This window comes from Dictyobacter aurantiacus, from assembly GCF_003967515.1.
Taxonomy (GTDB): Bacteria; Chloroflexota; Ktedonobacteria; order Ktedonobacterales; family Ktedonobacteraceae; genus Dictyobacter; species Dictyobacter aurantiacus.
This window is the reverse complement of record NZ_BIFQ01000002.1, coordinates 634,385-749,727: the sequence shown is the minus strand read 5'-3', so window position 1 is coordinate 749,727 and position 115,343 is coordinate 634,385. Positions and strand designations below refer to the sequence as shown.

Below are 115,343 nucleotides of genomic sequence, written 5' to 3'. Positions count from 1 at the left end.
TGGCTCCCGGTGAAACGAATTACCTGCTGTGGATGCTGATGGGATATATGATTATCACAGCTACGCTGGTGGTGACTTTTGGGCGCATCGGTGATATCTATGGACGCGTCAAACTCTATAATCTCGGTTTCGCTATCTTTACTGTTGGTAGTATTTTACTGTTCCTGACCCCTGGCTCTGGGGATAGTGCCATTATCATGATGATCTTGTTCCGCCTGGTGCAAGGTGTGGGTGCTGGTTTCCTGATGGCGAACAGTACGGCCATCTTGACGGATGCCTTCCCGGCCCATCAACGCGGTATGGCGCTGGGTATTAACCAGATGGTGGCTATCCTGGGCTCGATCCTGGGTCTGATCGTTGGTGGTCTACTCTCCGTGGTGAGCTGGCGCGCCGTCTTCCTGGTCAGTGTGCCGTTTGGTATCCTTGGCACGATCTGGGCGTATTTGAAGCTGCGCGAAACCTCGACGGTGAGCACGAAGCATCAGGGTATCGACTGGTTCGGCAATATCACGTTCTTCCTGGGGCTGACCATCCTGCTGATCGGCATGACCTACGGTATCGAGCCATATGGTTCATCCGCGATGGGTTGGGGCAATCCGATGGTGATCGCGGCTCTGGTGATTGGTGCCCTGCTGCTGGTCGCCTTTGTCTGGATCGAGATGCATGTCGCTGCTCCGATGTTCCAGTTGTCCCTGTTCAGAATTCCGGCTTTTACTACCGGTAATATCAGTGGTCTTCTATCCGGTCTGGCTCGTGGTGGTCTGCAGTTTATCCTCATCATCTGGCTGCAGGGTATCTGGTTGCCGCTGCACGGCTACAACTTTGAGGATACTCCACTGTGGGCTGGCATCTATATGTTGCCATTGATGGTCGGCTTTATCATCATGGGACCGCTGAGCGGCTGGCTCTCTGATCGCTTTGGCGCGCGCATCTTTTCAGCGGTCGGTATGTTCCTGCAGACGATCGGCTTTGTGCTGTTGACCCTGCTGCCTACTAACTTTGCCTACATGCCGTTCGCGTTTATCCTGTTTGTGATGGGTGTTGGACAGGGCATGTTCGCCTCGCCCAATACGACCGATATCATGAATAGCGTGCCGGCATCCGCTCGTGGTGCTGGTTCCGGTATGCGTAGCACTTTCCAGAACGCGGCCACCGTTATCAGTATGGGTATGTTTTTCAGCATCGTGACGGCCGGACTGGCCGCTTCGCTGCCTGGAGCCCTGTACAGTGGCTTGACGCAGGCGGGTCTGCCGGTCAGCGTCGCCAACGGTGTGGCGCACCTGCCGCCGGTCGCGGCCCTCTTCGCTGCCTTCCTGGGCTTTAATCCCATGCAGACCATGCTGCCGCCGGCGGTTCTGCACAGTCTGCCCAAAGCCAACCAGGCTCACCTGTTGGGGAAGAGCTTCTTCCCCAATCTGATCTCCGGACCCTTTGTGGATGGCCTGCATATCGCCTTCTACATCGCAGCCGCCATGTGCCTGGTCGCGGGCTGCGTCTCGCTGATTCGTACCCGTCGCGCGCAACTGGTCGCCAGCGAGGTCGAACACGTCGAGGTCATCGCCCCCGAGGTCGAGGCCGTCGCCGAAATGGCTGGCGAACAATAAATAAAAAAACAGAAGAGGGGTATGCTGTGGTAGGGTGCGCGCACCCTACCACAGCATACCCCTCTTCTGTTTTTTGCCACTTAAATGTAGACACTTTTTCCTTGACACTAGAATTCTCACTCATTAGACTTAACTGTAATGAAAGGAGAGCTTATGTATTTAGAGAAGTTTAAGCTGCAGGGGCGCGTGGCCCTGGTGACCGGTGGCAATCGGGGGCTGGGATTGGTGATGGCGCAGGCGCTGGCGGAGGCGGGCGCGGACGTAGTGGTGACCAGCCGGGAGCGCGCGCGGGCCGAGGAGTGCGCGGCGCAACTGGCACGAGATTTCAGTTGCCGCGCGCTGGGCCTGGCCGTGGATGTGACGCAGCCGCGACAGGTTGAGGAGATGGTACATACGATTGTGAAAGATCTGGGCCGCATCGATATCCTGATTAATAATGCTGGCATCAATATTCGTAAGCCGCTGGAGTCGTTCGACGAGGAGAGCTGGGACCTCGTGCAGTCTACCAATCTAAAGGCCCCTTTCCTCTGCGCTAAAGCGGTGGCGCCTGTGATGAAGCAGCAGCGCTATGGGCGTATCATTAATGTGGCCTCGATGCTGGGCCAGGTGGGACTGGCGGAGCGTAGCGCCTATTGTTCCAGCAAGGGCGGCGTTATCCAACTGACCCGTGTGCTGGCCCTGGAACTGGCCGACCACAATATCACCGTCAACGCGCTCTGCCCCGGACCTTTCATGACCGAGCTCAATAAACCTGTGCTGAATAATCCCGAGGCCAACCAGTTTTTTATTAATCATGTCGCTCTACATCGTTGGGGTGATCCCGAAGAGCTGGGCGGGGCGATCCTCTTCCTGGCCTCCGATGCCTCCAGTTTTATGACCGGCTCCACATTGACCGTGGACGGTGGCTGGACGGCCGAGTAAACTTTTGCTAACGACGCGGTGAGAGATGAAAGCGAGGATGCTATGCGCGTTGGACTTTCTGTGTATGGTACGACCTTTAGCATGGGGGTACACCCCGCTTCAGGCCGTCCGACCATCCGTCCCCAGCAGTTGATGGAGCAGGCGCAGGCGCTGGGGCTGGAGGGCGTTGAACTGCCTTTTGTATTTCTGAACGGGGTTGATATCGAGGCGCTCAGGCGCTACGCTGAGGAGCGCCAGCTCGCCATTACACTGGACACCTATGGCTGCGATCCAGACCATCTGAGCGAGGTACTTGAGTTGGGTGCGCGCCTGGGCGCCGGGACGGTGCGTACGCTGGTGGGTGGCGCCAAACTGGGTGGCGATCGGCGTGAGATGGTCGGCCACTGGCAGGATTACCTGCAGCAGGTGCTGGCCGGTTTCCAGCAGGCGACCACGGTGGCCGAACGGCTCGGTGTCAACCTGGCGGTCGAGAATCACCAGGATATCGCTTCCGAGGAACTGCTCTGGCTCTGCACGACTATTAACTCAGAGCGTTTTGGTATCGTTTTTGATACCGGCAATCCCCTGGCGACGGCTGAGGAGCCGCTGGACTTCACGCGGCGCATCGCCCCCTACGTCAAGCATATGCACCTCAAAGACTACTGGATCTACCTGAGCGAAGAAGGCTATCGCCTGGTGCGCTGTCCGCTGGGACAGGGCGTGATCGACTTCCCGGCTATGCTGGAGATCCTGGCGGGGACGGGACATGAGATTACGAAGGCGGTGGAGCTGGGCGCTTTGGAGGGACGGCATGTACGCGTGCTGGCCGATGACTACTGGCCGGAATATCCGCCGCGCACAGCGCCCCAGTTCGCGCAGCTCTGGCGCTTCGTACAGCATCACGCCCGGCCCGTCGGTGAGTGGCGCACCCCCTTTGAACTGGGTCAGCCCGTAGAGGACATCGTCGTCTATGAGCAGCGCCAGCTGGTCTCCAGCCTGGCATATCTGCAGGCGCTGTTTGGAGATTCCCACCAGCAAGAAATATTAAATGGGCACCTTTGATCAAAGGTGCCACCGGATGGTAGTGTTTCTAGAGATGCAAGGAAAGAGGTTTCACGCATGGCTGCAGAAGATCTCACTGGAAAAGTTGCCCTGGTGACCGGCTCTAGCCGTGGCCTGGGCCGTCATTATGCGTTGCACCTGGCCCGTGCTGGCGCGGACGTGATCGTCCACGATGTTCATGCCCAGGCCGCCTCCGAGTTTGGTGAGGCCCCTTCGGGCGAGGCCGTGGTTGAAGAGATACAGTCACTGGGGCGCCGGGCGGCCTTCTTTACCGCCGACCTGACGGATGCCGCGCAGGTCGAGCGCTTTGTGCGCCAGGCTCTGGAAAAGCTGGGCCAGATCGATATCCTGGTCAACAACGCCGGCGGCGACATCGGCGCACACACCCCACGTCCCGATCCCAACGACGCCCTGGACATCGATCCAGAGGATATCCGCTCGGTGGTCGAGCGCAACCTGTTGACGACCATGTTTACCTGTAAGTACGTTGGCACCCACATGCGTGAGCGCGGCTCAGGCAAGATCATCAACGTCGGCTCGGCCGCCGGGCACGTTGCGGCCCGCACCGGACTCATCTACGCCGCCGCCAAAGCGGGCGTCTCGCATTACACCCGCTGCCTGGCCGAGGAACTGCGTCCCGCCGGCGTCAACGTCAACTGCCTCTCGCCCGCGCCCACCTACACCGGACGCTTTCTTGCCACCCGCAGCGTCGGCAGCGAAGAAGGGCTCTCGCGTCTGCAGCGCATTGCTCAGCCCGAAGACATGGCCAAAATCGTCCTCTTCCTCGCCAGCACCCAATCCGACATCCTGACCGGAGAAACCATCGTCTGCTGGTTCGGATGAGACATGAAGCATCCCGGATTCCCGAAAATCCGGGATGCTTCATTCTGGCTTATTCTTGCGTGAGGGTGGTACCATCCTTGCGATGAAACATCGCCTATCTCAATATCTACCCTTTCCTTGTCCATAGCATGCGCAATGAGTTGATAGAAAAGCTCCTCGATTTTTGTCTCTTGCTCGCTGGTCTTCTTTCAGAGGATCACGGGCAACTACATGGTACAATGATGAAGAAAGAGATACAATTTTCCAGAGAGAAGAGAATGGATAGTATCTATGAAAGAAACTCCTGAAGATCTCCAACACCTTCAAATCATCCTTGATCAGAGTTTTGAGCAAGCTGGCAGTTTCCTTCGTCATTCGTTTCAGATGCCCGATCACTCGCTCTCAGCAGCCCAACTCGTCCGCTATTTGCAGGGCTTCACATACATCGCCTTTGCGACAGCTACGTCTCGCGGGGAGCCACGTGTTGCTCCCATTGGCTCGTTGTTCTATCGTGGCCACTTTTACCTTCCCACCACCATGTCAGCACTGCGTGTCAAGCACATCAAGAGACAGTCTGCTGTCAGTTTAACTCATTTCGCGGAGAATAGCCTTGCTATCATTGTTCACGGACATGCTCGCATTCTCATCCCCACTCATCCTGAATTTGCTGTGATCGAGCAAATACAGCGCGCAATCCAACAGGGGAGCCCGCGGGAGTGGGGAGATGGAGCCTACTTGCGTGTTGAAGCGGACGTCATCTACACATATGCCCGCTATCCTGAGCGCTATTCTGCCGATCCTCTCGCCATGGATGAGCCCTAAGTGGGCAACATCACTTCTTGATCATCAGTTGAGGCTGAGGCTCGCATCTATGCTTTCCCCTGCACGTTGAAGGAGGGCGAGGCGGTGATACGGCCTTTCAACTTTAGCGCAGGTAACAAGAAAAGAGATGAGAGTACGTGCGGGGCTTGCCCCCGCTTGCTTCCCAAAAGGAAAGGCTCCTTCAGAGCGATTAGGAATGGTTGCATGCGCTGCATCGCATTACGCGTATTGCTTTTTCGAGCGACGAGCAATCAAGCGGGGGCAAGCCCCGCATGTACTGCTTATCTTTCTATTCGGGCATGTTCTTATGTTAAGAGTATTGGGACATGCCCAGGCACCTACGATATAACATACAATGAAGAAAGAGGATGTATGGACGAATTGATAGTGCACAAACTCGCTCAATTTCCCATCTTTGATAGCCATATGCACATTGTTGATCCCCGCTTTCCCCTGGTTGCTAATCAAGGCTATCTACCTGATCCTTTTACCGTTGAGGATTACCGTGCCCGCACCGCGCCATTTCATATCATCGGGGGCGCGGTCGTCTCGGGATCGTTCCAGGCGGAGGACCAGACCTATCTGCTCGATGCGCTTGAACGTTTGGGTCCTGGCTTCGTTGGCGTAACTCAGTTGCCAGTCACTGTTCCTGATCAGGAGATACTGCGCTTGCATGCCGCGGGTGTGCGGGCAGTACGCTTTAATTTCAGGCGCGGAGGGACTGAGGTATTAGAAAAGCTGGAGACGCTGGCCCGGCGCGTCTATGACCTGGCTGGCTGGCATGCCGAGCTCTACATCGACTCAACGTACCTAACTGAACTGGCCCCTCTGCTGACATCGCTGCCACGCGTCTGCATCGACCATCTCGGCCTCTCGCAGGCAGGATTTACTGATCTGCTGCGTCTGGTTGAGCAAGGTGCCTACGTCAAAGCCACCGGTTTCGGACGCGTCGATTTCGACGTTCCCCAGGCGCTGAAGGCCATCTCTACCGTTAATCCCGGTGCCCTCGTGTTCGCCACTGACCTGCCCTGTCCTCGTGCTCCACGTCCCTTTCAGGATAGCGACGTCGAACTCGTCATAGAAGCCCTCGGTGAATCTCTCGCCCGGCGCGTCTTCTCCGAAAACGCCCTTGGCCTCTACCATCCCGGTATTTGAGCACGATTAACGCTCCCAAATATGATGACGCTGCTGCTCACTGCGTTGAGGTTCGCCGTCGTATGCGCGGGGCTATACCCCATAGGCGTTAACTTAAGCCGAGGGCTGCCCCTCGGTACTCCCCAAGCGGGAGGTGCAGGAGGGCGGCTAGCCCTCCTGCCGGGGTGTGGGGACACCCCACACCCCGGCAGGGAGGACCCTGCACCCCTTAAGTTAACGCCTATGGGGGCTGTACCCCGGCATACGACGTGGCGGGATGCGTTTTTTACGCGTGGATGTATGGTGTGACGATCTGGCGTTCGCGGCTCAGGCCATTCCATTCGTCGGGATTGGGCCCGTCGTAGATGAGGGTATAGGGACCCGAGAATCCGGCCTCGCGCGTGATGTCGAGGCAGCGTACGTAGTCTTCCTTATCCAATTCATCATTTTCTGAGAAGTGGGCCTTGGTGTGGCAGGATTCCGCGTAGGGAGCGATGGCGGTCAGGGCCTCATATTTGGTGGGGCCCGACCAGTTGCCGAAGTCGAAGCAGAGTCCGAGCCGTCCATTTAATTGCTCGAAGACGGTGTGGATGGCGTCTGGCTGTGAGAGCAGGCCAAACCAGTTTTCGGTCATCAGGCGTACACCATTGGCTTCGGCGGTCTCGGCCAGATCGCGCAGTCGCCGGACGCTGGTCTGCAGATTTTCGGCTGTCGGCGCTGATTTGCCGGCGATCACGCGCGACCTTTTGGCGCCGAGTTGACCCGCGACCTGGATCCATGAGTTGATCCAGGACTGGTCGCGTTCGCCGTGCTCGGGATGTGTGATGTCGCCTGAGTCGATCAACAGCGAGAACAGTTCGATCTTCTCATGCTCCAGCGTGGCACGCAACTCTTGGAGATAGCCGCTATCCAGGCTGGGCAGGTGAAAATGACAGATCTCCAGGGTTGAAATACCAAACGTCGCCAGTCGGGCCGGTAGCTCTAGCAGAGTGATCTCTCCGCGTTTATCTGCAGCTCCTGTCAGAGGGTTTTCAGCGTCGGGGCCGTAAACGGAATAGTCCCCTAGCGCGCGATGCAGGCTCCAGGTGGAGACCGAGAGGCGAAGAGGACTGGTCGATTTGTTTGTAGGCGTCATGCCGAAGCTCCTTTGATGCATAGATAAGCGAGAAAAGTCCCTATCCCTCCTTCGTGATGCATACGAGCGAAGGGATCAAGAACTCTTCTCCACAATGTTCTTCTATCATTGTAGCCTATTTGAATATTTTTCGCAGAAACATGAATGGATATTATGGCTCGTCTACTGGATATTCCGGGTCATCATCTGTTATCGGCTCTGTGGTTTCTTCCTGTAACAGTTCAGGTGCTCCCGTCGTGGGATGTGCTCTGACCGCGACTTCGAGCGTTTTCTTGTGCTGGTTGAGCCAGTTGAGAAAGTCAATAGCCTCGTGTGGGGAAAGCATGAGGCGCGTTCCTTCACCTGTGATGGCGAGCATTCCCTCTTCGTGCAATTCCACGACATGCTTGCCTAAATCGCGTGTGCTCACTATGCGTTCCTTTCCATTTTGTAAATAAAGATGGTGGTTAAGGGCGACTTCTATTCTTCCTGCATGGTTCCCGCTCTAATGTTTTAAGCATAGAGCTGGTAGGAAGATCACTCTATCATTACTATATACCATGTTCCTTATACACGCACGGATGTTTTTATTGGCTACAGGTTATTTGCGGTCGCGTTCACCCCTGAGATGCTTGTTGAAGAAGTTGATGGTTAGCCGATAGATCTCCGGCCAGCTCTGGGAGCGCCTGGAGAAGACGTGATCCTCACCTTCAATGGGGTGCAGGGTGACATCGGCCTGTGCCTGCCTGAGGGCGGCATAGAGTGCCTCGCCCTGGTTAAAAGGCACGACGGTATCGTTTGTCCCATGTATAATGAGGAAAGGAGGCAGCTTGTCAGTACGGATATACGTAATTGGATTGGCACGTCGTGCCAGCTCCTTGTTTTCCTGTAGTGGTGCGCCGACCAGGCGTGCCTCGGGTGAATCAGGCTCATCGTGCGTGCCGCCCATGGTCAGCAGGTCACTGGGCCCGCTCAGGTCCACCACGGCCTGTACGCTGCTGGGATAGGCGGACGCGGCCTCGGAACCCTCTAGCTCGGGTATCCCTGCCGTGGTGCCTACCATGGCGGCAAGGTGGCCGCCGGCCGAGTGTCCCCAGACGCCGATGTGTTCGGGATCGATATGATAGCGGGTGGCGTTAGCGCGCAGCCAGCGGATAGCGGTCTTTACGTCCTGCAACTGGGCCGGGAACGTATCCTGCCCGCTCAGACGGTACTGCACGTTGACGGTGAAGAAGCCCTGCTCGGCCATCTCGACGTTTTCGCTGCCCATGTGGTCGCCCGCTTCCCATCCACCGCCATGGATGTAGACAACTACCGGCATCGGCTCTAGCGGTAGGGGATCAGGCTGGATAATATTGAGATATAGTGGTATGCCTTTCGCGTTTGTATAGAGAACTTCTGGCATGCTTTTCGCTGCGTAACGGTTGTTTTTTGATGTTTCTGTCATAGAAATGTCCCATCTTTCTTAGCAAGGTGCATCTGCTTCGATTTAACTGACGTCTTTACAAGTATACAGGTAATAAACGAAAGGATGTAAGGATGCACATGAATATTGCGCTCCTCCGCGATTTTGTGGTGCGACCGGCTCGATTGGCTGATGCTGAATCGGTGGTCAACCTGCTGACCGCGATCGCCTGTGAGGAAGAGCCCGAGCAGGCCGCGAACCTCTCGCTGGCTGAGGAGGACTCCGAGCGTACGGTGGCGGCCACGCTGGCGTTCTGGCGTACCCTGGATCTGGTCCATGACACCCAGGTGGTGGTGGCGCCTGACGAGAGCATCGTTGGCTACATCGATGTGGGGATGATGTTCAGGAATGCCGAGCATACCGATCGCTGCGTAAGAATTCGCCATGTGTCCGGCGTACATCCCGACTATACGGGTCGGGGGATCGGTACCTGGCTGCTGCACTTTGCCCAGTGGTGGACGCAACAGCATTCCAGTGGAGAGCCTATGCGCATCGTGGCCTGGATCCACCATCGTAATGAGCGGGCCCGCCACCTCTTGATACGCGAGGGCTATGTTTACAGGGGAGATCATACCTATCGCGCGCTTCAACTGAACGAGCAGGCTCGCCAGCGCCTGGTCAGCCAGTATACCAGCTATAGCAAAGTTGTGACCCCTGATATGCTGGTCGTGCTGTGTCGGGGCGTGAAAGGCGAGAGGCAAGATACCCTGAATAGCTAACCCGTCCTACTTTTAAACCTCTAATTTGATATTTGCGAAAAAGCCCGTTTATAATTACCGTATTAGCACTCGTGAATTGGAACTGCTAAATATGGGAATAAACCGCTTCATGTGTGCGTTTATATAGACGAATAGCAATCCTTCAGAAAGAGTGCTAACCCCGGGAATAAAAAGACCCGGACCATCGTTTATATAAGTGATTAGCAGTGAACGGTCGAGAGTGCTAGCATTCTCCCGCGCCGCTAAGCAAAACAAGAAAACTCCCTGAAGGGATTCTGCAAGAAGTAGATTCCCGGCTTCAAATAAATGATTAGAGTAGGAGCATACCTATAATGAAATGTGAACGCTGCCAGAAAAACCCCGCTCAGGTCCGCGTTGATCAGTTGGTGAATGGTCGTCGTGAGTCCCATTTCCTCTGTCAGTCCTGTGTCAATGAACTGATGAGTGTGATGGAACAGGCTTCGGGTTTTGATGGCCCGGAAACCTCTGGTGCTCCCTTCGGCTTTACAGGCAACAATAATGCAAATTCCTCTGCGGCCAGCGCTCGTACCAGTACTGCTACTGCTGAGCGCCAGGAGACCCAGAGCAAAACCCCAACTTTGGATAAATATGGCCGCGACCTGACGGGCGAGGCCGCGGAAGGCAAACTTGATCCAGCCGCCGGCCGCGAGCGCGAACTGCGCCGCATGATCACCGTTCTGGGCCGTCGTCAGAAGAACAATCCGGTCCTGATCGGTGAGCCGGGTGTCGGTAAGACGGCCATCGTTGAGGGACTGGCCCGCAAGATCGTTAGCGGTGATGTCCCCGCCAATCTACAGGGCAAACGCATCATCTCGTTGAATATCGGTGGTATGGTCGCCGGTGCCTCGTTCCGTGGTCAGTTTGAGCAGCGCATCAAATCGATCCTGGAGGAGCTGCGCAACGCGCCCGAGATCATCCTCTTCATCGATGAGCTGCATACCGTCGTCGGAGCGGGTGCCGCCGAGGGTTCGGTCGGCGCTGCTGACATGATCAAGCCGGCACTGGCCCGTGGTGAGCTGCGCTGTATCGGCGCCACCACGCTGGATGAGTACCGCAAACATATTGAGAAGGACGCCGCGTTGGAGCGCCGCTTCCAGCCGGTCAAGGTTGATGAGCCCTCGGTCGAGGAAGCTATCGAGATGCTGAAGTTGCTGCGGCCCAACTATGAGGCGCACCACAATGTGAGCATCACCGACGAGGCGATCGAGGCGGCCGTCAAGCTGTCGGATCGCTACATCAACGATCGCTTCCTGCCCGACAAAGCCATCGACGTGATGGACGAGGCGGGCTCAGCCCTGGTGCTGGAGGCGACTGAGAAAGGCCTGGTCAGTCCTTCGATCCTGGAGAAAGAGCTGGCCGACATCCAGGCGCAGAAAGAGGCCGCCGCCGAGGCCGAGGATTATGAGAAGGCCGCGCGTCTGCGCCAACAGGAGCTACTGACCCTGCAGAAACTGGAGAAGGCACGTTCCGAGGCTGACACCAGCATGTCACTCCTGGTGACACCGGAGCAGATCGCGCAGGTGGTAGAGCTGTGGACCGGGGTGCCGGTGACACAGATGCTGGAGAGTGAGCGCAAGAACCTGCTGACGCTGGAAAGCGACCTGCGCCAGCGCGTGATTGGTCAGGACGAAGCGATCAGCGCGGTGGCCCGTTCCATCCGTCGTTCGCGGGCCGGACTCAAAGATCCCAAACGCCCCATCGGGTCGTTCCTGTTCCTGGGACCTACCGGGGTTGGGAAGACCGAACTGGCCAAAGCGCTCTCGGCCGAACTGTTCGGCGGTGAGGACCACATGATCCGGCTGGATATGTCGGAGTACATGGAGCCGCATACTGTCTCTCGCTTGTTCGGGAGCCCTCCGGGGTACGTGGGACACGAGGATGGGGGACAGCTCACCGAGCAGGTGCGGCGCCGTCCCTATAGCGTGATCCTGCTCGACGAGATCGAGAAGGCGCATCCCGAGGTCTTCAACTCGCTGTTGCAGATCCTCGACGATGGTCGGCTGACCGATGGCCAGGGTCGGACCGTGGACTTCAAGAACACGGTGGTGATCATGACCAGTAACGCGGGCAGCTCAGATCTCAAGCGGGCGGTGAACATGGGCTTCAACACCCGCAAAGGTGATGAGGCAAAGGACGAGCAGCACGAGGTGATGCGCTCCAAGGCGATGGAGGGCTTGAAGCGAGCGTTCCGACCGGAGTTCATCAACCGCATCGACCAGATTGTGGTTTTCCACAGCCTGGGACGTCAGGAGCTCTACCAGATCGTCGACCTGATGCTGGAGCAGGTGCGCGGTCGTCTGGCCGAGCAGCAGATCGAGCTGAGTGTGAGCGACGAGGTGCGCGACTACCTGCTACAGGTGGGCTTCGACGAGGAGTACGGTGCGCGTCCGCTACGCCGTGCGATCCAGAGCTACGTTGACGACGCGCTAGCCGACGCCATCCTCGATGGCACCGTCGCCAGCGGCCAGCAGGCTCAACTAGCGATGGAAGACGGCAAGATCGTCGTCCAACTGGCCGACAGGCTCGCGGCATAACATAAAGCTACGATTCCCCTTAGCTTAAGGCGGGCGAGATCATTCAAGATCTCGCCCGCCTTTTCTTTTGTTTTATATTCTATTTAAGGGAAAGATGTGTGCTGCGCCGGGTCTGTTCAGATCTATAGCACCCCAGCAAGGAACGCAGCCGTTCTCCAGGCACGAAAATAAACTTATCTTTTCCCATTATTATTATAGCACCTTCCGTCCAACAGCACACTGCCTTTTTGGACGATTTTTTTTTGCCTTCTTTCCTCTATACTCTGGTAGAAACGACGCGCGTCTTTCGCACCCACGGTGATATCTTTTCTCGAATGTGTCTTACTCTCGTTACCCTGGGGGCACATCGGCGCCCCCGCACGCGCGTCCGCTACGCGGCCGCCTGTTTTTGTGTATTAGTGCTAGTAGGGGCGCTTTCACGCCCCTACTAGCACTAATACACCATGGACTCGTGAGCCCCTCAGGTGCTCACATGCCAGTTTTGTATTGATGCATCGGGTGCGCTTTCGCGCCCCTACTAGCACCAACACACCATGGACTCGTGAGCCTCGCAGGTGCTCACATGTCAGTTTTGTGTTGATGCATCGGGTGCGCGAAAGCGCCCCTACTAGCACCAACACACAATGGACTCTTGAGCCCCTCAGGTGCTCACATGTCAGTTTTGTGTTGATGCATTGGGTGCGCGAAAGCGCCCCTACTAGCACTAATACACCATGGACTCGTGAGCCTCGCAGGTGCTCACATGTCAGTTTTGTGTTGGTGCATCGGGTGCGCTTTCGCGCCCCTACTAGCACCAACACACCATGGACTCGTGAGCCTCGCAGGTGCTCACATGTCAGTTTTGTGTTGGTGCATCGGGGGCGCCGATGCGCCCCCGATGCACCAACACAAAAAATAAGTGCGGCCGCGCAGCGGACGCGCGTGTGGGGGCGCCGATGTGCCCCTACACGACAAGAACCAAACACATTCTTTGGAAAAAGACACCTCTCGTGTGTGCTCAAAAAGCACACGCATGATGAAGCGTGTGCCAGATCCTCGTCGTGTAGAAGAACGTCCTAGCGATGAAAGGGCAAGAGATATCATGGCGGTAAGCAAGAAACCGGTGCTAGCACCGGAACGCGTCTCCTTTGCGCGTATTCCAGACATACGGCCGATGCCAGGGCTGATTCAGATCCAGCTCGACTCTTTTGAATGGTTTAAGAAGGAGGGCCTGCGCGAGCTTTTCGAGGAGATCTCGCCGATCGAAGACTTCACCGGCAAAAACCTGAGCTTAGAATTTATTGTGCCTCCGGAACCGTTTGGCACACCCAAATACGGCGAAGACGAGTGCCGCGATCGCGATGCGACGTACGCGGCTCCTCTGACGGTGAAGGCGCGGTTGGTGAACAAAGAGACGGGTGAGATCATCGAGAAAGATGTCTTCATGGGTGATTTCCCCTTGATGACGACGAATGGTACGTTTATTATCAACGGCACCGAGCGCGTGGTGGTCAGCCAGCTGGTGCGCTCCGCCGGCGTCTACTATACCGCCGATGAGGATGCCACTACGGGCCGCAGGCTCTTCTCGGCCAAGCTGATTCCAGGCCGCGGCGCCTGGCTGGAGTTCGAGACCAGCAATAAAAATCTCTTAACCGTCAAGATTGACCGCAAACGTAAGATTCCGGTGACTACCCTGTTGCGGGCCATTTCCAGCCTGGCCAAAGATCAGTGGCATGCCGAAGATTTAGATTTATCGACCGATCAGGGCATTCTGGACGCCTTCGCCGGCGTCGATAACGATCCCGTGGTGCGCTACATTCAGGCCACGCTGGACCGCGATCCGGTGAAGAAAGAGGACGAAGCGCTGCTTGAGCTCTACAAGAAGCTGCGCCCTGGTGATCCCGCCACCTTAGATAATGCGCGTTCGCTGGCCAAAAATCTCTTCTTTAGTCCACGCCGCTATGACCTGGGCGCTGTCGGTCGTTACAAGCTCAATCGCAAGCTGGACCTGGCCATTCCGCAGAGCCAGCGTATCCTGACGCAGGACGACCTGGTCAACATCATTCGGCGCCTGGTCTCCCTGAATAATGGTCGTGGCCGCAAGGATGATATCGACCATCTGGGCAACCGCCGTGTGCGCTGCGTGGGTGAACTGATCCAGACGCAGTTCCGCGTGGGTCTGCTGCGTATGGAGCGCGTCGTCAAAGAGCGCATGAGCATTCAGGAGCCGGGACAGGCCACCCCGAACGCCCTCATCAACATCCGCCCGGTGGTGGCGGCGATGAAAGAGTTCTTTGGTGGCAGCCAGCTCTCACAGTTCATGGAGCAGACCAACGCCCTGGCGGAGGTCGGTGTCAAGCGTCGCCTCTCGGCGCTGGGTCCTGGTGGTCTCTCGCGTGATCGCGCCGGCTTTGACGTTCGCGACGTCCACGAATCCCACTATGGCCGTATCTGTCCGATTGAGACGCCTGAAGGTCCCAACATCGGTCTGATTGGTAACCTGGCGACCTATGCGCAGATCAACCCGTATGGGTTCATCGAGACGCCCTACCGCAAGGTCTACAAACGGCTGAAGGCCAACGATCCCAACCTGATCGGACGTGAGTTCCGAGGCATCTTTGGACGCGAGCGCGACGCCGTCACCGACACGGATGGCACCGTCCTGATCCCGGCGCGTGAGCGGGTGCGTATCGACGACGCCTTATTCCAGAAGCTGTCGTCCCTGCTGGGTGAGGCGCAGGTCCGCGTGAAGCCCTTCGTGACCGACGTGGTAGATTACCATACCGCCGATGACGAAGAGAACTTCTGGATCGCGCAGGCCAACGCTAAGCTCTCCGACAACGATGAGTTTGAAGAGGACCGCGTCCTGGCGCGCTATCAGGGTGAGTTCTTCATGGAGAACTCCGACAACATCGACTACATGGACGTCTCACCGCGCCAGACGGTTTCCGTGGCCACCGCCCTGATCCCCTTCCTGGAGCATGACGACGTCAACCGCGCGCTGATGGGCGCTAACATGCAGCGTCAGGCGGTGCCGTTGCTGCGTCCGCAGTCTCCCATTTGTGGGACCGGCATTGAGCGCCAGATCGCTGTCGACTCCGGCCAGGTCATTGTCAGCCAGACGAGTGGTGAAGTTGTTTCTTCCACCGCGCGTCGTATCGAAGTCATCGATGAGCAGGGTGAACTGCACATCTATCGCCTGCGTAAGTTTGTGCGCTCCAATGCTGGCACCTGTATTAACCAGCGACCGATTGTGAAAAAAGGCGACTATGTCACAGCGGGCCAGGTGCTCGCGGACAATACCTCGACGCAGGACGGGGAACTGGCGTTAGGCCAGAACATCCTGGTGGCCTTTATGAGTTGGGAGGGCGGCAACTTCGAGGACGCCATCCTGATCAGTGAGCGCATCGTGCACGAGGATCTCTTTACCTCGATCCACATTGAGAAGTATGAGCTTGATGCCCGCGACACCAAACTGGGACCCGAAGAGATTACGCGTGACATTCCGAATGTGGGTGAAGAAGGCCTGCGCAACCTGGATGAGCGCGGCATTATCTATGTCGGGGCCGAAGTGGGACCGCAGGATATCCTGGTCGGCAAGATTACGCCCAAGGGCGAGACCGAGCTGACGGCGGAAGAGAAGCTGCTGCGCGCCATCTTCGGTGAAAAGGCGCGTGAAGTCAAAGATACCTCGCTGCGCGTGCCCCATGGTGAGCGCGGCAAGATCGTCGAAGTCAAGGTCTTCTCACGCGAGGCCGGCGATGAGCTACCTCCAGGCGTCAACCAGCTGGTGCGTGTCAGTATCGCGCAGAAGCGCAAGATCGGCGCGGGCGACAAGATGGCCGGTCGCCACGGCAACAAGGGCGTGATCTCGCGCGTGCTGCCGATCGAGGACATGCCGTTCCTGCCGGATGGCACCCCGGTCGACATCATCCTGAACCCGCTGGGTGTCCCGCACCGTATGAATATCGGTCAGATCATGGAGACCCACCTGGGCTGGGCGGCGGAAGCGCTGGGCTTTAAGATCGCCACGCCTGTCTTCGACGGTGCCACCGAAGATGACATCGAAGAATTCTTGCGTCGGGCCGGGTTGCCCGAAACCGGCAAGGTCCAGCTCTATGATGGACGCACCGGTGAGCCGTTTGACCATCCCATCACGGTTGGCTACAACTACATGTTGAAGCTGTCCCACCTGGTAGAAGATAAAGTGCACGCCCGTTCGACCGGCCCCTACAGCTTGATCACGCAGCAGCCGCTGGGTGGAAAGGCGCAGTTCGGTGGACAGCGGTTCGGTGAAATGGAAGTGTGGGCGCTGGAAGCCTATGGCGCGGCGCACATCTTGCAGGAGATCCTGACCGTCAAATCCGACGACGTAGTCGGCCGTGTCAAAACCTACGAGGCCATTGTGAAGGGTGAAAACATCATGGAGCCGGGCGTTCCAGAATCCTTCAAAGTGCTCATAAAAGAATTGCAGAGCCTGGGCATTAACGTCGAGGTGCTCAACGAAGACGAGCAAAAGATCCAATTCGTTGAAGACACCTCAAACGATGTCATGCCGGAACTGGGTATTAACCTATCCGGTTTCGAGGGAGACCAGTAAGCTGTAAATTGTATGACATCAGGATGCAGGCGACCATTGCTGGTTGCCTGCATCCTGATGTCATACGCCCCCACTGCGTGGCTCACAAGTCCATGGTGTGTTGGTGCACAGGGGCGCTTTCGCGCCCCTGTGCACCAACACACAAAACCAGTGCGGCCGCGTAGCGGGCGCGTGTGCGGGGACGAGCAGATACCCCCACGATGACAAAAGTAAACACGTTCTTACGGAATCGTTGCATGTGCTACATCTAAATCGGCGGCAGGCGCGTACAACATAAACAGCGAGCTCTTTAAAAGCGAGGATGGAGGGAATAAGTATCTCCATCCTCCTGTTATTATCAGTAATTAGCAATCTTAAAAAGAGAGTGCTAAATGCGGGAATAAGCAGGCCCGCCATACTGTTATCATATATGAATAAACAAATACGAAGTGCGAGTGCTAGAAATGGAGGCCCCGGTTGCATTCATTGGTCTCGCCAATCATTTGTTAGCATAGAAAGATTCCGCGGAGATCGCGCTTTATCCCAGGTACTGGTTGAGGAAGCGCGACTCCATCGAAATATATAGTGAGGAGCATACCTGATAATGAAGTGTGAACGCTGTCAGAAGAATCCTGCCCAGGTCCGCGTTGAAGCAATGGTCAACGGTAAACGTGAAGCCCACTTCCTCTGCCAGTCCTGTGTAGAAGAACTTATGGACTCGCTGAATCAGATGGGTGGCCTCGGTGACGATTCTGAATACGCCGGTGCTCCCTTTGGTTTTGCTGCCAACAACAACACAAACTTTTTCAATTCCGCCCCCCGTGGCAACGGTAGAAATACCGCGACCGCTGAGAAGTCTGCCAGACAGAGTAAGACTCCGACCCTTGATCAGTATGGTCGCGACCTGACGGGCGAGGCCGCGGAAGGCAAGCTTGATCCGGCCGCCGGCCGTGAGCGCGAACTGCGCCGCATGATCACCATTCTGGGCCGTCGTCAGAAGAACAATCCGGTCCTGATCGGTGAGCCGGGTGTCGGTAAGACGGCCATCGTTGAGGGACTGGCCCGCAAGATCGTTAGCGGTGATGTCCCCGCCAATCTACAGGGCAAACGCATCATCTCGTTGAATATCGGTGGTATGGTCGCCGGTGCCTCGTTCCGTGGTCAGTTTGAGCAGCGCATCAAATCGATCCTGGAGGAGCTGCGCAACGCGCCCGAGATCATCCTCTTCATCGACGAGCTGCACACCGTCGTCGGAGCGGGTGCCGCCGAGGGTTCGGTCGGCGCTGCTGACATGATCAAGCCGGCACTGGCCCGTGGTGAGCTGCGCTGTATCGGCGCCACCACGCTGGATGAGTACCGCAAACATATCGAGAAGGACGCCGCGTTGGAGCGCCGCTTCCAGCCGGTCAAGGTTGATGAGCCCTCGGTCGAGGAAGCTATCGAGATGCTGAAGTTGCTGCGGCCCAACTATGAGGCGCACCACAATGTGAGCATCACCGACGAGGCGATCGAGGCGGCCGTCAAGCTGTCGGATCGCTACATCAACGATCGTTTCCTGCCCGACAAAGCCATCGACGTGATGGACGAGGCGGGCTCAGCCCTGGTGCTGGAGGCGACCGAAAAAGGCCTGGTCAGTCCTTCGATCCTGGAGAAAGAACTGGCTGACATCCAGGCGCAGAAAGAGGCCGCCGCCGAGGCCGAGAACTATGAGAAGGCCGCGCAACTGCGCCAGCAAGAACTGGTGACGCTTGAGAAGCTGGAGAAGGCCCGCTCCCAGTCGGGTGCGACCGTATCCTTGCTGGTGACGCCGGAGCAGATCGCGCAGGTGGTAGAGCTGTGGACCGGGGTGCCGGTGACGCAGATGCTGGAGAGTGAGCGCAAGAACCTGCTGACGCTGGAAAGCGACCTGCGCCAGCGCGTGATTGGTCAGGACGAAGCGATCAGCGCGGTGGCCCGTTCCATCCGTCGTTCGCGGGCCGGACTCAAAGATCCCAAACGCCCCATCGGGTCGTTCCTGTTCTTAGGACCTACCGGTGTTGGGAAGACCGAACTGGCCAAAGCCTTGTCGGCTGAACTGTTCGGTGGTGAGGACCACATGATCCGGCTGGATATGTCGGAGTACATGGAGCCGCATACTGTCTCTCGCTTGTTCGGCAGCCCTCCGGGATATGTGGGACACGAGGATGGGGGACAGCTCACCGAGCAGGTGCGGCGCCGTCCCTACAGCGTGATCCTGCTCGACGAGATCGAGAAGGCGCATCCCGAGGTTTTCAACTCGCTGTTGCAGATCCTCGACGATGGTCGGCTGACCGATGGCCAAGGTCGGACCGTGGATTTCAAGAACACGGTGGTGATCATGACCAGTAACGCGGGCAGCGCGGATCTCAAGCGCGCGGTGAACATGGGTTTCAACACCCGCAAGGGCGAGGAAGCCAAAAACGAGCAGCATGAGGTGATGCGCTCCAAGGCGATGGAGGGCTTAAAGCGAGCGTTCCGGCCGGAGTTCATCAACCGCATCGACCAGATTGTGGTCTTCCACAGCCTGGGACGCCAGGAGCTCTACCAGATCGTGGACCTGATGTTGGAGCAGGTGCGCGGCCGTCTGGCCGAGCAGCAGATCGAGCTGAGCGTGAGCGACGAGGTGCGCGACTACCTGCTACAGGTGGGCTTCGACGAGGAGTACGGTGCGCGTCCGCTACGCCGTGCGATCCAGAGCTACGTCGACGACGCGCTGGCCGACGCCATCCTCGATGGCACCGTCGCCAGTGGGCAGCAGGCTCAACTAGCCATGCAAGATGGCAAGATCGTCGTCCAACTGGCCGACAGGCTCGCGGCGTAAGCCTCATCATCAAAAGAAACTATCCGTAATGTATGTGGGAGCCAGGTTGTTTAAAACAACCTGGCTCTTTTTTTGCAAAGTTTGATTCTAAAGTAGGTTCGGGCCTATGATGTTTAACAAATAAAGCTGATATAAAGCGGGGAGGTGCAGGAGAGGCGGGGCGCCCCTCCTGCCGGGGTTTGGGCGAGCATGCCGGGGCACTCACGTCCCGCCGCTATGACAAAAGTAAGACACAATCTTAATAATATTTTTCTCCTCGCCTGTTGCGCTTCTCTGTCTATAAAAGTATATTACTATATATATTCCCTTTTTGAAGCATTTTTTGATAGGAAAGATGTGTTTTTTTAGATGGAGGGAGTCATGGCTCGCGAAGATACGTATGCGGCTGATCCTGAGGATGCTTTGGAAATGACCAGGATTATGGAGCAAGATCAACTGGTAACTAAAGGAATGGGGGGAACCTTTCCGGAGGGGGATATCCCGGATGATATTCAGCATATTCTCGATGTTGGATGTGGCTCCGGTGGTTGGGTATTGGACGTCGCTTATCGCTATCCTGAGTGCGAAGTCGTGGGGCTCGATGTGAGTGAACCATTGCTGGCTTATGCTCGGGCGCGGGCAAACGTTCAGCAGCGCCAGAACGTCTGTTTTGTGCATGGCAATGTTCTATCGGACCTCAATTTCGCCGAGGGCGAATTTGACCTGGTCAATATCCGCTTCGCAACGGCATTTCTCTTTCGCGACGCCTGGGTCCCGGTGTTGAAAAAGCTATATCATATCTTACGGCCCGGCGGCATTATTCGCGTCACTGAGATTGACACCATGGGGCTCACTAATAGTCTGGCCGTGGAGACGCTGTTAAGCTATGTATATCAGACTCTGGGCAAGATGGGATATGGCTTTTCACCTAACTTCCATAGTATGGGTATGACACCCGTCCTCAAAGGACTCTTTACCGCCGCCGGTTTTGAGCAGGTGAAGCTCTTTCCCTGGGCCATTGATTTTTCATGTGGTACCGAATTACACCAGAAGCAGTATGAAAATTATATTGCCACCTTTGATACCCTGCAGCCGTTGGCACTGAAGGCCGGATTAACAACCGAAGAGGAGTTCCAGGACCTGCTTAACCAGATGCATGTAGACATGGTCCAAGAAAACTTTCAGGGCGTATGGCATATCCTCACCGCCCGTGGCATCAAGCCGCAATCGTCGCCATCGTCGTAGGTGCGCCCCTCGCGGGCGCTTCCGGACCCGGCCCACTCGGGCGCGTACGTCTCATCTGGAATGACACCTTTCCCGGTAAACGTGCGTCCGGGTACGGGGCCGCTTCGCGGCAAAGCTGGGGCAAGCCCAGCACCTACGACGGATCGCTCTCTTTGGAATACAAGATTTTTTATGCTCCTTCACAAATAGATGTCCATGATGTATACTCTGAGGGTGAAGATTTAACACGTATCTATATACAAACACTATTTCATGCACATCGGTTGCTCACCAATAGAATAAAGCCAATTTGCTGCTAGGGGAGTCTTCGGACTGAGATGCTGGCGCATTCATAAGCATATGCGTCACGACCCTTGGAACTTGATCTGGATCATACCAGCGTAGGGAAGTAGCAGATCTGATTGTCAGTCGGTATCGATACGGCCATTTTGGGCCTGTCCATACCAGGCTGCCTCACTATTCCGATCTGATTACCGCTACTCCCTGCGTTGGGGTAGCGGTTTTTTGTATGCCCTGAGCCGATATGTAGAAGCGGTGGACTTACAATCTTTTGAGGTGTACGGATGCAGAACAAACATGAGGATGCGCCGAAGCTGATCGTTAAAGGGGTCAGCAAGACGTATCGGGATGGGAAGCGGCTGCTGGATGTATTGGAGCCGCTGGATCTGACGGTGGGACGGGGTGAGTTCGTCTCGCTGATCGGTCCCAGCGGCTGCGGAAAGAGTACGCTCTTCAATATCGTGGCCGGCGTGGATGAGCCAGGCAGTGGCACGCTGGCGATCGATGGTGACTGGCAGGGGGAGCGCACCGGTCGCGTCGGTTATATGCCCCAGCAGCCGCTGTTGCTGCCGTGGCGTACGGTGGAGGAGAACGTACTGCTGGGGCTGGATGTGCTTCGCCTGCCACGTCGAGAATCGCAGCAGCAGGCGCGCGATGTCCTCAAGCGTTTTGGCCTGCATGAGTTCGCCGATAGCTATCCAGATACGCTCTCGGGTGGCATGCGTCAGCGCATCGCCCTGCTGCGCACCGTCTTATTCAACTCATCATTTCTGCTGCTGGATGAGCCATTTGGGGCGCTCGACGCCCTGACGCGGATCACGCTGCAGATGTGGCTGCTGGACCTGCTGCAGATGTATCACTCCAGCGTCCTCTTTATCACTCACGACGTACGAGAGGCAATTTTGTTGTCCGATCGTATCTATGTCCTGAGCGCTCGTCCGGCCTCAGTGCTCCGCGTCGTGGATATCGACCTGCCGCGACCACGCCGGCAGGAGATGTTGACCGAGGACACCTCCATCCATCTGGAGCGTGAGCTCCTCTCTCTGCTGGTGAAGGAACAACCGCTATGACCCTGAAACGCCTGGCGGGCTATGGTCCCGCCTTTGTGCTGGCCGTCAGCCTCTTTCTGATCTGGGAGCTGGTGGTGCGCGCTGGATTGGTCGCCAGCAATCTATTGCCCACGCCGGTCGCGATTGGGCGCGCCCTGTACGATAACTGGGATGTTATCTTTGGCCACACGGTGCAGACTAGCCTGGAGACCGTCATCGGCCTGCTGATCGCGACCCTGCTGGGCCTGGGGCTGGCCATCCTGCTGGATCTCTCCGAGGGCGTCAAGCGGGCCGTTTATCCGCTCTTGATTACCTCGCAGACCATCCCGATGGTGGCGCTGGCCCCATTACTGGTGATCTGGTTCGGCTTTGAGCTGACGCCTAAGATCATCGTGGTTACCCTCTATTGTTTTTTTCCGATCGTGGTGGCGTGCCTGGATGGATTGCTGAGCACCGATCCGCAGCTGATGAAGCTGCTGCACAGCATGAAGGCCTCGCGCTGGCAGACGCTGTGGCTGGTGCGCCTACCTGGGGCGATGCCCTCCTTTTTCTCGGGACTGCGCATAGCCGCGACGTATAGCGTAACTGGCGCCATCGTGGGCGAGTATGTAGCGGCGCAGCAGGGCCTGGGACTCTACATGAAGACCGCCGCTAGCTCCAATGCGATCGTGCTGGTCTTCGCCGCCATCGTGATTACTGCTGTATTAAGCTTATTGCTCTTTGGACTGGTCTCGGTGATCGAGGGGATCGCCCTGCCATGGCATCAGCGCCAGGGGCGCAAGCGCTAATCTGGATAGTTTATAGAAAGGTCTTTCTATTTATATGAAAGCTCGCACGCGTTTATTACTCAGCATCGGTATTCCCTTGCTGGTGGTCCTGGTCGTGGTCGGTCTTTACCTGGCGCAGCAGCGCGGCAACAACGCGCCTGCCCAGTCAACGACAACGACAACGACAACGCCGAAGCAGCCCCTGACGACGGTGAAGCTGGCCCTTGATTGGACCCCGAACACCAACCACACCGGCGTCTATGTGGCTATGAACAAGAAGTGGTACCAGGATGAGGGCATCAATCTGCAGATCCTGCCCTATTCCTCGAATGTGACGCCGGATGTGCTGGTGAGCAATGGCAAGGCCGATGTGGGTATCAGTTCAACGGAATCCATCGTCGCCGACGCGGCGGTGGGTCAACCGACCGTCTCGATCGCGGCCATCGTGCAGCACAATACCTCAGCGTTCGCTGCCCTGGCCAGCTCGGGCATCAAGCGTCCCCGCGACCTGGATGGCAAGACCTACGGAGCCTTTGGCGCTCCCTATGAGAACGCTGTCGTCAGCCAGATCATCAAGCACGATGGCGGCAAGGGTAATTTCAAGAGCATCACCCTGGATATTGATCCCCTGCAGGCGCTGCAGAGCCATCGCGTCGACTTTGTCTGGATCTATCAGGGGGCCGAGGGCATCCAGGCCAAACATGAGGGCATGCAGCTCAACATGTTTCCTGTCATTAACTATGGCATCGCTGATTACTACACGCCCAATTTTATCGCCAGCCCGGCCGCCATTAAAGCCAAACCCGATCTGCTTCATCGGTTTATGAAGGCGACCGCCCGTGGCTACGAGTACGCGCGCACACATGCCAGCGAGTCGGCTCAGATCTTGCTCCAGGAGACCCCGAAGGGCACCTTCCCCGATCCTTCCTACCTCCAGGACAGCCAGCAGTACTTGAGCGAACACTACGCCGATCCCGGGCGCCGCTGGGGATTGCAGGATGCCGCCGCCTGGCATGGCTATCCCGAATTTATCCTCAAAGCGGGCGGTGTCAAGGATGCTAACGGCAAGAATGTGACCAGCCTCGACCTGAACTCCCTCTACACCAACCAGTTCATCTCCTCTTAAATAAAGAGTCGAACGCAGTGGATATAAAGTGAGAGGTGCGGCAGAGCTTCCAGCCCTGCCGCACCTCTCACTTTATATCCACTGCGTTACTGTTACTTTTTTGGGGTGGGTAAACGTGCCATAGATATGAGGTATGGGATATTAACATGGTATTGTTGGAAGAGAGGATAAGCAGGATGAATAATTCCCAGACAACAGATACTGCTGTAATAGCGTCAACGCGACATAACAGGCAATCTATTACCTCGCCAGCAGTTATATATCCGTTGTGGCCGACATCGGTGGCCGGGCCGGTTCGCTCTTTGCCTCCAAAGAATGAGCGCCCGGTGAATCGCTATCGCAGTGAGCAGATGGCGGTCATTGACTACAATCAGGAATCTGGTAATACTATACCTGCAGGTGAATTATGAAAGATATTAATGATCTGTTGCTTTCACGTACAACACATTTCACGTTCATTTCGTTGCACACCATGTTAAAGGCGTGTGGCTTAAATGTAGATCTAGAGAATTATGCTGGTCGCATGACATTGTTTGCGCCACCCGATGCAGCGTTTGATCGCCTGAGGGATAAGGGCCTGGATCTGTTCGATATGACCAAAGATATCGATAATCTGCGGCGGTTGCTGACTTTTCATATGGTGCCCTTGCGGCTGACTCAGGCGGATCTGAGAGCTCTGTCGCAACAGGGACAGGCGCCAGAAGATGCCAGTACCGTGCTGGAAGTGGAGACCGTCTCCGGTCATGCGCTGCACGTTACGCTAGCGGACCACTTGATGGTTGAGAACGCAAACGTATTGCATACTGACCTGATTGCGGACAATGGCATCGTCCATGTGATTGACAGTGTCCTGTGGCCTCCGGACTTGACTGAAGAGTCCTTCCATGCCAGCGCGCCGTTTCACAGGCCACACGACGCTAGCATTTAACGGCGCGACGGCATTGGTGGTATAGAATCTGTTGCACCATTTCACAGACCACGGAATGCAGTCCCGCCGGAATTGGCTTAAAGGGCCTGCCTTCGCAGCGAACCCGCCGCTAAGCTGCTCAGGTGCGTAGGCGAGGCAAGGTGATATCCAGCCTCGTCCGCGCCCTTGGAGCGATTATGTTTATCGAATAGCTTTATTCATGACCGATCGCATAATGCAACCGGACGACCCCACCGCCAAGAGACTTGAAGTCCAACAATTGTATATCCTTGTATTGGTAATGGTCCTGGTTGAGCAAGATGTTGTATCCCTTTCCCTCCAGTACTGGTGTGATTGGGCATATCATTTCGTCAACAAGTCCTTGCTGTAAAAAGGTGTTGTGCAGATCCGCGCCGCCTGCCAGAAGGGCGGTAGTATGGCCTTTTGCTTGCAGATGCGCCAGAGCCTCTTGCGGCGACGCTACAACCTTGACCCCGGGAATGCCTTTGACGCTCTTTGTGAGCACGACGATGTCAATATCGCCAAATGGATTTTCACCACCTGCCTGAAAGCTTTCGAAGGTTCGACGTCCGACGATGAAATTTCCCGCCGCTTTCACCTGATCCAGGAAATCGCTGAGCGCTTCCTGTCTGGGAGGATGTTCGGGGCCAGCATTGCGTGCATAGTTTCCATTGGCGCTCAACGTTGCCCAGAGAATCGTTCTCATAAAATAGTATCTTTCTATTTATAATATGTATTCGCTTGTAGGCGATGCTACTATGCGTGTTTCTGTATCATCTACTGCAGCTGTTGCAACCAGTTTTTGATGGCTTGCCCAATTTCATCAGGAGAGTCCTCCTGAGGGGTGTGATGCCCGCGCACGCTCACCTCTGTTTGCGCCGGCCACGTGCGGTTGAACGTGACCTTCTGAGGATCTTGCGTGCCCGGAACAGCCTGGATCAGCAATTTTGGAATAGGGCTCTGAGAGAGAAACTTGCCAGAGGCTGTGACGATCTCAGCGACATCAACTGGTTCGCCTTCGATCGGCAGTTGACGTGCCCACGAGAGAGTCGGGCGACGCGCTTCGCCGGCCTGGACAAATGGGCGACGATACTGATTCATTTCCTCGTCGGTTAAGGTGCGCAGAATGGTCTTGGGCAGGTTGAACTCGATGAACGAGTTCTGCTCCAGTACTAGCTGCTCACCCTGGGGGGAACGCAGGGCCTGAAAGCGCGAGCGGGCGATCTCTGGCATCTCACTCCACGAGGAAGTTCCTATGACCGCTTCCATATAGGCAATGCCACGCACAGCTTCTGGATGGCGACGTGCCCAATCAAATGCCAGGGCTGCTCCCCAATCATGTCCCACGAGGACGACCCGGCTACTGACCCCCAACTCCTCAAGCAGCGCATCAAGGTAACGGCGATGCTCGACGAAGGTATAGGCGCCGGGGCCGCTCTCGGGCAGCTTCTGCGAATCACCCATACCGATGAGATCCGGGGCAATGATGCGGCCAAAGCCCTGCACATACGGCAGAATATTGCGCCAGACGTAGGAATAGGTGGGATTGCCGTGTAAAAAAACGATGGGATCTCCCTGCCCCTCTTCTACATAGGCCATCTCAAGCCCCAGAACGGCTTTCCGTTTTTTCTCGTAAGGAAATGCGGCGTTTATCATAGGTAGACTACCTTTCTATAATTATGTGGTGCAATAGCTTGCTCTGGTGGAGCAGTGTTGTTTGTTCGATGTCAGCAGTATAGTCCACACAGGGCAGGATGGGCTTCATCCGTTTAGATGATCGCCTGTATGATTTGCCACCAGTCGCGTGAAGAAGGTAGAGGTGTTCAGAGGAGGTTGAGGTCACGTGCAACTTCGAGGGTTTCGCTACGTCTATGCGTGCCCAGCTTGTTATAGATGCTCTGCACCTGGGTGCGCACAGTATTGATCGAGACAACGAGCATCTCAGCTATCTTCGCGTTGGTGCGATGTTCAGCAAGCAGACGTAAAACGCGCATTTCTTGCGGCGAGAGCGGTTCAATCAGCGGCGCCGCCAGGTCAGGCGCACCTCTTTGCCGCGAGGTAGGAAAAGCTCCCAGCAGGGTACGGATATACGCACGCAAAGGCTGGTCGTGGGTCTGGGGGAGCAGAGAACGCAAAAGCATGGCCATCGGTTCACCAGCGTCGAGGAACAGGCGTACTGGCTGATTGGGCAGCGCCAGGATAAGCCCCTCACGCAGCATATGCTGAGCCTCGACCTTACGCCTGCATGCCAGGGTGCTCAAAGCCATTTCTATCATCGCTTCAAGCATACTGCGAGTGTGTCCTGCTTCCCGTGCTGTAAGAATGATCTGTTCAAGCTGGTGTTGTGCCTCTTCCTCTTTTCCCTGGATGCGCAACCAACGCGTTTGTAACAGATTCGCTTCGGCCCTCTGCGCAAAATCAGGGTGCGGTGTTCGGAGCAACGCCCAATGCTGCAAGGTCATATGGTCGCCGATGGAGAGCGCCAGGCGTGCCTGGGCAGTCTGAATATCCTGTACAAGCTGGGCTTGAGAAGCTGGTATGCGCTCCAGAAGCTCTGCAAGTTGCTGTTGGGCAACAAAAACCTGACCCTGGGCCTGTTGCACACGGGCGAGCACGAGCAAAGCATGGACTTCGTGATGCAAGAACAGATGCGTCCGACTGAGCACTATCGCCTCCTGGAGCAACCGAGAGGCTTGTTCCAGCTCATTGCATGTATAGCAGAGGATCGCATAGCTGGACAGAGCGGTACAGCGCCAGTGTGCGAGCGGTTTGGCCAGGTTTTCGTTCACCGTGAGGGTAGAAGCTTCAAGAGCCTGGCGATATAAGGGAGTGGCTTGCTGGATTTCGCCCAGCTCAACAAGCACCTGTGCCAGCTTTATGGTAGCAACCTGATAGAAAAGGTGACTGTTCGTCCTGCCAAGTTGAGTATGGGCTTCACCAAGGAAGTCGCGAGCCTGCTGGAAACGACCTGACTCTAACCATCCCGTCGCGGTGATGGTCGCGCTGAGGCCCCGCCAGATGTCTTGCGTCTGAGGAAGCCAATCCAGCGCTTGTTTCGCGCATGTTACCGCGACCTGCATCTTATCCAGTCTCAAGGCAAATAAGGCACGAAAGGCAAAGATCCCTCCCAACTGCGAAAAATTCTGCTCAGCGCGACAACGGTGTTCTGCCATGCTCAAGAGCTTTTCTATCATGGGAAGGGACGATGCAGCGGGGGTCCAGGCAGAGCTTTGCAAGAGCAGCGCTGTAGCATAATACAAACACAGAACCGGATTTTGCTCCAGGTGGGCTTCCGGTAGTTGCTTGAACCAGCGTAGCAGTGTATGAGGTTCCTGCACTTCCCCTGGGATGGTACGCTCCTCAAGAAAACGAACCAGGAGCATCGCGGTTCGTGGGTAATCCCGGGCAGCCAGCGCGGCATCGATAGCTTCAGGCAGAAAATCGCAGCGCTCATACCAGAGAGAGGCACGCGCTGAGATCTGCTGCAGATAAGTTTCGCTCCACCTGCGGCGTGCCTCATGACGCATAGCCTCGGCAAAAAGCGCATGATAACGATACCACTGATGAGCTTCGACGAATTGGGTGCATTGAAGGAGTGGTTTGCTGTCAAGCTGTTCAATAAACAGATTGGCGTGCGCAAGCTCGGTGAGCATATCCTGGCTCTGCATCTGTTCTGTAATGGCATCACAGAGAGAGGCCGTCAAGCGAGGGAGCAGGCTGGTTTGGAGCAAAAACTGCTGTACTGATTCCGCCTGAAGATTGAGGACTTCAGTCACAAAATACTCCTGGAAGGAAGCGCTGTTCTGGGAAAAGAGTGTGATCGTCTGTGCATCTTCTAGGGGTAAAGGAATCCGCTGAAGCGCAAGCTTTGTAAGATGGAGCCCGGCCCCCCACCCTTCCAGTTGTGCATGGAGCCTTTGAATCATCGTTGCATCCAGTGGAAAAGGGAGGGCGTGATGTAGGAGGGTCGCGGTCTCCTCTTGTGTGAAGCGTAGATCAGCAGTACGTATTTCGACGAGGGCGTTGTGAGCACGCAGGCTGGCCAGGGGGAACGGAGGATCGCTACGCGTAATCATTAATAGATGGATCGTTTTTGGAAGATGGTTGAGAAAAAACGAGAGAGCCTCATGAATTACGGGCTCAGTAATTACATGATAATCTTCCAGTACCAGAATACCTCCTGCCGGGGCCTGAGCCAATGCATTGAGGAGAATCGAAAGCCATTGCGAAAGATTTGCGGGCAAAAAAGGAGGCTGCGGAGTCAGAGCAGCGAATGCGTTGTGAACCTGTGTCAGGTCAACCCCAAACGCCCGGCAGGCCGTAGTGAGATAGCGCCAGAAGCGTAGGGGATCATTATCAACAACTTCCAGAGAAACCCAGGCCACCGGGGAAAAATCAGTATCGGCGCGCCGTGCTGCTATCCATTGACTGACCAGGGTCGTCTTTCCAAAGCCAGCAGGGGCTGAGAGCAGCGTAAAGAGACCTTCTCGTCCGGTATCGAGCAGCGGAAACAGGCGCGGGCGATCGAGCAGAAAAGCAGGCAGGCGTGGTTGTGACAGCTTGGAGAGAAGCAACGGGTATGCTTCCGCCGAAGCAGAGGGAAGACGTTTCTCCGCAGGCAAGCCGTCTGGTGTGGAATGGAGGAGGGCCGCTGTTTGTGGCGCATGGAAAGCTTTATTGGACGCCTCAGACTCACTCTCGAGCCGGTGAGCAATCTCCTCTAAGCGAGCAAGCGTAAGGTCTACCGTTCTGCCGAGGTAACGTTTCACAAGGCGCCCATGCAGGCGTCGATATGCGTACCAGTAGTTGCTTCCCCGCAGCCCTTTCTGTTTACGGACGGTGTAGTGCATGCCCCGGCGACTGTGAAAGGAGAATGAGTTATTCAGCTCTAACCAATCGCTCGTGAGAGCCTGTTCGCTTACCCGATCACCAGAGGAGAGGACATAGGTTTGTGCTTGCTCAGACCAGCGAAATTGAGCGTCGGCATATCTGGGCATAGAGCGTACTTTCTATGCAACGACAAGAGATACATCGTGTTGCCTAACAACTGTAACTCGACAAGTATAGCATTGCTTGCACTGTTAGGCAACAAAAAAGATAAGCTCACTGGCTCAACAAATCGTCTGGAAGGCGAAATTGCCTATGATCGGCCTGAAAAGGCGGCGCTATTGTTCTCGATTTGACGTATATGGATGTGGTCGTGCTCAATCCAATCTTCAACCCATCTTTCGGTCGTGAAATGGTTGTATTCGGGATGGTATGCGGTCCGTTCCCACTCTTCAGCGCGGAAAAGCCTGAGGATGCCCAGGCTGGCGGCACGCTGAATAGCAAAGTCGCTCAAGAGTTCATCAACCGCATCGCGGGCCGTATTGCGCTGGCGATACCACTTCTTCTCGTCGTGTGAAGCCAGAACTGGATTCTCCTCTTTGACCATCCGCTCCAGACGTGTACGCATGACAAACATCTCGTCGTCCACCAGGTGGGCTAATATCTCACGTGTACTCCAGGCCTCCGGATCAGGCCGAAAATCCAACTCAGCATCCGACAGGTGGGCCGCCAAACGAACCAGCGTCTGATGGGTCTGTTCCAGTGTATCGATCAATTGTACGCGGTTAGCAACCATCTGTTTCTCCGTTCTTTGTATATGCAGCGGTATGTGTAGTCCATACTCTACCAGAAACGGACTCAGAGGTGGTAGCTATAGTTTTCGATAGTAAACATCAAAATTATCGAATGATCAGTATATGAGCGAGCGGTCCCGTACTCGGGCTCTGCGCGATAAGCTGGGGCAAGCCCCAGTACATTCAATGTAGCAACATCGCAGATGAAGATCGTCGTAGGTGCCGGGCTTGCCCCGGCCTGGCTGCGAAGCGGCCCCGTGTCCGGGCGCGCACGTTCCACCAACGATATCATCTTCCCTTTCAAAGGTGAGCCAGCATGTTATGTTGAACGTATTGGGGACAAGCCCACCACCTACAATCCGCCGGTGTTGCGCATCAGGCCACCATCGATGAAGAAGGTTGATCCAGTCACGTAGGCGGCGGCATCGGAGGCCAGGTAGAGCGCGAGCTTGCCGATCTCTTCTGGCTGGCCCATGCGGTGCAGCGGAATCTCGTCCAGCAGGGCCTGGTACTTCTTGGGGTCCGCCTTCACGTCGGCATCGATCGGGGTATCGATGGCGCCGGGACCGATGTTGTTGACGGTAATGTTATGCTGGGCCAGTTCCAGGCAGATGGTGCGCATCAGCATGCGCATGCCACCCTTGGCGCAGCAGTAGGGGACGTTCTCGGGCATTGGCAGATCCTCATGCACCGATGAGATGTTGATGATGCGGCCGGCGATCTTGCGCTTGATCATCTCGCGTGCCGCGGCCTGGGCGCAGAAAAATGATCCTTTGAGATCCACACCCATCACACGGTCAAACTGCTCCTCAGTCACGTCCAGGAACGGGCTGTGAATTTCCATGCCAGCATTGTTGACCATGATATCGATGCGATCGAAATGCTCAACGGCCTGCTGAATCAGACCAATGGCCTGCTGGTATTGCGAGACGTCGGCCTGTACCACCAGGGCCTTGCCGGATTTCTGTTCGATCTGCTGGCGGACTTCTTCCGCTTTATCTTTGGCGTGCGCGTAATTGATGACAACCGTGGCGCCCGCGCTGGCCAGTTCGAGCGCGATCCCGCGCCCGATGCCGCTATCAGCGCCAGTAACTACCGCAACTTTCTGGTCGAGCTGTCCCATATCTGTATCTTGATCCTTTCTGTGTATAAGGTACAACAAATATATGTCAGACATACCTCTACATAACAAGCACCTATAGATACTACGATTGCCCGACCAAAAAAGTTGTTGAAGACTGCTTGATGGGATTGCGGCCCCATAAATTCCTAGAAGGACTCCTCTCGGGCCGATGACTGAGGATGGTCGATTGAGATCGGTGATTGACGACCTGGGTTGGAGGCTTCCGCATGCTGTTTGTTGGCATGCTGGGTGGCGCGATAAACCGCGAACATGCGCTCGACAGCGGTGATATTGGAGAAAACGGCCAGGAGTAGCAGGGCCCACATGGTCAGACCGAACAGCAGGCCCGCGGCCAGGACGACGACGCGCTCCGGGCGCGCCAGTAGGCCGGTCTTGCATTCGATGTCCAGTCCTTCGGCGCGTGCTTTGGTGTAACTGACCATCAGGGAGCCCACGATCGAGATATAAATGAGCGCGATCATCCACACTTGCGCCGATCCTGTAAACCATAGGTTGGCCTGCATCGTGGGATGAAAAAGGGCGTAGAACAGTAGCCCTCCCAGAATAATTGCTTCCGAATAGCGATCCAGGGTGGAGTCCAGAAAGGCACCAAAGGTGGTCTCAATGTTGCGCAGACGGGCGGTGGCCCCATCGAAGAGATCGAAGATGCCGGTGAATAGCACCAGCAGGCCACCGATCAAAAAGAGACCCTGGCTGATGACGGCCGCTGTCACCACGCTGAAGAAGAGGCCAATGAGCGTAAGGGTATTGGGAGTGATGCCCAGGTTGGCTAATGGACGAATAATCTGCGCCGCAAGTTGTCGCGCCCATTTTTGTATATCTTTGTTGAACATTTATATCCTACCGTTTGTGTTAGTCTACTCAATCAAACTCGTGAGGAGATGGATCGTATTTATTATTGTAGCATCTTAAAACTCATAAATGTCAGCATTGACTGCGTGGCGTATAGTAATAGAAAATTTGCGAATGGCGTATTTTATCTTTCCTTCATTTGAATAGCACGATTAAACTAGATGGAAAGTGTCACTCTTCTTTTCAGTCCCATGTCATGGCACGCTGTCTCAAAAGGATCAGCATAACCGTGTTGTAATAAGGGGGAAAGTGTCAGACACACTTTTTATGGGTTTGCTTGAGCGCCGCCGCTCGGGCGGCCGCTTGCGCGGCCGCGCTGGTTTATTGGTGTTGGTGCGACAGGGGCGCATCCGCGCCCCTGTCGCACCAACACCAATAAACCAATAAAGTGTTTGATGGTAGTGCTTAGTGTTCTGTCAAAGTTCATTTGATGGGGGAGCGGGGATGCAAGCGAGCATGCCGGGGGCATGATCAAGCGGCTAGCCCCTTGACTGGGGGTTCGGGGGCTGTGCCCCCGGCAACTCCTCCCCCTCTCGCCCGCGTAGCGGGCGAACAATCCATCAAACGAAGTTTGACAAAGCAGTAACGCGATTAATAAAGATGTTTGATGCTATTACGTTTAGGGAAAGAGAGGTGTTGTTATGGCGATGACACAGAACTCTATTGTGGTGGGGGTGTTCGCCAGCCAGGATCAGGCTCGCAAAGCGATCGATGAGCTTAAAGGTGCGGGCTATAACGATGATCGGATAGGCTTTGTAGTACGGGCCGATGCTAATCCAGATGTTGGAGTTGAGGATGTGGGGCGGCCGGCGGCGACGGGTGCCGTGAGTGGTGGTGTGCTGGGGGGTCTGCTGGGTGCCGCTGCCTCTTTGCTGATCCCTGGCTTTGGACCCGCGATAGCCGGGGGCGTGCTGGCGGCGACGCTGGGCGGCGCGGCGCTGGGCGCTACAGCGGGTGGCGCTCTTGGTATCCTGAGCAGTATTGGTTTTTCGCAGGAGGATGCCAGATTCTATCAGCGCGCGCTGGAGAATGGGAACACGATCGTTACCATCAAGTCTGATGTTGATCAGGATGAGGCACTCGCTATTCTGATGCGTAATGGCGCCTCTAATGCCGACATCAAGTATAGCGCGTTCAATGCGCCCCCTACGTTGCGGCCTCGTCCTGATGATGAAAATCGGAGCGATAATGCTTTATAATAGGGTTATAAGAGCAAGCAGACGTGTGGCTGGTTCCGGTTTGCCCATGCCAGGGTCCCGATAATTGTTATCGCTGTTCGAGAAACACAGGCGCGCCTATGATACCGAAGGTTTCTGTTGTTGTTCCGACCTATAAACGCTATGCGTACCTGGAGCGGTGCCTGCGGGCACTGCTCAGCCTGGAATTCGCGCCGGGCGAGTATGAGATTATCATCGTTGATGATGCCAATAGTCAGCGGACGCGCCAGCAGGTTGAGGAATGGCGGCAGCGGACGCATCAGGATGGATACGAGATCGTGTATGTGCCTGTGGAGTTGGCGCCGCATGGACCGGCCGCCGCCCGCAACGCTGGTTGGCAGCGGGCTCGCAGCGAACTGATCGCCTTTATCGACGACGATTGTATTCCCGAGTTAAGCTGGTTGAAGGCCGGGGTGGCGGCCTTTAGCGACGATGTGGCCGCGGTCTCCGGCAAGATCGTGGTCCCTTTGCAGCATGACTATACCGAATACGAATATAGCGTCTCCCAACTGAGCCAGTCCGAATTTGTGACAGCCAACTGCTTCTATCGACGCAGCGTCCTGCGGCAACTGGATGGTTTCGATACCCGTTTCCGGGCCTCCTGGTGCGAGGATAGCGACCTCTACTTTACCCTGCTCGAACATGGTCTGCATGGCATCAAAGCACCTGATGCCATCGTCATGCATCCGGTGCGTCCGGCGCGTTGGGGCATGAGCCTGCGGCTGCAGAGGAAGGGCCTGTATGATGCCTTGCTGTGCAAGAAGCATCCCGATCTCTATCGGAAGCGCATCCAGTCCCGGCCGCTCTGGAATTACTACTGTATCCTCGGTGTCCTACTCCTGTTGCTGGCGGCCCTTATCCTGGGGCTGTGGCCCCTGGCATTGATCTGCGTGGCCGCCTGGCTCTATATGACCGCGCGCCTGTGCATCCAGCGTCTGCACAAGACGGCGCGCACCCCTCGTCACGTTTTTGAGATGGCTCTGACCTCTGCGCTCCTGCCTCCGCTGGCGATCTTCTGGCGTTGCTGCGGCATGCTCCGGTTCCGTATGTTTTTCTTATAGCTTTTTATTGGCCTCTTGATTGTTTGTTGCCATGCTTTAGAGGCTGCATGGAGCGACAATTAAGCTGTTACAAATTCGGCTGTGGGGACGTGATGCGATAAGTAGGGTAATGACATGCCCGCTACAAAATAGTTGTGTGGCTCCCTCTATCGTATGCGTGCTGTGCATTGTTTGCATGGAATGCTTATAAAAGAAGATGAGGGGGGATAGATTGTCAAGGAGGCAGCAATGGTCGAAATTATACAGGAGCAGGAGCATGTGGCACTTGCTCCCGAGATTGATGCCGTGATTGAGGGTGCCCGCCGTGAAGCGGCACGGATGCAGGCTCCTGAATATCATCCCGAGCATCTTTTGCTCAGTATTTTACGTCTCAAAGATGACAAGATCGAGGAGATCTTTAGCCTGTTGGGGATGGATATGCGAGCCTTGCGGCGTACGGCGGCCGATATTGTGGGTAGGGGAGGGGAACAGGTAGCCGGTGATTCTGCGCTTCCTCCTTCAGCGGCGGCCCAGGACTGTCTGGATTGGGCTATGAACTTTGCTACGCAGCGCCGCTGCCTGCAGGTGCGCCCCGATCATATGACGCTGGCCGTGCTGCGCCATCCGCAGGTGCAGCCCATGCTGGCGCTGTTGCATTCACCCTCGGATGCTATCCCATCATACCTGATAGAAGAAAGTGGTGTCGCGTATACCAACACGATGGATCAATTGATTCAGGCCAGGGTCCGTGAATATAAGCGTTCCGGCAGGCACTCTTCTAACCTGCCGATCATCAAGTGTGAGCGGCCAACCGTTACCTTCGCGGATATCCAGGGGGCCAGCGCGACCAAGCAGGAGTTACGCCATCTGGTGAATTATCTACGCTGGTCACAGCTCTATCAACGCGCCCATGTCGTTGATATCGATGAAACGTTGCTGATCGGCCATCCCTGTACCGAGCGTAGCTTGCTGGTCCAGGCCATTGCCGGAGAGGCCGGCATCTCAATGGTTTCGCTCTCGTTGCCGAGGTTGGTTGATCTGATCAATGCCCAGGTGAATGGCCGGGTAGATGAGGATGACCTGGCGTGGCTAGAGCGGGAGTATCCTACTTTTGAGCGTTCTGACCTTGTGAAGACGTGCCGCAATATGGTCAAGGCGACTTTTGAACTGGGGCGGCACTGGCATCCTTGCCTGGTGGTGATAGAAGATCTGGATGCGGTCGCGCGCTTTGAGCAGCCCGAGCATGGCGTGGTGGTGCAGCGCCAGCTGTTGGTTGAACTGGACAGCTATGATCGGCTGGGATCAATGGTGGTGGTTGCCACAGCCTATCAGCCGGAGGTGTTGGACCCTGAATTGATGCATATGGGACACTTTGGTCATCATATTTCCCTGGGCGAGCGTTACGCGGTGCATCCGGCGGCACAGACCCGGCTCTGCCTTTCCTGCAAGCATGAGGTGCTATCCAACTGGACCTATTGTGTCTACTGTGGCGCCAGGCTGGTCAAGCTCTGCCCAAAGTGTGGCGCGCCGCACGTTGAGGTCGAGGGGGCGCGTTACTGCTTCTCCTGCGGCAGCGATAACTGGTCGGAAGGATAGTAAGTATCCAGGGATGGTTCGCAGAGCAGGGGCATAACGATATGGTGAGAGCGCTTTTTGACCTGCGGTCGGTGGCGGTGATCGGGGCTTCAGGGAATCCACACAAGCTGGGCTATACCATCGTTCAAAATCTGGTGCAGTATCATTTTCGGGGTGCCATCTATCCAATCAGCCTTCATGCGCAGACCATCCTGGGCATCAAGACCTATACGCGGGTGAGCGAGGTGCCCAGGGACATCGACCTGGCGGTGATCGCTGTGCCGGGGGAGGCCGTTCCTCCGGTACTACGTGAATGCGTCCGCAAGGCGATTCCACTGGTGATTGTAATCTCAGCTGGCTTTAAAGAAAGCGGTGAATCGGGCGCCAGTCGCGAACAAGAGTTGCGGGAGATCATCGCGGGGTCCAGCACGCGCCTGCTGGGTCCCAATTGCCTGGGACTGATCGACGCTGCCAGTTCCCTCAACGCCTCGTTTGCCGCCAGCTTCCCCGCCTACGAGCCCATCTCCTTTATCTCCCAATCCGGTGCGCTGGGGACCTCTTTTCTAGACTGGATCGGTACTAATCACATAGGTCTGCATTACTTTGTTTCTCTGGGCAACAAGGCGGACCTGGATGAGAATTACTTTCTGGAGCGCCTGCGCGACGACCGATTGATCGCCTGCTACCTGGAGGATATCAAGGATGGCAGGCGCTTTCTGCAGCTTGGCCAGCAATATAATTGCCGGCGGCCGGCGATCGTCTTGAAGGCGGGACGCAGCGAAGTGGCAGCCGAGGCCATCCGATCCCATACCGGCGCCCTGGCCGGTGGCTATCCATTGACGAAGGCTGCCCTCCAGCAATACGGCTACATTGTGGTTGAGACGATCGGGGACCTGTTCCATACGCTCAAAGCCTTTGCCTGGCTGCCACTGCCGACCTTTAACCGGGTCGCTATCGTCAGCAATGCCGGGGGAGCCGCCGTGGTAGCGAGCGATACCCTGATCGAGAAGGGATTAGAACTGGCCGATCTGAGCCCGGCGACACAGGATGTGCTGCGTCAGCTGCTACCACGGACCGCCAGCATCCACAATCCCGTTGATGTCATTGGCGATGCCTTATCGGAGCGCTATCTGCAGGCTATGGAGACGGTCCTGCAGGAGGAAGATGTCTCCTCGCTGCTCGTGATTCTGACACCCCAGGTGATGACTGAGATCGAGAAGACGGCGGCGTATATTGGGGCCATGAAGAAGCATGGGAAGCCGATTGTGGCTGCTTTTATCGGCGGCACCCTGGTTGAGAAGGGACTCAAGCTGCTGGCCGAAAAGAAGGTCCCCGCCTATCACTTTCCTGAAACGGCGATTGATGTGCTGGCCGCCATGACCTGGTACGCGGGTTATCGGCAGCGAACGGCCTATAACCTGCCCACGCCGCCACTCAAGAGTCCCTATTATGAGCAGCACCATGCCGCGATTGATGAGCTCTATCAGCAGGCCCGCGCCCTGAATCTCAGTTCTTTGCCGCAGACCAGCGTAGATGAAATAGCGCGCCGCTACCATATCGCGATCCCCGAGAGCTATGTCTGCCGGCAAGTGGACCAGGCGGTGCTCTGTGTACGATCGTCTATCGGGTATCCATGCGTGCTCAAAATCGTCGCGCCCACCCTGCTGCATAGGTCTGATATCGGTGCCGTTATTACCAGCATCAACAATGAAATAGAGTTGCGTGAAGCATACTATCGATTGGAGGCGCTCATGCGCGAGCACCAGATCGTGGACGGCGCCATCTGCGTCCAGAAATATGTTGCAGGCGGCATCCCCTTGATCGTGGGAGCCACGCGCGACGACAACTTCGGCACCATCCTGCTCTTTGGTAGCGGCGGCATCTACGCTGAACTGCTGGGCGACGTCGTCAGACGCGTCGCTCCCCTTGAACGCGGCGCCATGCTCGACATGATCCTTGAAACGCACATTGCCCCCATCCTCAAAGGCGTACGCGGCCAGCAGCCGATCGACCTCCAGCGCATCATCGACATCCTCACAGCCATCCAGTACCTGATGCAGGACTACGACTTCATCCAATCCATCGACATCAACCCCCTGCTCGCCAGCCCCCAGAACATCTGCGCCGTCGACATCAAAATCGCCTTGCACCCCCAATGCGAAACGCCTCTGTAAGGTCGACCTTCAACGGTCGACCGGGCTGCCAGCGCCAGCGGCGGCAGCCCCCGTATCCTCACGACACCGCTTCCCCTATCTTACAAGGTGGCACACGTGGTACCTCCAGGCCAATGTTCCGCACACGAACCCAAAAGCACCGTGTGGGTCGAGGCCACATCCATGAGGTGCCGAACCGGCCGGGTACGGGGCGTTTCTCCTTGGGGGACATTGGCCCATGCATGACGTTGAATACATGAGAATTTATGCATGAGACGGTTCTTGACATTGTGAGAGGCGTAGTGTAATGTCTTTCTGTATGCTTGCTTTCGTTGTAAATAAGACCCGAGCAGTTTCCTCTTCTTAATCGCGTCCATTGTAGCTCGATAGCCATCCGTTATCTGTATAGATAATGCCATACGCTCAACAGTACAACTAGTTGCTAGTACGCTTGCGTTTATGTGGATGAGTATGTGTGACAGAGAAAGAGGATGGATAGATCATGGTCACCAGAGCTCGTGTGGAAGAAGTACACATCATCTGGATGACGGCCGGTCTGAGCTGCGATGGTGATACCATCTCGGTCACCGCTGCCAGTCAGCCAGCCATCGAAGATGTGCTTCTGGGTGCGATCCCCGGTTTACCGAAAGTGTATTTGCACAATCCCGTGCTGGCCTATGAGACCGGCGAGAATTTCATGGGCTGGTGGTATAAGGCTGAGCGCGGTGAGTTGGACCCCTTTGTGCTGGTGGTCGAGGGATCGATCCCCAATGAGAAGATTAAAACGGAGGGATACTGGGCCGCGCTGGGCACGGATGAGAGTGGTCAGCCGATTCCGACTACGCAGTGGATCGATCGCCTGGCGCCGAAGGCCTGGGCGGTGATTGCCGCCGGTACCTGTGCAACCTACGGTGGCATCCATGCCATGGAGGGTAATCCCACGGGCGCCATGGGCCTGCCCGATTACCTGGGCTGGCACTGGAAATCACCAGCTGGCAACCCGATCGTGTGCGTTCCCGGCTGTCCCGTTCAGCCCGATAACTTCATGGAGACGCTTCTCTACCTGCTCTATCAGGCGGCCGGTCTAGCACCCACTATTCCCCTGGATGATGCCCTGCGCCCGAAGTGGCTGTTTGAAAAGACGGTTCATGAGGGTTGCGATCGCGCGGGCTACTTTGAGCAGGGCGATTTCGCCACCGAATATGGTTCTCCCAAGTGTATTGTGCGGCTGGGCTGCTGGGGGCCCGTTGTGCAGTGCAACGTTCCCAAGCGTGGTTGGATGGCTGGTATCGGCGGCTGCCCGAATGTGGGTGGCATCTGTATTGGCTGCACCATGCCGGGCTTTCCCGACAAGTTTATGCCGTTTATGGATGAGCCACCGGGGTGTAAGCTTTCTTCGAATGTTATAAGCTCCTATGGCCGCGTGATCCGCTCGCTGCGCCAGTTCACCAATGATACGCTGAACAAAGAGCCGTCGTGGCGTCGTCCGGGTCCGGAGCTCAGGACAGGCTATCAACCAGTGTGGAAGTAGTGCTTAAGATGCTCCACGCAAGTGCGGGTAAAAGGAGAAAACAGCAACGTGAGCACCGAATTTAAACGACGCGAACCACATGTCGTTCCACCGCAGCTGGTGGAGATGTCCTGGGACCCGATTACGCGTATCGTTGGTAGCCTGGGCATCTATACAAAGATCGATTTTAAGCAGCGCCAGGTGGTGGAATGCCATAGCACCTCTTCGATCTTTAGAGGATATAGCCTGTTCATGCAGGGGAAAGATCCGCGCGACGCGCACTTTATTACCAGCCGCATCTGCGGCATCTGCGGCGATAACCATGCGACCTGCGCGGTCTACGCGCAGAATATGGCCTTTGGCGTCAAGCCGCCGCCGATCGGGGACTGGATTATTAACCTGGGCGAGGCGGCCGAATACATGTTCGACCACTGCATCTATCAAGACAACCTGGTGGGCGTAGACTTCTGTGAGCAGATGGTGAAGGAGACCAATCCATCGGTACTGGCCAAAGCTGAGAAGGCCGAGGCGCCACACGCCCATCTGCACGGCTATCGTACCATCGCCGACATCATGCGTTCGCTCAATCCCTTTAGCGGCGAGTTCTATCGCGAGTCGCTGCAGATGAGTCGCATGACGCGTGAGAAGTTCTGCCTGATGGAGGGACGCCACGTCCATCCTTCGACGCTCTATCCCGGCGGCGTCGGCACCGTGGCCACCGTCCAGGTGTTTACCGATTACCTTGTCAGATTGATGAAATATGTCGAGTTCATGAAGAAGGTCGTGCCGATGCACGATGATCTGTTCGACTTCTTCTACGAGGCTCTGCCCGGCTATGAAAAGGTGGGACAGCGCCAGGTGTTGCTAGGGTGCTGGGGCGCCTTCCAGGATCCATCCATCTGTGATTATAAGTACGAACATATGGAGGACTGGGGCCGGGCCATGTATGTGACGCCGGGCATCGTCATCGATGGCAAGCTGCGCACGACCAGCTTGCTCGACATCAACCTGGGGATGCGCATCCTGCTGGGCAGCTCCTACTATGACGATTGGGAGAATATGCCGACCTTCGTCAGTCATGATCCGCTGGGCAATCCGATCGATAAGCGCCATCCCTGGAACCAGACCACGCTGCCGCATCCGCAGAAGCGCGACTTCGATGCTAATTATAGCTGGGTGATGTCGCCGCGCTGGTACGATAATCAGACCAACAAGTACCTGGCCCTCGATACGGGTGGTGGTCCCATCGCCCGCCTGTGGACGACCGCCCTGGCCGGCCTGGTCAATATTGAGGGCATCCGGGCGACCGGCCACAGCGTGAAGATTACGCTGCCGAAGACGGCTCTGAAGCCTGAGATGGAGCTGGAGTGGAAGATTCCGCAGTGGAGCAACGCGCTGGAGCGCGATCGCGCCCGCACCTACTTCCAGGCCTACGCGGCGGCGGCGGCCCTCTACTTTGTCGAGAAGGCGCTGACCGAGGTACGCGCCGGTCGCACCAAAACGTGGTCGGACTTCAAGGTGCCGCAGGAATCTATCGGCTGCGGTTTCCATGAGGCGGTACGTGGCGTCCTCTCCCATCACGTGGTGATTCGCGATGGCAAGATCGCCAACTACCATCCCTATCCGCCCACGCCCTGGAACGCCAATCCGCGCGACGTCTATGGTACACCGGGACCATACGAAGATGCCGTACAGAACACGCCTATCTTCGAGGAGAATGGGCCTGATAACTTTAAAGGTATTGATATTATGCGCGCTGTGCGCAGCTTTGATCCCTGCCTGCCATGTGGGGTCCATATGTACCTGGGCAAAGGGAGGGAGTTGCAGGTTGTGCATTCGCCAACCTTTGGTATGGCGCCGCCAGCGCCGTAATGCCCCTCACGGGGCTGCCCCCGCCTACGGCGGGGAGAGAATAAAAGGGGAAATTGGGGACACCCCAAACCCCGGCAGGAGGGCCTCGCCGGCCCTCCTGCACCCCCCGCTTTTGAGACCATGTGGGTGTTTCCTGCCTATGGCGGGGGAAGAGAGATGGGGAAATTGGGGACACCCCAAACCCCGGCAGGAGGGCCTCGCCGGCTCTCCTGCACCCCCCGCTAGAGAGGAGAATTTGGGGTGGATATCCAAACCCGGTAGGAGGGCTGGCCGCCCTCCTGCACCCCCCGCTAGAGAGGAGAATTTGGGGTGGATATCCAAACCCGGCAGGAGGGCTGGCCGCCCTCCTGCACCACCCCTTATAAGGGGATGATGTCCGTAGGTGCGCCCCTTGCGGGCGCTTGCCGCAAAGCGGCCCCGTACCCGGGCGCGCACGTCCCACCAACGTGATACATTGAACGTGTTGCCCCGGCGGGCGCCTTCGGTGGGAAAGAAGAAAAGGGTTGAATATGCAACAGGATAAGGATCAGCAGCAGGTTGAACGTATGGAGTCGTTGGTCCAGCAGGTGGCGGCTTTCGAGGATCAGGGGGTGCGTGCTGCGGTGCAGGAGCTGGTTCAGTGTACGATGGCGATGTATGGGGAGGGTCTGACGCGTATGCTGGCGTTGATCGGGCGGCATGGGGAGTGCGGCGCGGCCATCATCGAGCAGTTTGGCGCGGACGATCTGGTGGGTCCGCTGCTGCTGCTGCATGGTTTGCACCCCGTCGATACGCGTACGCGTGTTCTGGGTGCGTTGAAGGAGGTGCGTCCTTCGCTGCAGGCGCATGGGGGTGATGTCGAGCTGGTACGCATCGAGCAGGGCGTGGCCTATTTCAAAATGATGGGAAGCGGCAATGGCTGTTCGGACCTGGTGCGTGAGCTTGAGGACGCGGTCTATAAGGTGGCTCCTGAACTGGATGATGTGATCGTGAATACCAAGGAGCAAGGCTCTTCTCATCCCGTTACTTTTATGCCGAAGCGGCGCCGTAAGCCGAAGCCGGCCGTATCAACCGGAACGGGGGAGGATTAACCATGGACACCGAGCAGGCACGCGTGCCTCTGCACAGGTTGCGCCAGTTTATGCGCGATCCCATCGAGCGATCCGCTTCAACAGTCGGACCATGCGAGCTGTGTGGTGAGGGGCTGGCGGAGCAGCACCGGCACCTGTGGGAACGCTCCAGCCGCTCCGTGCGCTGCGTCTGCACCGCCTGTTCGCTGCTGATGAGCCGGGAGGGCGCCGGGGCCGGCAGATACCTGCTGATCCCTGAGCGCTATCTGTTGCTGGAGGACTTTGCGCTCAGCGAAAGCGCCTGGAATGAGCTGCTGATCCCTGTCAACATGGCTTTCCTCGTCCGGACCGATGCCGGACCCGATCAGCGCTTGATCGCCTTCTATCCGGGACCCGCCGGGGCCATCGAGTCGTTGCTGGACGAGAGTCAGTGGCGGCCTTTGCAGCACGATAATCCGCTGCTGGCCGAGATGAGGCCCGAGGTCGAGGCCCTGCTCATTCAGCGCATTACGGCTCCGTATCGCTATTACCTGGTGCCGATCGATAGCTGCTATCAGCTGGTCGGTCTGATCCGTCGTAGCTGGCGCGGCTTCAGCGGCGGCGCCACCGTATGGCAAGATATCAACACCTATTTTGAGACCATTGAGGCGAAGGCGATCGTGTGGAGGCATCCTTCAGAGTCGAAAGGATCATTGCATGCCAGATCTCACATTTGAAGTCACGGCGGCCGAAATTATCCCGTTCGCGGCTGTACCAACGCTGGGTTTTAAGCTGGCGATCACCAATCAGGTTCCCGGTGAGCTGATCTCTAGCATCTCCTTGCGCTGTCAGCTGCAGATCGTTGCGCCCCAGCGGCGTTATGGACACGAGGAGCAGGAGCGCCTGCAGGATGTGTTTGGCATCCCCGGACGCTGGCATGAGACCCTGCGCAACCTGCTCTGGCAGCACATCAACATCGTCGTTCCCGCCTTTGACGAGCGTATCACGGTTACGCTTCCGGTTACCTGCACCTATGACTTTGAGGTGGTGAGCACTAAATACCTGGATGCGCTGCAGGAGGGTCGCGTCCCGCTCCTCTTCCTGTTCAGCGGCACTATTTTCTATCAGGATGAGCGGCAGCGGCTGCAGGTCAGCCGCGTCCCGTGGTCTAAAGAGGCCAGCTACCGCATGCCGGTCTCGCTCTGGCACGATATGATCGGGCACTACTACCCCAATAGCGCCTGGATACGCGTCCGCAAAGATGTCTTTGATCAGCTCTATCGCTATAAGGTGGAACATGGGCAATCCAGCTGGGAGGAGGCACTGACCATGCTGCTGGCACAGGCCGGTCAGGAGGAGGTGCGGCCATGAAGATAGAACAGATCAAAGAGATCGCCGATGCCGTGCTCTATGAGGGCTATCTGCTCTATCCCTATCGCCGCTCGGCCATTAAGAATCGGCAGCGCTGGAACTTCGGCGTGCTCTATCCGCGTGCGTATAGCATGGCGAAGCGCGGGAAAGAACCATGGCATATGCAGACCGAGTGCCTGTTGCAGGGAGGCCCACAGACCCGGCTGACCATCTCGGCGCGCTTCCTACATCTTCTGTTGAATAGCGTGGTGCAGGATGATCATCCGTCATCTTTAACACCGCATGAGTTTCCGGTTGAACGGCAGATGCAGGATGAGTGGGAGGAGGGTGTGGCGCGAGAAGTGGTGCTATCAGAGATAAAGTTACAGGATATCCTGAGTCAGCCGCTGCTGGCGCCGATTGATTTTTCTGGTCGCTATGTTTCGACGACTTCCTGTGACGCTGCTATTATTTCCGCGACGCGCGAGCAGCAAGATATCTGTGGCCGCATGCGTATCGTGGCCTATCCGATTGCGGACGCGGTCTACAGGTTGCGCGTCGGCATTGAAAATACTACCCCGCTGATCGGTGTCGATCCTGAACAGCGTGAAGCGGTCCTGCTCCACTCGTTTGTCTCTACCCATACCATCTTGCAGATTGAGCGGGGACAGTTCTTTTCCCTGCTGGACCCACCCGTGCATGTAGAGGCGGCGGCGCAGTCCTGTCAGAACGAGCACACCTGGCCGGTCCTGATCGGTGACGCTGGTGAACACAGCGCCATCCTCTCATCGCCCATTATCCTGTATGACTATCCACAGATCGCACCCGAAAGCGCGGGTACCTTCTTCGATGGTACCGAGATCGATGAACTGTTGACCCTGCGTATGATGACCCTATCGGATGATGAGAAAGAGGAGCTCAGGCATGGCGATGAGCGCGCACGTGCCATCTTAGAGCGGACCGAGTCGCTGTCAACGGAACAGTTGCTGAAGCTACATGGCGTGCTTCGGAAGTATGAAGGCTTGCAGCCCGATGAGGGAGGAAAAGATAAATGATGAATCAATTTGAACCTATTGTGAGCGTCATTGGCGGCGTGGCCAGGCCGGGAGATCGCGTACGACTGCATCCCCGAGCCAAAGCCGACGCGTTTGATATGCTGCTGGAAAGCAGGATGGCACGCGTCGAAGAGATCAAGCAGGACTTCGAGGATCGTATGTATCTGGTGGTCACACTGGAAGATGATCCGGGCAATGAGCAGGAGGAGGATCGTGTCCTGCCCGGCCATCGCTTCTTCTTTTATCCCTCAGAAGTTGAGCTGGTGGAGGAGGAGTTCGTATGAACGAACAGGCCCATGCTGGGCAGCGGAGAAAAATCCTGGTCGCCGGCATCGGCAATATCTTCTTCGGCGATGATGGCTTTGGCGTTGAGGTCGCCCAACGCCTGCTGGCACGGCAAAATCCCGCCAATGTTACGGTGGTGGATTTCGGTATTCGCGGCCTGGATCTGGCCTACACCCTGCTGGAAGACTACGACGAATTGATCCTGGTGGATACCGTCTCGCATGGAGGGGCGCCGGGTACGCTCTATCTGATCGAGCCTGACCCGCTGTCCCAACAGCCAGCGGAGGCGCGAGAATGCTTTCTGGACGCGCATAACATGGACCCGATGAAAGTGCTGGCCTTCGCGCGCACCATCGGAGCGCGTCCTATCCACACCCTGCTCATCGGATGTGAGCCGGTCACGCTGAACACTAACGACGAGGAACTCGCCATAGGCCTGAGCGAGCCCGTCCAGGCCATGATCCCGGCCGCCATCGCCATGATCGATCAACTCATCGACAAACTGAGCGTTACTTCAGACCTCGTTCTGCCCTTGGAGGAGGCGCATTATGGTTACACTTCGCCTTAACATACCGCTACTGATAGCTCTGCTGCTGGGCCTTGCCCTGTTTATCGTAGGTATTCAATTGCCAGATATCCGGCGTTATTTACGTATACGATCCATGTAATCACGTAACATTGTAGCTCATACAGGTGATAGCTAGAGAAAACGTTATGCATGAACTTTCAATTGCCGACGCTATCGCCGGCGTTGTGACCGAACAGGCCGTGCTCTACCAGGCAACGAGTATCAAAAGCATCCATGTCAGGATCGGCGAGGCCAATGCTGTCGATACCGATGCGCTGCGCTTCTGCTTTGATGTCGTCTCTGACGCGCAGCCCCTGCTGAGCGGGGCGCGGCTGGCGATCGATATCGTGCCGCACCGGGCGCGCTGTCGCCACTGTGGCCAGGAATTCCATGTCGTGCAATGCATCATGCAGTGTCCGACCTGCGACTGCTGGGAGGCCGATGTGCTCTCGGGCACCGAATTTATGATCCAGGACATGGAGATTGACAACTCCACTACGCGAGAGGGAGGCGATGGTTAGTATGCCCAATGTGCCGATCGTACAGAATATTCTGGCCGCCAATGAGCGCATCGCCCGTGACATCCATCATCAGCTCGTGGAGCGGAAAATTTGTACACTCAACCTGATGAGCTCGGCCGGAGCGGGCAAGACTACGCTGCTGGAGCAGACCATCCGGCGTCTACGTCCGCGGCTCGCCATTGGTGTGATCGAGGGTGATGTGGAGACCAGCGCCGACGCTGAGCGCATCAAGGCGGCTGGTGCCCAGGCGGTGCAGATCATTACGCAGGGCATCTGCCACCTGGAGGCGCATATGATCCAGCTGGCGTTGCAGGAGCTCGACCTGGACTCCCTCGACCTGCTGGTGATCGAAAACGTCGGCAACCTGGTCTGTCCCGCCGACTGGTATTTGGGTGAGGATCTCAAGGTGATCGTGGTCAGCACCACCGAGGGAGATGACAAGCCCGCCAAATATCCGGCCATGTTCGCCTCGTCGCAGGTTATGGTCATCAACAAGGTCGACCTGCTGCCCTATGTCGATTATGACCTGGAGACCGTCAGGCGCTTCGCCCTGGCCGTCAACCCTCAGCTCCAGATTTTTGAGCTCAGTTGCCGCACCGGCGCGGGGCTGGACGCCTGGTGCGATTGGTTGGAGACGATCGGACACACATCCAAAAAAACGTAGGTGCCGGGCTTGCCCCGGCTTTTTACGCGTACATACATGAAGGAGGAAGGTTATGTGTCTTGGAATTCCGGGGCGCATCGTGGAGATTGTGGATGATAACCTGGATATCGCGAAGGTCGAGGTATCGGGGGTGAAGCGCAACGTCAGCGTCGCCCTGGTGCGACTGGAGGGGATCGAGCCTGGTGATTGGGTGTTAGTCCACGTTGGTTTCGCCATGAGCAAGATCAATGAAAGAGAGGCGCAGGAGACGCAAAAGGCGCTGCAGTTGATGGGCGATCCCTATACAGATGAACTGGCGATGTTTAATAAGAGCCAGATAGAGTGAGGAAGGCGGGTGGGACTATGACAGTCAATTTGATGGCGATCCTGGATGCGCGTGTGAGCCAGAGCACGACCGTACCAGAGACCTTTTTTACGGTTGAGGCCGAGCATATCGCCGAGGCCTGCTGGTCGATGGCACGCCGTTTCCACCTGAGCGGTCGCCTGCTGGCCTTCGGCAACGGTTCCTGGGCCACCGACGCGCAACACGTGGCGGTGGAGTTCGTACATCCGGTAATCGTTGGTAAGCGGGCGTTGCCGGCCCTGGCCCTGACCAATGATAGCGCCACCCTCAGTGGCATGCACGCCACGACCGAGCATCCTGAGGGGGCTTTCGCCCGCCTTATCGGTGTGCTGGCGCGTCCGCAGGATATCGCCATGGGCTTTTCGGTCGATGGCAACTGCGCCAATGTGAATAGCGCCCTGTACAAGGCTCACGAGATGGGCCTGCTGACTATCGGACTCTGTGGCAACGATGGCGGGCACATGGCGCGCCACGTGATTATACCCGGCGAAGAGTGTATGCCGCTGAAGGCCAGAGACGCCTTTCTCGACTACTGCTTTGTAGTTCCCAGTGCCGATCCTCTGGCTATCCAGGAGACCCACGAGACCCTTTATCATGTTCTATGGGAGCTCGTACACGTCTTTTTTGAGCATGAAGGAGTACTGCAATGAGTGAACATGACCATGCTCATCGTGTCAGCGTGCGACCCGAAGAGAGCTGTGTGCTGGATGAGGAGCGGCATTGCCTCACCTGCTCGGACGAAGCCATCAAGGTCCGGGTCGTGGCTGTGAAGCCGGAGGCAGGAACGGCCACGGTGGCGGTTGATCTGCTTAATATTGAAGAGGTTGATATCAGCCTGCTGGAGCGGGTGCGTCCGGGTGACCTGCTGCTGGTTCACGCTGGCGTGGCCCTGGAACGCTGTTCCGCGGAGGAGGAAAGGGAGGAGGCTCATCATGCCTGAAGGCGGTAGCCGCTACGATCAGATGTTTTATCCCTATCTGTTTGAAGGTGAGAAGGTTGACCGGGCCGCGGTCATCGAGCAGGTGCGCTATTCGACGCTGGACAAGTGCCATGAGATCGTCACCCTGCGTCATCAGATGCGTGCCCTCTCGGGTGAGCGCATAGTAGAGGCCGGCGCGGCGATGGCTCGTGCCTTTCGACTTGGGGCCACCCTCTTCGCCTTCGGCAACGGCGGCAGCGCCACCGACGCCCAGGACCTGGTGACCGAACTGGTCAATCCACCGTTCGCGCACTGGCGTCCCCTGCCGGCCGTGTCCCTGACCAACGACATCGCGGTGATTACCGCGCTGGGCAACGACGTCGGTTTCCCCACCATATTTACGCGCCAGATTATCGCCCTGGGCAAGCCGGGTGATATCGCCGTGGGCATCTCAACCAGCGGCAACTCGGCCAATATCTTGCAGGCGCTTGAGCAGGCGAAGCGGCAGGAGATGCTGACCATCGCCATGTCTGGCTACGATGGTGGCAAGGTCTCGCGTTCGCCCGACGTCGACATCTGTATTACCGCTCCCTGCGACCATATTCCGCGCATCCAGGAGGCGCAGGCCACGGCCTATCATGCCATCTTAGAAATGGTACATGCCTTACTCGACCAGCCCGATGATACATAAGTGAGCATAGGTTTTCTATGCGAGGCTGCCCGGCCCGATGTGGATAGATAAGGAGAAGGATCAGTGAAGTACGTTGATGAATATCGCGACTCAAAGCTGGCGAAGCGTATCGCGGATGATATCGCGCGCCTGAGCGATGGTCGGCACCTGAAGTTTATGGAGGTCTGTGGCGGCCATACGCATACGATCTATAAGCACGGTATCGAAGATATCCTGCCACCCAATATCGATCTCATTCATGGTCCCGGCTGCCCCGTCTGCGTGCTGCCAATGGGACGCGTCGATGATGCCATCTCCATCGCCCATATGGAGAACGTCATCTTTACTACCTTCGGGGATATGATGCGCGTTCCTGGCTCACATGGCAGTCTGCTGGATGCCAGGGCCGAGGGGGCCGATGTGCGTTTTGTCTATTCACCGTTGGACGCCCTCAAGCTGGCGCGGCAGTATCCCGATAAGCAGGTTGTCTTTTTCGCTATCGGCTTTGAGACGACCGCACCCTCCACGGCCGTGACCCTGCTGCGGGCACAGGCCGAAGGGATCAAGAACTTCTCGGTGTTCTGCAACCATGTTACCATCATTCCCGCTATCAAGGCGATCCTGGATTCGCCGGATCTGCGCCTGGATGGCTTTGTGGGACCGGGGCACGTCACGATGGTGATCGGACTGCGCCCCTACACCTTCATCGCGCGTCAGCATCGCAAGCCGATCGTGGTGGCCGGCTTTGAGCCGCTGGATATCATCCAGTCCGTGCATATGTTGGTGCAACAGATCTGCGAGGGCCGCTCGGAGGTCGAGAATCAATACGCGCGCGTGGTGCAGCCCGAGGGGAACGTCAAGGCGCTTGAAGCAATGGCGCGCACCATGGAACTGCGCCCATTCTTTGAGTGGCGCGGCCTGGGCTTTATCACGCAGAGCGCGTTGAAGCTACGCCCCGAGTTCGCGCGGTGGGATGCCGAACTGCGCTTCGAGGTGCCAGGCCTGCGCGTCGCCGATCCCAAGGCCTGCCAGTGTGGTGAGGTGCTCAAGGGCGTCATCAAGCCGTGGGAGTGCAAGGTGTTTGGGACCGCCTGTACGCCGGAGACGCCGATCGGGACCTGCATGGTCTCTCCCGAGGGAGCCTGCGCGGCCTACTTTAACTATGGCCGCTTTTCAATGGCCGCCGAGCGACACCGGCTCAATGTGATGCCCGCCATGTCCGCGCAGGAAAGCCCGTAGGTGCCGGGCTTGCCCCGGCTTCCCGTCCCCAGGCGGGTAGGTTTCCCCGTAGGTGCCGGGCTTGCCCCGGCTTTTGCCGTATTGGATGGAGGTATAAGCGATGGACAAGCAGTCCACACAGAGCAGTGAGGTCCTGTCAAAGATTGAGCGGGCGCGGCAGGCGCGACGGCATAAGTTCTATCTGCGCGACGACCATGTCACGCTCAGCCATGGCAGCGGTGGCAAAGCCACCCACAATCTAATCGAGGGCATCTTCGCGCCCGCCTTCGCCAATACCATCCTGGATCGCATGGAAGATTCCGCTACCATCACGCTCGGGGACCAGCGGCTGGCCTTTACCACCGACTCCTATGTGGTCAATCCCCTCTTCTTCGCTGGCGGAGATATCGGCCGGCTGGCTGTGCACGGCACCATCAACGACCTGGCTATGGCCGGGGCGGACCCGCTGTATCTCTCGGCCGGCATCATCCTGGAGGAGGGGTTCGCCATCGAGCACCTGCAGCGCATCGTGGACTCGATGGCGCGGGCGGCCCATGAGGCCGGGGTGTTGATCGTGACGGGGGATACCAAGGTGGTACAGCGCGCCAAGGCCGATGGCATTTTCATTAATACGGCTGGAGTCGGCAGTGTGCGCGCCTCCGCCAATCTGGGGCAGGCGCTGGTGGCGCCGGGCGATCGCGTCTTATTAAGTGGTTCGGTCGGCGACCACGGCATCGCCATCATGCTGGCCCGTGAAGAGCTGGATATCGAGACCGAGGTCAGCAGTGATAGCGCCGCTCTGCATACACTGGTGGCTGCCCTGCTCGATCGCATCGGCACCAGGCTGCACTGTCTGAAGGACCCCACGCGTGGAGGGGTAGCGACCGCGCTCAACGAGGTGGCGCTCAGCGCCGAGGTCTCCATCGCCCTCGACGAGCGGGCCATCCCCGTCCACGAGGGTGTGCGCGGCGCCTGCGAGATCCTGGGCCTCGACGCCCTCACCATCGCCAACGAAGGCAAGCTACTGGCCTTCATAGCTCCCGAAGCTGAGCAGGAGGCGCTCAGAGCCCTGCGCGCCCATCCACTGGGACGGGAAGCCGCGGTTATCGGCACTGTCCAGGCCGAATTCCCCGGCATGGTCTTCCTGCGTACCGACATCGGCGGCACTCGCGTCCTCGACATGCTCGTCGGCGATCCCTTGCCGCGCATCTGTTAATCGGACGCGAGGTCCGAACCTATGGGCGAGGGACGGGGGGTCAATTTGGGGGGTCGATGGGTTTATCGGTGGTGTTTTTATTGATCTGTTCGGCGAGCTCTTTTTGGCCGGGGAACTGGTCGGGATGACGTGAGCGCCACTCGGACCATAGGGCGATGATGATCGCCTGAATGACGCCAGCGACAGGAGAGGCAAAGAGGGCGCCCCAGATGCCGAAGAGCTCCGAACCCGCGACCAGGGCCGCCAGCGACACCACCGGGTGTAGTCCGACCGCCTTACCTACGATACGTGGTCCAACAATATCGCCCTCAAGTACATGCACGACGACAAAGTAGAGCAGCACCCCCAGCGCGATCAGCCAGCCCTGGGTCAGCGCCAGCAGCACGCAAATGGCGCCCGAAACCAGCGTTCCCAGCACAGGGATAAATTCCAGGATAAACGCCAGCACGCCTAGTAAGACGGCGTAGGGAACGTGAAACAGCGTCATGCCGACGCCGACCAGCAGGCCAATCAGCGTCGAAAGCAGCAATTGCCCACGAATATATCCCCCTACAATGCGTTGCAGGGTATCAAGCAGAAAGTTAGTACGATTGCGCTCCATTACCGGCATATTGGTGCGCAGCCAGCGGCTTACCCGTCCTCCATCGAGGAGGAGATAGATGCTCATTACCGCGATAATGATCGTGTCCAGCAGGAAGTCAAAGAAGCTTAGCAGGAGTGGGACCGCGCTACTGGCCGCGCCACCAACACGCGAAAAAACCTGCCGCGGCAACGCATTGAGCTGATCGGCGGAGATTCCCAATGAGATAAGTGGTTGCTCTAATGCGCGCAATTGTTGTTGTCCGCCAGGTCCAAACAGGTCGCGCGCCTGTTTGGCCAGCGCCACCCCCTGATGAACCGCTGTATTGACAACCAGATAAAGCAGCAGGCTAATGCCACCGAGCACCAGCAGATAAACGATCAGGATAGCCAGGGCGCGTGGCATCACGCGCTGGAAGATCTTTACCAATGGCGTAATGGCAAAGGCGACCAGGGCCGCGATGGCCAGGATCAGCAGCGTACGCGCGATATGACCAGCCCCCCACAAAATCAATGCGACCACCGCGGTCCAGGCCAGTATCGACAGCGGAATCCCGCACCTTCTTACCCATTTAGCGATAATGGCTGTAGAGTCCGTTCTTCGTGTATCGACGTCCCCACCAGTTCTCTCGTTCAGACGTGTTTCGAGCGACATCCTCTTCCTTCCTTTTCCCTTCTTTTTCACTTCCATTTGACACGGCTGAGATCAGCTAAAAGTGACAGAATGTTCCATTTTTCTGTCAGGCTGGCGGGGGCGTGTTCGCTTTTTTTAAACGTGTTCGAGGTAGCGGCGCTTCATGATGTCGAGTACGTCGTCGCCGGGCAGGTTCCAGATAGCCCGGTTGAAGATCTCGACCTCGATGGGACCCTGGTATCCGGCGGCATCGACGGCCTGGCGTAGCTTGCGTAGCTCGATGACGCCGTCGCCCATCATGCCACGACCCAGCAGGACGTCGGGCAAGGGGACCAGCCAGTCGCTGATGTGGAAGCCCAGAATATGGCCGCTGGCGCGGGCGATCTGCTCATACACGGAGACGTCCCACCAGACGTGGAAGGTATCAATGACGACTCCCAGGTGCGCGTCGTTGAACTTTTCGACGATCTGGTTGGCCTCGGCCAGGCTGGTGATGACCGAGCGGTCGGCGGCATACATGGGGTGCAGCGGCTCGATGCCCAGCGAGATGCCGTGCTGGTGGGCGAAGGGCAGGATCTGTGTCAGGGCATCCTCGACCATCTCGCGCGCGGCCTGGATATCACGATCGGGGGCGGGACCACATACCAGCACCAGCACCTTTGTCTGTAGCTCGGCGGCCTCCTCGATGGCCCTTTTGTTATCGTCGATGCGGGTCTGGCGTTCGGTCGCCGTGGCAGCTGGAAACCAGCCGCCGCGACAGAGACTGGAGACCTGAATGCCCGTCTCGCGCACCAGGCGCGCCGTCTCGGACAGTCCGGTGCGCGCCACCTTGTCGCGCCAGAGGCCGATCCAGGGGATCCCGGCTCGCTGGCAGCCTTCGATGGCGGCCCGCGCGTCCCACTGGTCGATGGTGGCCTGATTCAGGCTTAAGCGTGTCAGATCGCGTAGCTCGTGTTGCTGCATCAGCGTATTCCCCCTTCTTGTTCGATACCGGCCTGGAGCAAGATGGCGTGCATGCGTTCGCTGGCCACGTCGGGATCAACCAGCAGCCGGGCCTGGTCCGCCAGCACAAACAGTCGTGCCAGGTGCGACAGCGGACGCGCGCTTTCCAGTCCAGCCACCATCTTGAAGTGGTCCTGGTGGCCGTTGAGGTAGGCCAGGAAGACGATGCCGGCCTTATAGTTATAGGTGGGCGCCTGGAAGATGTGGCGCGATAGTGGCACGGTCGGGGCGAGTATCTCCATATATCGTTCGATGTTGCCGGCGTCTAACTGCTGCAGGGCGGCCGAGGCGGCGGGGGCGATGGCGTCGAAGATGCCCAGCAGCGCGTGGCTATGTCCCTGCTCGTCTCCCAGCATCAGATCGGCGTAGTTGAAGTCGTCGCCGGTATACATCTTGACGCCCTCGGGGAGCAGGCGGCGCATAGCGATCTCACGCTCGGCATCCAGCAGAGAGATTTTGACGCCATCGACCTTGCTTGCGTGGCGTTTGATGATCACCAGACAGCTCTCCATGGCCGCGTCCAGGTCGGATGAGCCCCAGTAACCGGCCAGGGCGGGATCAAACATGTCGCCTAGCCAGTGGATAATCACCGGCTGCGCGACCTGCGAGAGGATGTGGTCGTAGACCTGCATATAGTCTTCCGGTGTACGCGCGCAGGCGGCCAGGGCGCGGCTAGCCATCAGGATGATGCGCCCGCCGGCGGACTCGACGAAGCCGCACTGTTCCTCATAGGCTTGCCTGACCTGCTCAAGCGTGACCGCTGGGGATGGCGCCAGCTGGTCTGTGCCGGCACCGCAGGCGACGCGTGCTCCCGGATGGGAGCGGGCCTCGCTGATCGAGCGCTGGATCAACTGCTGCGCCTGCGCCCAGCTCAGTCCCATGCCGCGCTGCGAGGTATCCATCGCTTCCGCCACGGCCAGTCCCAGCGACCACAGATGGTGGCGATAAGCCAGCGTGGCCTCCCAATCGATCTGGTCAGGCTCGGATGCCTGTGCGTCCAGCACCACGTGGGCGGCGGCATAGGCCACGCGGCTGCGCGGCACCGGGGCCGTCTTGGGAAACGGACTGGCCTCGCCTGCGCTGTATGTGAGCAGCGTACCGTCTTCAGCGGGAAGTAGCAGTTTTCTGACCATTGCTTACGCCTCCCTGCTTCCGGCGAGCTGCGGGATATCAAGCCAGCGGCGCTCGGCCCAGGATTGCAGCGCCAGCTCCGCCAGCTGTACGCCTTTGGCGCCCTCGTATAGATTCCAGCGGAACGGCTCGTCCAGAGCCACATGCCTTAAAAAGAGCTCCCACTGCGCCTTGAAGCCATTCTCGAAGGTTCCATTGTCCGGCACATCCATCCAGTTCTCGCGGAAATTGATGGGGTTGGGCACATCGGGATTCCAGATGGCGCGCGGCGTGTTGACGCGGCTCTGCACCTTGCACTCGCGCAGACCGGCGACCGCGCTGCCGTGGGTGCCGTCCACCTGGATGCTCAACAGCTCATCGCGGTAGACGCGTACCGCCCAGGAGGAATTGAAGTGGGCGATGATGCCGTTTTCGATCTCGAAGGTGCTATAGGCTGCGTCATCGGCCGTGCTGGCATAGGACTGTCCCTGCTCGTCGACGCGCTCGGGGATATGGGTCGTTCCCAGGCAGGAGACACCGGTGATGCGACCGAACAGGTTGCTGAGCACGTATTGCCAGTGGCAGACCATGTCGACGATGATGCCGCCGCCCTCCTCCTTGCGGTAGTTCCAGGAGGGACGCTGGGCCGTCTGCCAGTCTCCTTCAAAGACCCAGTAGCCGAATTCGCCGCGCACCGACAAGATGCGCCCGAAGAAGCCACTATCGATGACGCGCTTGAGCTTGAGCAGGCCCGGCAGGAAGAGCTTGTCCTGCACTACGCCATGCTTGACCCCGGCGCGATCGGCCATCTGGGCCAGTTCCAGCGCCGTCGCGGTATCGGTGGCGATGGGCTTCTCGCAGTAGATATGCTTGCCCGCCTGAATGGCCGCGCGAATCGCCTCGGCGCGCCGCGTGGTGGTCTGGGCATCGAAATAGATTGTATCCTCGGCGTCTGCCAGGCAGGCGTCCAGATCGGTGCTCCAGCGCTCGATGCCATAGGCCTCGGTCAGCGTCCGCAGCTTATGCTCTGAGCGTCCTACCAGAATGGGATCTGGCATCAGCGTATCGCCTCCCGGTAGAGCGATCCCACCCTGAGAACGTATTGCCACGATCGAACGAACCAGGTGTTGATTGGTCCCCATACGTCCCGTGACACCATTCATAATGATGCCTATTCTCTGTGTCGCCATAATTTACATTCCTTCCTCCTGTAGTCCTCCTACAAGATGCTTCCCCATTCAAAATAGAAAACGTTTACTATCAAGTGTAAATGGTTGTTCATAGTTTGTCAACTGGTAAATTGGGGAGGTACAGTAGGGGGGCAAACCTCTGCTGTACCTCCCCAATTTACCAGTTGACAAAGACGCATGGCACAGATGCCAAATATCCCCTATAATAGTAGAAGGCTACGATTAAGAAAGAGCATTGGCTGGTATCGTTGTGAGCATGTAGCAGAGCGATGGCAGATGTGGCAGAGAGGCTTTGATCCTCGCAAGGCATGTTTCCGTGCGCAGCAGACGAACAAAAAAGAGATGTAGATATGCTATTTCTTAATTTTTCTCATGGAGGATCATAACTTGTTGAAGCATCGTTTGATGAGCATCCTGGCTATTATAACCTCGTTTGGGGCTTACATAATGTTGCTCCTGGGTGCGGCTGTTACCAAGACGGACTCGGGGCAGGGATGTGGAAATTCCTGGCCATTTTGTCATGGGCAGTTGATCCCAGAATCATTACCGATTTCTACCGTCTATGAATATAGTCACCGTATCATGTCGGGGGCGGATTCTTTATTGATTTTTGTGCTGGTCGTCTGGTCCTGGTGGACCTATCGCCGCGACTTCCGAATCAAGCTATTTGGTTTTATGAGCCTCTTCTTTGTTGTGTTGCAGGCGATCCTGGGCGCGTTGACCGTGGTCTACGAGGGCACCTATGCCAAAGAGGGTCTGCTCTCATTGCACTTTGGCTTCTCGCTGATCTCGTTCGCCAGCGTGATCCTGCTGACCATGCGCATTATGCAGATGCAAAAGCTTGTCCCTGGGCAGCCTGAGCGTACGGCGCAGCAGGTCGCGCCGGTCTCTCGTTGGATACAGATCGTGGTGTGGTGCCTGACGGCCTATACCTATCTCGTTGTTTATACCGGTGCGCTGGTGGGGCACGCCTCGGCTACCCTGGCCTGTGGACAGCAATTCCCGACCTGTGGCTCAACCTATGTGCCCAGTTTCCTGACCGCTGCGGGCATTCAGGTCCTGCACCGCTACTCGGCGGCCAGCATCTGGTTCTTGCTGCTGGCCTTAATGGTCGTCATCATTCGCGTTGCCCGCGATCGACGCGACCTGATCTGGGGTAGCCTGTGGGCGTTTGTGCTGGTCTCCCTGCAGGCCCTGAGCGGGATGGCCACCGTCTTAAGCGGTGCTCAACTGCTGGTCGCCCTGCTACACACCACCATTATTGCCGGCCTCTTCTCCGTCATCTGCTACCTCTGCATGCAGGTCGAATGGCCCTGGCGTAAGCGCCGCACCCAGCAAACACCCATAGTGAGCACCAACAAAGCCACCCTCTACCAACACGAAACAGTCTAAACAAGATTTTATATAATGATGCCAGAACCGCGCCACTGCGCGGTTCTGGCATCATTATATAAAATCTTGTTTTTTATTTGACCTTGCGCAAGCAAAGATGAGAATCTGAGACACATTCAGACAATCCTGGCTATCCACATTCCCCTCGTTTCGGGTTATCCTTTCCATATCAATCATAATACTATGCATCTTGCAGTAGGATAGGGTGAAAGGAAGAAAAGAATATGATCGCCGATGAAGTCAAACAATTCTTTGATGAAAATGGCTATGTGGTCGTAAAGCAGCTGTTTAGTCCCGAGGAAGTCGCGCATTACCGCGATCACTATATGGATCTGCGCCTGAAGGGCAGCTATCCTGGAGATCTGGTTGGAGTTGATCCTGAGAATGATGATCCGCTGAAGCGCTATCCGCGCATGATTCATATGCACCACTGGGATGCCGACGGCCTACAGTACCTGACCGATCAGCGCATCAATAACGTGCTGACCGGACTGCTGGGACGCGAGCCGTACGCGGTGCAGACCATGCTGTACTTTAAGCCGCCGAAGGCGCGCGGCCAGGCGTTGCACCAGGATAACTATTTTCTGCGCGCCAAACCGGGCACCTGTATGGCGGCATGGATGGCCCTTGATCCCTGCGACGAGGAGAATGGCTGCATGAAGGTCGTCCCCGGCAGTCAAAAGTGGCCGCTCCTCTGTACCACTGAGGCCAATACCAAAGAGAGCTTCTCTGATGTTGCGGTTCCTCTTCCCGAGACGCAGGAGGTGCGCTCTGTGATCATGGAGCCGGGCGATGTGTTGTTCTTTGGCGGTACACTGGTCCATGGCAGCTATCCCAATACCTCCAGCGATCGCTTCCGCCGTGCCCTGATCGGTCACTACATCTCTGGCGAGGCCGAGACGGTGACAAAGTATATGAAGCCGATCTATCGCATGGATGGCACCACGCTGGACCTGAATTATAGCAGTGAGGGTGGCCCCTGCGGCGTCTGGGTAGAATCGGACAAGGGTGAGCCTGAGATCGCCATGACCGGCGCGCTCTCGTCCTTTGGCGGTACTGAATAATCCTGTCGCACGATCAAACCTTGTATAGAGGAGAACATATATATTATGCAGCTACAGCTTGTTCGTCACCTGTGGGGGATGGATGGTACCTACGCAGAGCTCTTCCCACGCATCAAGGCGCAGGGCTATGCCGCGATTGAAACTGGATTGCCCGAGCCTGAACAGGCGTCCCACTTCCAGTCCCTGCTACAGGAGCATGACCTGGGTTATATCCCACAGATCTTCACCAGCGGCGATAGCTTGAAGGAGCATCTGACCACCTTTCGCCAGCAGGTGGAGCAGGCTGCGCGGCTCCAGCCCGAGAAGATCAATTGCCATAGCGGCAAGGACCTGTGGAGTCTCGATCAGAGCCTGCACTTCTATCGTGAAGCGTTGAAGATCGAGGCGGACGCTGGCATCGCGGTGGCGCACGAGACCCATCGCGGCCGTGTTTTCTTCTATCCCGGCATTACCGTGCAGATTCTGGAGCGCCTTGAGGGACTCAAGCTGTGCTGCGATCTCAGCCACTGGGTCTGCGTCTGCGAGCGCCTGATCGATGATCAACTGGATGTGGTGCGCCTGTGCGCCAGCCGCTGCATCCATCTGCACGCGCGCGTCGGCTACGAGGAGGGACCGCAGGTGCCAGATCCGCGCGCCCCCGAATATCTGCCCTACGTTGAGGCCCACGAGCGCTGGTGGAGCATCATCTGGAACGAGCAGGAGCGACAGGGCATGCAGATCTCTACCCTGACCCCCGAGTATGGCCCTCCCGGTTACCTGCATACCCTGCCCTACACGCAGGAGCCCGTAGCCGACCTGGAAGCGATCTGTAACTGGCAAGCACAGCGCGAGGCGGACCTGTTCGCCCGTCGCCAGCACTAATAATGGCAAAATGCCAGAAAACGAAATCATCCCGAGAAATTTTCTCGGGATGATTTCGTTTTCCCTGGCAAGAAGGGCAAAAGAATCTGTGCACGCAAGGAGCGGTTCGGTCATTAATAACGGACAAACACCCGTTTCTCAATTCCATCGATGCGTATATGACCGCCGCTGGGCACCATGAACTGTGGATCGGTATGGCCAAAGTCCATATTAAAGACGACCGGTATGGAAGGATGGTACTCTCGCAAAGCCTTTAATATGGCCTCCTCTTGCTCTCGTTTGTATACCTCTTTCTGCTCGGCGGAAAGCTTTTGGTTAAACTCCCAGGCCTTGGGACGGCCTACAAGGAGTGCGGAGAACTGTTGCAGCAGGCCGCGCTCGCCCAGGCCAACGAAGACGTCATAGACATAAGCAGATGAAGGCATCTCCTCAGATGTCTCGAGGAAGAGCACACAGTCTTTATAACGTTCGAGCGGCTGGAGGTAGCGGTGTGCGCGCAGTTGATAATCTACAATCTCCAGACACCCACCCCAGGCAGGACCCTCGATGACGCGTCCCGCGTTGTGCCACTTCCAGCCAGGATTGGTGAACATAGGCACGCGCAGGCGTAGCTTCTCAGGCTCGTTCCAGGGATAATTCTCGTCGGACCATTCAGGCGCGGGTAGGATCTCAACCTCTCCGTCCAGGAAGAGGGCGCGACGCAGCGATTCCACGGTGTAGTCATCCATAGCGTGGTAGCGGGCGAATTGCGTCATGATCGCGCCGCCATAGTAGGAGACAATACCCTGGTTCCAAAGGTACATATGCAGGTTTGTCGCGTCGCTATAGCCTAGAAATGGCTTAGGATATGTACGTAATACCTCTGCATCCAGGTACTTCAATACCTTAATCTGGTCATCACCACCAATTGAGCAGATCACGGCCTTGATCTCGGAATCGGCGAAAGCTGCCATGATGTCTCGCGCTCGTTCCTCCGGAGAGGTGTTCATCTTGCGCGTGCCTGGATATTCCACAGGCACCAGCTCAAATTGCTCACGCAAACGTTGCAGGCCCAGATCAAAAACCTCAGGAAAGATCTCAGGCAGACCTGCCGAGGGTGAGAGTACGGCTACCTTGTCTCCAGGCTGTAATTTCGAGGGATAGATAAACTGCTTGTTCTGCATATATTGTTGAAAAGCCTCCTTACTCGTCAGCTATAAGTTCTCAGTGCAGCATATGTGGATGCGCAAACTCTAACCGCGCAGCTATGATTCTTGTTCCAACTGCATCTTCCTGGTTTCGCTCTGCAGGACGCGGCTGCTGCGGCGCACAAAATCGAGGATCAGGGCCATCTCCTGGTTGCTGTAGGCTGCCTGGAACTCGCGAGCCATAGCTTGCTGGAATGAGGTGAAGATGGGGTCGAGCCTGGCGGCGATCTGCTCCGACTGAGCGTGAATGCTGATTTTGCGCCGATCTATGCTGTCGCGCCTGCGCCGGGCGTAACCTGCCATCTCTAACCGATCGACGATGCCTGTGACGGCACCGGTCGTCAATCCCATCAACTTTGCCAGTTGACCGGGCGTCAGGCCGTCTGACTCCCTGATCAGATCCAGACATTTCAGGTCGGTCGCGTTTAATCCCAATGAGTCTGCGATGGCCTGGTGGAAGAGAATCGAACTCTCGCTATACTGGCGGCCGGCCTGTTCCAGCGCGATCAGGAGTTTGCTTCGATCCGATGGCTCTGCTGACATGAATTATTCTCTTTCCTTTAGAGGTTAAGTTTCTTCGCGGTTAAGCTATTTACTGCTAATAAATATATAATGGCTACATGTTTTGGTATGGTAAGCATTATAGCATACGCCGGCCTCGCTGATTGGTGTGGGGAGCCCTGGTTGCCGTCGGTTATGGATACACGATCTTTAGCTGTGGCCAGTGTTCGCTGAGCAGACTGCCGAGGTCACGCAGGCCCCGTTGCTCGCAGATAGCATGACCAATCGTAGCGACGGTCATTCTGGTCTGCTGGACTGCGGCGCGGGCGGGCTGGCGGAATTGTCCGGTGATGTATACCTGAGCCCCCAGGTCAGCCGTCTCTCGAATAGAGGCATCGGTCATCGCTCCCACTACCGCGATGCGTCGCACACTATCGACATATTCTGGCTCCATGGCAGGTGGATGCCCAAATATAGTGCTCAGGTCGTTGATCATCACCTTAAGGGGTATGGCTGCAATATCGCCTAGCATGCCGTACGCGATGCCATCACGAAACACGCAAGGGACCAGATTGCGCATCCCCAGCATCTCCGCCAGCCGTGGATTGTATCCCAGTGTCAGACTCAGGTCGAACGCCAGGTGGTAGGCGAGTATCCCCACCCCGGCTGGCAACGTATGCAGCCTGGCATGCCAGGGACGATGCAGGAAGATGGCGTCAAGTTCCTGCTCCTGTGCCCATTGTCCAATGGCCGGCCAGGGCTCGATGGCCAGTCCCAGATTTTCTATGGTGCGGCTTCCCGGATGGTAGATGCCATGTGTATCGGTGGGAAAGCGTTCCGCGCCGAGATAACTATCCAGAAAAGTTGCTAGCTCTTCTATGGTTAATGCTGCTGGCATGCTCAAATCTCCTCAAAGTGCGTTTTTCTGTCCAGATTTTTGGGAATGAATAAGTATGATCATAACGCAAGATGACCCTTAAACAAAAGAACAGGTAAGGGAACACGCCACTGATTGTGAGCGAGGTCACTGCATAGCCGCTGTATTGTAGATACACTATATGGGTATCAGGACATGGAAGTTGATCATAGAATGAAGAATATGCTTTAAGGAGGAAATGATGGCCCGTATCCTTTGTTGGCGATTTCTCTGTTTGTTAGTCGTGATAGGGTGTGTGATCCAGCTTATCGGGTTCTTTCTCCCATATAGTCTGACCATCAATGTTATAAATCATACTACTGTGGAGGCGGATTCATACTGGACTCCCTGGACTCAGTTAGCATCAGGAAATTTTAGCGCCCCTCTCATGCTGTGCTTATCATTTTTTTTGCTCTCTACTATTCTGTCCCCTATGGGCATCGCGGTACTGGAGCTTGCGTATGGCCCGCGTCTATCTTCGATGAGGCGCCTCCTGGTGTTTGTTCAGGCACTACTGGGATTGATTGTATTTGTGTGCTGGGGCGTCCTCTCTGTTACCTTTGCCGGTTTCTGTGTAGATCATGACCAGAACCATTGCATGCTGGGCGGTGCTTTCGGTTCAGGTTTTTTGCCCTTCTCCATCGGATCGTTAATTTCGATTTTCTGCATGTTTGCGCTTCTGATCCTTGGTTTGATCTGGTGGCGTCGCAGACCCGATCGGAGAACTCTTCAGGCGCCGCGCGCATGGGTGGCAGAGCGATAATATCAGATCGCATTCAAATGCATGAGATACCGTATCTCTACACTAATTATACGAATTTCTAATCCAAAGAAAAAATCCAGGGAATTTGGGAATAGAATATTTCGTGAGTGTGTTATAAGTGGTGTATGACATCAGAAAGAGAATTGTAGCGCTTCTGTGAGAAATGGTTTCTTCGAGCGTCAATCTGAGAGGCGATGTCAACACAGGAGCGTACAAAATGAGACTTTATGTTGGTGGACTTCCATATCAGACCGATGAGCAGGAACTGCGTGAGGTATTTGGACAGGTCGGCACAGTGACCTTTGCAACCGTGATCACTGATCGTGATACCGGCCGCAGCAAAGGTTTTGGCTTTGTCGAATTTGAGGATGATGAGCAGGCTCGTGCTGCTATCGACCAGTTGAATGGTACCACTTTAGGCAACCGTACTATTACCGTCAATGAGGCGCGTGAGCGTCCCGCCGGCGGTGGCAATCGTGGCGGCGGCTATCAGGATCGTCGCGGCCAGGGTGGTGGCTATCGCGATCGCCGCTACTAGTAGGTGTCCTTGTTATTAAAGCATAAAAAGAGGCCAGTCGAGCAATCGGCTGGCCTCTTTTTTATTTTGAACGTTTTGAGACTATGAGATCTTGATCACGATGGCCGTGATGTTGTCGAGTCCTCCATTTTCGTTGGCGCGCTCAATCAGCAATTTCGCGCTCTCCTCGGGTGGATAGCGGGTGACGATCTCGCGCATCTCATCCTCCGAGATCTGCCCGTGTAGACCGTCGGTACACAGCACCAGTATATCTCCCGGCTGCGCATCCGTGGTGATGGTCAGGGAGATCTCTTCCTCTGCCTTGGTTCCCAGGGCGCGCGTAATGACGTTGCGCTGCTCACTGGTACGCGCATCCTCTTTGCTCATCAGTCCTTTGCGCATCTGCTCCGCCACGAACGAGTGGTTTTCCGCCAGTTGTCGGATCTCCTGATCATTGATAAGGTAGGCCAGGCTATCTCCTACATTGGCGATGTAGAGGGTCCGATCCTTAATCACCACAGCCACACAGGTCGTGCCCATGCTGACACTTTTATTAGCGGGAGACGGCTTGCTCTGCGCCTCCTGATAGATGGCGGCGTTGGCCTGCTTGATGGCGTTGGTCAGCGCGGTGGGAATATCGGAGGAGGTATCTTGATAGTAGACTTCACGGATCTGGTCGATCGCTATCTGGCTGGCAACCTCGCCATAGGAATGGCCGCCCATGCCATCGGCGACCACAAAGAGGGCACCTTTTTGATTGAGAATAGAAAGGTCTTCTGGTAATACCGCAATCAAGTTATCTTCATTGGAGGGACGTTTACGACCGATGTCAGTAAGCTGCGCGACCTGTAGTTGTAACGGTGCATTAAGCATGCTGTACTCCTTGTCGTGTAGAAACATATTTTTTACATTGAGAAGATGTTCGATGGATACACTTTTCATAAAATCATAAAAGACAGTGCCCCAGAGGGGGAGGAGTCGAGGAATCCCGCCCGCGCGTAGCTCCTCCCGGCAGTAATCGCGGAACGTCTGCGCCATCTCCTGACCAAATTCGCGCCTGAACTCGGATGGATACGCCAGGAGAAGCCATTGATAGAGCCGTTCGGACCAGGATTGTATCCAGTGGAATGACGCCATGTTACGCTTCTCCTTGTATCAGGTGTTTGACCTGCGCGATCTGCACCAGGTTGGCCAGCCGCCTGGCCTCGGCCCGCACCACGCGCTGCCCGAAGTCGGTCAGGCGATAGTAGCGGCGGCGCTCATCATCGAGCTCAGGATCGGGCCGCGAGCCGGATTCCTCCAGCAACCCATCCTTCATCATGCGCTTGATCGAGCCGTAGAGGGTACCCGGTCCCATATGCATCTGGTTATTGGTGCGCCAGGCCACCTCCTGCATGATGCCGTAGCCGTGGCGCTCCTTATCACTGAGCGCGAGCAGGATGTGAAAGACCGCGGGCGTCAACGGGAGCAACTCTTCTGGCTCCCTATGATTGGTCTTGATAGTTCCCACCTCCCTTTTAAACTACTATATCAGCAACGGATATATCCGTTGCTGATATAGTAACCTGAATCCTTCTGTTTTGTCAAGGGGGTGTTATGGGAGAGGTGTCATTTATTTTTGCGCATCACGTAGCGCGGCCAGTTCTGGATCGCTCTGTGAAAGCTCCTGAAGGCGCGGGGCGAGCGTGAGAGCTTCCTGTAAGAGGGTAGAGGCCTTGTCAAACTGTTTCAACTTCGTGTAGAAGCAGGCCAGGTTATAGAGGAAGTAGCCTTTGATCCAATCCGGCACCTGCGTCTGCAGGATGCGATCGGCGCAGCGCTCGCGGATCTCGATGGCGCGCGGGAGGTTGTCATGGTCAAGATAATACTGCGCCAGGTGCTCCTGCTCGTGTTCGTAGCAACTGCCCAGGAAGGCCACATACAGTGGTCGCTCTTTCATAAACCAGGGGAAGCGATTGGGCGTCGCCAGATCTTCTTCGCTAAGCTGCTCGGTTAGCGCGATGAGCTCGGCGTAGGTCTGTTCAGATTCGGCAAGGATATCCGACCAGGGACGTTGCTGTTGCGCGAAATTTTGCGCGTTAAGCTGTTCTTCGTCCTCTTCGTCCTGCGCCAGTTCCTGATGCTGCAGGACGGCCGTTAACTTCCTGATGAGATTGCGGCACCAGAACGTTCGGTGGGACAGGTGATCTTTGGCGGCCCAGCGTTCCCACGTCCCGCTGGCGGTCCGTTCGCTCTCACTGAGACTCTGCACAAAAACTTCTTCATCACGATGGCCCTGCTGCAACAGGCCGAGGACAAGAGTCTTAAATGGCTGTGTGGACATTGCTGTTTCCTTTCATGTTCCTCACAATAATATATGTTCTATTGAGAGTATCCCATGAAAAGTGGTCAGATTCAGTCCACATTTGTGGGTTGTTATGTTGGTGTGGCAGGGCACATTCGTGCCCTGCCACACCAACATAACAACCCACAAATAGATTTTTTTATATGATGGTTTTGATGTATTGCGCGGCCTGGTGGGCCAGGCCCATGATGCTGAGCATGGGATTGACGCCGCTGGCGGTCGGAAAGACGCTGCCATCGCAGACAAAGAGTCCCTGGACGCCGTGAACCTGGCTGTGGGCGTCGGTCACCGATTGGGCGGGATCTTTGCCCATGCGGCAGGTGCCCATCTGGTGCGCGCTATACATGATCAGGCGGTTGACTCCCAGGCCGTGGCGTTCCAACTGGCGATCGAATTGCTGCCAGGCGCGCTCACCTAGCTGGTCCAGTTGTGGACGCGTGAGCTGCGTGCGCTTGCTCTGCAGGGAGGTGACCTCGATTGCTCCCGCCGCCATGTGGACGCGGGCCGCCTGCCGTAGTCCGTGCAGGATGTGGCGGCGATCAAAGACCGAGGTGACATAGTCTATGACTGGCTCCCCGTGGCGGTCCAGCGTCACCCTGCCCTCACCCTTATCGCGCGCCAGGATGATGATGGTGGCCAGGTAGGCTGCGTAGGACATGTTCTCGCGATACTCGCGGGCCGAATGCCAGGGTGAGCCCATACCCAGCAGGCCCGGATGCGTTGGTGCCACCTCCAGTTTATAGCCGTAGGTGCCGTTGAGGTGTCCGAACTCATCGCTATAGGCCGATTGCATCACGCCCTGCCATGGATAGACCTGTTCGGAATAGCGTCCGCTGATGGTGGTGGTTGGATGCAGGTGCAGGTGCTGTCCGATGTGCGGATTGCTCAGTCCCGAACGCAGGAGGATGGCTGGTGAATGGATCGAGCCCGCCGCTACCACGACGGTGCGCGCGCGTATCGTCAATCGCCTGGTGGTGTTTGTTTCTGGATCATAGACGCTGGCTTCAACGCCGGTGGCTCGTCCTTGCTCGATCAAGACGCGTTGGGCGCTGCAGCGCACGATAATGCGCGCCCCGTGTTCATAGGCGTCTTGAAGATAGGTCTTCAGCGTGGACTGTTTGCAGCCGTAGCGGCAACCAAAGCCGCAGGTGCCGCAGCGCTGCTCGCATCCGACCGCGTTGCGGCGTAAACTATCGGCATGATAACCAAGGGCGTGTGCCCCTTCATAAAGCAGCTGGTTCTGGCGATTGTGGGCGCTATTGTCCGTGTTGATCTGGATGCGTCGCTCAACCGCCGCGAAGCTCTCCTGCAGTGCGGGACCCGTAAATACGCCAGATAGACCCGACAACTGCTCCCATTCGGCCAGGGTGTCCGGTGGCGTGCGGAACGAGGTATCCCAGTTGACGATGGTGCCGCCTCCCAGCGTGCTGCCGGCCAGGACCGCCACGCCCAGATCTCTGGAGCTGAGCAGGCCGCGCTTGAGATAGAGGTCGTTCATCGCCTGGGCCTCTTGCAGCGTAAAGTCGGACTCGTCCTGGTAGCCGCCTTTTTCCAGCACAATTACGTTCTTGCCCGCCAGCGCCAGTTCGCCCGCCACCACGCCGCCGCCAGCGCCCGAGCCGATCACGACCGCGTCGCACTCCAGCGTCGTATCTTCTTGTATTGACAGCGGCTGCAGCCGTCGTGGCGTGCTGGATGCTGCTGGTGGAGCAGCTAGCTGATACTCGATGGCGGCCCAGGTGGGATTGTGTCCCTGGGGATCGGGTGTGGCGTAGAATAGAAAGCCGGTGAGCCGTTTAAATAGCTGGTAGCCCTGGCGCAGCTGTGCCAGGGGACTATGGGCCATGGCCAGCAGATATTTTTCACGCTGCTCAAAGGGAAGCGCCCTGAAGGGACGGCCCTTGCCCACCAGCAGCAGTCCGGTGGCGGGACTGCGCAGCAGTGCCAGCAGCCGCTTTACATCGCCCCGGCTCTCTTCATCCTCCTGACCCAGCGTCTCCGCGATCAAGAGCGGCAGGTGTAGATCGCCGGAGCTGGCGCGATAATAGGCTACCTGAGCCTGATTGCTCCCGGGTGGTGGGTCCAGGGAGGGAAAGAACGTCTCACAAATAGCCTCTAAGACCTGAAGCTCATCATCTGAAAGCCAGCTGCTATCTGGTGATTGTGTATCGATCCGCGGTGAAGACGAGGTGACATCCATGGCGCCCCCTTTCAGGCAATGCTATTCGCTATCTTGAAAATAAATAACCTGATTGACTGAGAACTAACGCAAGTATAGCATATGGGGCCTGTATAAGGGTTTGCCCCTCTGGTGCCCAGGGGTCTTGTTTATGGTGGTGCGGGGCAGTGCGCGGAAGCGCACTGCCCCGCACCACCATAAACAACCAGTGCAGCCGCTGGCCTATGATCAAATCTGGTAGCTCTTGCCAGATAAGCCTGCTGATGGTAGCATGGGTGAGCTTTCATTGTAGCGAAATATGCAAAGGTGGTACAGGTTATGATACAAAAAGTAGAGCATGGCACGATCTTTCCACGTGAGGATGGCAAGATCATAGATGAGCATTTTGGTGTTTTAAATACAAAGAAGGATGACTTCAGCCTGGCGCACATGTTCGCGCCGCCCGCCTGGCGCGAGCCCGCCCAGATCGCCGAGTTCGACGAGGTGGTGATCGGCGTAAAGGGCGTGCTGGCCGTGGAGGCCGATGGTCAGCGCATCGAGGTCGCCGCTGGCGAGAGCTGCCTGGTGGGCCGCGGCACGCGTGTCATCTACAGCAACGCCAGCCAGGATGATCAGTGCGAATACTGGTCCCTCTGCATGCCCGCCTTCCGTCCCGAGCGCACCAAAATGGAAGGGTAAAAGCCCAACGCCACATCTAAAATGCAAATTAAAGAAGCGGGCCTCGGTGCCCGCTTCTTACATATCGCTACAGAAAAACCTTCAACGGCTCAGCGCGCAGTTACTGTTTTTGCTCTTCGACGTCTCTATAACAATGCTCCCTGGTTCGGTGTCATCGTTATAAAGAGAGTGAGGAGAACTATTCATGATTGCTGTTCGATAAAGTTGGTCTTTCTGAACCTCCCACACCAGAGCCCGAGAGCCTGGAGCAGCGTATTGAACGTGCATCGACACAGGTGGGCTTCTTCTGGATCATTGCCTGCGGATGTGCGCGGGCCCTGGTGGCCAACAAGCTTCCTCTCTTCTATTCCTCCCTGCTCGATCTGGAAAGAGCTCTGGGCGAAGTAAAGGCCGCGCTGCGTGGCGAACACGCTCCATATCTCAAGTCCATCAATCAGCCGCTGCACTCGACGGCGGAGCAGTGCGTGGTTATTTTACGCGGCCTGTGTGATGAAATGCAGGGCGTGATGGCTCAAGTTGCCCAACTCGGTGGCTATGTGCCAACCGCGCCGCGCTCGCTGGTTGAGATGCGGCTTGCCCTGCTCTCGTTGGAAGATTAGGGTGTGCTGTCGTACTTTTGTAGTAGCTTGCGTTGCAGCGGTTGGAGCTGGGGCAGACCACTGGTAAGAATGAACTGGGTCGCCAGGCCGATGGTGGCCAGGTGCATGGCCTGCAGTTCGTAGCCGCCCTGCCATGTCTGCCGGTTGAACTCGGCGAGGTCCTGCAACACGACTTCGATATCCTCATTCTCGTCCAGGGATTGCTCATGGGTCTGCTGCACATCTATGGCCAGGAAGGACCAGATAATGTTGTTCTGGTTGCCGGGATTGGCGTAGCTATGACCCACCTCAAAGAACTGGCCACCGCCATAGCCGGTCTCCTCCAGCAGTTCGCGCTGCATTGCCTCTACGGGCCTGGCATCGCCGGGCTCGGTGCCGCCGCCGGGCAGGCCGACCAGGATGCGGCCCGCGCCATGGCGGTACTCGCGCACCAGCACCACCTGCCCATCTGTGTTGACGGCCAGCACATTGACCCAGTTCGAGTATTCCATTACATGGTACGGCTCAATGATCAGACCATGGGCATTCTGGCAGCGATCCGAGCGCACCTTTAGCCAGCGATCCTCATACGTAATCGTGCTTTCCAGCACCTTCCAGGGCTTTAATCTATCTTCCATTAAAGAACCTCTCTTGCTTCAGAATACTATCATCATAGCGCATCACGCCCGCACACGTCACTACTGACCCGCTCCTGGCTACATAAGTTCAGGCATCCATAGATTTTGCTGAAGCGTTTTGATCTTATTTAGAAGCGATTTACTCGCACTGTGCGTATTTTATATGAAGGACTAGCTATATAGGGATCTAAATAATTTTTGTCGCAATGCCTCTATAACTTTTTTCTAGCCTTTCTATGCAGGGAGCGCGATATATATGCGAAATTCTATTGATGCTAAAGAGATCAAACGCGTGGACCCGATCTGGCGCCATGTCTGGGTCGGGCGCATCTGGAAATTCCTCTGGCTGGCCTATACTGTAGGCTATTTGATTTTTTTTATTGCCATACGTGGTTGGGAGCATCAGGGATTTTATTTCCTGCTGCTGGCATTCTTCAATATGGCCTACGCGATTATACTGGTGACCAATGAGTTCAGGCAGGAAGGCTACTGGCGCCGCATCGGTGAGCGCCGCTTCGCCGCCCTGCGAGACCCCGCCGCCTTCAGGGCGCGTAGTCAGCCCATTGATACCGAGTTCGCGTTTCAACTGCCGGTCACCATCCGCCTGCACTGGAATCGCGCGTTTGTGCTCGGTATTCTCATCTTTCTCTTGCTAATGTTTTGCTTGCCGCTGCTATTGATCTGGGGTCTCTCAGGTGGGCAGCATTTCAGCTTTCAACTGGCAGCGATCATCGCAGGTGTGTTTGCCGGCGTATTCCTGATTGCTCTCTTCATTGCCTACTTCTCTTTCTTGCGCTATCAGCCGCAAAGCATCGAATTGACCGAGGAGGGGGTCACGACGCGTTACCTGTGCCAGCAGCGTAGCCTGCGCTGGGATGAAGCGCGCATCTTTGCGCAGTATCAGCGGGGCGTGTTCAATCGCCACCTCAGCGGCATCACCTACGAGCTCTCGAATGAACAGACCGTGGTGCGCTGGTCGCAACAGCGCCTCACGGCCACATATCTCAAAATGGAGAGCAACCAGAACTGCAAAGATGATTTCAACTGGTTGCTAACCCAGGTCGCGGCCTACGTCGCGCGCCGCACAAATCTGCCCCTGCTCGACTTCAATGATCAAGCGCAGCCAACTGTCAGTGGAGCTGAGCAGGCTGATCCGCTGACACCATACCTGGCCTTGCGTAAAGAGCAACTGCTTATCTTTGGATTGGTGGGCATTTTTGCTATCGCCCTGATTATTGTCAGCGCTACCGGCAACGTTTTCCCCCACATGCCAGGCAGCCTGAATGGTACCTCCAATGTGTTCACCGCTATGATGCTTGTGGGGGCCATCATGATGTTGCTGGGCGTGTTTTGGATCCTCTGGCTCTTTCTGGTCGTTCGCCGTTACTGGTTACAGATCAATGTTCGGCGTACGCGCAGCAAACTGGAACCCGCTCGCTATCAACTGCCGCAGCAACCTCGGGCCGTCAGTGCTCCTCCACAGCCCGGCAGATTAGGGCTTCATGTTAATGGCGGTTTTCTCTTTGGTGTAACATCTGGAATGAGTTTTATCGTGCTTTTGGTGCTAACGGAGATCATCCTCAGGCAGACCGGTCTGTACCTGCTCATTACTGTGGGGATCGCTCTCTTTGTCGCCCTGTTCTCTGCTGTATTTACTGTGGCGCTTAGGGGTAAGCGCCAGCAACGCAGGATCGAAGTGAGCTCCAATGGTATAACTTCTCGCGCTGGTGTTCTAGAGAGCCAGATGGGCTGGCAGGAGGCACGGCGTTTCCTGCGCTATCGTGCGTTGCGCATCTTCCCAGGGCGAGCGAAAACAGAGATTTACGAGCTGGTAGGCGATAATACCGTCGTGCGTTGGAACTGGCAGCATAACCGCCTGCGCTTCGTCTACACCGATCCAAAGATGAGCCCAGACGAATATGATCGCTGGATGGAGCAGTTGATCGGCTACGTCATCGAACGCACCGGTCTGCCGCTGCTGGATCTGGATCTCCCTGAATAGGAGTGCCTGGCCCTACAGCGCATGTCATCCTCTGGCCCGCCTTCTTACCGGGCCAGAGACCACACTGTAAATTTTCACACGTGGCTCGTTTATGCTCTTGGGTGGATGAGGTAATTGGTTAACTATTTCTAAATAAACCTGATTATCCACAACCATAAAGGAGTTATATATGAGCCATTGGCTCTTGCTATCTATATTTATATTGCTCGGTATTATTGGCATTATTGAGCTTGTATTTGGCATCTATTGCGCTGTGATGGCCGTCTCTCAGTTCATTCGGGAGCGCCGAGAGCGGCGCAGGCTGGTAGATGCGAACTGGCAGGAGCGGCAACATGCCAGTTTATTGCGTAAAGGTGGTTCAACGGCCTTCTTTTTCTCAATGGGCGCGGTCTGGCTGCTGGCCTCAACCCTCTTCCTCGGCGCCTGGTTGGGCAGCATTGCTTATGCCAACGCCTTTCAGCCTGCTCGCTGTACGATCGTCTCTACCCGGTTGGTGCGTGAGAAGATTACCAAAGTAGTTGGCTCCCACGAGGAATACAACTCCAGCACCGATAGATGGGAAACCGTCGATGATACCCAGGATATTCTGGGCTATCGGCCGTATTATACAGTCAGGTTGAATACGGATCAGGATAATGTCGACGTTGATGGACCCGATGTCTATCAGGATGCTCGGGAGGATGCGTCTTCCGCTCAAGCTATCCTCAAGCAGTACCAGCGCGGGACGGTGTATAGCTGCTGGTATTTCCCACCGGATAAGCAGCAGATTACGTTCAACGAGCCGCCCCGTTCCGATCTGGGCCTCTCTTTCATGCTCATTCCGGTCACAATCACCGGGCTAATTGGAACCGTCTTTACCATCCTGGCCTTCAGACGCAGGCGTAAAGCCCGGCAAGGTTGATCATGGCTACGTCCATGATTGGGTGATCCAGCGCTGGCGGTTGTTTTGAATGAATTGGGCGGGGGTGGTTCCGGGATGTCCAAGAATCTGCTGGAGCGTCTCGGTCTTCTCTTCGTCCAGGTGCAGGCGGGTGGCGCTGTATTCAATCGACAGAAAGATGATCAGGAAGCGCGAGACCTCGCGCCGGTACATGCGCCACCAATCTACGCCAGTTTCTCATCCCTGGCCTCACTCTAAAATAGTGCTCGCTTTCCTATAGTTCTATGGGCGTTTTGTTAACCCAGGAGTTTCACTCCGAAGAAGCCCAGCACCTGGGAGAGCAGGTAGAAGATCGCCAGCCCGCTCACGATAATGGCCAGCGCATAGGAGACCACATTATACGCCAGGCGATTGACGTGGCGCCCCATCAGTCGTTTCTGGTTGATCAGGTATAGTATAGCGAACAGAATAATTGGGAGTAAGAGGCCATTGAGCAGATAGAGATTGAGCAAGAGTTGGATAACCGGAAGATTGGGCAGCATGGCAACGATCACTCCGAGCACGATCAGGAGCGTGAACATTCCCCAGAAGAAGGGAGCTTGCTGGAAGGTGCGCCCGACGCCGCGTTCAAAGCCAAAGGCTTCAGACAGCGAGTAACTGGTGGAGAGAGGGAGCACGCCGGCCGCCAACAGCGCCGCGCCCAGCATACCCACGGCGAACGCCCGGCTGGCGAAGATACCCAGGAAAGGCTTCAGGGCCAGCGCCGCCTCAGCCGCCGAGCCGATCGCTACGCCCTTGCCATGGCTGGCCACAAATAGGGTCGCCGCCGTCGAGACGATAATAAAAAACGCGATCGTGTTAGAGAAGATCGCCCCCACCCAGACCTCGATGCGTTCGTACTTGAATTCTTTCATGCTGATGCCCTTCTCGGCTACAGCACTCTGTATATAGAGCTGCATGTAGGGGCTGATCGTTGTGCCTACGGCGGTGACGATCATCAAGATATAGCCACCGTTGGGTTGGATGGTCGGGACAACGGTGCCGGTGGCGATCGCGCCCCAATCGGGTTTCGCCAGGAAGGCCGAAAATATATAGGCAAAGAAGACGAAGGTCAGGACCAGAAAGATCTTTTCAACATGCCTGTAGGAGCCGCGCGCCACTAACAGCCAGATGAGCAAGCCACCGAGTGGAGCACCAATCCAGGAGGGGACGCCAAAGAGATTGAGGGCCGCCGCGATACCGATAAACTCGGAGACGATCACGCCCCCATTGGCCAGCAGGAAGATGAACATGATAAAGACGGTGAGGCGCAGCGGAAAGTTCTCGCGAATAAGGTCGGATAGTCCCTCGCCGGTCACCGCTCCCATGCGGGCGCACATCTCCTGCACCAGCCCCATGCCTATCGTGAGCACGACCATCACCCACAACATGGAATAGCCAAATTGAGAGCCCATGCTGCTGTAGGTGGCGATGCCGCCGGGATCGTTGCCCGCGTTGGCGGCGATCAGACCGGGACCGAAGATGCCGAGATAGAAAAGGATGGTTCTGAAGAAACGAGGATGGCGTCGGGGGGGATGCGTGGCTCCAGACTTGTCGGCTGGGATGATTGGTTTGTTGTTCTCCATAAAAGACTCCTCTCGGATGTGAATTTTCAGCAGGATATAGACGCCCATCAGCGGGCCAGCCTTCCCACGGCTCGCGTTTAAGCGGGTCCTGTCGATAGGTGTTGGGACCGGAAGCGAGCACATCAACGAGAGGAAAATCACGCTACAGCAGCAAACGTGCGTAATCTATTCGTATTATCGTACCTGTCCGGTGCCAGAGTGTAGATCCCTCCTATAACTGGGAGGGCGACTACTATCAGCCTCCATCAGGCTTCTCCTTTCAAGGCATAGGAATATCTCTATTAAGTATGCGCCCTGCCTTATCAGGCGCTTCCCAGGCTTATCTAATTCATTACCCCACAGGGATAATGTTCGAGACGCCACTGATAATATAACAAGTGGCTCATGAACAATCAAGAGGCAGCTTCGCTAAAATTGTTTTAGCTCTAAGGTGCATGATTTGGATCTGAAATATCAGCTTCCTTTGTCTCAGGCTTCGGCCATGTGCTGGACGATGCCGGCCAGTTCGTGTTTGGCGCGCTCGATGTCGCCGGCGAAGATGATGCCCATGGGATGTTTGGCCATGCGGCAGATAATGCGGGTACCGCTGGCTTTGAGCTCCTCGTCCTTGTCGGCGATGCGCGCGCGTAGCTGACGTGGATCGATCTGTTGAGGAATGTAGTATTTGTCGACGGCCTGGATGCGATTGCTAATGGTGGCGCGCATGGTGTTGACTGTGGGCTGCAGGCGATTGGCCCCGATGACGTTGAGGATGGCATCGGTAAAGTTGGTCCAGCGGGGATTGCTCTCGGCGACATAGAAGGCGGAGGGCTGGCCGCGCCTCTTCTGCAACTCGGCCTCCAGGGGACTGGGAATCATGATGTCGATATTGGCGACACCGCGCAACGTCGTAAAATCGTAGCCACAGCGCTCGGCGGTGCGCCTGAGAATCTGTTCGAAGTAGGCGATGGTCTGATCTTCGTAGCGTTTCTGCAGGCGCGCGATGGCCTTATTTTTCGGCTGGTAGTTGCCGGTCCCGATGCAGGCCTTGCTCCCCTTCTCCTGTAGTTGTCCGTTCCAGCGCAGGGTCTCGATCTGCCCGTTCATGATCACGACCGACATGCCCGGCGAGTCGCTAAAATCGATGCAGCGACTCATGACCACGCGCGTCTCCTTCTCGGGATCCATCGTGTCCAGTAGGATAGCTTGCGCGGCCTCCAGGGCCTCGCGCCAACCGCGATAGTTCTGCATCAGGTCCGCATCTCCGTTGGGGATCAGGTGGACGGTGTTCTGGTCGCTGTAGAGCAGGCTGCTGCCAAAGTTGCCATCCGATTCGGATGTGCGCAGCATAATTCCTGGAGGATAGCTGTGCAGACTTGCCTGATCATAAATATCTTCGATGTCCGTCAGGAAGCGCAGCGCCTCGCCCGGAAGGGTATGGATGTTGGCGATGCGATAGTCAGGAGGTTGAAAGTCGGGTAGCGCGTATTCATCGAGCAACTGATAGAAATTAGCCTTATTCTTCAACTGTGAAACCATGGCACCTGGCAGTCCCCAGGAGATGCCGCCCATCTCGGTCTGGATGGTGTGTTCTGATTCCGGCACGTTGATATAGGGGACCACCAGCGTGGCTTTCTGTGGGAGTCCCTGTTGTTCCTGGCGCAGCTCGGCACTGGTGGTCGCTTTAATATCTTTGCCAAAGAGTGCGCCCAGGTAGGCGATATGAGCATGGAGATCAGCGGTATGCTCGGTGACATGAATACGAACCTTTTCAGCATTGAGAGGAAGGTGGCCGCAGCGCTCTCCATATTGCGCCTCTAATTTGCGAATCAAATTGCTGTGAGAGGCGCGCAGGATGCCACTGCCAATATTATGGAATCCGACCCCAATGGTGGCAGGTGGCTCTAAGCAGAATAAAGAGGTATCGAGTGTTGTCATCGTTCTGTCTTTTCCCCCATCGCATCGATCTTATGCAGGTTGATACGTGTTCGGCTGTGTCTGCGCGTTCTTGCGAACGCTGGAAAGCGGCGGCAGAGCTAACCGCCAACTGTAAAAGCATTTGGAAACGCCGCTCACTCGCGGCTAGCTCCGCCGCCGCCAGTCAGCACGTGGAGCGTATCGTTTCTGAGAAGCAGTGATGGCTCCCCAGGCGGCTTCGCTCATCCAAATGAATGGCATGCTAGCGGGATCGTCTACAGCATAATAACATACGCGGAGGATGGACAAAAGCTCCTCTTTTAGCCGCTAGGGAAAAGTACTTCCTACGCGTTCTATGAACATCTGAATGAAGCGCTCCGCGTCTACTTCAATTGAGGCCAGTACGTTGGGCGTAGCGGCCTGCTCACCTCTGAAATAGGCTACGGTCTCTCCCATTGTCAGCGCACCCTGTAGCTCGACCTCCACGTAGGCAGGCTGCCAGGTAATCAGGTCGGGCTGAAAGACGCTGGCCAGGCAGAGAGGATCGTGCATATGAAAATCCGATTGTCCATAGAGGGGTGCATAGATATCGAAATAGTGGGCAAACATCTGCCGCATGCAGGTCTTGACGGCGCTCTCGCCCTGCGTAAACTGCGTGGCCTGGGCCTGTGTGAACGGCGTGCGATTGGTGGTGTCCAGCGAGACCAGGCGAATGGGCCAGCCGGCCTTGAAGACTACGTGGGCGGCATGCGGATCGGCGTAAATATTGAACTCAGCGCTGGGTGTGACGTTGCCGGGTGAGAGCAGGGCGCCTCCCATGATGACGACCTCGCGTACGGCCTGAGTGATGCGCGGTTCGCGGCGCAGGGCCAGTGCCAGGTTTGTCAGGGGTCCGATGGCGACCAGCGTAATCTCGCCGGGATTGCCCATGATCTTCTCAATGATCAGATCGACCGCGTGTTGCTCCACCGGCTGGATGCCCGGCTGTGGGAGTCTGGCCTGCCCCAGGCCATGCTCGCCATGGACATGAGCGGCATGGAGACGATTGCCCACCAGCGGCTCACGACAGCCACGCGCCACCGGAATATCGGTGCGGCCCACCAGGGTCAAAAGCGCCAGCGCGTTATGGGTGGTGTGCTCGACATCCACGTTGCCCGTGACGGTCGTAATGGCCTCCAGTTGAATCTCGGGCGAGGATAGAGCCAGAAAGAGCGCGAGCGCGTCATCGATACCGGGATCGGTATCCAGGATAATACGATACAAAGGGTACCTCCATTACAATAAGATCTGCTAAAAATTCATCCCCATTATATCGCAAGCCGCCTGCTTATCGATGACGCATTACAAGATCGTTAGCTAGCTGATTCTGGTACGCGCTTCGGTCTGAGCGGTGCTGGTCACGGCCAGGACGTATGAGACACTGTGCCGCGTCGCCATGTGCCTGGCCGTCTCAAAGCTTGCCAGCGCCCTGGTGGGCTGCTCCTGGGCGAGATGCAGATAGCCGATGCTGAGCAGGGCGAAGATATAAGGGATCGGCAGTTCCATCTCCTGCGCCAGCGTGGCTGCTTTCCGGTAGTACAGTTCCGCTTGCTCCATATTTTGCATTTCCTGCTCCAGGTCACCCATATTCATGTAGGTAAATGGCAGGTCGACCCGTATATTGAGCTCTTCTCGCATCGTCATGCCGAGCATTAGCGAACTGCGGGCCTCCTCCAATTTGCCCATCTCTTGAATGCAGACGCCCAGGTGTAACAGGATCTCGGCCATCAAGATCTGGTGATTCTGTACTTCCGCGATCTCCAGTGCCTTCGCGAAATGGGTATATGCCTGGCTGTTGTCTCCGGTATTTTGATGCAAGCGACCGATATTAAAGATAGATTCACAGATGCTCCATGCATCATTATTCTGCTGCCGCCGCTCCAGGGCATCGTTGAAATACTGGAGCGAGATCTGAAAATCGGCTTCATCTTCACTGGTATTGAGGGCCTGAAAATAGAGCGCCTGCCCGATCCAGTCGATGATATTGATCAGTAGCTTCTCATCATCGATTGTTTCCGCCAACTCGCGGGCCTGTGATAGGGTTGCCAGCGCCGTTGTCGGTTCATGTCCCAGGTAGATGATGCTTTTGGCCTGCAAGATGCCCGCGTGGAGCAGAAAGCTGCTTCTGGCCTGAGGGGATACCCAGGCTTCCTCCTCGATTAATTGCATCCCCGTGTCCAGTAGTTGATGCGCCTGATTAAGCCTGCCCTGAAAAAGGTAAGATAGAATGAGATCGTTGAGATTTTGTAGTAAAAAGGTATATTGCTCAGTAATAGTTCTCTGGTCTTGCTTCTGATTAGACATAAAAAGACCTCCTCACAGTACGTGGGTAGAGCGAGGAGGGCAGATTCTTTTGAAACCATATTCTCTGCTATTCTATATTCAGCCGAAGTATTTGATCTGATTATCTGATTATCCGAAAAAAATGGTCGGAATCGAGCTGATTATAGCCGTTTACCTGCTTGAGAACCTGCCTCCCTACAGCGTAGCAACCTCCCCAATCGCCTGTTTACTGATTATATCCATGTTCATCCGGATTGATGCGCGTGTTCTTGTCTGTCCTTGAGCTGATGGTACGGTTATGCTCTCCCGGTCCAGCCAGAGGAGCTTCCAGTCCATACAGCGCGTCAGGATCAGGATCTACGCCTGCCGTGGTCTCTGTCGACTCCTCGTCATCGCCATCATCCAGATTAGAATATGGATCCTGCCCGTCTATATCACCAAACTGGTCCTGCAGGCCATACTCGTCTTTGGGATCTTCACCGAATGGTTGCTCATTCTGCGTATCATCGACATTAGGATCAGGGCTGAACGTCTCGCGCTCATCCGCGTCGCTTTCTTTCGTATAGTTGTCCTCGCCGTAGAGCTCTTGCTGACCCTGAATATGCGTTCTGGTTTTCGCCTCTAAAGCTCGATCGTTATCCTGTCCTCTATTTTTATTCGGGTCCGCCATCCTATCCTCCTCAATATTTCACTTCAGTATTTATAGTATTTACGATTATCTTCTACTGTTCTATTGCTCACCCACTTCAGGGGTGATAGAGATAGTACGGAAGAGCGCCCCGAAAAGTGTCTATATGGGGTATGATGTTAGGGAGTGTCAGACACACTTTTGCCTGGTGTGCGTGAGAATCACCGCACTGGCGTCCGCGTGCGCGGCCGCCATGGTTTTTTATGTTGGTGCAACAGGCGCGCATTCGCGCGCCTGTTGCACCAACATAAAATTATACTGAGCACGGTAGGTGCGAAAGAATTATACTGAGCACGGTAGGTGCGAAGGATCAGGTCTGTTGCTGGTGATGAGCATGGGGGTCTGATATATTATGAATGTCGATCAATGTAGAGGAGACATACTATGAGGATTGTGATTTCGGACGATTATCAGGATGCTGTGCGCGGCCTGGATTGCTTTGATAGGCTGGCCGATCAGCAGGTGACGATCTACCACGATACCGTGAGGGATATTGATACGCTGGCGAAACGCTTCCAGGATGCGGAGGCGCTGGTGCTGATTCGTGAGCGTACCCCGATCACCTCTGAGCTGCTGGATCGCCTGCCAGATCTGAAGTTGATCAGTCAGACGGGCCGCGGTATCGCGCATATCGATCTTGATGCCTGTACGAGACATGGTGTAGCGGTGGCGGCCAGCGGCGGTTCGCCCTACGCGACGGCTGAACTGACCTGGGGCCTGGTCCTGGCCGCTATGCGCCATATTCCATATGAGGTGGCGCGTCTGAAATCCGGCCACTGGCAATCTACACTGGGTATCGGCTTGCGTGGTCGTACACTGGGTATCTTTGGCTATGGCAATATCGGGCGCCTGGTGGCCAGCTATGGACGCGCCTTTGGCATGGAGGTCATGATCTGGGGACGGCAGGGCTCGCTGGACCGCGCGGTCTCGGATGGTGTAGCGATAGCTGAGAGTCGGGAGGAACTGTTCAGCCAGTCGGATGTACTGAGCCTGCATATCAAGATGAGTCCACAGACGCGTGGCATCGTGAGGGCGTCCGATCTGGCATTGATGAAGCCTACGGCTTTGCTGGTCAATACCAGTCGGGCTGGTCTGATTGAGCCGGGCGCCCTGGAGCAGGCGTTGCGCGAGGGGCGTCCCGGTTTGGCGGCCGTTGATGTCTACGAGTCTGAACCCGTGACGGACCATCCTTTGCTGCAGATGGATAATGTGGTCTGTACGCCGCATCTGGGCTATGTGGAGAAGGATAGTTACGAGATGTATTTTTCAATCGCCTTTGACCAGGTACTGGCCTACGCAGCCGGACGGCCCGAGAACGTTCTGAATCCCGAGGTCCTGGAGCGTTCCTGAGCCGTCCGTTCATCTATCTATAGATCATCAGCCCGCAAAAATTGCTCAACCAGTCGATTGAACTCCTCCGGTTTCTCCATGACCAGGGTATGGCCGACCCGGGGCATGATCACCAGTTGCGCAGCTGCAACCTGTTTTTGCAGGCGCTGAGCGATGGTAACAATGTCACTGGTGTCCTGGTCCCCCAGCACGACCAGCGTAGGAGCTTTGAGCTCGTGTAGCCGTCCCATGGCCGGTGGATCAAGCTCCAGCATGTTCAGATTCAATATTTGCTGCGCCAGCGATTGCCTGACCATAGACGCAATCTGCTGGCGCATTCTGGAATCTAGCTGTTCAGCGCTGCGTTTGGGTCCGATGCTCCACATGGTCAGGAACTCTTCGCAGGCCTGGTCGACGTTGCCCTGCCGCAGCGCGACTTCGAAGGCGCGGCCATGCTGGTGCGTCCAGGGATCATCAAAGGGATGTCCGCTCATGCCCGGTGAGACCAGCACCAGCTTGTTGACCCTTTCGGGATAGGCGATGGCCATATCAATGGCGATGCGTGCGCCGCCGGAGAGCCCGATCAACGAGGCTCGGACGATCTGCAGATGATCGAGCAGATGGCGCAGATCTTCGTAGTGCACGTACGCCTCTTCCGAACTGGCCTCGCTCTTGCCCGCGCGCCGTACATCGTAGCGAATCACCTGGTAATGTTGGGCCAGGAATGGAAATTGATCATCCCACATGCGCCGATCCAGCATCCCTCCATGTAGCAGGACCACTGGTTCGCCCGTTCCGGCCATTTCATAATAGAGCCGTGCGCCATCAAGCTCGACGAATCCATCCGTGCTGTGCCTGTTCTCTCCCATCGTTGTCGCTCCTTGTAATTTTATTCACGATGAAATAAATGTTGTATGTATGACTGTTGTTATGCGTAAACCATAAACATTGCTTCGACTCAACAATACTATACTACAGGAGTACGAGATGCAGATAGGTGTAACATTTCCACAGACAGAGATTGGTGCTGATCCCCAGGTTATTCGCGATTATGCCCAGGCCGTAGAGGGGATGGGATATGAGCACGTACTTATTTATGATCATGTGCTGGGCGCGAACCCCTCCAGTCGCCCCGGCTGGTCCGGATATACCCATACCGAGATGTTTCATGAGCCGTTTGTGCTCTTTGGCTACCTTGCGGCCCTGACGAAGCTTGAGCTGGTGACCGGCGTGATTATTCTGCCACAGCGTCAGGCGACCCTGGTGGCCAAGCAGGCGGCTGAAGTCGATGTGTTGAGCGGTGGCAAATTCCGCCTGGGCATCGGCGTTGGCTGGAATCCGGTCGAGTACGAGGCACTGGGCATGGATTTCAGTACCCGTGGACGCGTGGTTGAGGAGCAGATAGAGCTGATGCGCCAGCTATGGGGGCGGGAACTGATAACCTTTAAGGGCAAGTACCATACCGTGACCGACGCTGGTCTGAATCCCTTGCCGGTGCGGCGCTCAATCCCCGTCTGGATCGGCGGCAGCTCCGATGTGACGCTGAAGCGTGCCGCCCGCATCGCCGATGGCTGGTTCCCGCTGGGGCGGCCCGACGACAGGATGCGCGGGTTGCTGGATCACCTGAACGGCTACCTGCAGGAGAGTGGCCGCGAACGTCAATCCTTTGGAATCGAGGCGCGGGTCAGCGCGTCCGAAGGAGATCTGGATCAGCAGGTGCGCGAGACCGAGCTGTGGCGTTCTTATGGGGCCACGCACATCTCCTTCAATACGATGAACGCCGGCTTCACCTCTCTCGACCAGCACCTGCAGGCCCTGCGACGCTATAAAGAAGCCATCAAAACGTTGTGACCAGCGCACCTTTGATGGCGGAGGTGCGCGCCATTGTTGGACGTACGCGCCCGGGAACGGGGTCGCCTTCGGCTCCAGGCCGGGGCAAGCCCGGCATCTACGGGGAGGGTGACGATGAGACGCGGCGGATGTCGATGCTGGCGAGGCCGGCAATCTGGTTACATAGCGTCGCCACCCCCGGATGGGTCTTGTTATCCGCGTCGGTCCAGTTGGTTTTGGAGACGCTGGAGTCGGCCAGCTGGTCCAGCTGGTTACGCTGATTCTGGGCCGCCTGTAATTGAGCCTTGGTTAGCTTGCCAAGCTGGAGGACCTGGTCGTGCATTCTGGTGATCAGGCCGGTGAAGGCGACCATGTGCGCGTCGATCGCGTTGGCCGATGAGATCTGGCTTGCGCTGGCGCCAGGGGACGCGACGATCCCCGCCAGGTGCAGTCTGATGTGCTGTAGATGGCCATGGATATTGGCGAGTTGCTTGCATTCCAGCAGGCCGATCTTGCTCTCATTCAGGACATTCTTGTCGGGTGCGGCCGGCAGGTGTCCTGTCGCCTGCGTCTCGGTGGCCGCGCAGGGACCATCCATATAATAGAGCATATCGGTCAGTTTTTGGCGTATAAGTACGGGGTCCTGCAGATTCTTGACGCTCGCGGCCTCTTGTTGTATCTGTTCCACGTCGTGCTGGAACCAGAAATCGATGCCATTATGTAACCCACGATTCTCCAATGTAGGTTCACTGGACAGCAGGTGCCGCAGGTGGTCTAGCTGGCTGAAGTGCTCTGGATCGCCGTTGCGCGGCTGATCAGGGATGCTGCCCGAGTAGCGCCACGTTTTGGTGTCCAAAACCGGGGTGACGGGCTGATCATTGGGCGCATTCTCGGTGATCACGAAGGCGCTCATGCTGGCCAGCAGGTTCTGGTGGTTGGGACTCCTGTAATTGAGCGTGCCCGCTCCATTTGTGATGGTAATGTTCCCCAACAAAAGCGCGTCATTTTCTGGCTGCCGCTTGTTGTAGAGCCAGGCCTTGTAGACTTTACCTGCCGCTGGCATGGCTACATTCTTGAGATTGATCATAACACCATCATTGATGGTTGGATTATTGCTGTCGAGCGCGTTGCCGGTGTTGTAGAAGGACATCTGCCCCACGATCGGATTGGTGGAACTGGCTGCCCCCGAGGGGAACAGGGTCAGGACCCTGTTCAGCAGGGTGGCGCCGATGACCAGTAAAATCAGGACCGCGATGGCAATAGGCCACAGGCTGCGCCAGACGCGGTTGCTCCCCGTGGAAGGGGCTGGCGCCTTTGGCGGCGGAACGGGTTCTACTGGCGCCTTTGCTGGCGGGACGGGTTCCGTGGCTACCTGTGGCGACGCGGCGTCCTGAGCCTGGACCGCGGATAATGAGGCGGCCTGGGTTGTATTCGCATGCGATGCGATGGCCGTCTGCGCTTCCGCGGTTCCCACTGAGATGATCGTTGGCAACGAGGACGCGTTATCCTCGATTGGCGGTAGGAACAGTTCAGGCGGTAGCGATGGCTGGCTATGACTGCTTTTTACCCGTAACCGTTCGGGAATGGGGACGTGGAAGGAGTTCGCCACGGCTATCGTCATTGAGGTGGCGCTATTAAAGCGCTCGGCTGGATCTTTAGCCATGGCGTGCTTGATGACAACATCTATCTCAGCTGGTAGCCTGGGATTAATCAGTGTAGGTGGCGTTGGCTCATCCTGCATATGCTGGCGCATGACCGCGTAGGCATTATCACCCCGGAAGGGGGGCGTGCCGGTACAGATCTCGTAGAGGATCACTCCCAGTGAGTACAGATCGCTTTTGGGTGTGATCTCTCCGCCCTGAACCTGCTCAGGCGCGATATACAGGGGCGTGCCCATCAACGCCCCCATCTCGGTTGGTCCCTGGGCACCGATGATCTTGACCAGGCCAAAGTCGCTGAGAATGGGTTCTCCCATCGAATTGATCTCGGTATTGGTGCTATCCAGCAGGATGTTAGAGGGTTTGATATCGCGGTGCACAATATTTTTTCGGTGCGCGTAATCGAGCGCCTGGCTGATCGAGGCAAAGAGCTCAACAATCTCTTCAGGGGTCGGAAACAGGCTGACGCGTGAGGTGCGCTGGATATATTTGTCCAGGGTGGGGCCGTCAACGAACTCCATTACCAGGTATGGATCGCAACCCTCTTCTTCTGGACCCGGGATGTGTAAGTCGAAGACCTGCACGATATTGGGATGGTGCAGTTGGGCGATGGCCTGACCTTCATTGACGAAGCGCGTCATCGATCCAGGGGTGACGTACCGGAGGTCCGCGTGCAGGATCTTTACCGCGACAAAGCGGCGTAATTCCGGGTGAAGCGCCTTCCAGACCTGAGCCATGCCGCCGGTGCCGATCGGCTCCAGCAATTCATACTTCCCAAAACAACTTGGCTCTTTATTCATGAACTTTCCTTGCATCTAACAGCATGTGGCACATGTTGAAAGATAAAATAAGTATATTACATCGCTTTATCATACACGCTGGTCAACTGCGTGTCAAAAAGAGAAGTGGGATATCGTACAGGTGGTGGTGCGAGGGATGCATCTTGCGCATCCCTCGCACCACCACCTGTACGATATTGAGCGCGTCTATGTTTTTTCTCTTCTACTTATACATAGACGCGTTGAAAAGGGATTTTTTGAACGTGGGCAACCTCTTTCCCGTCTATAGCGTCGATCAGACGCCTGGCGCCTCTGAGCGCGTGGAGCGGGAGATCGATTCCAGACGAACAGTGTGCCCGGCACCGCTATGGGATGGGAGATCTATGCCCAGGGCCTGGCCGACCTTATTAGCTGGTTGCGCTACGAGTATGTGATCCCCGCTATACTGATTACAGAAAATGGTGCGGCCTTCGAGGATTGTATCGAGGCGAGCGGAAGGATCTCCGACGTGCGCCGTCTTCAATATTTACGCGAGCATATCGAGGCCATTGGCCGCAGTATTCAGCAATCGGATCTCGCGCCCGTTCAGGGTTATTTCGCCTGGTCGCTGCTGGATAACTTTGAGTGGGCCGAAGGATATAGTAAACGCTTCGGCTTAGTCTACATCGATTATGATACCCAGACCCGTATTATAAAGATAGTGGCCTCTGGTATGCATCCTTTCTGGCATTGCACAATGCCCAACATTATGAATAGACAACAACATGTTCTTTAGCTCAGAAAAATGTTTTTGCGATTTTGCGGGAGGTATATATATCTCCCGCGAATCGCCATCACAAAAGGCATATACTATGAGTGAGGTAGAAAAATTGCGCCAGCGAATCGCTCTGGAGTGCCAGGCCATGCATCGCCTGATGTATGATTTTGCGGCTGTCTCAAGGCATGAGATTATCGCCCATCACTATGATGCGATTGGTGCGTATCAAAATCAACTGGAATTGCTGGTAGGTAATGTGGAGGCCTCTCTGATTACCGCCGAAACCTATATCAAGGCGATCGAAGCGCCTGGCCTTCAGCCCTGATAGCGGGGAGTGACCGCGTTTCCATCTGGCTACATTCGTGCTACAATATCCTGAAAGTATCGTAACAAGATTGGACTCTGGCGAATGGAATGCCGTATTGGCTGTGGTGCCTGCTGTATCGCGCCCTCGATCTCAACCCCTATCCCTGGCATGCCCGAAGGCAAGCCAGCAGGAGTTCGCTGCGTCAATTTGAGCAGCGATAATCGCTGCCAGCTGTTTGGCAAGCCAGAACGCCCGGCTGTCTGCTCCGCCTTTCAACCCCAGGAAGATATCTGTGGACACTCTTCTCAGGAGGCTTTGCAGATTATTACCACCCTCGAACGAGCTACCACCCCCATCAACAAAAAGAACCGTTAGCTACTGGTCGCTTGCTATCCTTTACTCGTTATTCTTCTTCACTAAAGTCGAGCTCAACCTGGTCGACATAGCACCAGCCCCAATCTTCGCCCGGCTCAAAAGAGGCTATGATCGGATGCCGGGTGCTGTGAAAGTGTTTGGTGGCGTGCTTGTTCTTTGATGAGTCACAACAGCCTACATGCCCACAGGTCATGCAGATGCGCAGATGGACCCAGCTATCACCGGTCTTCAGGCAATCTTCGCAGCCACGCGCGCTGGGCGTGACCTCTTGAATCTCGTCAACGTGCGTACATACTTCCGCCATGATCGTCTCCTTTTAAAACACTTCTTTTTAGAAAATACATGCTTAATTGCCAGGGAAGCGCACCTGGTTTCCTGGCACCCATTGTTCCGTCCGCTGTCACTATATCATGCAGGATGAAATGGTGAAAGGTCTCTTTAGAGCTTAGATGCTGGAGGATTGGCGCGTATGCAGACCTGAGGCGGGAGTCAGTTGTATGGTGTTGCATGAGGTGGCTCAATGCAACACCATACAATAGCTCTAATGCTTAGCTGACCGGAGTGCGGGTGGGCTCGTCGGCGGTGGGTGCAGGCTGGCGCGTGCGGCCCAGGCCGAAACCGACTCCCAGACCTACCAGCAGGGCGATCGCGCCAGAGATGACGGCGGTCCAGATGGAGGGGCCGCTATTGCTGGAACTGGTTGTGGTGGCAGCGGGTGCGCTTGCTTTGGGCGCGGCGGTAGGCTGAGCCTGCTGCGCGCTGCTACCGGTTGCTGTACCGACCGTAAAGACAAAGGCGCCCTGAGCTGGATCGTTGTCATCAGATGAAACGGTGGTCCAGCGTACCACGTAGACGCCGTTTTTCTCGGGTTTGATGTTGACCGACATCTGTTTGGGATTGTTCAGGTCAACTTTGGCGTCCCCCTGGCTGATGAGGTCGCCGCTGGGTCCATAGACGAAAAGGTTGCTGTTGGCTGGACCCGGCTTCATATTTTCGAGCGCGGTGACGGTGACCTTGTTGGGTGCCTTCGCAATGGTTGAGTTAATACCCGGATCAGATGACGAGACTTTGGCGTGATTGGGCATCGCGAAGGATGTGCCGGTGAGCGCGAAGAATATGCCCAGGCTGAGGATCGTCGCGCATATCATGCATAAACGTTGTTGAAGTAAGCGCATAATGATTACATCCGCCTTTCTTGCTTGTCAGCATTCTATGAACGTGTCTGACTTCCGTCATGTTGGGGGTGCATGAGCGCCCCCGTACGGGCGTCCGCTACGCGGCCGCACTGTTTTTGTGTGTTGGTGCAGCAGGGGAGCTCTCGCACCCCTGCTGCACCAATACACCATGGACTTGTGAGCCCCGGAGGTGCGAAAACCCATGCAGGCCGCAGTCGATGATCATGAGAGTCAGACACGCTCTATGGAAAGAAAAAGTGCACATTAAGGTACTACTTTTTTGTATCATCAGGGTTGCTCGCTAGTAATCTCTACCCAGAGCATAATGCTTGCATTAAGCCATGTCTATCGGGGCAATTCCCTATTTTTTCTCTAGGGTATTTTCTGCCTGGGGCAGCGAGGCTTTATGCTGCTGCTGATGCCGGGCCATCATAAAGGTGACCGCGCTACCCGCCAGCAGACCGATGATGCCGGCCAGGAGCACCTTGAGCCAGCCGGGTAAGGGTGTGGTGGTCGTACTCCGGCTTGGTGTGGTCTTATTCGTGTTGGCCATCATTGGGTGTCCCGCCAGCTCACTTTTCACCATACCCTTGAGCATAGGACTGATATTGACGAAGAAACGGAAGCTCCCGCTGTCCCGGTGTCCTTCGTCGGTAGAGGTGTTATGCCAGGTGACGAGATAGATTTCAGAATTATTTGCCTGCATCGGCACCACCATCGTCTGGCGGTCATTGCCGTTGAGCTTGGCCGGCGCCGTATTTACCAGCCTGCCGGTGACATCATAGACCTGGATATCGCTCAGATTAGGATCGACCGGCTCTGAGAAGCGCACCGTAACCGTGGTCGGTGCTTTGGTCAGCATGGCATTGGCGGCCGGTACGGAGCTAACATATTCGCCATGGACAGGTTGCGCCAGCGCACTCCCAGTGTATATCAGCATGGATAGCATGCCCAAAAAAATGCTTAAACCGATGATATAATATATCCCTGCTCGTGTGCTCATTTGTATAAACGTCCTCTCTACTAATGATGAGCGGCAACGATGCCACGCAGGATCAGAGGTGACTACGCAGTAGAACATCTCCACCCCACACTTCCACATCTTTCTTAATCGTCTTCTATCCTTATCGGATATACCAGGTTAGATTAGAGCAGAACTCTATTTCTGTCTATTGGGCTTTGGCCCTATTCTTTTTCTGCACTGCTCTATTGTAATCCTTTAGATATATAATAGCACTCCTCAAAATATACACTACTTATTTGTGTGTATAGGGAGATATATCTGACCTATTCTGTAACACCTGAAAAATAATCAGATAGCAGGAAAAGATAACCCTGTTACAATACATGTAATAGCTTTCAGTGATACACTGAAATAGAATCTTTTTATGTGGGAGCAATCTGCATCATGAAACGGTATCCATATCGATGTCTGCTTTTTTGGGGTGTACTGATCGTTATGGTGGGGCTTCTCGCCGCCTGTGGTGCCTCAAATCAGAATCAGGTCCATATGAACGAAACAAATTTTGCGCAGAAATCTATTAGCATTCAAAAGGGTGATAGCGTGACGCTGGTCAATGATAGTCCGGCGATTCATGTGATTGAGAATGGGAGCTGGGTGGATGGGATGCAGGTGCCGAAAGATGAGGCCGGGGCGCCGCAGGTTCATGTCAGCGTAGATGGCAATATCAGCCAGATAATCGGTCCCTTTAATACCGCCGGAACCTTCCATCTTTACTGTACCGTCCATCCTGACATGAACCTTACCGTCAACGTTCATTGACGTGATACTGGTCATTTAGAAGGTGATGACGGCCTTGATGATGCCACTATCACGATCGAACCAGTGAGGAAATGCCTCAACTACGGTTTCGGGCGTGGCGCGATGCGTAATCCACGGATCCAGCTGGATCTGTCCCGCCTCAAGATAGGCGATGATCTGGCGGAACTCTTTGCTGGTGGAGTTGCGACTGCTCAGCAGCGTGAGCTCATGGCTGTGGAAGTAGGGATCGTTGAAGGTGACGTCCCCCTGGAAGAGTCCGACAAAGATCAGGCGACCACCATGGGCGACGTAGTGAAAGGCGGCCTGCATCGAGTGTTGATTGCCGGTGGCGTCAAAGACGGCCGTCGGAAGGTCGTCCCCAAATATGGTCTGCAGACTGGCCTGGACGTCCTGCCCTGGATCGATGCAGGTGACATCTGGCCATTGCTTACGACAGAAGTCCAGGCGACTGGCGCTGATATCCATGACAAAGACCCGCGCGCCCGCCAGCCGGGCGAACTGGGTGACCGCCAGCCCGATGGGACCCGCGCCCACCACCAGCACGCGTTCATTATTGGCCAGCTGCGCGCGATCTACCGCGTGGGCGCCAATCGAGAGCGGCTCGACCAGCGCCAGGTGCTCAAAAGAGAGATTCTGGGCAGGATGAAGATGGTCGGCAGGCACCAGCAGGTATTCGCTCATGCCACCATCGATATGTACCCCCAGCACGCGTAGATTGAGGCAGCAATTCGTTTTGCCGCGCCGGCAAGGGGAGCACGTACCGCAGTTGAGGTAGGGCTCGACCGCGCAACGCATCCCCACGCTGATCCGCTGCACCTGTTCTCCGATGGCCACCACCTCCACTCCCAGTTCATGACCCAGCACGCGTGGATATTCAAAGAAGGGTTGTTCCCCGCGAAAGGCATGCAGGTCGGTGCCACACACCCCGATTGCCCGCACCCGTACCAGCGCCTCGGTTGGTCCCGGCGTCTGCGGCTCGGTCGCCTGCAGTAACCGTAACTGTCCCGGCGTCTCCAACTGTATCGTCTTCATCGTCTTTCCTCTTTACTTTCTCCTATATACAACTGTGTATACGACTGCGCAGGGCCTGTAATCACCTAATCAGTATGGAAAACAGCTTTCATATTGGTCCACCATTCACCCTCAGCGCTCCCTTCAACCGGCTCCTGCATCGGATCTGTATGCGACCACCACTCCTGCGTCTTGGGGTCTGCCGCCATCTTCTTCTGATCGGCAGCGTAATCGCTGCCAATATATTCAAAATAAGCAAATAAGAAGGTCCCATGGCGAAAAATAGTGTAGTTGCGCATGTTGCAGGCCCGAATCGTCTCCAACACCCCCGGCCAGACAGCGGCATGGATACGCTCATAATCTTCAATACGGTCCGGTTTTATCCGAATAACTTGACCAAATCTGCGCATAAATATTCTCCCTCTCATGAACTGTAACTCTGCCCGCCGTGCGTATGATACCTATAAGTTACTTAGAATGTGTTTGACTCTCACGATCATCGCTCTGAGCATGCTTGAGTTTTCGCACCTGCGGTGCTCAGGGGTCCTTTGTGTGTTGGTGCATCGGGTGCGCATCCGCGCACCCGATGCACCAACACACAAAACTAATGCGGCCGCGCAGCGGACGCGCGTGCGGGGGCGCATACGTGCCCCCAACATGACGGAAGTCAGACACGTTCTTAATATAGTGGTGCATAGGGATGCATCCGCGCACTACCAGCATCTCACAATAAACACTGCTCACCGCGCATACGATTTCTATAAGTTACTTATATGTTGGTGCGACAGGGGCGCGGATGCGCCCCTGTCGCACCAACATATAAACCAGTGCGGCTGCGCATGCGGCCGCCCGAAAGGGGGCGCTCAACTACCCCACCAAAGTGAAAATATAGCACCTACTCTTATGGAGAAAGCGCTTTCTCCATAAGAGTAGAAAAAAACCCTGCTTTTGTCAAGGGAATATACTGTATTTATATTCAAGAGAATCAAAAGGGGCTGGCCTTTCCATTGGAGAATCGAAAGGGCCAGCCGGTAGTCGCTCGCTGTGACATCCACTTGAGAGGAGATGGGACGGAGAATAGTAATGTGGGCCAACGGCGCGCGCGCCGTTGGCCGGATGACCGACCAGCGGCAGTCGCGTCCGCTACCAGGGATATCAGGATGAGAAAGAGAGTTTTTAACAGACGCTTCCATTCGTCAATTATCAGGCGCTTAAATTCGTATAAAGGACAGGTGCATGCAGTTGATGTGTACCGACTGTTCCCTGTGAGCTATAAGCGGCAAGGGCGTTTACATGACTACTACCATTGTCTTTTGAATCCGCTTATCTATCACACTATTATTGATCGCCACATTCTACGAGTGAATAAGGTTTTTTTCTGGCAATATTTGTTTCGAGTATGCTGTATCGAGCAAAAAGCATATATCGATCTGCATATGGTGCATCGAGCATATCTGTAAGTGCTCTAACCTATAGGCCAGTGTGCGCGAGATCTTTTTTATTGTAGAGGCGTTGTGGCACAATATAAGATGTGGATAGCTGAGCAAGCTACCGGGATTGGAGGAGATGTGACAACTGCGATGGAACTGGTGAATGGGATGCAGGCGCTACAGGTAGCGGCGGGCTGGACCTTTGGGGAGCATGCGCATAATGGGATTGAATTGGTGGGGATTCTTCAGGGACAGGTGGTATTGGAGGCCGCTCGGAGTCAATGGCAGGTTAAAATGGGACAGGTGGTCTCGATCCCCCCACATTTGCCGCATCGCTGGTGGTGCCATGAGCCGTCGCGGCTGAACGTTTTGCATCTTGATTATACACCGCTCGACCTGGCCCGGCGCCTGGTGCCGGGCAATGCTCCCCGCCTGATTACGCTGACAAAAAAACAGGTGGACGAATACGAGGGTCTGTTTCAGCGTCTATTGGACCTGGTCGCCCAATCGCCAGCCAGGCAAGAGCGTCTCCTGAAGGCCTACCTGGAGGTGTTTGTGCTGACCCTGCTGCAGGATGATCAAATGCAGGATCCGACAACCATCGCCATGTACGAGGTCGCGGCCTACATGCAGACCCACCTGGATCAGCCGATCGCTATCGCCCGCCTGGCGCAGCAGTTCTTAATGGCGGAAGTGACGCTGCGCCGCCATTTCCGCGCCGTCTTTGGCGTTTCGCCGAAACAATATCTGCTGGACCTGCGGCTGAAAGAGGCCCAGCATCTGCTGGCGACCACGCGCCTGACCCTGCAGGAGGTCGCGGCCCAGACCTGCTTTTTTGACCTGGCCCACTTCTCCTCAACCTTTCGCCAGCACTATCACGTCTCACCCTCCCAGTGGCGCACCCAGCACCTGGATCTCTCCTCTCCCGCCTCCGATTGACGATCCCCAGGGAGAATGTGATCGTTTTTTACAAATCACAGATTGCTTTCTCCCAGGACATAGGCGGCCCGCCTGCGTATACTTATCTGTAAGCAGGAGGTGCGGGCGGGGTTTGGGGGCGGTGAGAAAAGATGAGATCACGGACGTACCTGTTCCGAAGGAGGAAGCTTTTGAGCACACGGATGCGCGAATTTACATTGATGAGCAATGGCTATCAACTATCACAGACACCACAGCGTCTGGGCTGGCTGGAGCCCACCGATCCCACCTTACCGATGGAACAACTGCGGCAAAAGTACCGCGCGGACGGCTATCTATGGCTAAAGGGTATTCTGAATCGCGAGGCGGTCCAGGCATTTCGCCGCCGTTTCTTTGCTGCCATGCAGGCAAGCGGACTCCTGACCGCTGGTAGCGATCCCGAAGAGGGGATCTACTCGGGTGAGACCACACACAAGGAACTGGCCCACAGGATCTTCATGGAGGCGCATCGCTGGTCCGAGTACGAGGCTTTCTGTACCGCCCCCGAGATCGTACGTTTTTATGCGGAATTTCTCGGCGGCGAGATCTACCTGCACAAGCGCAAGCTTATCCGCTACAATGTGCCCGGTGATGCCAGGACCACGGGGGCGCACTATGACCTCGTCTACCTGCGCGGCGGCACCGATCGCCTCTGCAGCAGCTGGATCCCCATCGGCGACATACCAGTTGAGATGGGTGGCCTGACCTATCTGCAAGGCTCGGATGCCTGGGGACGGAAAATGGAGGCCGAGTTCTCCCGGCAGAACGCCGACCTTTCCCCCGAGGAGCGCATCAGCGCGTATAATAAAAATATGCGCGAGGGCTGGTTAACCAATGATTTGCCAGAGCTGGCCGAGCGCGTCAATAGTCGCTGGCTGATTGCCGATTATGCATGTGGAGATATGGTCGTACATAGTCCTTATATGATTCATGCCGCCACGGTCAACTATAACTCGGAGCAGCGCATTCGCCTCTCAACTGATATTCGCTATCAGCGTAAAGATGACGCTATCGATATGCGCTGGACCAACCATTGGTACCCTGGCGATAAGCTCTAGTTTTTTGTACACCTTCTCTCCTTTTTAATCGTGTTTTCTACAGCAATAGAATGAAGCCTTAATTCCATTGCCGTCATTTGAAGTTTTGAACACGTTTGTTCTTCGCATCTCTTTTAAGAACGTGTCTGATTCTCATGATCATCGCTTGCAGCACGCCTGAGCTTTCGCATCTACGGGGCTCACAAGTCCATGGTGTGTTGGTGCAGCAGGGGCGCATCTGCGCCCCTGCTGCACCAACACCCAAAAACAATGCGGCCGCGTAGCGGACGCGCGTGCGGGGGCGCTCACGTACCCCCAACATGGCGGAAGTTAAACACTTTCTGACACGTTCTAAAAAGGTTTGCATTGATATAGGATTGAAGAGGTGGATTGTTATGAGCCAGAATGATGCAAAGAAATCAAGTGAGAAGGATGTCCAACCTGATACCACTGTGGTGGAGGGAGAGGTTGTGGCGCCGGAAGAGGAGATGGGCGGTCGGCGGGAAGAGGTAACCTCTGAAGCTCCTTCTCTTGAGCAGCAGCTGGCCGATGAGCAGCAGAAAAGCGCCGAATATCTTGATCAATTGAAGCGTGCACAGGCCGATTTCATCAACTACCGGCGCAGAAGCCGCCAGGAACAGGTGGATGCACGCGCCAGTGGCGAGATGGCCCTGCTTGAACGCATTCTTCCCGTGCTGGATGACCTGGGGCGCGCCATGGCGTCTGTCCCCCCTGAACTGGCGGACAATGCCTGGGTTGAGGGAATCGTGCTGACCTCGCGGCAGCTGACGAATACACTTGAGCAACTGGGGGTGACACCGGTGGGAGAGCCAGGCGAGGCTTTTGATCCCTATAAACACGATGCTATTCTACGCATGCCCAGCCCACAACATGACGAGGGGACCATCATCCAGGTGGTACGACCCGGCTACATGCTGAGGGACCGAGTGTTACGTCCGGCGCAGGTTGTGGTCGCCAGCGCGCCTTCCCAGGAGGAGAACTCCTAGAGATCGGCTGACCAGGCGTCGTTTCTTTGGATAGACGCAGGCAGAGAGTGAGATGTTCTATGGCAGTTGATTACAAGGATTATTATAAGATTCTCGGTGTGAGCAAGGATGCCGACCAGAAGGATATTCAACGCGCCTTCCGGCGGCTGGCACGCAAATACCATCCCGATGTGAATCCCGATAACAAAGAAGCTGAAAATAAGTTCAAGGAAATTAATGAGGCCAACGAGGTCTTATCTGATCCAGAGAAGCGCAAAAAATATGATGAGATGGGCGCGTACTATCAGCAGTATGGCGCGTGGCCGGGAGCGGGTGGGGGCGCGGACGCGCGGGCGCGCTATGGTGGCGGACAGTATCAATACCAGACCATGAATGAAGAGGACCTGGATGACCTTTTCGGGGGAAGCTCCCCCTTCTCCGATTTCTTTGAGACCTATTTTCATTCGGGCTTCACCGGTGCGCAAGCGCGTCGCGCTGGCGCCCGTACGGGCCAGCATGCCCGGCAGGCCGTGGCTGGCCGTGACGTGGAAGCTGAGGTGGAGATAACACTAGCGGAAGCGTATCAGGGGACACAGCGGGTGCTTGAATTGAGTCAACCAGACGGGAGCACACGCCGTCTGGAGGTCAAGATTCCAGCGGGCGTTAGCGAGGGGTCCCGCGTGCGTATCTCGGGCCAGGGTATGCCCGGTACGCCGCGCGGCAACCTCTATCTCAACGTTCACCTGCGACCCGATCCTCAATACACGCGCGAAGGCAGTACGCTGCGCACCCGCATCTCTGTCCCATTGACCACGGCCATGCTCGGTGGAGAGGCCCCCATCCCCATTCCTGATGGACGCCGCCTGATGTTGCGCATCCCCGCCGGTACCAATGATGGCCGTTCCTTCCGTCTGCGCGGTCAGGGCATGCCCGAGAAAGTCGGACATCCAGAGCAGCGCGGCGATCTGTACGCCGAGGTGCACGTCGACCTGCCTACCCAATTAACCGATGAACAGAAGCGCCTCTTTGAGGCTTTTGCGGGTTCACTGAGCTCGACCCGCTAAGATGGAAGAGGAGTGATGTATTATCCATGAATGATCCACAATTCTCGCGGCAGCTCACAAAAATTATTGTGCTAGGTCAGAACGAATCTTACAGCTATAGTGAATCAGAGATACTGGAATGGTGTCGCCTGGAACAACCATTTGTGTCGCAGCTGGCCGAAGAAGGGCTGGTTGGACGCCTGGACAGTGCCAGTATGCAATACTATTACTGTGACAGAGACCTGCGTCTCTTGCGCCGGGCTTATCGACTGCAGCGCGACCTCGACATCAACCCGGCAGGCATAGAGGTCATCCTGCGCCTGCTTATGCGCATCGATGAGCTACAGCGCGCCCATCCCCAACCCGATCAACCCTCCGAACCCCAATCATAGGCGTGCCCTGATCGGGTGCTCAAGAGTTTTTGTGTCAGTGCATCAGGGACGAGTGTACTCGTCCCTGATGCATCAACACAAAAACGAGTGCGGCCGCGCCAGCGGACGCCCGTGCGGGGTGCATCGGTAAGCCCAAACAAACATCTATGCGTTGATGCAGCGGGGCGCATCGGTAAGCCCAAACAAACATCTATGTGTTGATGCAGCGGGGCGCATCCGCGCCCCGCTGCATCAACAAAAACCAGTGCGGCCGCGCACGCGGACGCCCGAGCGGGGGCGCCCATGTACCCCTCTTTCTTCCTCATGCGTATACCCATTAGTAGAACTAAAATATCGTAAAGAAAGAAGGTTAATATGAAGTTTAGCGTTGAAATTCCCAATGGCTGGAAGATGAATCTGGCTGCCATCAAAGATCCGGTGGAGGCCTACGAGGCGATGACCAACGTGGCTAAAGCCGCCGATGACGATGGCTATGAGTCCATCTGGATGGTCGATCACTTTCACACCGTCCCCCAACCATCACAGGAAGTAACCTTTGAAACCTGGATGTCGCTGGCGGGTATCGCGCGCGACACGAAGCACGTGCGCATTGGCCAGATCGTAACCTGTAACGGCTACCGCAATCCTGCTCTGCTCGCCAAGATGGCCAGCACCTTCGATGTTCTGTCGCACGGTCGTCTAAACTTTGGTATCGGCGCGGGCTGGTACGAGCACGAGTACCGGGCCTATGGCTATCCGTATCCCGACGCACCCGAGCGCCTGCGCATGCTGCGTGAAGCCTTGCAGGTGATCCATGCCATGTGGGAGCAGGACGAGGCTCATTTTGAAGGCAAATATTACCAGGTTCGGGGCGCCATCAATCAGCCCAAAGGTGTGCAGAAGCCGCACATTCCCATCCTCATCGGTGGTGGTGGTGAAAAGGTCACCCTCAAACTGGTCGCCCAGTACGGTGACGCCAGCAACATCCTGGGTGATCAGCAAACCATCAAGCACAAAATCGGCGTACTCAAGCAGCACTGTGAGAATCTGGGCCGCGACTTCTCGACGATCCACAACACTACCGGTGCCGTCTGCGCTATCGCCGATAGCGACGCCGAGGCCATAGCATCCCTCCCTGACCACGTCCGGAAACAACTGAGGGACACCTCACTGGTCGGTAGTCCGGAAACGATCCGCCAGCGTGTCGCCGAGCTTGAAGGCCTCGGCATCCACGAACTGATCCTGGACTTCCCCACCTGCGCCACCGACCTCACCCCCATCCACCGCTTCGCCCAGGAATTCGTCAAATAATAATTATATCCAATAAAATACATAGGTGCAGAACTGTGCGCATCGCGCACAGTTCTGCACCTATGTATTTTATTGGATATAGACAATATAACCTTGACAGAGCAAATGCTTTCATGTTAAGACTATCAAAAGAGTTTGAAACCAGATGAAATGTAGCAAAACATGACAATGGCTTCAACTATTTAGCGCCCATAGTGTCAAAATGAGTATGATTAATTTGTAGGTAGACAGACCGCTAACTATTTCCAGTTCATCAGTGGCAAATAGGGAAGGACAACTGCAATGAGGCTTGGTTGTAACACGGTACTGTTCTCTAAGCTCGACCTGCCCGAGGCTCTGAGGCGGGTTGAGTGGTGTGGTTTTAAGGAAGTCGAGCTGGCCGCGATTCCAGGCATGTGTGAGCACGTGTCACCTGAACGCGATGATCCAGCGCAAGTGCAGGCATTATTGGATGAGGTGGGCCTGCGGGCCGTCGCCATCGAGGCGGCCACCAACCTGACCAATGCCGATAACCTGCCGCGTTTTATCTCGGTCCTGCGCTTCGCGTCGGCGCTGGGAGTGGAAGTTGTCAACACCGGTAGCGGCGGCAAGACCGGGGATGCTGCATCCGAGCAGGCGGCCTACGCGGCCATTCGACAGCTGGCCCCGATCGCGGCCGATCTGGGTGTGCGCGTCGGTGTCAAGGCGCATGTTAATCAGGCCATCGATAATACCGCCAGGGCGCTCCAGGCCCTGGAAGCTATGCCAATCGATGGTTGGGGTATCAATTTTGATGCCAGCCATCTCTACCGATTGGGCGATGACGTCGTCGAATCGGCCCGATTGCTGGGTCCCCGCCTGGCCTCGGTACATATCCGTGACACCCTGGAGCTGGTAATCCCCATAGGACCCCCGCAGACCCAGATCGCCGGTCGTGGCAGCATCGATCTGCCCGGCGTCCTGCAGGCGCTGCAGCAGGCGAACTACAGTGGTCCCATCAATCTCGAAGTCATCGGTGGTGCCAACCTGGAAGATTGGCAGGCCAGTGCCGTTGCCGCCGAGAGCCATGGCTATCTGTCACGTATTATGCGCACATTGGATGCCTGATTATTGATAATGCTGAAAATTTTCGTTCCTCAATGCAAGGTTGCAAGAAAGGGGCAGCATGAGCAAATTAAAAGTAGCTGTTATCGGGCTTGGACATATCGGGAAAAATCATGCCAACTGGTATAGTAAAAATCCAGATGCAGAAATAGTAGCGTTTTGTGATCTTTTAGCTGATCGCGTAGACCCGGTGGCTCAGCAGTATGGTGTGAAGGCGTATCACTCGATTGATGAGATGTTGAGCTCTGAAGAGATCGATGCCGTCAGTGTTGCTACGGCGGGCCCCGAGAATGGTGGCCACCACTATGAGCCGACGATGCAGTGTCTGCGCGCGGGCAAGCATGTGCTGGTAGAGAAGCCGATCTCGAACAATATCGAGCAGGCGCGCGAGATGGTGAGCTTCGCCAAAGAGCGTGGCGTGCTGCTGGGGGTGGATCTCAATCATCGCTTTACCCCCGCCGCCGATCGCGTCAAGCAGTTGTTGAGTGATGGTGAGCTGGGTGAAGTATTATTTATCAATATGGCGCTCTGGATCAATAATCCCAATGAGTCGTCTCCCTGGTTCCATATGCGTGCGCTGCATCCCCACTCCATCGATGTGATGCGTACCTTTGGGGGACCGATCAAACGCGTGCAGGCCTTTATGCACAAGGGTCCAGGTCGTACGATCTGGTCGAACGCCTCGGTGAATATGCAGTTCGCCAGTGGGGCGATCGGCCATCTGACTGGTAGCTACGATGCCAGTTCGTTTCATCCCATCGAGCGTTGCGAGGTCGGCGGCAGCAAGGGACGCGCCGTGATCGAGAACGTCTTTCAGCGCATGGAATTTTTCCCGCGCCAGAGCCGCGAGAAGATCGTGCTGGAGAATCCGATCATGGGTGGGGGTATGGGCAATTTTGATGATACCTTCCGCAACCGTATCAATGCGTTTGTGCAGCAGGTGTTGCAGGGTGGTCCGCTCGATGCCTCCGGCGATGATGGACTGGCCGCTCAGGAGGTGATTGAGGCCGCCATCCGTTCCTGGGAGAATGGCACCATCGAGGAGGTGCCCAACGGATGAACATCGTCTTGATCGCTCTGGATACCCAGCGCGCCGACCATCTGGGCTGTTACGGCTATCCTAAGCCGACCAGCCCCTTTCTCGATGGCATCGCCGAGCGGGGCGTGCTGTTCGAGCGCTGCTACGCGCCCAACATCCCGACCCATCCCAGCTTTACGACGATGCTGACGGGCAAGGAGGCCATCACTCATGATATCGTTAACATCGGTGGGGGCGTGCCGATCGCCGATGGCGTGCGTCTGCTACCCGAGATCCTCAAGGAGCATGGCTACGTGACGGCGGCCGTTGATAGCATGGGACGGCACTTCCCGCGCGGCTTTGATGAATACGTCACTTATGCCTGGGATCGCTCGGTGCCGACCGTGCTGCGCAAGGCCGAGACGGTTACCGAGAAGGCTTTGCCGGTGATTGAGCGTCTATGCGGGCAGGAGCAGCCCTTCTTCCTGTTCGTGCACTACTGGGACCCCCATACGCCCTATCTGCCGCCGCCGGAATATACGCACAAGTTTTATCCTGAGGGGCGCGATCCCTACGCCCTGGATAACCATAGCATGGATGAGGCCTGGAGCTGGGAACCGTTTCGCTGGTATTTCCATGAGTGGATGCCCGGCGTGACCGATTCCGAGTACGTGATCAATCTCTATGATGGTGAGACCGCCTACATGGACGAGCATCTGCGCCGTATCTTTGCCGCCCTGGAGCCCGTACAGGAGGATACGCTGGTTATCGTGACCGCCGACCATGGCGAGATTCTGGATGAGCAGCAGGGATACTTTGACCACCATGGCCTCTACGAGGGGAACGTGCATGTGCCGCTGATCTTCTACTGGCCGGGCAAGCTTCCGGCGGGCCAGCGCGTGTCCGGCTTTGTGCAGAATGTGGACCTGGCCCCGACGCTGCTGGACCTGGTCGGATTGCCCGATCGCGATGCCATGGAGGGAGTAAGCCTGCTGCCTCCCATCTTTGGATTGCGCGACGGCAACTACGACGAGCTCTATCTGTCCGAGGCCACCTGGGAGGTCAAGCGCGCGATCCGCAATACGCGCTGGAAGTTGATCGACTCCATCGAGCAAGATCCTCATGGGCGGCCGATGCAGGAACTGTTCGATCTGCAGAGCGATCCACAGGAGCAGCACAACCTGATCGATGAGCAGCCGGAGATCGCCCGTGAGCTCAAGCGACGATTGGACGCGTGGGTGGCCCGGCGCCTGCAGGAGACCGGTCGCTCGGTCGATCCGTTGCGCGTGCAGGGGCATTGTGGTGTCAGAATCGGTATGCCCAGGCCCGACGAGGTAATTGGCCCCGGAGCCACGCCGCTGTCTCAACGCACCCACGGTGAGGCGGCCACTATCCCTTCACCCGAAGCGCTGACCGTTCCCAATGAGTTGCACGATCAAGACAAAGGAGTGCGCCTGCATGGCTACGTCAAGGACGAATAAGATTCGCCTGGGCGTTATCAGTTTCGCCCATGCGCACGTCAATGCCTACCTGGATACGATACGCGATTTTGATGACGCCGAAGCGGTGGCTGGTTGGGATGCCGATCAGGAGCGGGGTCGGACTCAGTGCCAGAAATATGGTCTGGATTTTGAGGCCGACCTGGACCATCTCTTGCAGCGCTTGGATATCGATGCCGTCTTTGTGACCAGTCCGACCAATCAGCACGCGGCCCATGTTCAGGTCGCCGCGCAGGCCGGAAAGCACGTTTTGCTGCAGAAGCCGATGGCGCTGACGCTCGATGATTGCGACGTGATCATTGAGGCGGTGCGGCACTATGGCATCAAGTTCAGCCTGTGCTATCAGATGCGCGCGGACCCGGTTAACCAGAAGATCAAGGCACTGCTGGACGAAGGCGCCCTCGGCAATATCGCCATCGTGCGCCGCCGTCATGCCATCGGCCTGCTGCTCAATCCCGACTTCGCGCGGCCCGGGAACTGGCATATCGATCCTGTGCAGAACATGGGCATGTTCATGGATGATGCCTCGCATGCCGCGGACTGGTTTTACTGGATGCTGGGGCGTCCCACCAGCGTCATCGCCGAGATCGACAACGTGCTGACCAGCACGGCGCCGGACGATAACGGGGTCGCGGTCTATCGCTTTGGCAAACGCGAGATGGGCATTCTGCTCAATAGCTCGACCATGCTGGCGGCGACCTCCACCACCGAGATTTACGGTGACAAGGGATCGTTGATCCAGGACTATGGCGACCTGGTCTCTTCTTCCCTGCCACGACCGCCCGGGGCCACGGCTCTCAAGATCTACCGCGCTGGCGCCGCCGATTGGGAGCGCTTCGACTTCCCGGCCGATGTGCCGCATGGCAATCGTATCCGGGCCGTCCCACGTCCCCTGATCGACTATCTGCGCGGCCAGGGCGCTCCCATGGCTACCGCCGAAGATGGACGCGTATGCATCGAAATGGTCCTTGGTGCTTATCAATCCGCCCGCGAAGGAAGACGCATCCTGTTATCGCCGTCGTAAACACGTCCCTCGCGGGTGCTTTCCCGCCTACGGTGGGAGATTAAGAAAAGAGGGTTTTGGAGGGGACTTGATCATGCCCCCGGCATGCTCGCACTCCGACCCCGGCAGGAGGGCGAGCCGCCCTCCTGCACCTCCCGCTTTTAAGGAGATAATGCAACATGACCGTTCCAGCGAAGTTGCCTAACATCGTGGTTGTGGCGATCGATAGTCTGCGCGCCGACCATCTGGGCTGTTATGGCTATGCGCGGCCGACTTCGCCGCATATCGATGCCCTGGCCGCTGAGAGCCAGGTCTTTGAGCAGGCAATTGCCGCCGGCATCCCGACCATGCCCTCTTTTACGACCCTCTACACGGGACTACATCCGTATCGCCATGGTGTGGTGGCGCATACGGGCCAGCGGCGCCTTTCATCTTCGATCCAGATGTTGCCACAGATGCTCAAGCAGCGTGGATATGTGACGGCGGCCTGCGATAACCTGGCCGTGCAGGGCGAGGGACGAGGCAGCTGGTTCGCGCGCGGCTACGATTACTATTCCGGCTTTCTCTATAAGCCGTTTGGTGATCAGAGCCAGCAACTGACCGAGCGGGCGCTCAATCTCTTGCAAGAGTACGCCGATCAGCCGCTGTTTCTGTTTCTGCACTACTGGGACCCCCATACGCCGTACGGCCCGTTGCCGCCCTATGACACCATGCACTATGAGCCGAACTCTGGCCCTATCGATCTGGCTGAGGTGCGTAAGCTGCGGCCGGAATATTACAATGCCTTCCTGGGTGATATGCATCTGCGCCACCCGAATGACTATGCCTACGTGGTTGCTCAGTACGATGGGGAGATCAGCCAGGTGGATGCCGAGGTTGGCCGTCTGACGCAGGCCCTCAAGGCGCAGGCTTTATGGGAGAATACTATCTTTGTGCTGCTCTCTGATCACGGAGAATGCTTTGGGGAGGGCGACTTCTATTTCGATCACCACGGTCTGTATGATGCCGTGACCCGTATCGCGTTCATGCTTCATCTTCCCGGGATGGCCGCCGGACGTATCTCCCCCATGGTCTCGCACCTGGATATCGTGCCAACGCTGGCTGAAATGGTAGGATTGCCTCCTCTCCCATACGCCCTGGATGGAAAGAGCCTGCTCCCGCTGCTGAATGGCGCCACGTCTGCCTCACCACATCCCTACATCGTCTCCGCGGAGTCTTCGCGCCAGGCCTCGCTGGCCCTGCGTACCCCCGAATGGAAAGTCATTCTCCCCATCGTAGAGGACCTGCATGGTCAGCCGCTGCTCGATTTCTATGGTCGGCCGCGCTCACCGCAACCCCTGCTCTTTGATCTATGCAACGATCCCGCCGAGCAGCACGATCTCAGCCAGCAGCAGCCTGAGAAACTGGCCGAGATGCTCGATCTGTTACGCTCCTGGCGCGCGCGCATGGCGACAATGACTGGTGAGCCCGATCCCATTCAAGCGCAGGGTTTAAGCCTGTCCTACGAACGCTTCATGAAGCGCTTGCTGGCCCGTCAGAAAACATGATGGCCTATCTAAGGATAGGCCATCTAACAGGCTCAGGCGGTGGCCTGGGCGATAATCTCTTCGTCGCTGACGTCTCTTCTGACGGAGTGCTGTCCGACAAAGAAAAGCGCGACGCCGATCAGCAGCGAAATGAGGCCAATGCCGCCGATCCAGAGGATCCATTGTGTGTATGAGATCAGGTTGGTCCAGGGGCCGGTGAAGGTAACGTAGACGCCGACCGCGCTGGCGATCAGGCCCAGCACCGAGCAGACATAGAAGACCCAATCGGGCGCCAGGCGGGCCCGCACAAAGTCGGCATGGTATTTGCTGCGAATAATGATCACGTCGATAAAGAGAATGACCATCGAGACGCACCAGATCACGGTGACGGCGGCCTGCAGGATGTCATAGATGACGGTCGAGAGATCAGTGGGCTTCAGGCCGGTATTGAGCGCGTAGGGAGTGATGACGAAGGTGATGATGGTAAAGACCGCGGCGATGATGGTCTGCGTCAGTACCGCGACCCAGGGGACCCTGTTGGCATTGACCCGGCTGATGACCGCTGGCATGCGGCGATCGAGTCCCGAGACAAAGAGCAAGCGTCCAAATGAGTAATTATAGACGGCGGTGTTGAACAGGAAGAAGCCAATGAAGATGATATTCACGATGAAGCCCAGAACGGGACCGGCGGCCCCAAAACCGGACTTGACGGCCTGGGCGATCGCCGCAGGACTTCCCTGGGCGCTTACCGGGGTGACGGCGGTCATCACGCCAAATGTGATCAGCAGATAGCCGACGATCACGACGGCCGAGCCCCATAAGAGATAGCGCGTAATTGAGCGTGGGTGGGTGATCTCAACGCCCATGTTCAGCGGCACTTCGACGCCTAGCAAGGCCAGGATCACCGTGCCATAGAAGGTCCAGCTTGAAGATACGGGTAGCCAGTTGTGCCCCGCATAGTTTACGGGTGCCGCATGCCCGCCGATGATGGAGAGCAGTCCTGCCAGCCCCACCAGCAGGATGGCGCCACCGTAGGCCACAAAGACCACATTCACAAAATTCTGGGTGACGCGGAAGCGCAACACTGAAAGGATGAATGAGAAGATAATCACCAGCAAAATCATCAACCCCTGCTGCCAGGGCTCGGTGAGCCAGCTACTGTTCAACTGCTGAATCAGTGATACAACGCCATCGCCCGTCGCGATCATCACCAGGATACCAGGCCACCATGCGCAGAAGCCGGCGAAGAAGCCCATGAATGGTCCGAAGGCCTTGTTGGTCCAGATGTAGATAGAGCCTTCGTTGGGAAACATCAGGCCAAGCTGCCCGGTCACGATCGCGCCGGGGATCAGAAAGGTAATGAAGCCCAGCGCCCAATAGATATATGCCGAGGGGCCAGCGCCTCCGGCCACCACCGCACCATTGCTGGCAAAGAGCACAATAGCCACAAAAATAGCCACCATATCAAACGAATTGAGCACTTTGGGGAGGATGCCGCCGGCGATGCGCTCGGAGCGTAAGGTTGTATCAGCCACCTGGTCTACATTGGTCTCCATAAAACGTCAACCTGCCTTTCAGCTTTTCAACCATGCCGTATCAGATCACTACATCGACGATACACAATGATGTGCCCAGAAGACACATCTGCTGAAAATACCTGAGACCTGCTTATTCCTGGTAAAACATATGAAGCGCAGGCGCGCCCACTGAATTCAATAGTACCATGCTGCCAGCCGCAAATTCAATCTAAAAGCTCATTAGTATTGAGTAGTGGGTGCAACGCCACGGCTGGTGCATTCGCACCAGTCGTGGCGTTGCACCCACTACTCAATACTTTAGAAAAATAGAGATTGGCAAATACTTTGCCATGTCGTACAATAGTATATGGCAGGGATTGTTATAGTTAGCATGCTCTATATCAGGAAGTATGCGGAAGGAGGATGCAAAGCACCTTATTAGAAAGCTGTTTCCACAATTTATTCCACGTTACCTTTTCACTCTTGACTAGACTGGTGACGAGGCCAGTCTACTTTCCCTGTATGTATGCGTAAAGAGTAACGCTCGCCCAGAGTTTTGTGCAGCGACGTGTGTAAGAAACATACCAGGAAAGGTGGGAACATATCATGGCCCAGTTTTCTTTAAAAAGAGATGCAGCGGCAACTGAAGAGGTTGCGGCCGCCGTCAATCCGGCTCCCCTTGGATTATGTGCTTTTGCCCTGACGACGTTTGTTTTGAGTGCGGCCAATGCTAACCTGTTTACAGGCGCTGGTATCGTCATTGGCCTGGCCCTGTTCTATGGTGGCCTGGCTCAATTGCTGGCTGGCATGTGGGAGTTCCGCATGGGCAACACCTTTGGCGCGACGGCATTTTCATCGTATGGCGCCTTCTGGCTGGCCGTAGCGGCCACCCTGCAGCTCAAGCTAATCCCCAATGAGACCGCTTTTGGCTTTTTCCTTCTCGGTTGGACGATTTTTACCGGCCTTATGCTGATCGCTTCCCTGCGCACCAACTTTGCCTTGATCGGCGTGTTTTTATTCCTCTTCCTGACCTTCCTGGCTCTGGCTATCGGCGCCCTGGGAGGCGGATCTGCCTTCACTGTCATTGGCGGCTGGCTCGGTATCCTCACGGCCCTTGTCGCCTGGTACACGGCCCTGGCAGGCCTTTTGACGACCGTTAAGGCTCCCTTTGGGCTGCCTATTGGCCCTCGTCCCTGACACGCTCATCATTGTATAATCGTTCGGATATCCAGAAAAAATCACGATGTACGGCAGCATCTACGCCCTGGCGCTGGTGCTGCCATACATCCAGCATTGCACTTGATCTCCATATCCTATTTATTTGATTGGTGATTTGTGTGAATGTTGAGCTGTTAGGAAGCGAGCTTGAGATGGCGGCGTAACGATTCTAGCCATCTGGCGAACGACTCCCTGAAGTGTTTGGCCCAACGATCAGATTCAGAGGGATCGCTGTTATCAAGTTGTTGACATTCGATCGTACGGCGCTCATCTACCAGAACTGAAGCCATATTCGGCCCGTATTATGTTTATTGGCTGCGCGTCGTTACTTAGCGCGGGCGTCAGTATAGCAACTCTTTCACAGATACTCTATCTGATTCTTGTTCTCAAAACAGGCTCTTTGATTGTGCAGCTCAGCATTCGCGCAACTTACCATCTGATATCAATTGATTGGTGATGGAGTAGGCATTTTCGTTGTGAATTAGCGCATAGATACGCTGTGTTATGCCGAAGATAATGGACACGGTACATATGTGTTCACCGATATGCGGTCTTACAACGTTATATATATATATACGGTAGATCAGGGTTCCTGTTGCGCTTAACGAATCTTCTATTAAGAATCAGGTATCTCTTCATTTATGGTATTGTTCTGGCATATGTAATGCTACCGGCGCTACATTGTTGCTGAAAGACGTACCAAAAAAGTCCTGTATGCTTGACAGGTCAGATCGGTCAACGGTACAACAATAGTAAGTATAGTTTTCCTCAGTACGGCACTCTGAAAAAGTCACCGCAGACATGAATTTATCATGCCTCTCTCCACAGTTTAGTTGTAAACCCTTGTAGCGCTTTTTGATTAATGGTTTCGATATTGAAGTGGGTGGTTGTAGGATTGGGCATCTCCAACGCATATATGCTTGCCGGCGTTGCGTATTAAAGCAATCCAATGCGGAATAATCATGAAAGTTATTATGTTGTCAAAAGTATAGATAGGAGTGGTGAGAATGCGACCGTTAATTGGTATACCATGTCGGACCGGGGTTAGAGGTGCGAACGCCGAAAAACCTGTATATTATAGCAATCAATCTTATACACATGCGGTGGAAAGTGCGGGGGGAGTGCCTATTCTTATTCCTATTATGAATGACTATGACAATCTCCGTTCGTTGCTTTCTCGCCTTGATGGTTTGTTGCTCTCGGGTGGCATTGATGTACACCCCAGTACCTACAAAGAAGAAGCTATCGCAGCTGTTGAAGAGACGGATCCGGCATTAGACAAATTAGAATTACACCTGGCCCGTTGGGCCTATCAAGAAGATATCCCCACGCTTGGCATCTGCCGTGGCATGCAGTTGATGAATGTTTCGCGCGGCGGCACCCTTTACCAGGATCTGGATAGTCTGTACGAGAATGGTTTGCGGCATGCCAACTGGCATCTACCCCGCAATCAGACTATCCATAGCGTGAGTGTGGCCCCGGATAGCAAGATGTATCAGATCCTGAGCGCCGATACGGTGCTGGTCAATAGCCTGCACCACCAGGCGGTCAAAAAACTGGGCGATGGCATTATCGCCAGCGGCCTGGCCGAGGATGGGATCATCGAACTGTTGGAGTTCCCCGAGCGCACATTTATGCTGGCGACGCAGTGTCATCCAGAAGAACTGTACCGGGATAACCCGACCTGGTCACGCCTGTTTCGCTCGTTTGTGGAAGCTTCCATTGACAAGATGAGTCAGCAGGTAGGCGTGGTATCACATGTCTGGTCGGCCAGCGCATAAAAATGACTGAATATGTCTACAGGAGCCCATCTGAAACTGCCGTGGCAGTCTCAGATGGGCTCCTTGTATTTCTCTTTTCTTTGGGCGCTCTCATGCGATCGTCGTATGATCGTCCGGCGCATTGGCGATAATGTCGCCCCAGTCATGGTCGGCGGCGCGGCGGAAGGCTTCGCGTTCGCTTTTGGGAACGTGTAGCTCGACGATGCCCTGATCGCGACAGACGGTGAGGCTGACGTCCCGCTTGGATTTGTGCGGCTGGTGGATCAGTCTTCCCCAGATGGGATGGCGTGGCTGGAAGCGGGCCAGCGCGGCATACGAGAACTTGCTCTCTTCCCAACCAGCGCTCCCACCCTTGGCCAGGCGTTGGAATGAGGGACGTTCCAGGCGCTGCGGGAAGTGACACCAATCGTCGACCAGGGGACAGTCCAGGCTATGGGAGCAGGGGGCCAGCATATGGGCCTCCTCCATGCCGAGCAGGTGGGCACGCGTCGCTTTGATGATGGGGAAGGCCGCCGATGTGCCGGGTTCGACGATCAGCAGGACGCCCGAGCAGTGCTGCCAGGCCAGCGTAATAATCTCCTGGCGCAACACCTCGGGTAGCTCATTGAGGACATGTCCGAGCACGATGAGATCATAGGTTTCTATCGGCCCCGGCAGCTTGCCTCCGATGGTCGCCCTGTGCCAGTTCGTTTGCTTGAGGGCGGCCTTATCGCTTCCCCGGACGAGTTGGCGTCCCAACTCGATGAAGGAGGACTCGCGCTCCCAGGCGGTCAGGCGTTGCAGTGATGGCCACCGCTCGCTGGCGGCCCAGAGGGCGGTTCCCGGTCCGCTGCCTATATCCAGCATGGTTGTGGGCTGCCAGTCGGGGATACGTGCGCTGACCGCCGCCATGGCGCCGCTGAGCTGGGCATAGGCGGCCGGCATGATGATCGCCGCGTAGCCAAGCGCGGCATCGGTACCATGGGCCAGCGAGGACTCCTGCCCCGTGCGCTGTGTGCGGTAGCGTTCGCTCAGAGCTTTCGCCGCGCTTTTCCACTTTGATGCGGGCACGCTCTGTAACGCATGCTCAATCGCGCTCTCCAACTGCTCGGGTAAAGATAACATTGGCATATTTTCTGCTAAGGTCCCTCTTGAAAGACATCTTTTGTCACTGCTACTTTAGCAGATAAACCTGAAGCAGTGCAACAGGCTGGCCCTTTTGCCGCCTTCGGCGGCGAGAAGAAATGAGGTGTGGATACAACACAACAGGAGGAATTGCAGCTGCAATTCCTCCTGTTGTGTTGTATCCACACCTCATACTGTTGTGCTTAGCGTGGCTGCCACAGGTTGGTGTTGGCGCAGTAGGGCTCTGACGTCAATGGGGCCGGCATGTTGGCCTTGACGTACCCTTTGGCGAAGATGTCGTTGTATATCTTCCAGATGGCGGGACCGATGGTGTAGGCGCCCTCACCGCCGTTCTCGCGCATGCCGACAATGGTGACCGCGGGCATCTGGTCGGTGCTGTGCAGCGTAAAGGGGGCCTGCGTAATCATCCAGCCATGCGCCGCCAGGCCACCACCGACCTCACCGGTACCGGTTTTGCCGACGATGTCCGATTGATAGCCATAGTTCTGGCCCAGGTGCCAGCCACCACCACAGACCGCGACCGCCGCCATGGCCTGCCTGACCTGGTAGGCGGTGTCCTTGCTCACTACCGTATTGAGTTGCTGGGGATCGATCGTCTGCAGCGGATTTTTATCCTTGTCGGTGATCTTTGAGACCAGCATGGGGCGCATCAAGACGCCGTTATTGGCGACGGTATTATCGATGAGCGACATCTGCAAGGGCGACATGTTGACCACGCCCTGTCCAAAGGCGTTTGAGGCCAGCTGCAGGGTCGATAGTGGTTTGCCGTCGGCATTCAAGACGCTACTCTTCACCGTCGGCAAGTCAAAAGGAATCTGCTGGTCGATGTAGAGCCGTTTGGCGTACTCCAGCCATTTGTCCATGCCGGTTCTGACGCCGAGCTGGGCGAATACGATGTTGTCCGAGTTCGCATAGGCATATTCGGTCGTGATCGGGAAGCGGAACGTGAATTCCCCAAAAGCCAGGTTATCACCGATAATCTGGCGTCCATCATAGTACAATGGACCCATGGCTCCTTTTTTATCCCACGGTTGATCCAGCGTGGTGGCACCGCTATCGAGCGCGGCCATCAGGGTCATCGTCTTAAATGTTGAGCCTGGCGAGTAGAGCTCTTTTAATGGGCGCACATAAAGCGGGTGATCAGGGTCCTTGTTCATCCTATCATAGTAGCTATAATCACTTTTGGACAGCGTCTGCACCATCGTGTTGGGATCGTAACCGGGGGCGCTGACCATGGCCAGGATTTCACCGGTATGAGGATCTGAAACGACTACCGATCCTTTGTTGGTGGGGAGTGCCAGGGGCTGGCCGTCCACGTCGCGTGAGTATGCCTGCTGATAGAAGGGGTCCGTCTCAGGATGATAGTCGTTGAATTCCTGTACGGCGATCTTCTGGATGCGTTCATCGATGGTGAGATAGATATCGTTGCCCACCGGTGATTTGTGCAGTGTCTTGTTGACCTCGTTATCTAATGCGGTGCGACCCGAGTTGCCGGTGAGCACATCATTGTATTGACCCTCAATGCCGGGGATGAATGCTCCAGGAACATAATAGCCGATCAGCGCGGCCAGCGAGGGGTCGGTGTAGTGACGGATGAACCCACCGCATACATTGGCGGGTACCGATTCAGCCAGCAGGACACCGTTGCGGTCAAAGATGCGGCCGCGCACCGGCGAGTTCTCGGCTGAACAGCGCCGGGGATTGTGGATCGTCGCGGTGACGTTATCCGCCTTCACTACCTGCCAATATACTAATCCACCGCTCAGGCCGATGAATAAAATGACAAAGATATAGGTTAGTTTTCGTATGCTAGAGCTAATATTCATGAATGGCACCTTTTATTACGATTCCTGCGGTATGTCCGATATTGATAATCTTAACCAGTGTATCATTCGTGTTCAACGTCGGCAAGCAGCGGGATAATTCCCTGCCCGGTTTTCCTATTCGATAGGACAAAAAGTACATTCTTCTTCTGGATAGAGATACGTTGCTGTTCGAAGCAAGTTGTTGTTTTGGTACATTGGTACTTTAATACACGTTCAATAGGCGCGAAATTTTCTGATGGAGATTGTGGCATGCGCGGGTACTGCGTGGCGAGGGATGATGCTTGAATTTTTTTATCTACCCGGCCCGGATAGTCTCGGTTGCCTGCCAGGCCTGGCTTGCAATTATCCCTTTATACTATGACCTTCTCATCGATTGTAATAAATGTATGCTTGTTTATATAGCGAGCACATGCTCATAGCGAGAGGGGATAGTATGCGACTGATGCCACAAATGCGCGGAAAAAGCCGTGCTGGACGTTCAGCCAGACGGAGGCTTAACCTGTTTATGGTCACGATCCCGGTATTATTGATTATCGCTGTCTCTACCTCCGTGGCTGGCGCCTGCATCGTTCCTTCGCGGGAATCGCTGTTTCTGGTGGCGCACCCGGGTCCTCAGACGGGTGGGACACGCCTGGTTGATACCTGGACCATTACACCGGCCGGCAGCCAGTTGACGCTGGGCGATCTGCCCTTGAACTCGGTCCTTTCCCCTGATGGTCGTCACCTGTTGATCTCCAATGGAGGGGCGGGCATCCAGTCCCTGCAGGTTGTTTCTACGAATGATCATAAGCTGATACAGACCATCCCCTATACCTCTCCGCACAGCGTCTTTGTGGGCCTGGCTTATAGTCCCGATGGCAGGACTGCCTACGCCGCTGGCGGCGGCGAGAATATCATCCATACCTACGCGGTCTCGGCCGATGGACTCCTGCATGAAGGCGACGCGATCAGCCTGCTTGCCGACCCCTCTTCACATCAGAACCTTTTTCCGACGGGTTTGAGCCTGAGTCCCGATGGGAAGCGGTTGTACGTGGCCAACAATCTGTCTGACAATATGGATGTGGTGGATACGGGCAGTAAGACGGTGCTGGCCAGTCCACAGGTGGGAGCCTTCCCTTATATCACACTGGTGAGTAAGGATGGCAAGGTGGTATACGTCAGCAACTGGGGTGAAGCCACTATTTCTGTCATCGACGCGGCGACCAATACTGAGACCGGCAGTATCGCGGTCGGCCAGCATCCTACCGCCATGACTCTCAGTCCGGACAACCGCTATCTCTATGTCACTGATGCCAATAGTGATGCCGTCTCCATCGTCGATACGCAGGCCCGACGCGAGGTGGGACGCGTCTCGGTGGCTCCACGCCCCCATGCTCAGTTGAGCAGCAGTCCCCAGGGATTGGCGCTCAGCGCGAACGGGAAGACGCTCTACGTGGTTGACGCGGGCAATAACGAGGTGGTCGTGATCAACCTGCAGGGCAACAAGGGGCAGGTGCTGGGGCGGATCCCAACTGCCTGGTATCCTACTTCAGTGAATGTGGATGCCGCCAATGCAACGCTGTATGTGACCAACGGCAAAGGGATGGGGGCTGGCCCCAACGATAAACGCCTGTATGCCGATCCCATACGTGCGCGGCCACCGATCGTCGATGCCGTCAGCGGCTTTAACAATCAATACTGTAACTGCGCGTTCGATGGTTTTACTGGCAGCATGATCAGGGGGACCCTGTCCACTATCGAGGTTCCAGGCGCGCAGCGTCTGAAGCTCTATACCGACCAGGTGGCGCGCAACGATGGCAAGTCAGATGCCGTCCTCAATGAGCGTAGCCCCGGCAATCCCATTCCTCGACCGGGCGGAACCTCCCCGATCAAGCACGTGATCTACGTGGTCAGGGAGAATCGCACCTATGACCAGGTACTGGGAGATGAGAGATCGGCCAATGGGGACGCCAGGCTGGTTCTGTTCCCGCGCAGGAATACACCCAATGGGCACGCGCTGGCCGAGCGTTTTGGCCTGTTCGATAATTTCTACGCCGACGCGGAGGTGAGCGCGGACGGCCATAACTGGATCAACTCGGCCAATGCCAACGACTATATCGAGAAGATGTGGCCGCAGAATTATTCGGCGGGTCCCGCTGGCCGCCGTCGACCGGCGGACTTTAGCGGGGAGAGCGAGATCGGCCTGTCGCCCGGCGGCTATATCTGGGACGCGGCGGCCGAGGCGCATATTACCTATCGAGACTATGGCGAATTCTATCAGTTGCGCAGCAGCGAACCACCACATCTGCTGCCAGCGGCCCAGGAGCCGAGTTGCCCCGGCCCGGTCGCCCATACATATATCAGCGAGCAGCCTATCCCGCGCGGGCAGGTGCTCTGCTTTGGCCCGATGCAGGTCACGGACCATGTGCGCAGTCGCCTGGCGAACCATTATGATCCTCGCTACCGCTCGTTCGACCTCGATTATATGGATGCTGACCGGGTCAGAGAATGGAGGCGTGAATTCATGCAGTTTGTGGCCCATAATAATCTGCCACAACTGGAGATCGTCTGGTTGCCTAATGATCATACACAGGGGACGAGAACGGGCAAGCTGACGCCGCAGGCTATGGTGGCCGATAACGACTCCGCGCTGGGTCAGCTGGTCGATACGGTCAGCCATAGCAAATACTGGGCCAGTACCGCCATCTTTGTGACTGAGGATGACTCTCAGAACGGGCCCGATCACGTGGACGCCCATCGCACGGAGTCGCTGGTGATCAGTCCCTATACCTCTCGGCAGCAGGTGCACGTGGATCATACACTGTATGATACGGCCGCGATGCTGCGTACCATTGAGCTCATCCTTGGCTTGCGCGCGCTGAGCCAGTATGATGCTAACGCGGTACCGATGTGGCGTGCCTTTACCAGCTATGCCAATCTCACCCCGTACACCTTGCGCGCGGAAAACCTCTCGACCAGTGCCCGCAATGCTCACAATGCCTACGGGGCCGCAACCTCGGCGGGCATGGACTTCTCGGCCGAAGATCGCATCTCATGGGATCAGCTCAACCGCATTCTCTGGTACGCGATCAAGGGCACGCATGTCCCTTATCCAGGCATCAAACAGTCCTCGACCGCCAGCCATGATGACGATGATGGATAGGAGATAGGCGCACACGATTTTGTGAATTTATACCATTAGACTACCAGGATAAAATCGGGTAATATAGGTATTGTCTGACGAGCTGATCATTATTATGCGCCTCAGTGCATTGATTGAAAAAAACGTGATATGGAATACGAGAATATTATACCTGTATAAGGGAAAGATGAGATGAGACTTCAACTGAATAAAGAATCTAAACGTGCCACGGCCCGGAATGCTGGAGCGGTAGCCCCATCTATGAAAGAGCTGCTGGCTATTATGATTCCGCTTGCCACAATGGTCAATTCTATTACCTGGGCGATTGCCGTCTGCCTGATCGTACGGGAAAAAGAACGCGCCCGCGTCGAGATCGCGCGTCTTGATGCCGAGGGAAGCAGCGGTTCCCCGCTCGAATCCGCCACCATCGACCATTTCCCAGCCGAACAGATCCTACGCGAACGGTACCGACAATAACGTAGGTTCGGCCCTCGCGGCCGATTTCTCCTTGCCGCATGACTATGCATCTCATATTCGTTTCCGTGATTCTCGTGTCTGGTGGGCATGGGCGTACGTGGAGGGGAAATCGGCCGCGAGGGCTGAACCTACGATGATCATTTCCATGCGCGGATCACAGGACGGTGGCGGTGAGGGCGTAGATCGTTGGCAGGCCGCTGCCGATCAGGCGCCAGCTGTCGCCGTTGTCTGCGGAGGCGAAGATGTTGCCGTTCCTGGTGCCGACGTAGATGCCGCAGGGGTCATGTGCATCGGTACACATGCCGTGGCGCAGGACCTTCTGGCGCGCCTGCTCGCCTGTCGGCAGACCACGGGTGCAGGCTTCCCAGCGCTCGCCGCCGTTCTGGCTGCGATAGACGGTCAGTTGATCTCCGATGGGAAAGCGGTCGTTCTTATCTACGACCATCGTGAATAGTGTATCCGGTCGGTTGGGGTCCATGGTGAGCGGGAAGCCGAAGGTTGAGGGTAGGCCGTGGCTGATGCCAGTCCAGCTATCTCCGGCGTCGGTACTGCGAAAGAGGCCGCAGCGGCTCTGCTGGTACAGCGTGTCTGGCTGATAGGTATGCTGGAGCAGGCGATGGGTGCTGGTGCAGATGGTATCCCAGCCCTCAACCTGCTGTGGCTGCTGCAATTGATT

General features: G+C 56.2%; 104 protein-coding genes and 1 riboswitch (2 of these 105 running past the window's edge). Of the genes, 66 read left to right on the top strand and 38 right to left on the bottom strand.

From position 1 onward, the window contains the following. The 6 genes from KTT_RS28005 to KTT_RS27980 all read left to right on the top strand — a co-directional run. Positions 1 to 1,604, top strand: the 3' portion of a protein-coding gene (locus tag KTT_RS28005; protein WP_126601003.1) for an MFS transporter. The gene continues 163 nt to the left of window position 1, outside the view; the window shows 1,604 of its 1,767 coding nt (coding positions 164–1,767); its start codon lies off the left edge, out of view; its stop codon occupies positions 1,602 to 1,604. 153 nt (positions 1,605 to 1,757) lie between these two features. Then, positions 1,758 to 2,525 (top strand): SDR family NAD(P)-dependent oxidoreductase, encoded by a 768-nt coding sequence (locus KTT_RS28000; RefSeq protein WP_126601002.1) that lies wholly within the window; start codon positions 1,758 to 1,760, stop codon positions 2,523 to 2,525. A 42-nt stretch (positions 2,526 to 2,567) separates the two neighbouring features. Next, a complete protein-coding gene (locus tag KTT_RS27995) occupies positions 2,568 to 3,566 on the top strand; it encodes a sugar phosphate isomerase/epimerase family protein (protein ID WP_126601001.1) in 999 nt (332 codons plus the stop codon). Positions 3,567 to 3,623: 57 nt separating this feature from the next. Next, positions 3,624 to 4,409 (top strand): SDR family NAD(P)-dependent oxidoreductase, encoded by a 786-nt coding sequence (locus KTT_RS27990; RefSeq protein WP_126601000.1) that lies wholly within the window; start codon positions 3,624 to 3,626, stop codon positions 4,407 to 4,409. Between the two features lie 270 nt (positions 4,410 to 4,679). Beyond that, positions 4,680 to 5,210, top strand: a complete 531-nt coding sequence (locus tag KTT_RS27985) for a pyridoxamine 5'-phosphate oxidase family protein (protein ID WP_126600999.1) — start codon at positions 4,680 to 4,682, stop codon at positions 5,208 to 5,210. A 372-nt stretch (positions 5,211 to 5,582) separates the two neighbouring features. Further along, positions 5,583 to 6,365 carry an amidohydrolase family protein gene (locus KTT_RS27980; RefSeq protein ID WP_126600998.1) on the top strand — a complete coding sequence of 261 codons (783 nt, stop codon included), beginning with the start codon at positions 5,583 to 5,585 and terminating at the stop codon, positions 6,363 to 6,365. 265 nt (positions 6,366 to 6,630) lie between these two features. On the opposite strand, the gene KTT_RS27975 is transcribed toward KTT_RS27980, so the two are convergent. The 3 genes from KTT_RS27975 to KTT_RS27965 form a co-directional block, all read right to left on the bottom strand. Continuing rightward, positions 6,631 to 7,479 (bottom strand): sugar phosphate isomerase/epimerase family protein, encoded by an 849-nt coding sequence (locus KTT_RS27975; RefSeq protein WP_126600997.1) that lies wholly within the window; start codon positions 7,477 to 7,479, stop codon positions 6,631 to 6,633. Positions 7,480 to 7,630: 151 nt separating this feature from the next. Then, entirely contained in the window at positions 7,631 to 7,888 is a 258-nt protein-coding gene (locus KTT_RS27970) for a hypothetical protein (protein WP_126600996.1), read from the bottom strand. A 171-nt stretch (positions 7,889 to 8,059) separates the two neighbouring features. Further along, entirely contained in the window at positions 8,060 to 8,905 is an 846-nt protein-coding gene (locus tag KTT_RS27965) for an alpha/beta hydrolase (RefSeq protein WP_126600995.1), read from the bottom strand. A gap of 98 nt (positions 8,906 to 9,003) precedes the next feature. Here KTT_RS27965 and KTT_RS27960 point away from each other — a divergent pair, with 98 nt between their 5' ends. From KTT_RS27960 to KTT_RS27915, 10 genes are all read left to right on the top strand, one after another. Then, positions 9,004 to 9,642 (top strand): GNAT family N-acetyltransferase, encoded by a 639-nt coding sequence (locus KTT_RS27960; protein ID WP_160146177.1) that lies wholly within the window; start codon positions 9,004 to 9,006, stop codon positions 9,640 to 9,642. Positions 9,643 to 9,974: 332 nt separating this feature from the next. After that, on the top strand, positions 9,975 to 12,197 hold the full coding sequence (locus KTT_RS27955) for an ATP-dependent Clp protease ATP-binding subunit (RefSeq protein ID WP_126600993.1): 2,223 nt from the start codon (positions 9,975 to 9,977) through the stop codon (positions 12,195 to 12,197). Between the two features lie 1,081 nt (positions 12,198 to 13,278). Further along, positions 13,279 to 16,776 carry a DNA-directed RNA polymerase subunit beta gene (gene rpoB / locus KTT_RS27950; RefSeq protein WP_126603189.1) on the top strand — a complete coding sequence of 1,166 codons (3,498 nt, stop codon included), beginning with the start codon at positions 13,279 to 13,281 and terminating at the stop codon, positions 16,774 to 16,776. 583 nt (positions 16,777 to 17,359) lie between these two features. After that, the gene (locus tag KTT_RS27945) at positions 17,360 to 19,594 is read left to right on the top strand and encodes an ATP-dependent Clp protease ATP-binding subunit (RefSeq protein WP_126600992.1); all 2,235 of its coding nucleotides are present in this window, start codon (positions 17,360 to 17,362) and stop codon (positions 19,592 to 19,594) included. A 360-nt stretch (positions 19,595 to 19,954) separates the two neighbouring features. After that, positions 19,955 to 20,818, top strand: coding sequence for a class I SAM-dependent methyltransferase (locus KTT_RS27940; protein WP_160146176.1), 864 nt, complete (start codon positions 19,955 to 19,957; stop codon positions 20,816 to 20,818). Positions 20,819 to 21,105: 287 nt separating this feature from the next. Continuing rightward, positions 21,106 to 21,222, top strand: a riboswitch (TPP riboswitch). 159 nt (positions 21,223 to 21,381) lie between these two features. Further along, complete coding sequence (locus KTT_RS27935) at positions 21,382 to 22,167, top strand: ABC transporter ATP-binding protein (RefSeq protein WP_126600990.1); 786 nt, start codon at positions 21,382 to 21,384, stop codon at positions 22,165 to 22,167. Beyond that, positions 22,164 to 22,934: an ABC transporter permease gene (locus tag KTT_RS27930; RefSeq protein ID WP_126600989.1), complete on the top strand. Its 771-nt coding sequence runs from the start codon at positions 22,164 to 22,166 to the stop codon at positions 22,932 to 22,934. Before KTT_RS27935 ends, KTT_RS27930 begins: the two co-directional genes overlap by 4 nt. 34 nt (positions 22,935 to 22,968) lie before the next feature. Beyond that, positions 22,969 to 24,039 (top strand): ABC transporter substrate-binding protein, encoded by a 1,071-nt coding sequence (locus KTT_RS27925; protein WP_126600988.1) that lies wholly within the window; start codon positions 22,969 to 22,971, stop codon positions 24,037 to 24,039. A 176-nt stretch (positions 24,040 to 24,215) separates the two neighbouring features. Beyond that, positions 24,216 to 24,449: a hypothetical protein gene (locus KTT_RS27920; RefSeq protein ID WP_126600987.1), complete on the top strand. Its 234-nt coding sequence runs from the start codon at positions 24,216 to 24,218 to the stop codon at positions 24,447 to 24,449. Then, positions 24,446 to 24,967, top strand: coding sequence for a fasciclin domain-containing protein (locus KTT_RS27915; RefSeq protein WP_126600986.1), 522 nt, complete (start codon positions 24,446 to 24,448; stop codon positions 24,965 to 24,967). Before KTT_RS27920 ends, KTT_RS27915 begins: the two co-directional genes overlap by 4 nt. A gap of 193 nt (positions 24,968 to 25,160) precedes the next feature. On the opposite strand, the gene KTT_RS27910 is transcribed toward KTT_RS27915, so the two are convergent. The 6 genes from KTT_RS27910 to KTT_RS27885 form a co-directional block, all read right to left on the bottom strand. After that, positions 25,161 to 25,673 (bottom strand): dihydrofolate reductase family protein, encoded by a 513-nt coding sequence (locus tag KTT_RS27910; RefSeq protein ID WP_126600985.1) that lies wholly within the window; start codon positions 25,671 to 25,673, stop codon positions 25,161 to 25,163. Between the two features lie 71 nt (positions 25,674 to 25,744). Continuing rightward, on the bottom strand, positions 25,745 to 26,623 hold the full coding sequence (locus tag KTT_RS27905; RefSeq protein WP_126600984.1) for a haloalkane dehalogenase: 879 nt from the start codon (positions 26,621 to 26,623) through the stop codon (positions 25,745 to 25,747). Positions 26,624 to 26,790: 167 nt separating this feature from the next. Further along, complete coding sequence (locus KTT_RS27900; protein WP_126600983.1) at positions 26,791 to 29,964, bottom strand: winged helix-turn-helix domain-containing protein; 3,174 nt, start codon at positions 29,962 to 29,964, stop codon at positions 26,791 to 26,793. 143 nt (positions 29,965 to 30,107) lie between these two features. Continuing rightward, positions 30,108 to 30,590: a DinB family protein gene (locus tag KTT_RS27895; RefSeq protein ID WP_126600982.1), complete on the bottom strand. Its 483-nt coding sequence runs from the start codon at positions 30,588 to 30,590 to the stop codon at positions 30,108 to 30,110. A gap of 350 nt (positions 30,591 to 30,940) precedes the next feature. Beyond that, positions 30,941 to 31,711, bottom strand: coding sequence for a glucose 1-dehydrogenase (locus KTT_RS27890; RefSeq protein WP_126600981.1), 771 nt, complete (start codon positions 31,709 to 31,711; stop codon positions 30,941 to 30,943). Positions 31,712 to 31,857: 146 nt separating this feature from the next. Continuing rightward, positions 31,858 to 32,565, bottom strand: coding sequence for a CDP-alcohol phosphatidyltransferase family protein (locus tag KTT_RS27885; protein WP_126600980.1), 708 nt, complete (start codon positions 32,563 to 32,565; stop codon positions 31,858 to 31,860). 660 nt (positions 32,566 to 33,225) lie between these two features. Between KTT_RS27885 and KTT_RS27880 the strand changes: the two genes are divergently transcribed. The 21 genes from KTT_RS27880 to hypE all read left to right on the top strand — a co-directional run bounded on the left by KTT_RS27880 (position 33,226) and on the right by hypE (position 51,788). After that, a complete protein-coding gene (locus KTT_RS27880; RefSeq protein WP_126600979.1) occupies positions 33,226 to 33,783 on the top strand; it encodes a general stress protein in 558 nt (185 codons plus the stop codon). Between the two features lie 98 nt (positions 33,784 to 33,881). Next, positions 33,882 to 34,862 (top strand): glycosyltransferase family 2 protein, encoded by a 981-nt coding sequence (locus KTT_RS27875; protein WP_126600978.1) that lies wholly within the window; start codon positions 33,882 to 33,884, stop codon positions 34,860 to 34,862. A 228-nt stretch (positions 34,863 to 35,090) separates the two neighbouring features. Further along, positions 35,091 to 36,437 (top strand): AAA family ATPase, encoded by a 1,347-nt coding sequence (locus tag KTT_RS27870; RefSeq protein WP_126600977.1) that lies wholly within the window; start codon positions 35,091 to 35,093, stop codon positions 36,435 to 36,437. A 41-nt stretch (positions 36,438 to 36,478) separates the two neighbouring features. Further along, positions 36,479 to 38,590 carry an acetate--CoA ligase family protein gene (locus tag KTT_RS27865; RefSeq protein ID WP_126600976.1) on the top strand — a complete coding sequence of 704 codons (2,112 nt, stop codon included), beginning with the start codon at positions 36,479 to 36,481 and terminating at the stop codon, positions 38,588 to 38,590. A gap of 481 nt (positions 38,591 to 39,071) precedes the next feature. Next, positions 39,072 to 40,100, top strand: coding sequence for an NADH-quinone oxidoreductase subunit B family protein (locus KTT_RS27860; protein WP_126600975.1), 1,029 nt, complete (start codon positions 39,072 to 39,074; stop codon positions 40,098 to 40,100). Positions 40,101 to 40,205: 105 nt separating this feature from the next. After that, entirely contained in the window at positions 40,206 to 41,951 is a 1,746-nt protein-coding gene (locus KTT_RS27855) for a nickel-dependent hydrogenase large subunit (protein ID WP_126603187.1), read from the top strand. Positions 41,952 to 42,460: 509 nt separating this feature from the next. Next, positions 42,461 to 43,021 (top strand): NifU family protein, encoded by a 561-nt coding sequence (locus KTT_RS27850; RefSeq protein ID WP_126600974.1) that lies wholly within the window; start codon positions 42,461 to 42,463, stop codon positions 43,019 to 43,021. A 2-nt stretch (positions 43,022 to 43,023) separates the two neighbouring features. Continuing rightward, the gene (locus KTT_RS27845; protein ID WP_126600973.1) at positions 43,024 to 43,716 is read left to right on the top strand and encodes a DUF5947 family protein; all 693 of its coding nucleotides are present in this window, start codon (positions 43,024 to 43,026) and stop codon (positions 43,714 to 43,716) included. Beyond that, complete coding sequence (locus KTT_RS27840; RefSeq protein ID WP_126600972.1) at positions 43,697 to 44,350, top strand: DUF6084 family protein; 654 nt, start codon at positions 43,697 to 43,699, stop codon at positions 44,348 to 44,350. The genes KTT_RS27845 and KTT_RS27840 overlap by 20 nt, the downstream gene beginning before the upstream one ends. Beyond that, positions 44,347 to 45,384 carry a hypothetical protein gene (locus KTT_RS27835; protein WP_126600971.1) on the top strand — a complete coding sequence of 346 codons (1,038 nt, stop codon included), beginning with the start codon at positions 44,347 to 44,349 and terminating at the stop codon, positions 45,382 to 45,384. Before KTT_RS27840 ends, KTT_RS27835 begins: the two co-directional genes overlap by 4 nt. Then, complete coding sequence (locus KTT_RS27830) at positions 45,381 to 45,668, top strand: hypothetical protein (protein WP_126600970.1); 288 nt, start codon at positions 45,381 to 45,383, stop codon at positions 45,666 to 45,668. Before KTT_RS27835 ends, KTT_RS27830 begins: the two co-directional genes overlap by 4 nt. After that, complete coding sequence (locus KTT_RS27825) at positions 45,665 to 46,237, top strand: hydrogenase maturation protease (protein ID WP_126600969.1); 573 nt, start codon at positions 45,665 to 45,667, stop codon at positions 46,235 to 46,237. The genes KTT_RS27830 and KTT_RS27825 overlap by 4 nt, the downstream gene beginning before the upstream one ends. After that, complete coding sequence (locus KTT_RS37810; protein WP_371864916.1) at positions 46,218 to 46,337, top strand: DUF6893 family small protein; 120 nt, start codon at positions 46,218 to 46,220, stop codon at positions 46,335 to 46,337. The genes KTT_RS27825 and KTT_RS37810 overlap by 20 nt, the downstream gene beginning before the upstream one ends. A gap of 46 nt (positions 46,338 to 46,383) precedes the next feature. Beyond that, positions 46,384 to 46,758: a hydrogenase maturation nickel metallochaperone HypA gene (gene hypA / locus KTT_RS27820; RefSeq protein WP_126600968.1), complete on the top strand. Its 375-nt coding sequence runs from the start codon at positions 46,384 to 46,386 to the stop codon at positions 46,756 to 46,758. A 1-nt stretch (position 46,759) separates the two neighbouring features. Beyond that, positions 46,760 to 47,422: a hydrogenase nickel incorporation protein HypB gene (hypB, locus tag KTT_RS27815; RefSeq protein ID WP_126600967.1), complete on the top strand. Its 663-nt coding sequence runs from the start codon at positions 46,760 to 46,762 to the stop codon at positions 47,420 to 47,422. 52 nt (positions 47,423 to 47,474) lie between these two features. Then, a complete protein-coding gene (locus KTT_RS27810) occupies positions 47,475 to 47,747 on the top strand; it encodes a HypC/HybG/HupF family hydrogenase formation chaperone (RefSeq protein WP_126600966.1) in 273 nt (90 codons plus the stop codon). Between the two features lie 17 nt (positions 47,748 to 47,764). Continuing rightward, a complete protein-coding gene (locus KTT_RS27805; protein WP_126600965.1) occupies positions 47,765 to 48,415 on the top strand; it encodes a D-sedoheptulose-7-phosphate isomerase in 651 nt (216 codons plus the stop codon). Then, positions 48,412 to 48,705 (top strand): HypC/HybG/HupF family hydrogenase formation chaperone, encoded by a 294-nt coding sequence (locus tag KTT_RS27800; protein ID WP_126600964.1) that lies wholly within the window; start codon positions 48,412 to 48,414, stop codon positions 48,703 to 48,705. Before KTT_RS27805 ends, KTT_RS27800 begins: the two co-directional genes overlap by 4 nt. Next, entirely contained in the window at positions 48,698 to 49,375 is a 678-nt protein-coding gene (locus KTT_RS27795; protein WP_126600963.1) for a D-sedoheptulose-7-phosphate isomerase, read from the top strand. Before KTT_RS27800 ends, KTT_RS27795 begins: the two co-directional genes overlap by 8 nt. 63 nt (positions 49,376 to 49,438) lie before the next feature. After that, complete coding sequence (hypD, locus tag KTT_RS27790; protein WP_126600962.1) at positions 49,439 to 50,593, top strand: hydrogenase formation protein HypD; 1,155 nt, start codon at positions 49,439 to 49,441, stop codon at positions 50,591 to 50,593. A gap of 100 nt (positions 50,594 to 50,693) precedes the next feature. Then, complete coding sequence (gene hypE, locus KTT_RS27785; RefSeq protein ID WP_126600961.1) at positions 50,694 to 51,788, top strand: hydrogenase expression/formation protein HypE; 1,095 nt, start codon at positions 50,694 to 50,696, stop codon at positions 51,786 to 51,788. A gap of 40 nt (positions 51,789 to 51,828) precedes the next feature. Here the strand turns inward: hypE and KTT_RS27780 are convergent, their stop codons facing one another. The 4 genes from KTT_RS27780 to KTT_RS27765 all read right to left on the bottom strand — a co-directional run bounded on the left by KTT_RS27780 (position 51,829) and on the right by KTT_RS27765 (position 56,303). Beyond that, entirely contained in the window at positions 51,829 to 53,022 is a 1,194-nt protein-coding gene (locus KTT_RS27780) for an AI-2E family transporter (protein WP_126600960.1), read from the bottom strand. A gap of 114 nt (positions 53,023 to 53,136) precedes the next feature. Continuing rightward, positions 53,137 to 53,964: a sugar phosphate isomerase/epimerase family protein gene (locus KTT_RS27775; RefSeq protein WP_126600959.1), complete on the bottom strand. Its 828-nt coding sequence runs from the start codon at positions 53,962 to 53,964 to the stop codon at positions 53,137 to 53,139. After that, entirely contained in the window at positions 53,964 to 55,136 is a 1,173-nt protein-coding gene (locus KTT_RS27770; protein WP_126600958.1) for a dihydrodipicolinate synthase family protein, read from the bottom strand. The genes KTT_RS27775 and KTT_RS27770 overlap by 1 nt, the downstream gene beginning before the upstream one ends. Positions 55,137 to 55,139: 3 nt before the next feature. Further along, a complete protein-coding gene (locus tag KTT_RS27765) occupies positions 55,140 to 56,303 on the bottom strand; it encodes a Gfo/Idh/MocA family protein (protein WP_126600957.1) in 1,164 nt (387 codons plus the stop codon). 387 nt (positions 56,304 to 56,690) lie between these two features. Between KTT_RS27765 and KTT_RS27760 the strand changes: the two genes are divergently transcribed. From KTT_RS27760 to KTT_RS27750, 3 genes are all read left to right on the top strand, one after another. Then, the gene (locus KTT_RS27760) at positions 56,691 to 57,695 is read left to right on the top strand and encodes a COX15/CtaA family protein (protein WP_160146175.1); all 1,005 of its coding nucleotides are present in this window, start codon (positions 56,691 to 56,693) and stop codon (positions 57,693 to 57,695) included. Between the two features lie 224 nt (positions 57,696 to 57,919). Next, positions 57,920 to 58,759 carry a phytanoyl-CoA dioxygenase family protein gene (locus KTT_RS27755; RefSeq protein WP_126600955.1) on the top strand — a complete coding sequence of 280 codons (840 nt, stop codon included), beginning with the start codon at positions 57,920 to 57,922 and terminating at the stop codon, positions 58,757 to 58,759. A gap of 45 nt (positions 58,760 to 58,804) precedes the next feature. Continuing rightward, entirely contained in the window at positions 58,805 to 59,620 is an 816-nt protein-coding gene (locus KTT_RS27750; RefSeq protein ID WP_126600954.1) for a sugar phosphate isomerase/epimerase family protein, read from the top strand. A gap of 113 nt (positions 59,621 to 59,733) precedes the next feature. Here KTT_RS27750 and KTT_RS27745 read toward each other — a convergent pair whose 3' ends face one another. The 3 genes from KTT_RS27745 to KTT_RS27735 form a co-directional block, all read right to left on the bottom strand. Then, complete coding sequence (locus tag KTT_RS27745) at positions 59,734 to 60,783, bottom strand: S66 family peptidase (RefSeq protein WP_126600953.1); 1,050 nt, start codon at positions 60,781 to 60,783, stop codon at positions 59,734 to 59,736. An 81-nt stretch (positions 60,784 to 60,864) separates the two neighbouring features. After that, the gene (locus KTT_RS27740; RefSeq protein WP_126600952.1) at positions 60,865 to 61,350 is read right to left on the bottom strand and encodes a MarR family transcriptional regulator; all 486 of its coding nucleotides are present in this window, start codon (positions 61,348 to 61,350) and stop codon (positions 60,865 to 60,867) included. A 151-nt stretch (positions 61,351 to 61,501) separates the two neighbouring features. Continuing rightward, complete coding sequence (locus tag KTT_RS27735; RefSeq protein ID WP_126600951.1) at positions 61,502 to 62,206, bottom strand: Nif3-like dinuclear metal center hexameric protein; 705 nt, start codon at positions 62,204 to 62,206, stop codon at positions 61,502 to 61,504. Positions 62,207 to 63,204: 998 nt separating this feature from the next. On the opposite strand from KTT_RS27735, the gene rbp reads away from it, so the two are divergent. Next, positions 63,205 to 63,525 (top strand): RNA-binding regulator, encoded by a 321-nt coding sequence (gene rbp / locus KTT_RS27730; protein WP_126600950.1) that lies wholly within the window; start codon positions 63,205 to 63,207, stop codon positions 63,523 to 63,525. Positions 63,526 to 63,606: 81 nt separating this feature from the next. Here the strand turns inward: rbp and KTT_RS27725 are convergent, their stop codons facing one another. The 4 genes from KTT_RS27725 to KTT_RS27710 all read right to left on the bottom strand — a co-directional run bounded on the left by KTT_RS27725 (position 63,607) and on the right by KTT_RS27710 (position 68,048). Further along, on the bottom strand, positions 63,607 to 64,641 hold the full coding sequence (locus KTT_RS27725; RefSeq protein WP_126600949.1) for a Stp1/IreP family PP2C-type Ser/Thr phosphatase: 1,035 nt from the start codon (positions 64,639 to 64,641) through the stop codon (positions 63,607 to 63,609). 1 nt (position 64,642) lies between these two features. After that, a complete protein-coding gene (locus KTT_RS27720; RefSeq protein WP_235845892.1) occupies positions 64,643 to 65,014 on the bottom strand; it encodes a PadR family transcriptional regulator in 372 nt (123 codons plus the stop codon). A 102-nt stretch (positions 65,015 to 65,116) separates the two neighbouring features. Further along, positions 65,117 to 65,827, bottom strand: a complete 711-nt coding sequence (locus KTT_RS27715; protein WP_126600948.1) for a TPR end-of-group domain-containing protein — start codon at positions 65,825 to 65,827, stop codon at positions 65,117 to 65,119. Between the two features lie 160 nt (positions 65,828 to 65,987). Further along, a complete protein-coding gene (locus tag KTT_RS27710) occupies positions 65,988 to 68,048 on the bottom strand; it encodes a GMC family oxidoreductase N-terminal domain-containing protein (RefSeq protein WP_126600947.1) in 2,061 nt (686 codons plus the stop codon). A 297-nt stretch (positions 68,049 to 68,345) separates the two neighbouring features. Between KTT_RS27710 and KTT_RS27705 the strand changes: the two genes are divergently transcribed. Together KTT_RS27705 and KTT_RS27700 are read left to right on the top strand one after the other, a co-directional pair. Continuing rightward, positions 68,346 to 68,705: a cupin domain-containing protein gene (locus KTT_RS27705; RefSeq protein WP_126600946.1), complete on the top strand. Its 360-nt coding sequence runs from the start codon at positions 68,346 to 68,348 to the stop codon at positions 68,703 to 68,705. Between the two features lie 188 nt (positions 68,706 to 68,893). Then, a complete protein-coding gene (locus KTT_RS27700) occupies positions 68,894 to 69,304 on the top strand; it encodes a hypothetical protein (protein ID WP_126600944.1) in 411 nt (136 codons plus the stop codon). On the opposite strand, the gene KTT_RS27695 is transcribed toward KTT_RS27700, so the two are convergent. Beyond that, positions 69,301 to 69,921, bottom strand: coding sequence for an NUDIX hydrolase (locus tag KTT_RS27695; protein ID WP_126600942.1), 621 nt, complete (start codon positions 69,919 to 69,921; stop codon positions 69,301 to 69,303). The two genes, KTT_RS27700 and KTT_RS27695, sit on opposite strands and share 4 nt — an antisense overlap. 256 nt (positions 69,922 to 70,177) lie before the next feature. On the opposite strand from KTT_RS27695, the gene KTT_RS27690 reads away from it, so the two are divergent. After that, the gene (locus KTT_RS27690; RefSeq protein WP_126600940.1) at positions 70,178 to 71,923 is read left to right on the top strand and encodes a hypothetical protein; all 1,746 of its coding nucleotides are present in this window, start codon (positions 70,178 to 70,180) and stop codon (positions 71,921 to 71,923) included. 169 nt (positions 71,924 to 72,092) lie between these two features. Continuing rightward, a complete protein-coding gene (locus KTT_RS27685; RefSeq protein ID WP_126600939.1) occupies positions 72,093 to 72,824 on the top strand; it encodes a hypothetical protein in 732 nt (243 codons plus the stop codon). Positions 72,825 to 72,830: 6 nt separating this feature from the next. Here KTT_RS27685 and KTT_RS27680 read toward each other — a convergent pair whose 3' ends face one another. From KTT_RS27680 to KTT_RS27655, 6 genes are all read right to left on the bottom strand, one after another. Continuing rightward, positions 72,831 to 73,016, bottom strand: coding sequence for a hypothetical protein (locus KTT_RS27680; RefSeq protein WP_126600937.1), 186 nt, complete (start codon positions 73,014 to 73,016; stop codon positions 72,831 to 72,833). Between the two features lie 83 nt (positions 73,017 to 73,099). Beyond that, positions 73,100 to 74,428, bottom strand: a complete 1,329-nt coding sequence (locus KTT_RS27675; RefSeq protein WP_126600935.1) for an Nramp family divalent metal transporter — start codon at positions 74,426 to 74,428, stop codon at positions 73,100 to 73,102. A gap of 468 nt (positions 74,429 to 74,896) precedes the next feature. Further along, positions 74,897 to 76,345 carry a hypothetical protein gene (locus KTT_RS27670; RefSeq protein WP_126600933.1) on the bottom strand — a complete coding sequence of 483 codons (1,449 nt, stop codon included), beginning with the start codon at positions 76,343 to 76,345 and terminating at the stop codon, positions 74,897 to 74,899. Positions 76,346 to 76,651: 306 nt separating this feature from the next. After that, positions 76,652 to 77,587 (bottom strand): nucleoside hydrolase, encoded by a 936-nt coding sequence (locus KTT_RS27665; RefSeq protein WP_126600931.1) that lies wholly within the window; start codon positions 77,585 to 77,587, stop codon positions 76,652 to 76,654. A gap of 93 nt (positions 77,588 to 77,680) precedes the next feature. Beyond that, a complete protein-coding gene (locus KTT_RS27660; protein ID WP_126600929.1) occupies positions 77,681 to 78,667 on the bottom strand; it encodes a tetratricopeptide repeat protein in 987 nt (328 codons plus the stop codon). A 205-nt stretch (positions 78,668 to 78,872) separates the two neighbouring features. Beyond that, entirely contained in the window at positions 78,873 to 79,316 is a 444-nt protein-coding gene (locus KTT_RS27655; RefSeq protein WP_126600928.1) for a hypothetical protein, read from the bottom strand. A gap of 402 nt (positions 79,317 to 79,718) precedes the next feature. On the opposite strand from KTT_RS27655, the gene KTT_RS27650 reads away from it, so the two are divergent. Beyond that, positions 79,719 to 80,684: a D-2-hydroxyacid dehydrogenase family protein gene (locus KTT_RS27650; protein WP_126600926.1), complete on the top strand. Its 966-nt coding sequence runs from the start codon at positions 79,719 to 79,721 to the stop codon at positions 80,682 to 80,684. A gap of 17 nt (positions 80,685 to 80,701) precedes the next feature. On the opposite strand, the gene KTT_RS27645 is transcribed toward KTT_RS27650, so the two are convergent. Continuing rightward, the gene (locus KTT_RS27645) at positions 80,702 to 81,532 is read right to left on the bottom strand and encodes an alpha/beta fold hydrolase (protein ID WP_126600924.1); all 831 of its coding nucleotides are present in this window, start codon (positions 81,530 to 81,532) and stop codon (positions 80,702 to 80,704) included. A gap of 118 nt (positions 81,533 to 81,650) precedes the next feature. Here KTT_RS27645 and KTT_RS27640 point away from each other — a divergent pair, with 118 nt between their 5' ends. Continuing rightward, on the top strand, positions 81,651 to 82,514 hold the full coding sequence (locus KTT_RS27640) for an LLM class F420-dependent oxidoreductase (RefSeq protein ID WP_126600922.1): 864 nt from the start codon (positions 81,651 to 81,653) through the stop codon (positions 82,512 to 82,514). 97 nt (positions 82,515 to 82,611) lie between these two features. Here KTT_RS27640 and KTT_RS27635 read toward each other — a convergent pair whose 3' ends face one another. Further along, a complete protein-coding gene (locus KTT_RS27635) occupies positions 82,612 to 84,951 on the bottom strand; it encodes a serine/threonine protein kinase (RefSeq protein WP_160146174.1) in 2,340 nt (779 codons plus the stop codon). Positions 84,952 to 85,282: 331 nt separating this feature from the next. Here KTT_RS27635 and KTT_RS27630 point away from each other — a divergent pair, with 331 nt between their 5' ends. The 3 genes from KTT_RS27630 to KTT_RS27620 all read left to right on the top strand — a co-directional run bounded on the left by KTT_RS27630 (position 85,283) and on the right by KTT_RS27620 (position 86,369). Beyond that, entirely contained in the window at positions 85,283 to 85,705 is a 423-nt protein-coding gene (locus KTT_RS27630) for a family 1 glycosylhydrolase (RefSeq protein WP_126600918.1), read from the top strand. Positions 85,706 to 85,781: 76 nt separating this feature from the next. Next, positions 85,782 to 86,012, top strand: coding sequence for a hypothetical protein (locus KTT_RS27625; RefSeq protein WP_126600916.1), 231 nt, complete (start codon positions 85,782 to 85,784; stop codon positions 86,010 to 86,012). An 84-nt stretch (positions 86,013 to 86,096) separates the two neighbouring features. Next, positions 86,097 to 86,369, top strand: a complete 273-nt coding sequence (locus tag KTT_RS27620) for a YkgJ family cysteine cluster protein (protein WP_126600914.1) — start codon at positions 86,097 to 86,099, stop codon at positions 86,367 to 86,369. A gap of 28 nt (positions 86,370 to 86,397) precedes the next feature. Here KTT_RS27620 and KTT_RS27615 read toward each other — a convergent pair whose 3' ends face one another. The 3 genes from KTT_RS27615 to KTT_RS27605 form a co-directional block, all read right to left on the bottom strand. Further along, positions 86,398 to 86,673, bottom strand: a complete 276-nt coding sequence (locus tag KTT_RS27615) for a UBP-type zinc finger domain-containing protein (RefSeq protein ID WP_126600912.1) — start codon at positions 86,671 to 86,673, stop codon at positions 86,398 to 86,400. A 244-nt stretch (positions 86,674 to 86,917) separates the two neighbouring features. Next, on the bottom strand, positions 86,918 to 87,544 hold the full coding sequence (locus KTT_RS27610) for a copper resistance CopC family protein (RefSeq protein ID WP_126600910.1): 627 nt from the start codon (positions 87,542 to 87,544) through the stop codon (positions 86,918 to 86,920). A 361-nt stretch (positions 87,545 to 87,905) separates the two neighbouring features. Further along, positions 87,906 to 88,484 (bottom strand): copper resistance CopC family protein, encoded by a 579-nt coding sequence (locus tag KTT_RS27605; RefSeq protein ID WP_160146173.1) that lies wholly within the window; start codon positions 88,482 to 88,484, stop codon positions 87,906 to 87,908. A gap of 468 nt (positions 88,485 to 88,952) precedes the next feature. On the opposite strand from KTT_RS27605, the gene KTT_RS27600 reads away from it, so the two are divergent. Continuing rightward, positions 88,953 to 89,327: a cupredoxin domain-containing protein gene (locus tag KTT_RS27600; RefSeq protein WP_126600906.1), complete on the top strand. Its 375-nt coding sequence runs from the start codon at positions 88,953 to 88,955 to the stop codon at positions 89,325 to 89,327. 15 nt (positions 89,328 to 89,342) lie between these two features. On the opposite strand, the gene KTT_RS27595 is transcribed toward KTT_RS27600, so the two are convergent. Then, on the bottom strand, positions 89,343 to 90,359 hold the full coding sequence (locus KTT_RS27595) for a zinc-binding alcohol dehydrogenase family protein (protein WP_126600903.1): 1,017 nt from the start codon (positions 90,357 to 90,359) through the stop codon (positions 89,343 to 89,345). A 65-nt stretch (positions 90,360 to 90,424) separates the two neighbouring features. Beyond that, on the bottom strand, positions 90,425 to 90,748 hold the full coding sequence (locus tag KTT_RS27590; protein WP_126600901.1) for an L-rhamnose mutarotase: 324 nt from the start codon (positions 90,746 to 90,748) through the stop codon (positions 90,425 to 90,427). A gap of 1,104 nt (positions 90,749 to 91,852) precedes the next feature. On the opposite strand from KTT_RS27590, the gene KTT_RS27585 reads away from it, so the two are divergent. From KTT_RS27585 to KTT_RS27535, 11 genes are all read left to right on the top strand, one after another. Next, on the top strand, positions 91,853 to 92,707 hold the full coding sequence (locus tag KTT_RS27585; protein WP_126600899.1) for an AraC family transcriptional regulator: 855 nt from the start codon (positions 91,853 to 91,855) through the stop codon (positions 92,705 to 92,707). A 170-nt stretch (positions 92,708 to 92,877) separates the two neighbouring features. After that, positions 92,878 to 93,783 (top strand): phytanoyl-CoA dioxygenase family protein, encoded by a 906-nt coding sequence (locus KTT_RS27580; protein ID WP_235845890.1) that lies wholly within the window; start codon positions 92,878 to 92,880, stop codon positions 93,781 to 93,783. A 374-nt stretch (positions 93,784 to 94,157) separates the two neighbouring features. Continuing rightward, complete coding sequence (locus KTT_RS27575) at positions 94,158 to 94,769, top strand: nucleotide exchange factor GrpE (protein WP_160146172.1); 612 nt, start codon at positions 94,158 to 94,160, stop codon at positions 94,767 to 94,769. A 59-nt stretch (positions 94,770 to 94,828) separates the two neighbouring features. Continuing rightward, on the top strand, positions 94,829 to 95,812 hold the full coding sequence (locus KTT_RS27570) for a DnaJ C-terminal domain-containing protein (protein ID WP_126600896.1): 984 nt from the start codon (positions 94,829 to 94,831) through the stop codon (positions 95,810 to 95,812). A gap of 26 nt (positions 95,813 to 95,838) precedes the next feature. Then, positions 95,839 to 96,183, top strand: coding sequence for a chaperone modulator CbpM (locus tag KTT_RS27565; protein WP_126600894.1), 345 nt, complete (start codon positions 95,839 to 95,841; stop codon positions 96,181 to 96,183). Positions 96,184 to 96,537: 354 nt separating this feature from the next. Then, positions 96,538 to 97,473 carry an LLM class F420-dependent oxidoreductase gene (locus KTT_RS27560; protein ID WP_126600892.1) on the top strand — a complete coding sequence of 312 codons (936 nt, stop codon included), beginning with the start codon at positions 96,538 to 96,540 and terminating at the stop codon, positions 97,471 to 97,473. 282 nt (positions 97,474 to 97,755) lie between these two features. After that, positions 97,756 to 98,559 (top strand): sugar phosphate isomerase/epimerase family protein, encoded by an 804-nt coding sequence (locus KTT_RS27555; protein ID WP_126600889.1) that lies wholly within the window; start codon positions 97,756 to 97,758, stop codon positions 98,557 to 98,559. A 58-nt stretch (positions 98,560 to 98,617) separates the two neighbouring features. After that, positions 98,618 to 99,616, top strand: coding sequence for a Gfo/Idh/MocA family protein (locus tag KTT_RS27550; RefSeq protein WP_126600887.1), 999 nt, complete (start codon positions 98,618 to 98,620; stop codon positions 99,614 to 99,616). Then, the gene (locus KTT_RS27545) at positions 99,613 to 101,055 is read left to right on the top strand and encodes a sulfatase family protein (protein ID WP_126600885.1); all 1,443 of its coding nucleotides are present in this window, start codon (positions 99,613 to 99,615) and stop codon (positions 101,053 to 101,055) included. The genes KTT_RS27550 and KTT_RS27545 overlap by 4 nt, the downstream gene beginning before the upstream one ends. After that, positions 101,033 to 102,097 carry a Gfo/Idh/MocA family protein gene (locus KTT_RS27540; RefSeq protein ID WP_126600882.1) on the top strand — a complete coding sequence of 355 codons (1,065 nt, stop codon included), beginning with the start codon at positions 101,033 to 101,035 and terminating at the stop codon, positions 102,095 to 102,097. Before KTT_RS27545 ends, KTT_RS27540 begins: the two co-directional genes overlap by 23 nt. 158 nt (positions 102,098 to 102,255) lie before the next feature. Beyond that, the gene (locus KTT_RS27535; RefSeq protein WP_126600879.1) at positions 102,256 to 103,623 is read left to right on the top strand and encodes a sulfatase family protein; all 1,368 of its coding nucleotides are present in this window, start codon (positions 102,256 to 102,258) and stop codon (positions 103,621 to 103,623) included. Between the two features lie 32 nt (positions 103,624 to 103,655). Here KTT_RS27535 and KTT_RS27530 read toward each other — a convergent pair whose 3' ends face one another. Next, positions 103,656 to 105,158, bottom strand: a complete 1,503-nt coding sequence (locus KTT_RS27530; protein WP_126600877.1) for an APC family permease — start codon at positions 105,156 to 105,158, stop codon at positions 103,656 to 103,658. A 567-nt stretch (positions 105,159 to 105,725) separates the two neighbouring features. Here KTT_RS27530 and KTT_RS27525 point away from each other — a divergent pair. Together KTT_RS27525 and KTT_RS27520 are read left to right on the top strand one after the other, a co-directional pair. Continuing rightward, positions 105,726 to 106,316 carry an acetate uptake transporter gene (locus KTT_RS27525; protein WP_126600875.1) on the top strand — a complete coding sequence of 197 codons (591 nt, stop codon included), beginning with the start codon at positions 105,726 to 105,728 and terminating at the stop codon, positions 106,314 to 106,316. A gap of 1,028 nt (positions 106,317 to 107,344) precedes the next feature. Next, positions 107,345 to 108,118 carry a gamma-glutamyl-gamma-aminobutyrate hydrolase family protein gene (locus KTT_RS27520; protein ID WP_126600873.1) on the top strand — a complete coding sequence of 258 codons (774 nt, stop codon included), beginning with the start codon at positions 107,345 to 107,347 and terminating at the stop codon, positions 108,116 to 108,118. A gap of 90 nt (positions 108,119 to 108,208) precedes the next feature. On the opposite strand, the gene KTT_RS27515 is transcribed toward KTT_RS27520, so the two are convergent. Further along, complete coding sequence (locus KTT_RS27515) at positions 108,209 to 109,228, bottom strand: small ribosomal subunit Rsm22 family protein (protein WP_126600872.1); 1,020 nt, start codon at positions 109,226 to 109,228, stop codon at positions 108,209 to 108,211. 197 nt (positions 109,229 to 109,425) lie between these two features. After that, positions 109,426 to 111,069, bottom strand: coding sequence for a peptidoglycan D,D-transpeptidase FtsI family protein (locus KTT_RS27510; RefSeq protein ID WP_126600870.1), 1,644 nt, complete (start codon positions 111,067 to 111,069; stop codon positions 109,426 to 109,428). Positions 111,070 to 111,502: 433 nt separating this feature from the next. On the opposite strand from KTT_RS27510, the gene KTT_RS27505 reads away from it, so the two are divergent. After that, positions 111,503 to 114,211 carry a bifunctional YncE family protein/alkaline phosphatase family protein gene (locus KTT_RS27505; protein ID WP_160146171.1) on the top strand — a complete coding sequence of 903 codons (2,709 nt, stop codon included), beginning with the start codon at positions 111,503 to 111,505 and terminating at the stop codon, positions 114,209 to 114,211. 171 nt (positions 114,212 to 114,382) lie between these two features. Further along, positions 114,383 to 114,667 carry a hypothetical protein gene (locus KTT_RS27500; protein WP_126600867.1) on the top strand — a complete coding sequence of 95 codons (285 nt, stop codon included), beginning with the start codon at positions 114,383 to 114,385 and terminating at the stop codon, positions 114,665 to 114,667. Positions 114,668 to 114,821: 154 nt separating this feature from the next. Here the strand turns inward: KTT_RS27500 and KTT_RS27495 are convergent, their stop codons facing one another. Continuing rightward, on the bottom strand, positions 114,822 to 115,343 hold the 3' end of the coding sequence (locus KTT_RS27495; RefSeq protein WP_126600864.1) for a WD40/YVTN/BNR-like repeat-containing protein. 579 nt of this gene lie beyond the right edge of the window; the window shows 522 of its 1,101 coding nt (coding positions 580–1,101); its start codon lies beyond the right edge, outside the window — the gene reads right to left on this strand; it ends in the stop codon at positions 114,822 to 114,824.

Bases quoted from the DNA above. Each gene is read 5' to 3' on its own strand.
- KTT_RS28000 (WP_126601002.1), top strand. From the start codon at position 1,758: ATGTATTTAGAGAAGTTTAAGCTGCAGGGGCGCGTGGCCCTGGTGACC.
- KTT_RS27995 (WP_126601001.1), top strand. From the start codon at position 2,568: ATGCGCGTTGGACTTTCTGTGTATGGTACGACCTTTAGCATGGGGGTA.
- KTT_RS27990 (WP_126601000.1), top strand. From the start codon at position 3,624: ATGGCTGCAGAAGATCTCACTGGAAAAGTTGCCCTGGTGACCGGCTCT.
- KTT_RS27985 (WP_126600999.1), top strand. From the start codon at position 4,680: ATGAAAGAAACTCCTGAAGATCTCCAACACCTTCAAATCATCCTTGAT.
- KTT_RS27980 (WP_126600998.1), top strand. From the start codon at position 5,583: ATGGACGAATTGATAGTGCACAAACTCGCTCAATTTCCCATCTTTGAT.
- KTT_RS27975 (WP_126600997.1), bottom strand. From the start codon at position 7,479: ATGACGCCTACAAACAAATCGACCAGTCCTCTTCGCCTCTCGGTCTCC.
- KTT_RS27965 (WP_126600995.1), bottom strand. From the start codon at position 8,905: ATGACAGAAACATCAAAAAACAACCGTTACGCAGCGAAAAGCATGCCA.
- KTT_RS27960 (WP_160146177.1), top strand. From the start codon at position 9,004: ATGAATATTGCGCTCCTCCGCGATTTTGTGGTGCGACCGGCTCGATTG.
- KTT_RS27955 (WP_126600993.1), top strand. From the start codon at position 9,975: ATGAAATGTGAACGCTGCCAGAAAAACCCCGCTCAGGTCCGCGTTGAT.
- rpoB (WP_126603189.1), top strand. From the start codon at position 13,279: ATGGCGGTAAGCAAGAAACCGGTGCTAGCACCGGAACGCGTCTCCTTT.
- KTT_RS27945 (WP_126600992.1), top strand. From the start codon at position 17,360: ATGAAGTGTGAACGCTGTCAGAAGAATCCTGCCCAGGTCCGCGTTGAA.
- KTT_RS27940 (WP_160146176.1), top strand. From the start codon at position 19,955: ATGGCTCGCGAAGATACGTATGCGGCTGATCCTGAGGATGCTTTGGAA.
- KTT_RS27935 (WP_126600990.1), top strand. From the start codon at position 21,382: ATGCAGAACAAACATGAGGATGCGCCGAAGCTGATCGTTAAAGGGGTC.
- KTT_RS27930 (WP_126600989.1), top strand. From the start codon at position 22,164: ATGACCCTGAAACGCCTGGCGGGCTATGGTCCCGCCTTTGTGCTGGCC.
- KTT_RS27925 (WP_126600988.1), top strand. From the start codon at position 22,969: ATGAAAGCTCGCACGCGTTTATTACTCAGCATCGGTATTCCCTTGCTG.
- KTT_RS27920 (WP_126600987.1), top strand. From the start codon at position 24,216: ATGAATAATTCCCAGACAACAGATACTGCTGTAATAGCGTCAACGCGA.
- KTT_RS27915 (WP_126600986.1), top strand. From the start codon at position 24,446: ATGAAAGATATTAATGATCTGTTGCTTTCACGTACAACACATTTCACG.
- KTT_RS27910 (WP_126600985.1), bottom strand. From the start codon at position 25,673: ATGAGAACGATTCTCTGGGCAACGTTGAGCGCCAATGGAAACTATGCA.
- KTT_RS27905 (WP_126600984.1), bottom strand. From the start codon at position 26,623: ATGATAAACGCCGCATTTCCTTACGAGAAAAAACGGAAAGCCGTTCTG.
- KTT_RS27900 (WP_126600983.1), bottom strand. From the start codon at position 29,964: ATGCCCAGATATGCCGACGCTCAATTTCGCTGGTCTGAGCAAGCACAA.
- KTT_RS27895 (WP_126600982.1), bottom strand. From the start codon at position 30,590: ATGGTTGCTAACCGCGTACAATTGATCGATACACTGGAACAGACCCAT.
- KTT_RS27890 (WP_126600981.1), bottom strand. From the start codon at position 31,711: ATGGGACAGCTCGACCAGAAAGTTGCGGTAGTTACTGGCGCTGATAGC.
- KTT_RS27885 (WP_126600980.1), bottom strand. From the start codon at position 32,565: ATGTTCAACAAAGATATACAAAAATGGGCGCGACAACTTGCGGCGCAG.
- KTT_RS27880 (WP_126600979.1), top strand. From the start codon at position 33,226: ATGGCGATGACACAGAACTCTATTGTGGTGGGGGTGTTCGCCAGCCAG.
- KTT_RS27875 (WP_126600978.1), top strand. From the start codon at position 33,882: ATGATACCGAAGGTTTCTGTTGTTGTTCCGACCTATAAACGCTATGCG.
- KTT_RS27870 (WP_126600977.1), top strand. From the start codon at position 35,091: ATGGTCGAAATTATACAGGAGCAGGAGCATGTGGCACTTGCTCCCGAG.
- KTT_RS27865 (WP_126600976.1), top strand. From the start codon at position 36,479: ATGGTGAGAGCGCTTTTTGACCTGCGGTCGGTGGCGGTGATCGGGGCT.
- KTT_RS27860 (WP_126600975.1), top strand. From the start codon at position 39,072: ATGGTCACCAGAGCTCGTGTGGAAGAAGTACACATCATCTGGATGACG.
- KTT_RS27855 (WP_126603187.1), top strand. From the start codon at position 40,206: ATGTCCTGGGACCCGATTACGCGTATCGTTGGTAGCCTGGGCATCTAT.
- KTT_RS27850 (WP_126600974.1), top strand. From the start codon at position 42,461: ATGCAACAGGATAAGGATCAGCAGCAGGTTGAACGTATGGAGTCGTTG.
- KTT_RS27845 (WP_126600973.1), top strand. From the start codon at position 43,024: ATGGACACCGAGCAGGCACGCGTGCCTCTGCACAGGTTGCGCCAGTTT.
- KTT_RS27840 (WP_126600972.1), top strand. From the start codon at position 43,697: ATGCCAGATCTCACATTTGAAGTCACGGCGGCCGAAATTATCCCGTTC.
- KTT_RS27835 (WP_126600971.1), top strand. From the start codon at position 44,347: ATGAAGATAGAACAGATCAAAGAGATCGCCGATGCCGTGCTCTATGAG.
- KTT_RS27830 (WP_126600970.1), top strand. From the start codon at position 45,381: ATGATGAATCAATTTGAACCTATTGTGAGCGTCATTGGCGGCGTGGCC.
- KTT_RS27825 (WP_126600969.1), top strand. From the start codon at position 45,665: ATGAACGAACAGGCCCATGCTGGGCAGCGGAGAAAAATCCTGGTCGCC.
- KTT_RS37810 (WP_371864916.1), top strand. From the start codon at position 46,218: ATGGTTACACTTCGCCTTAACATACCGCTACTGATAGCTCTGCTGCTG.
- hypA (WP_126600968.1), top strand. From the start codon at position 46,384: ATGCATGAACTTTCAATTGCCGACGCTATCGCCGGCGTTGTGACCGAA.
- hypB (WP_126600967.1), top strand. From the start codon at position 46,760: ATGCCCAATGTGCCGATCGTACAGAATATTCTGGCCGCCAATGAGCGC.
- KTT_RS27810 (WP_126600966.1), top strand. From the start codon at position 47,475: ATGTGTCTTGGAATTCCGGGGCGCATCGTGGAGATTGTGGATGATAAC.
- KTT_RS27805 (WP_126600965.1), top strand. From the start codon at position 47,765: ATGACAGTCAATTTGATGGCGATCCTGGATGCGCGTGTGAGCCAGAGC.
- KTT_RS27800 (WP_126600964.1), top strand. From the start codon at position 48,412: ATGAGTGAACATGACCATGCTCATCGTGTCAGCGTGCGACCCGAAGAG.
- KTT_RS27795 (WP_126600963.1), top strand. From the start codon at position 48,698: ATGCCTGAAGGCGGTAGCCGCTACGATCAGATGTTTTATCCCTATCTG.
- hypE (WP_126600961.1), top strand. From the start codon at position 50,694: ATGGACAAGCAGTCCACACAGAGCAGTGAGGTCCTGTCAAAGATTGAG.
- KTT_RS27780 (WP_126600960.1), bottom strand. From the start codon at position 53,022: ATGTCGCTCGAAACACGTCTGAACGAGAGAACTGGTGGGGACGTCGAT.
- KTT_RS27775 (WP_126600959.1), bottom strand. From the start codon at position 53,964: ATGCAGCAACACGAGCTACGCGATCTGACACGCTTAAGCCTGAATCAG.
- KTT_RS27770 (WP_126600958.1), bottom strand. From the start codon at position 55,136: ATGGTCAGAAAACTGCTACTTCCCGCTGAAGACGGTACGCTGCTCACA.
- KTT_RS27765 (WP_126600957.1), bottom strand. From the start codon at position 56,303: ATGGCGACACAGAGAATAGGCATCATTATGAATGGTGTCACGGGACGT.
- KTT_RS27755 (WP_126600955.1), top strand. From the start codon at position 57,920: ATGATCGCCGATGAAGTCAAACAATTCTTTGATGAAAATGGCTATGTG.
- KTT_RS27750 (WP_126600954.1), top strand. From the start codon at position 58,805: ATGCAGCTACAGCTTGTTCGTCACCTGTGGGGGATGGATGGTACCTAC.
- KTT_RS27745 (WP_126600953.1), bottom strand. From the start codon at position 60,783: ATGCAGAACAAGCAGTTTATCTATCCCTCGAAATTACAGCCTGGAGAC.
- KTT_RS27740 (WP_126600952.1), bottom strand. From the start codon at position 61,350: ATGTCAGCAGAGCCATCGGATCGAAGCAAACTCCTGATCGCGCTGGAA.
- KTT_RS27735 (WP_126600951.1), bottom strand. From the start codon at position 62,206: ATGCCAGCAGCATTAACCATAGAAGAGCTAGCAACTTTTCTGGATAGT.
- rbp (WP_126600950.1), top strand. From the start codon at position 63,205: ATGAGACTTTATGTTGGTGGACTTCCATATCAGACCGATGAGCAGGAA.
- KTT_RS27725 (WP_126600949.1), bottom strand. From the start codon at position 64,641: ATGGCGTCATTCCACTGGATACAATCCTGGTCCGAACGGCTCTATCAA.
- KTT_RS27715 (WP_126600948.1), bottom strand. From the start codon at position 65,827: ATGTCCACACAGCCATTTAAGACTCTTGTCCTCGGCCTGTTGCAGCAG.
- KTT_RS27710 (WP_126600947.1), bottom strand. From the start codon at position 68,048: ATGGATGTCACCTCGTCTTCACCGCGGATCGATACACAATCACCAGAT.
- KTT_RS27705 (WP_126600946.1), top strand. From the start codon at position 68,346: ATGATACAAAAAGTAGAGCATGGCACGATCTTTCCACGTGAGGATGGC.
- KTT_RS27695 (WP_126600942.1), bottom strand. From the start codon at position 69,921: ATGGAAGATAGATTAAAGCCCTGGAAGGTGCTGGAAAGCACGATTACG.
- KTT_RS27690 (WP_126600940.1), top strand. From the start codon at position 70,178: ATGCGAAATTCTATTGATGCTAAAGAGATCAAACGCGTGGACCCGATC.
- KTT_RS27685 (WP_126600939.1), top strand. From the start codon at position 72,093: ATGAGCCATTGGCTCTTGCTATCTATATTTATATTGCTCGGTATTATT.
- KTT_RS27680 (WP_126600937.1), bottom strand. From the start codon at position 73,016: ATGTACCGGCGCGAGGTCTCGCGCTTCCTGATCATCTTTCTGTCGATT.
- KTT_RS27675 (WP_126600935.1), bottom strand. From the start codon at position 74,428: ATGGAGAACAACAAACCAATCATCCCAGCCGACAAGTCTGGAGCCACG.
- KTT_RS27670 (WP_126600933.1), bottom strand. From the start codon at position 76,345: ATGACAACACTCGATACCTCTTTATTCTGCTTAGAGCCACCTGCCACC.
- KTT_RS27660 (WP_126600929.1), bottom strand. From the start codon at position 78,667: ATGTCTAATCAGAAGCAAGACCAGAGAACTATTACTGAGCAATATACC.
- KTT_RS27655 (WP_126600928.1), bottom strand. From the start codon at position 79,316: ATGGCGGACCCGAATAAAAATAGAGGACAGGATAACGATCGAGCTTTA.
- KTT_RS27650 (WP_126600926.1), top strand. From the start codon at position 79,719: ATGAGGATTGTGATTTCGGACGATTATCAGGATGCTGTGCGCGGCCTG.
- KTT_RS27645 (WP_126600924.1), bottom strand. From the start codon at position 81,532: ATGGGAGAGAACAGGCACAGCACGGATGGATTCGTCGAGCTTGATGGC.
- KTT_RS27640 (WP_126600922.1), top strand. From the start codon at position 81,651: ATGCAGATAGGTGTAACATTTCCACAGACAGAGATTGGTGCTGATCCC.
- KTT_RS27635 (WP_160146174.1), bottom strand. From the start codon at position 84,951: ATGAATAAAGAGCCAAGTTGTTTTGGGAAGTATGAATTGCTGGAGCCG.
- KTT_RS27625 (WP_126600916.1), top strand. From the start codon at position 85,782: ATGAGTGAGGTAGAAAAATTGCGCCAGCGAATCGCTCTGGAGTGCCAG.
- KTT_RS27620 (WP_126600914.1), top strand. From the start codon at position 86,097: ATGGAATGCCGTATTGGCTGTGGTGCCTGCTGTATCGCGCCCTCGATC.
- KTT_RS27615 (WP_126600912.1), bottom strand. From the start codon at position 86,673: ATGGCGGAAGTATGTACGCACGTTGACGAGATTCAAGAGGTCACGCCC.
- KTT_RS27610 (WP_126600910.1), bottom strand. From the start codon at position 87,544: ATGCGCTTACTTCAACAACGTTTATGCATGATATGCGCGACGATCCTC.
- KTT_RS27605 (WP_160146173.1), bottom strand. From the start codon at position 88,484: ATGCTGATATACACTGGGAGTGCGCTGGCGCAACCTGTCCATGGCGAA.
- KTT_RS27600 (WP_126600906.1), top strand. From the start codon at position 88,953: ATGAAACGGTATCCATATCGATGTCTGCTTTTTTGGGGTGTACTGATC.
- KTT_RS27595 (WP_126600903.1), bottom strand. From the start codon at position 90,359: ATGAAGACGATACAGTTGGAGACGCCGGGACAGTTACGGTTACTGCAG.
- KTT_RS27590 (WP_126600901.1), bottom strand. From the start codon at position 90,748: ATGCGCAGATTTGGTCAAGTTATTCGGATAAAACCGGACCGTATTGAA.
- KTT_RS27575 (WP_160146172.1), top strand. From the start codon at position 94,158: ATGAGCCAGAATGATGCAAAGAAATCAAGTGAGAAGGATGTCCAACCT.
- KTT_RS27570 (WP_126600896.1), top strand. From the start codon at position 94,829: ATGGCAGTTGATTACAAGGATTATTATAAGATTCTCGGTGTGAGCAAG.
- KTT_RS27565 (WP_126600894.1), top strand. From the start codon at position 95,839: ATGAATGATCCACAATTCTCGCGGCAGCTCACAAAAATTATTGTGCTA.
- KTT_RS27560 (WP_126600892.1), top strand. From the start codon at position 96,538: ATGAAGTTTAGCGTTGAAATTCCCAATGGCTGGAAGATGAATCTGGCT.
- KTT_RS27555 (WP_126600889.1), top strand. From the start codon at position 97,756: ATGAGGCTTGGTTGTAACACGGTACTGTTCTCTAAGCTCGACCTGCCC.
- KTT_RS27550 (WP_126600887.1), top strand. From the start codon at position 98,618: ATGAGCAAATTAAAAGTAGCTGTTATCGGGCTTGGACATATCGGGAAA.
- KTT_RS27545 (WP_126600885.1), top strand. From the start codon at position 99,613: ATGAACATCGTCTTGATCGCTCTGGATACCCAGCGCGCCGACCATCTG.
- KTT_RS27540 (WP_126600882.1), top strand. From the start codon at position 101,033: ATGGCTACGTCAAGGACGAATAAGATTCGCCTGGGCGTTATCAGTTTC.
- KTT_RS27535 (WP_126600879.1), top strand. From the start codon at position 102,256: ATGACCGTTCCAGCGAAGTTGCCTAACATCGTGGTTGTGGCGATCGAT.
- KTT_RS27530 (WP_126600877.1), bottom strand. From the start codon at position 105,158: ATGGAGACCAATGTAGACCAGGTGGCTGATACAACCTTACGCTCCGAG.
- KTT_RS27525 (WP_126600875.1), top strand. From the start codon at position 105,726: ATGGCCCAGTTTTCTTTAAAAAGAGATGCAGCGGCAACTGAAGAGGTT.
- KTT_RS27520 (WP_126600873.1), top strand. From the start codon at position 107,345: ATGCGACCGTTAATTGGTATACCATGTCGGACCGGGGTTAGAGGTGCG.
- KTT_RS27515 (WP_126600872.1), bottom strand. From the start codon at position 109,228: ATGCCAATGTTATCTTTACCCGAGCAGTTGGAGAGCGCGATTGAGCAT.
- KTT_RS27510 (WP_126600870.1), bottom strand. From the start codon at position 111,069: ATGAATATTAGCTCTAGCATACGAAAACTAACCTATATCTTTGTCATT.
- KTT_RS27505 (WP_160146171.1), top strand. From the start codon at position 111,503: ATGCGACTGATGCCACAAATGCGCGGAAAAAGCCGTGCTGGACGTTCA.
- KTT_RS27500 (WP_126600867.1), top strand. From the start codon at position 114,383: ATGAGACTTCAACTGAATAAAGAATCTAAACGTGCCACGGCCCGGAAT.